The organism is Paenibacillus aquistagni, from assembly GCF_900177815.1.
Lineage (GTDB): Bacteria > Bacillota > Bacilli > Paenibacillales > Paenibacillaceae > Paenibacillus_B > Paenibacillus_B aquistagni.
Window position 1 is genome coordinate 1 of sequence record NZ_FXAZ01000008.1, and the last position, 115,343, is coordinate 115,343.

Below are 115,343 nucleotides of genomic sequence, written 5' to 3' on the forward strand. Positions count from 1 at the left end.
ATACACCCATATTTTACCATTTATTGGTCGTGTAAACGGCTTATTTGGCCTGCTCATTTCCTCTACTACGCGCGTTGACTAAGGATTTCAGACTTTCTTCCTCCTAGCTACTAATCGAGCATGGTCTGATGCATCGTATTATGAAAAGTGATGTACACAATCGTCCCTTCTCCAACCACAGACTCAATGGCCACCTCATGCTGCATCTTCTCTGCGATGGTTCGGACCAGATAAAGTCCCATGCCCGTCGACTCCTTGTATACCCTTCCGTTCTCACCTGTGAAGAAGGGTTGAAACACACGCGTGAGGTCGGTCTTCGGTATCCCTGCCCCCTGATCCCGTACTGTAAGGACGATATCGCTCCCCTTCTCATAGGCATTCACTTTAATCTGCGTTCTCGTACCTGCCGAATACTTGATGGCGTTAGACAAGATCTGCTGCAGCATAAATCTCAGCCACTTGGCATCACTTTCAACCTTATACCGCTCATCAATCTCAATAGCAGGGTACACATAGTTGCGTATAAAGGAGCGTTTATTCTCTTGGATGACCTCATGGACAAGCTTTCGAAGCTCTATTTGCTCCACATGAAAGTCCTGCGCAAAGGTCTCAAGCCTCGCCATATAGAGCACCATATCGAGCCCCTGACGCAAGCGATCTGCTTCTTCCGAGATGCTCTCATTCTCTGGGTCATCCGTATTCTGCACGATCAGTTCGATAACAGACAGCGGCGTTTTCATCTGATGCACCCAATGATTCATAAAGGTTAGATGTTCCTGCTGCTTGCGCTCCCATACCCGCAGCTTCCCTTGATAGTGCTGAAACTGCACAACAAGCAGACGCTGAAGGGCTGCTGGCACAGCCGCAATCGTCTTCGGCCTTGCTTCAGGCGGGTCAACGGAAGGATTCGACAGACTCTCATAATAGGAGCGAAGCGTAAAGTATCGGTACAGGATAAAGCATAGCAGAAGAAACGCCCCTAGGAAAAACGCATAAAAGGCCGTCCATCCGTGATCGTATCCATCAAACCAAAAAACCATCAGCACCACGAGCAGCTGGATGATATTAAAAACGATAAGCGAAAGATGATCCTTTATAAAAAGCCGCATCTCTACCCTTCTTCCCGCCACGTGATATTCAAGCGGTAGCCTACCCCGCGAACCGTCTCCACTGCATCATCAATCCCAATATCCGTCAGCTTCTTGCGGAGTCGCGTTATATTTACGCTCAGTGTATTATCATCTACATAGTGATCATCATCCCACAGCTTGCTGAGAATAGCTTCACGGCTTACAATCCGAGGACTCTTGATCAGCAGCGCTTCCATGAGGAGTGCTTCTTTGCGTGTAAGCACGATCAGCTTGTTCTTCAGCTTCAGTTCCATGCGCTCTGGATAAAGAGCCAAGCCGAACTGCTCAATCGTTCGTTCCTTCATCGCATAATCCCCGTACACTCTTCGAATCTGGCTTCTAATCTTCGCCATGACCACCTCGAAGGGGAACGGCTTCGTAATATAATCATCCGCCCCATTCTCAAGTGCCATAACCTGATCCATCTCCCCATTTCTTGCCGAAATAAATATAATGGGACAGGTCGATACCGTGCGGATCTGCCTGCACCAATAATAGCCATCATAGCTCGGCAAATTCACATCCATAAGCACAACTTGCGGCTGTATCTCCTGGAATTGATCCAGAACATGGCTAAAATCTTCTATAATAACTCCTTCGTCCCCGTATTTCTCAATATGGGATTGAAGCAGCTGTGCAATCTTGGGATCGTCTTCGACAATCATAATCGTATTCATCATCATTCCTCCTCTTACCACTATCCCCTAGCTGCAAATGCATCTATCCCTAAGTTATAGACGACCGTCCTCGTCCCTACCCCTTCCGCAAGCTTATCATCCTTTCTATATTAACAATGAAGCTTGCCCATTGAGCATACCACCTGCTACATTTAGGAAAAGTAGGACACCATCCCTATTTATTCGACAAAGGAGGAGCAAAGATGTCATGGCTTGATGCCAACTCGCCAACTGGCTTTGTTCATTATGGAGCATCCCATCTGGTTGCGCTCGCCCTTGCGGCAGTGCTCATCATCGGCTTATATCTAAGCCGCCATGCGTTCACCCATGGAAGAGCGCAATCGATTCTTCGATACAGCATCTTAAGCATCCTGGTGCTATGCGAGGCTACCCTAAATATCTGGTATGTATCAGAAGGCGTATACGACGTGAAGGACACGCTGCCGCTGGAGCTGTGTACGCTGTCGCTCTACCTAAGTGTCCTGATGCTGCTGCTTCGCAGCCATTGGCTTGCGCACCTCGTATACTTTACGGGAATCGCCGGAGCGCTGATGGCTTTATTGACCCCAGCGCTCTTCTATGACTTTCCCCACTACCGCTTCATCGAGTTCTTTGCTGCGCATATCGCCATTATCCTTGCTGCGCTGTATATGGTTTGGGTGGAAGAATATCGGCCAACATTGAAATCTATCGGCATTTCGATGTTGTATCTCAATGTCCTGCTTGTTGTCATAGGGTCAGTCAATGCCATACTGGGCAGCAATTACATGTTCATATCCGGCAAGCCCGACACGACTTCCCTGCTTGATGTATTGGGACCGTACCCTTGGTATCTGCTGTCTTTAGAAGGCATCGCGTTGATCCTGTTTCTTCTCTTGCAGCTTCCGTTTGTGCTTGCAGGCCGATCCAAAAGAAACAAGCAGACGCTTCACCTGCCACAATAGACAACCATTTAATAAGCTTCACTTCCGTGCGGCATGAGAAGAGGCATTGCTTCTACTGTACAAAATAGATCACAGCCGAGACCGTCAGCATGCTGAGCATCGTAGACACGAGCACCGTCTGGGAAGAGAATTCCTTCTCATTATCGAATTCTACCGCCAGCAGCACGCTGCTCAGCGAAGTCGGGACGGCAGAGGACACAATCAATGCTGCCGCCATCATCTTGTCCAAGCCCAGCATATAGACAACAGCAAAGGCAAGGACCGGGCCTGCTACCAAGCGAAGGACACCCGATAAGCTGACATCGAACACCTGTTGTCGATTCATCTTCCACGACATGCTGCCAAGCTGCACGCCCAGAGTGAACAGAGCCATGCCAAAGAACGCATCGGCTATATAGCCGATTGGAATCTCCAAAAACAAAGGAATTGGAATGGCAAAGCCGCGCATGATGAAGGCGAGCGGAATCACATAGATGGTAGGCATGCTCAGAATGGTCATCAGCACCTGACGGAGATTGGCCTTATGCGCATTTACACTATAAATTCCATATGTATTCGGGATTAGGGACTGCATCATCATGATCAGAACCTGAATGGAGAGAGTATAGGTGTTGCCTGCAAAGGCGAGTTGATTAATCGGGATCCCATAGTTGGCGCTGTTGTAGAACAAGACGCTATTTCGCATGGCCGCTCTCATGCCGCCTTGATAGCCTCGTAGTCGTACGACAATCTCAAGCACACCGTACTGAAGCAGCATAAAGAGAGTGAAGAACAGCAGCACCTGACCGATAACCTGAAGCGATAGATCGGTAGTATACAGCAGCTCGAACATAATGCACGGAGAAAAAAGATAGAAATTAAGCTTCGACAGCGTCCTGATGTCGAGAGCGAAAATCCGCTGCAGCACGATCCCAATCGAGATCACAATCGAAATAGGAATGACGTTGTTAAATAGAATATGAAGAAAGATAGACATGTGTTCACCTAGTCATCATTATTTTCTACTATATATATCACATTTGACAGAGTCAGGATACCGTTTCATTGACAATGAAGGACATTTCTTCCTGCCAGGCGTCCAATTATTGTTTGCTATTCTTCCGTAGCTTTTCTTACTTTTTTAAAGTAGAATAGAGAAACTGAACCATAGGAAAGACATCATTCTTAAGAACAGGTAGGTAGATTCATGCAAGCAAGATTCAACAACAATATGCCGCTATACATTTTAATGCTAAACATGTTTATTGCACTAATGGGGATCGGCATTATTATTCCAATCCTGCCCGAATATTTGAAGTACTTTGACGTTGGGGGGTCAACAGCAGGTTATCTTGTTGCCACCTTCGGCGTTGCGCAATTCCTGCTCTCTCCTATAGGCGGAAGATGGTCTGACCGCTATGGACGCAAGATCATGATCGTCGTTGGCCTTATCCTCACGGGAATGTCCCATCTCTTCTCCGCACTAACGGAGACCGTATGGCTCTTATATGTTGCTCGTCTATTCGGCGGTGTCGGAACAGGACTGATGATCCCATCCATCATGGCTTATGTCGCAGACATCACAACAGTAGAGACACGCGCCAAAGGCATGGGCTTATTAAGTGCCGCCATGAACCTTGGGATTGCGATTGGACCTGGCATTGGCGGCATGCTTGCCTCCTATGGCATCCGAGCACCGTTCTTTGTCGCATTTGGACTTGGAATGATTGGGATGCTGCTCTCCTTATTCATCCTGCCTGAGACCTTAACAGCAGAGAAGAAAGCAGAGATGGGCGCTGTGCAGGCGCCCAAGGTATCCATGCTGATGCAGCTCCGCCAATCCGTGTCAGCTCCGTACTTCGTGCTGCTGATTCTTATCTTCATCATGTCCTTCGGGCTGATGAACTACGAGACGGTATTCCCGCTGTTTGCCGCTGATCGCTACGGATTTACAGCCAAGGAAATCTCCGTACTCATTACGGCAGGCGCATTGATCGGCGTCTTCACACAAGCGTGGCTGATTGAGCGATTGGTCGGACGCTTCGGAGAACAGAAGGTCATTCGCTATACGATGATTGGCGCAGCGTTATCGATGATCATGCTGCTATTGTCCGGGCAATTCTGGTACGTCCTTGCCATGAGCATCTGCTTCTTCACCTTCGTGTCGCTGATGCGGCCAGCGATGAATACGCTCTTGTCCAAGATGGCAAGCGCGAACGAGCAAGGCTTCGTAGCTGGACTGAATAATACGTACAACAGCCTCGGCAGCATCTTTGGCCCGATCTTTGCCGGAGTGCTCTTCGATGTTCATTTGAATCTTCCATATACATTTGGCGCAGCCGTGCTCATGGTCGGTATGGTCATCTCGATTGTCTGGGCCAAGCGTCAGGCTGATGTTCAGCCAGGCACACCTATGAACTAGACGCATAGTACGCACACATAGGTGGTCATCTAGAGCGGAAGAAGCTCAGCATTCGCCCCTATCATTCGATTAAGGGCATACAGAACGGAGCACAGCATAGAAGGATCGATCAACCGCAGGCGCTAACGATCAAATAGAACAGACCAAGCAGGAGTTCATCCCGCTTGGTCTGTTGGCGTATTATTGGCGCTGATCGAACGCCTCCTGATGTATCTGCAGCAGTCGAGCAAGATTCATTCCCTCTAGCGTCTGCAAGTAGTTGTCCCAATCCGAATCCACGTCGGATTCCCCAGTCACGAAGCTAGCCGTCATTTGATCCACATAGTCATTGATCGTCTTCATGAGATCGGCAAGCTCTGATGCCTGCTCCTCCGTGAAGAACAAAGACGGCAGGAACGTAACATCCGTCGGCTTATGCGGCTCATAATTCTGCTTGGTGGCTTGATAGAGCAGCACTTCCAGATTCGGCTCGTTCTCATTCGTTACGGCTTGGCTTAGACGAAGCTCATTGGAGCGGTAGGTCGGACCTGTCTGCTCCCAGTGCACATTTTGAATTTGGCCATACTCAACCAGCTTCGCCCACTTCGCTGGCTCGCCGTTTATGCCAATCTCACCATCTGTGGCTTGACGCCATTCCTGATCTGGCCGTCCAATCGTGGTGCGCAGAGACGTCTCCTCATCATAGAAGCCATCAATCCAGCGGAATGCAAGCTCCGGATGCTTCGCGTTCTTCGTAATGACGACCTTGCCGATCGAGAAGCCGTAAGGGTCGTATGCCGCATATTGCGTGCCATCTGGCCCTTGCAGAGCGGGAACAGAGACATAATCAAGCCAGCGGCCGCTCTCTCCCCCAATCTGGGTGAATACTCCGGTATGACCGCCGACGGCTGCTCCGAGAATCGGGGTATCGGAACCTTCACCAAGCTTCAGCAATTGATCGCTGTCCTGTGTAAATATCTGCGGGTCAATCAGCCCTTCACTATACAGCTTCTGCATATATCGGAGTCCTTCTTTCCAGCCAGGCTGGTTGTAGGCAACCTCTACCTTGCCATCTCTCGTATACATATGATTGCGCGAGGTGCTGAATACAGGATTATACGTAAACGCATTCATCAGAAAGGCATCGATGGAAGACAGCCAGCCGCTGCCTTGAGGCGCGCCAGACAATGGGATTTCATCAGCCTTGCCGTTGCCATTCGGGTCCTTCTCTTTAAAGGCCTTCAGCACTTGATACAGCTCTTCTGTCGTCGTCGGCATCTTGAGACCAAGCGCATCAAGCCAATCCTGATTGATCCACAGCTTCTGCGCCATCGAGCAGTGATAGCATTCATTCACTTCTGGCAGCGCATAGATATTGCCGTCTGGTGCGCTGATGCTGGCTTTCAAATAATCGCGCTCTTCCAGCACTTTCTTAAAATTAACGCTGTACTCATCTATATAATCATTGAGCGGCAAGAACACGCCTTGCTTGCCATAGATCATCTGCTGCGCAGCCGATACGCCCATGCCCATGATGATATCAGGATAATCGCCTGAGGCGAGCATCAGGTTCAGCTTCTCCGAAGCGCTTTGCTGCGGCACGATGATCCACTCTATATGAACATTGGTTTTCTCTTCATACCACTTGGTAAATTCATTCGTCTCAAAATTCTCTACCAAAGAGTTGGACGGAATCATCACCTTCAGTGTTGCTTTTTCTGTGACTAATGGAAACGTTCCTTTCTCAGACAAGGCCAACGCATCTGAAGTGGATGAATTCCCCTTTTCCTTGCCTTCTGTGCCGCTTGAGCAAGCCGATACCACAAGCATCATTGCCAATAACAGCATAAGTACACGTGAACGAATCCCCTGACTTTTCATCCTTTCATTCCCCCTTCGTCGCTTTCACAATCCAACCCGCATATTGATGCTTAAACAACAAGCTCCTTGCACAGGTTCATCCTTTAATGGAACCGATCATGATGCCTTTCACAAAAAATTTCTGAACGAATGGATAGACCGCAAGCAGTGGTACCGAAGAAATCACAATTAACGAGTACTTCAACAGCTCCCTCAGGCCTTGCCTTGCAGCAGCTGTGCTTACATCTCCAAGCGTCTCTTGCGACACCTGATTCTGAATCAAAATATCGCGCAGCACGAGTTGAAGCGGGAAGCGCACTTCACTTTTTAGGAAAATAAGAGCATTAAAGTATTGATTCCATTGGTCAACCCCGTAGAACAAGGTCATGACTGCGATGATGGGACCTGACAACGGCAGGACAATGCGAAGCAGATACGTAAAGTCATTGCAGCCGTCTATCTGCGCCGACTCCAACAATTCCTCAGGGATGCTTGTGCGGAAGTAGGTCACCATAATCATCACATTCCACACCGACAGCGCAGATGGAATAACCATCGCCCAGAGCGTATCAAGCATGCCAAGCCCACGAACGAGAAGATACATCGGAATCAACCCGCCATTGAACATCATCGTGAATACAAATAATAAGGTAAAGCCCTTGCGCCCCTTGAAATCCTTGCGAGACAACGGATAAGCAGCCAGAACCGTAATCACGAGACTGATCACTGTACCAAGCAGCGTATACGTAATGGTGTTCATGAAGCTGGTCCAGATTAAGCGGTGGCGAAACACCGCTGCATAGCCTTCAAAGGAAATATCAACTGGCCACAGCCACACTCTCCCTCCAATCACTGCTGCAGGCGAGCTAAATGAAGCGCTTACAACATAGATTAAAGGGTATAATACGGTAATTAAAAACAAGCCCAATATCAGCAAATTGAACATATCAAATACCCGATCGCCCCTTGATGACAACTGGTCCATATTTCCCCTCCTCTCTACTTTCATGCTCTTTGTTCAGCTTGATGCTGTCGATTACCATAGGCTTTCTTGTCCGATCTTGCTTGCCGTACGGTTAACCGTCCAAAGCAGCATAAGCGAGATGATGGATTTGAACAGACCGATTGCAGTCGCATAAGAGAAGCTCATCGCTTGCGACAATAAGCCAATCTTGTATACGTACGTATCAATCACTTCAGAGGTCGATAGATTGAGTGGATTCTGCATGAGATAGATCTTCTCAAAGCCTGTGTCCAGAAGCTGGCCTGTATTCAATATGAGCAGGATTGTCGCAATAGGCAGCACGGCCGGCAGATCAATATGCCAGATACGCTTCAGCCTTCCTGCTCCGTCGATAACAGCCGCTTCATGCAAGGACGGATCGACCGTCGATAATGCGGCAATGTAAATAATGCAGGAGAAGCCGACATGCTGCCAAATGCCTGACCATACATAAATAGAGGTGAAATAGCGCTGTTCCCCCATAAAGTGGATCGGATCGATCCCGACGAGACCAAGAAACTGATTAATCATGCCTGCTCTAGGGTCCATAAACTGCAGCAGCAAGCCTACAATGACGACGGTAGATATAAAGTGCGGGGCATAGCTGACCATCTGCACGGTGTTCTTGAACCAGCGCTGACGCACCGCATTCAGGCTGAGTGCCAGCAATAGCGGGAGCGGTGTACTGACCACTAAAGAGTAGACACTGATGATCAAGGTGTTATTCATAATGGTCCAAAAATCATGAAAGTTGAAGAAGCGGATAAAATGCTTCAGCCCTACCCAGTCGCTGCCCCATATCCCTTTCACGACCGAGTAATCCTTGAAAGCAATCTGCGCACCCACCATCGGGCCATATTTGAACAGCAATATATACAATAGAGGGAGCGCAAATATCACATACAATCTCCATGATCGTCTCATATAGCTCATCCTCATCACCTCCTGTCCGCTTCGAATATGCTTCACAGCATAAAGCAGACGCTAGGCGATGAAAAGAAGCGATGCTTCAGAACTATGCACGGCTATAGAAAAGGGACTATTCCCTTTTTAAGCCGTTATTCCATTTTCGATAATCAGAAGCGCTCATCCCGTGCGCACGCTTGAATGCGCGGCTGAAGGAGTTCAAGGAATTATAGCCCACACGTTCAGCGATCATGGTCAGCGCCAAGTCCTCTGCCATCAGTCGCTTCGCTTCGGCAAAACGCATCTGCTCAATATATTCGGAAAAGTTCACACCCTGCTGTTCTTTGAAAAAAGCAGATACATACGCTTCTGAGACCTGCAGATGATCTGCTACCATCACAAGTGACAAGGATGGATTGCCGATGTGCTTGTCAATATAGCTGCGCATCTCCTGCATCAGCCCATCATTGCGGCTGCGCTTCTTCTGATGCACGCTCTCGCACAAATGGACAACCTCCTTCTCCATGCGATGGAACAAGCCTGTCAGCGACTCCGATTGCTTCATCAGCCGCTTCTGCATCCGCTGAGGTTCCTCAAGCAGGGCAAGATCCAAGGCCAAGGCTTGCTTCATTATGGTCGCATACATATCCGTCAGCAGCCAGCGCTTCATCGAGCTTGTGAGGACGGTTTCCCCCCAGTTTTCTCTCCAAATCTCTCTCATCAGGCAGCATGCCTCCTCACGATTGCCGCCGCGAATCGCATGAATGAGCTGCTGCTCCGTCGTTTCCCGGTACACATACATGCCTTGCTGCTCTAGCTCTTCATTGGTCCACCACATATACGCAGCCGGTCTTCCCTTCATCCAATTCGCTTCCGCATCGGCATTGTTTACTAAATACTGTGCTTGATGATAGGAGCTTGCTACGGCAATCGGATCAACGACAATTCCGCCTACGCCCATCGTAATAAAGAGCGGATAGGACTTGAGCCGATAATCAAGCTGATGCAGAAAATGATGGATGTCCTGTGCAAAGCTGTCCTTAGTCGCATGACGCTCCTCATCCGCATAGAAGATAACCGCCAGTTGGTCCTGCTCGGTATCCACAAGGTCAAAGGCCAGCAGCGCACTCTTCAATAGCTCATCTCTGACAACAATGCGCTTAAGCTCAAGCTCTTCTAGTATAGAGGAATTCCACTCCTCTCCATGCCAGCCAAGATGAAGGGCACCAACCGCATAGAAGCGGGCGTCTCGCTCCAACCCTACATGGCCAAGCGATGCTTGAAGCTGCTGCTCATGCATATAACCGCCCCTAAGCCATTTGCCGAACAGGGCGACGCGGGCATACTCTTGGCGCTCAATCAGCTTCTGGTTCAAGGTGGTTGCAGTATTGAGCAGATCGGTATACGCTTCTCGAAGCGTACTGAAGATGTCTCTAGCCTGAGGCTTCTTCATCTCTCCACGCAATCGTTCCGCAGGAACAACATGGTCGTATAGGCTTTGAATCGGGTGGCTGTTGCGCCGTGACAGCCAGAAAGCGAGCAGCATAATCACAACCAATAGAATGCCTGCCGTCGTAAAGGTCGTTCGCTTAATAGCCATGACACTGCTCAGCACTTCGCTCGTCGGCTGAGCAGTAATAAAGGTCCACTTCGTGTTAGGCGAGACATGCTTCGTAATCAGCACTTCCTGATCATTAACCGTCGTAAGAAGCGGCTCATTAGAAGCATCGAGAAGGATATTTCTTGGGATCTGCTCCTCGTTTCCTCCTCCGAAAAAGGCAATGGTCTTATCCTCCTGGTCAAGAATCTGCACCCAGCCATCCTTCATCACCGGCAGCAGCTTCATTACCTCCTGATAAGGAATCAAGACAACAACCACGCCCTGATAGAAGCCTGGATAGCCTAGCGAGCGCACATAAGTAATCATCTGCTCGGTACGATTCTTGTATGTGACCTCCGAGCTGGCCATATAATGCTGTGAGCGGTAACGGTCGAGCATTCTGCTTCTCCATTCCCCTAAGCTCCAGCCCTCGACCTGATACCGATCCCCATAGAATTCACTCAGCATTTGCACGCGGTGGGCCGAGATGGCAAGATCGCTGTTTTTGAACACAACAAAATAATCGAGTAGAAACTGATTGCTAAGATTGACATCCTTTAAGGCCATTTTCGTTGACATCACCTTCAGCACATTATGTCCTTCAAATGGCTGTTTAACGACTTGAAAGGCCTTGATCTTCGGATGCTCTGCTATTTGTTCTGCGATCAGCTCCACTTCGGATAAACGAACATCCAGCAATTCCTGCGCTTGATGAATCGCCTTGGCGTTGCGCTCCAGCACCACCTTCTCAAAGGCGCTGAGCGTAGCATGATAAGCGATCCAGCCCGCAATTAAGGTCAATCCAAGGAACAGCATATAAGGAAATAAAAATCGCATCCACAATCGGCGAGGATAGAATCTAGACCTTAAAAAATGAAAATAGCGATGAATGTAAGCGCTTCCAGAAATAGTCGGCTGCTTCACTATGGCTCCCCCTTTTGCATGTGCAGAATCTGTCTGTAAGACCCTCATCCACCTATTGCTCTTGCTCCTGACGTCCTAACGATCGGCTTATTGGCAGCATGGAATACTCTTTTTGTTTATCTTTTTATTTTTCGCGATGTCCTCCCGGTATCCCTTTTACATGACTAAAGTTATTCGCCTCATCCCTATCCATTTATCCATGAAGCATGCAAAAAGCCCCTCTATCCGAAGGCAAGAGCCCTTTCCTGCTTCCACAGGAAAAGCTCCCCTTGCGAATAAGAGAGGCCGTTGATTCGCTTATGCCATGTTGTAAAGATGCTATAAGAGCAATAATATAATCGAGGACAAGCATAGGCAGGTGCTGATTAGATAGAGCACCATGACAGTCTGGCGCTGCGTCAAGCCTGCACGAAGCAAGCGATAATGCGCTTGGCTTGCATCTGCAATATAGATCGGCTTATGATCCATCAGCCGTTTCACGACAACATAAATGTTATCGAAGATCGGGACACCCAAAGCCAGAATCGGGATAAACAGTGACAAAACCGTTGCTTGCTTGAAGGCGCCGTCCAAGGCAATCACCGCAAGAATAAAGCCGATGAAAGTCGCCCCCGCATCACCCATAAATACTTGAGCCGGTGCCTTGTTGTATCGCAGATAGGCAAGCGTTACCCCGACGAGCACAATGGCCAGCATCGCTGAATTGGTTTGCCCCATGGAGATCGCAACAATAAACAGCGTAATTCCCGAGATCGCGGACAATCCGCCCGCCAGCCCGTCCATGCCATCCGTAAAGTTAATGACGGTCGTCACACCAAATATCCAGCAGATGGTCAGGATGAATTGCAGCCAGACTGGCAGCATCACATACTCATGCGTAAAAGGATTCACAAAGCCTGTAAACGCAATGCCGCTAGAAAATACGATGACTGCAGCAGCAACCTGAACGATCAACTTCGGAAGTGCAGGCAGTTCCTTGCCTTTCGTCTTAAACCAATCATCCACGGTTCCAATGACCAAGAGCAAGAATCCTCCGCTTAGAATACCTATCGTCTCCATGCTGTATTCTGTCGTAAACAGCAGGTAAGAGACAAGAAAACCAATAAAGATTGCATAACTCGCTGTCAAAGGAATAGGCTGTCGATGAATCTTGCGTTCCGCATCAGGTCGCGGCTTGTCCACAAAATCAATGCGGAAAGCCATCTTCCCAAGCGGCGGAATTAACACATACACAATGACAAAAGACAAGATAAAGGCCAATGCGTAAAAAATTGGAATCACCACCATCTAATATCCAGCGTTTTTCATTATTATACATAAGTAGCGTTTCAGATGTCGAGTAAACAAATTTTAAGGATTTGCTGTCGCCTGTTGACCTTGAGCCTCATATTGGTGAAGCCATATGATAAATTCATTAGCAGGAAGAGGCTTGCTGAATAAATACCCCTGCATTAATACGCACTGCCTAGCCTGCAAATATTCCATTTGCTCCACCGTCTCCACTCCCTCAGCGATGACCTCCAGCCCTAGCTGATGAGTCATGGATATGATCATATCGATTAGCTTAATCTGATCGGACACGGTGGTCGCTTCAACAAAGGTTCGATCAATCTTAATCGTATTCAGCGGATATAGTGTAATGTACGACAGCGAAGCGTAACCAGTGCCAAAGTCATCCATGGACAACTTAAGCCCCTGCTCGTGCAGTTCATTTAAGGTATGCAAAATATGCTCTTGATCGCACATCGCAATGCTTTCTGTAATTTCGAGCTCCAGCCTTGAAGGATGAATCGAATAGCGCTCCAGCGTGGACAGTACTCGATCCTTATAGTCCATATGCTCAAGCTGCTTCAGCGATACGTTCATGCTTGCCGTGCCTACTTCAATTCCTTCTTCATCCCATCTTCTCAATTGCTGGCACACGCTCTCAAGCACCCAGTCACCGAGCGCATGAATCATGCCCGCCTCTTCCGCAATCGGAATGAACGCTGCTGGCGACACAAAGCCAAGCTGTGGATGCTTCCAGCGCAGCAGGGCTTCAACTCCATACAGCTTATGCTCTGCCACATGGACTTTCGGCTGGTAGTAGACAAACAGCTCTTGATTCTCAATGCACAGCCTAAGCCCCTGTTCAATCAACAGATCGCGCTCAAGCACCTGTCGAAGCTCGGGATTAAAGAATTTGAAGCAGGTCAAGCCTTCTTGCTTGGCAGCATACATCGCTTTGTCCGCATTGCCAATTAACTGCGCTAAAGTCCTGCCCTCCTCCGGATACATGCAAATGCCGATGCTGACGCCTGTACGTATACGAAAAGACATGTATTCCATCGGCACCTGTATGGCTTCAGCAATCTCAATCGCAACTGCCTCAGCTGCACAATGATCCATGCTTGGCAAAAAGATAATGAATTCATCGCCGCTCTGACGACAGACCATGCCATTGCCTCCGATAATATGATGCACGCGCTTCGAGAACTCACACAGCACAAAATCGCCCACCTCATGTCCGAACGTATCATTAATGCTTTTGAAGCGATTAATGTCCAAGAAGAAGACAGCAGCATATGGACACACCTCAAGCCGGCTCTCCACCTCTTGATAGAACATGACCCGGTTTGGAAGATGCGTCAGTTGATCGTAGAAGGCCAACTCATGAATACGCTCTTGATTCAGCACGTGAGACGTCTGATCGTTAATAAGCAGATAAACGCCAAGCACTTCATTGCGGAATAAGTAAGGAACAATCTTCATATGAAGATGAAGCGTCTGACCATCCTTATCCAAGGCTTCAAAATCGAACTCCTGCTTTTCCTTCTCAAGAGCTCGCAAGAAGCGCTCCACCCAAACATCATAGTCCTCGTCACGTATAAATGGAAGAGGATTCTGTTCATTCAAACGGTAGTACATCGTGAGAAACTGCGTATAAGCAGGGTTGCAAGACAAGATATGTCCATGGTTGTCCAGAATAATGAGCGGCTCATCCAGCTGTACAAAGAGAGACTGGTAGCGCTGTTCATTAATCAGCAATTCTTCTGCACGCTCTTCCAGCAATCCATCAAAATCATGATTGAGATGAAAAAACCGTACGAGATACTGATTGTCTTGAATCGAGACCAGAATCTGGCGAATGAATACCAAGAGACAGCAAAAAAACAGCGCCCAACCCGTCAAGGGGTCGAATTGCAGCTGCCACCCATAATAAATACAGGCAAACAGCCAGAATAAAGGAAAGAGCTGCTTAATAATCGTTGCCAGCATATACGGCTGCTCATGCTCCTCAGTCGATTCTATCTGAAGCCTAGGTTTTAGAATCATAAACAGCACCGCAACCAAAATAATACTCGCGGAGCGATTGTAGATATCAAATCCATATAGATAAAGCCAGGATAGATATTGAAGCGGCAGCTTAAATTGCATCACATTCAGAATCAAGCAGATGATCATGCTCGATGCTAATAAGATGTTCACGCCTTTGGACAATCGCATTCGATATCGTAATATGATCTGAAAGGACATATAGATCGCATACACATCCAAAAGGATGTAAAAGGTTGAAAACAAGGAGTAATAATGATGTTTTAAGAGCAATAACAGCGTAATCATCGAAAAAGCGAAAATAACAGCAATCTCAGAAATGAGCACCGCAATATCCATTCTATTATTGATCTCCTTGACCAAGATTAATAGAAAGATAACCTTCAACGCCTTAATCATGGAGTAGTACATATTCGGTTCTTTGATCGTTAGGCCAAATATTCCATTATGATAAACGTTAAATTCAACGAAGAGGATGATCACACTCCACAGCAGTGCCAATAGAATGACGGCTTTCGTCTGTCGATTCGTCACCAAATCCTTCTCATGTGGACGCGGATATGTAATAAATAAAATGGTTAGCAGCACAATAGACAAGATAGGGGCAAAATATAGGTTCATCCTCACGGTAAATACCGATTGTCCCAGTAGAATCCCAACAGCCTCAACGATCGAAAACAAGCTCAAATATAGATATAAGTACCATTGGTAGGATCGATTTATCATCCATTCCCCTTTCACAAAGAAATCCCCTTGTTTTCCTTGTTACGATTGCATTTGTTAGTTCAAATTTGGCTTATATGATAAATTCGCCCGCATTCGACTCTGGCACCCATATTCCTCACCTAATATTACAACTTGCGACAAGCTTTTGTTCGGTCCAATATATGGTCAAGCTGTAAGCCGCACAACTGCTTAAATTTCTGGTTAAAAATTTGCTTAAATTTCAGATTGGAAAAAGGAAATGAGGGCCTCTTGTAGAATGTTCATCCTACAGCAAAATTACCAATTAGGAGGGAATAATCATCGATACCAAAGATCTGTCTCAGCTAATAGGATTCACAATGTCAAAAGATATGCCCATATTGGATGATGAGTTAATGCCCTACCTGCAACGCATTCAAGAGGATTGCACCGGTTCATTTCCAATAGAACCCGTTCGTTGTTTTTTACAAGAGCTATCTGACAAGAAGAAGCGCAGTCTCATTCATCAGCTCAAGCTGCCGATCCGCATTTATCCGAAGAGGCCCTTTCCACAAGCTGTTCTCCATAAGCATATTCTTGCGATGTATAACCAGAAGGAGAACCGGCCTAAGCTACTAGCAGCCATTCTCTATGCTATCGCGGATATGTACGAACTTGAAGAGACGCATACACAAGCTTCACTGATCGAGCAACAGGATACATTAATTAAGCAGTATGGCGTGTGGCATTATTATTGGTCGCTTCGCCTGTTCCCTGAGCGTGACGAGACGTTGGAGACCCATATGCAGACCGTGTACCAAAAGGCGCTGTCGCTTGCTTCCGTCAACAGCGAAGAGACCGCTCAACCTGATCTTGAGCGATCCGAGGACACCGACTCAGCGCAAGCCCCTATCCAGCTTGAGAAGGTTGCAACTACGCTAAAGCGCAAGCTGGATCGCGAGATGACGCAAAGGCAGAAGCTAGAACAAGATGCCGCTCAGCTATCCAAGCAGTTAAAGCAGCAGGACAAGCTGACCGAACAGTTGAATGCCACTAAGGAAGAGATGGAAAAGAAACTGCAAGAGGCCCACCAAAGAGAGCTGAGCCTGCGTGATGAGCTTCATCAGCAGCGACTGCGGGCAGGCGAGCTTGAGAGCGAGTCTAAGCGCCTTCGCCATCAAAAGCGAGCCCTGGAAGGCGAACATAAATCACTGCAGGCTGCGATAAGCCAGCTTGAAGAGCAGCTGTCAGAGAAGAGCGGGCTCCTCGCCATGCTCGAACGGGAACAGCGCAGACAAAAGCAGCTTAGCGAGAAAGAAAAATCGAAAGAAGCAGAGCCCAAGCAGCTGACAGAGCTGCTGCTGCGCAGTTTGTATGAAGAGTCCGAGCAGTTGTGCAGCCGATTCTCTAAGGACAAGGGCGCCCCGCTGCGCCTGTCGATACGAACAAGATTTGACCTTATTGATCAGTTAGAGCGCTATCAAGAGCAGCTCCTTGAAGAAACGGAATCCGCACATCCTGAGCCGATTCAGCACACGGTAGAGTCTACCGCTTCAAACAATGACACGGTTGCCGACGAGCCGACTGAACCCGATGCAACGCAAGATGAACAGATGATGGAGCCCGCTGCTATACACACAAGCTCCGATCAGCAATCCCTGAATGGCACCTTCTACCGCAGGGATCATGGCGGATTTATTGAGCTTGAAGACGGAAAAGTATTCAATATTACCGAGTCGATGGTCTACCAGCACCAGCTGCAGCATGAAGCTGAGGTATTATGTACCCCCTATAAGAAGAATGGCGACTCTCTCTTATACGAGATCGAACTTCTGCTTCAAGGGGATGATGACCATTCCCCCATCACGCAGTTTGACGGTTATATCCAAGCAGGCGAACATCAAACATGGTATTGCGTCAGCATGAACGACTCTGATATTCGCTACCCGCTTCATTACAAGGATGTACAGATTCAGCGCCCGCAAGATGGGGATGCCTGCTTGTTCAACGTTGCCGAAGGGAAGCATATTGCCAGAATCTCCAGACTCTATCGAGAAATGCTTCCAAATCCTCTGACAAAGAATAAGCTGCCGGCGGTTAAGTCCTCAACATCCGCCCTTCCTCGTTCCAAGCCACAGAGTGATCCATTTCTCAAGGACTGCCGCATCGTAATTGTCGGTGGTCAGTCAAAATGGTTCGAGCCAGTCGTTAAAGATACAGGTGCAGAGCTCATACATGAGAATGGAGAGAATCCGGGACGTATCCTGTCCACCCTTCGCCGTTCGAATGCCCTGTTCATGCTGCTGACAGCCACTTCGCATCGTGCTACCTGGAGCTGTGTAGAGATTGCAAAGCAGCAAAATATCCCTCACTTCGTTATTCAAGGTTCAAAATCGAATTTGCGCTCGCTTCTATGGGACAATCGACATCTCATAAAAGGGGATTCAGAAGATCCTGTCCGCGCCATTGAAGCGTAAATAGAGACCGCCGATGTAAAGTGTACCCTTCAAGCGTACCCTTGCTTCTCTATTCGAGATATCCGTTAAGTGAATGTTCATGGCATGATATATGATGTGCGAGTGATCATCAGTGATCACACTTGCATATGTGACATAAATTAATAGAGTTTGACATAAGTCCTCGCATGACATGGGAACGTCCCAATACACAAGCGAAGGACCTCAGATCCACTCCAGTGGAAGCTGAGGTCCTTTTTTTGCAAAATCTGCAAGGTTATATGGAGCTCAATCATATTTAGAAACAGGATTTTCTGGAGCACTCGCATATCCGTATAATCGCTTGGATGTCCCCTCGTTCCACGAGTGAACGTAAGAGCGCCTTCACGCATTGAGCATTTATGCTTCCTCAATCAGTAGTGCATGCACAATTCCAGGTCCATGTACGCCAATCGTAAGATCATTCTCGATGTCTGCGGAGCGGCTTGGACCTGACACAAAGTGAATGCCTGCTGGCCGCTCTGCTAACGGCCATTCATCCATGGGCCTTAATACCTCGCCCAATCTCGTCTTTAGCCGCAAGACCGGAATAATCACGATAAGCATCGTGGGAAGCAAGCTAACCGTGCGACCTGATATCTCGGATGAAGGGAGGACAACCGAACCGGTGTATGATACGGCGGCATGTGCAGCCGTAATCCCGATATCCGCCTGAGCAGCCGCTGCGACAAGCCACCCCTTGGCCGCATCATCCAGCCCATGTGCATTCCATATGGTCAGGTTAATGTCCTGCTGCTCCTCCCGTTGAAGCTCTTCCTTCGTTCGAAGCAGCGCAGTCTGAATCGGCTCTAATTCAGGCTGATCCTGCATTATCAGATGCTTGGCTCCCGTATGACGCACCATATCTTGAATAAGAAGAACCGCATCCTTCATAGCAGCTAGACGATGGGCATGCCCTCCCGCGAGCTCCCAATGCTTCACAAACTGCGTGATGCGTGCTTCCAATGAAAGCTCATAGCGATCCCAATCTTCTGGGGCTCCTTTTAACGTTCGTATCGGAGCTGTCTTCTGTCTTGGCCTTTGCAGTCGGCTAGCAATATGGTCAAAAAACTCCTCCTGCTTCACGCGTGATTGGGCATCGAGCTCAGCAAGAAACGTCTTATCGTTCATCTCTTCTCTCCCCCTCTGCTGCCTTAAGACGGGAAGCCGCTTGCAAGTCACTAGACCTAGCCATATCCCCAGCATGCATATGATCTGATTGATTCCTCGCTGCTACGAGCTTCTCCATACGCGCTCTGATCTCCTCATGAACAGTCGGCCTGCCGCTTGCATGAAGCTCTTGCTCAAGCTGCTTCCATTGCTCGCGGAAGGTCTCGCTCGGGAGGCTCGGAAGATGGCGATACGCATTCCAGCCTTTTAATGGCCCTATCTGCGTCGTGATCTTGCCATCGCGAACGAACGGCTTCTGTACCCAGCGGCCAAGCTTAGCAATCATTTTGAGCCGCTTCGCATCACTCATGATAAAGCGGAAGCCCTGCATGCCCATCTTCTCTGCCTGCTCTCCTCTGCCCGCCTCCACCTTCCGATGGCGCAAGTACACAAGCATGTCATGCAGCGGGATCTTCACTGGACATGCCTCATAGCAAGCGCCGCATAGACTAGAGGCGCTAGCGATATCGTCCCATTCGGCCATATTCTTGTTCAGCGCAGGAGTCAGCACCGCGCCAATTGGCCCGCTGTACACGCCGCCATACGCATGCCCACCAATATGGCGATATACAGGGCAAGCATTCAAGCAAGCGCCGCAGCGAATGCAGTTCAGCAGCTCTTGAAAGTGAGTATCCCCAAGCTGCAAGGAGCGGCCATTGTCCAAAATGATTATATGCATCTCCTCAGGACCATCTGCGTCAGCAGCACGCCTTGGGCCGGAGAGGACGGACATATAAACCGTTAGCCGCTGCCCAGTTGCCGAGCGGGGCAGCAGCGTAGCCATGACTTCGAGATCATCCAGAGTCGGAATGATGCGTTCCATGCCCATAAACGTGATTTGCGTCTTTGGAACCGTGCTCACCATGCGCCCGTTGCCTTCATTTTCAAAAAGAACCATGGAGCCTGTCTCCGCGATCGCAAAGTTGCAGCCTGTCATACCGATGTCTGCCTCCAGGAACTTCTCACGCAGCTTCTTTCGCACAAAGCCTGCCAATACTGCCGTGTCAGGAGGCAGATCCTCCCCTGCTTCCTTTGACAATAGCTCTGCAATTTGGTGACGATTCTTATGAATGGCAGGAATGATGATATGTGATGGCGTCTCATGCGCAAGCTGAATAATATATTCACCGAGATCGGTCTCAATCGCTTCGATCCCTTCTTCCTCCAGGGCATGATTAATATGCAGTTCTTCCGAGACCATAGACTTTGACTTCACTGCGCTCTTAGCCTGCTTCTCCTTCGCGATTCGCATCGTCAGCTGAACCGCCTCTTTGGCATCGCTTGCAAAATGAACATGAACACCGTGAGCGCGGGCATTGTTCACGAACTGTTCCAGATAGTAATCGAGATGAGCTATCGTATGAAGGCGAATCTGGCGTCCGCGTTCGCGCCACTCCTCCCAATTGCCGTGCTCTTCTGCCGCAGCAAGCTTGCCGCTCTTCAAACGCTCTGTTGTGAATTTCACAGCCCGTCTTAGAAATTCATTGTTAAGCGCAAGCTCCGCTCTGCCTTTTACCGAATCCGGCGTCTTCTGAACCGTTGAGTGATCAGCCCTAATGCTCATGAGCACGTCTCACCCCTTCCTCCAAGAGCTCTGCCACATGCATGATGCGCACGGGCTCTCCGCGATATTCGAGATGCCCGCCAATGTTCATCAAGCAGCCCATATCAAGGCCAACAAGCACCTCAGCTTCCGTCACAAGCACATGGTCCGCCTTCTCTTCAACCATCGCGCCAGAGATAGCCGACATCTTCACCGCGAAGGTGCCGCCGAATCCGCAGCAATCTTCCTGATGCGGCAGTGCAATGAGCTCCAAGCCGCGCACATGCGAGAGCAGCTCACGAGGTTCCTCTTTAATGCCAAGCAGCCTCGTGCCATGGCAGGATGGATGGTAGGTCACCTTATGAGGGAATTCAGCCCCGACATCCTTAATGCCCAGCACCTGAACGAGAAACTGCGTAAATTCGTATGTTTTTTCCTTCAGACGAATCGCTTGTGCCAGCCGCACACGATCATCCTTGAACAATTCTTCATAGTAATGATGAATCATCCCTGTGCATGATCCTGACGGCGCTACGACGAAATCACTGGCTTCAAAAGCGTCCAGGATCGTACTAGCCGATGCTCGTGCCTCATCCCAATAGCCGCTATTGAAGGCCGGCTGACCGCAGCAGGTCTGAATATCCGGAACGTCAACCTCTATACCATACCTATTGAGCAGCTTCACGATCGCCGCTGCTACACGCGGATAGACCACATCGCTGATGCATGTTATGAATAAAGAGACTTTCATCTGGAGCGTCCCTCCTCTACAAATTGCCTAAAAAAAGCCATCCACAGCAAGGTTTCACATTACTGAAGATGGCATTGTCCTTTATACAGGAGCGTGCAAGGAAGTGACTTGAACGCCTTGCTCCTGAATGATGCCAAGATCGTTCGAATCCGTATATTGATCAGTAATCAAATGGTGGATGTCTGACCACGCTGCAACCTGTGTTAAGGATTGCACACCGAATTTGCTATGGTCAGCAAGCACATACGTCTCATCAGAGATGCTGATCATCTTCCGCTTAATCATAGCCTGCATCTCATTGGACTCGCTGATTCCCCGCTTCAAATGAACCCCTTTGGAAGAAAGGAATGCCTTATCAACATGGTACAGATCAAGCGAGCGTTCAGCCAACGGGCCTACATAGGACAGGGAGCGCGGAAGCAAAACCCCTCCAGTGGAGATAAGCTGCACCTTCTCCTTCTGGCTGACGGCCATCGCAACCTGTATGGAATTCGTTATGACAGTAAGCGCCATATCCGGAAGCAGCTTGGCCATATACCATGCGGTTGTGCTGGCATCAAGCAGGATACGGTCATGCTCCTTAATGCAAGCGACAGCTTCCTCCGCCATTAATCGCTTAAGATCCGCATGCTCGCTTTCTCGTATGGAAAAAGGGATCTCGGTTTGATCCTCTTTCACGCTTACTGCACCGCCATGGCTTCGGAGCAGCTTTCCCTCGCTCTCAAGCCGATCGAGGTCGCGGCGTATCGTCTCTTCCGTTACCCCGCATTCCACACTTAATTCGGACACTCTAACACTACCTCTATCATTTACGGCAGCAACAATATACTGCAGTCTTTCTGCGATCAGCATCGTTCAACCTCTCTTCACCCTTGTCTATTCCGTGCTGCCGTATTCCCGATCTTTGGCAGCAGCATCCATTATCTCTCATTGTACAATAGAAGCAAGGAGGGCACTAGCTGATCTTGACTCTCATCTATTGGAGCACACAGCTAGTGCACTGTACGGAATAGCCCGTCTGAGATGAACACTGCCTGTTCTCCCCGTTATCTCGTGAACGCCGCCGGCACTCCGCCATCAACCGTAATCATGCAGCCGGTCGTCTTCTCTGCCTTCGAGGAGGAAAAATAAGCGATCGCCTCAGCGATGTCTGCTGGGAATACGTTAACGAGCAGCGTCGTTCTCTTGCGATAATATTCTTCCAGCTGATCCGCTTCGATGCCATAGGCTGCTGCGCGCTCATTGCGCCAGCTGGAATTCCAGATGGCGGAACCCTGCAGCACGGCATCTGGCAGAACAGAGTTGACGCGAATGCCATGCTGTCCGCCTTCTGCTGCTATGCAGCGCGCTAGATGAATCTCGGCGGCCTTCGCTGTGCTGTAGGCCGCTGCATTCTTTCCAGCGTAGACCGAATTCTTCGAGCCTACAAAGACCATGCTGCCGCCAATGCCCTGTGCCTTCATCAGCTTGAACGCTTCGCGGGCGACGAGGAAATAGCCGGTTGCGAGCACATTCATATTCAAATTCCATTCCGCTAATGAAGTCTCATCGAAGGGACTTGAAGTGGCTAAGCCGGCATTGTTCACAATAATATCAACACCGCCATATTGGAGCGCACACTGATCGAATGCCGCCTGCACCTCTTCTTCTTTCGTAACATCCATCTTTACAGCGAACGCACGTCCTTCGCCATATTGCTGATTACACTCCTCCGCAAGCTTCGCTGCGCCTTCAAGATTCAAGTCGGCAAGCACGACATGCGCACCGTCCTGCAGCAGCTTGCGAGCAGCAGCGCTTCCGATTCCCCCAGCTCCGCCTGTAATAAAGGCTACCTTGCGAGAGAACTCCGCCTCTGCAGGAGCTAAGGACAGCTTATACAGCTCCAGCGGCCAGTATTCCACATTGTAGGACTCGTTCTCGCTTAAGGAGACGAACTCGCCCAAGGCCGTCGCCCCGCGCATCACGGCAATCGCCCGATGGTACAGAGCACCACTGACGTTTGCCATCGCATAGCTCTTGCCTGTGTTCACCATCCCAAGGCCTGGAATCAAAATGACGCGTGGAGCCGCTTCAAACATAACATCTCCCTCATGCTTATTCCGTTCGAAGTAAGCCTTGTATTCCTCTTTATACGCCGCAATCCCTTGCAGAAGGGCCGCCTTTAGTGCGTCCACATCTTGGCCCTCTGGGTTCCACTCGATATAGAGCGGCTTCATCTTCGTATGCACGAGATGATCCGGGCAGGCTGCGCCGACCTGTGAGAGCGTCTTCGCATCGCGACTGTTTACGAAGGCGAGCACATCTTCGGCTGCATCCACGTTTACAATCATTTTCTTGTTATCGCTAACAGCTCCGCGAACAACAGGCAGCACTTCCGCCAGAATGCGGCCGCGCTCTTCAGCAGCGATTGACTCATATTGCTTGCCGCCATACAGCTGCCCCTCATTCACCTTAGCTTCAATATAAGCTTCTGCTTCCTGAATGATCGCAATCGTCTTGTTATAGCATGCCTCAGAAGTCTCTCCCCACGTCACCAAGCCATGCTTCTCCATGAGGACAAGCTCTGCCTTCGGATTCTGGCGGACCCCTTCAGCAATCATCTTGGAGAGCGTGAATCCAGGACGAACATAAGGAACCCACACATAGCGCTCTCCGTAGATCTCGTCGGCCAGCTCGCGACCGTTATGCGCGCAGCACAAGCTGATTATGGCATCCGGATGAGTATGATCCACATGCTTGAACGGCAAGAATGCATGCAGCAGGGTCTCGATCGAAGCTCTTGGATGCTTGCTGTTGATCATGCAATGACTAAGGTAGCCAACCATCTCCTCATCCGACATCTCTTCACGTTCAAACAACGGCGTTATGTCACTTAGGCTCAAGCCAGTAAAATGCTGACTCTTCATCGTGCCAAGGTCAGAGCCGCTCCCCTTTACCCACATCACTTCGATATCTCGACCGCGGAAATCCTTCTCCACTGTCTTCATGGACGTGTTGCCGCCGCCCCAATTGCACACTGCTCGATCCGCACCAATACGATTGGAACGATACACAAGCTCCGATAAACCGCTTTCAAGATTTGCTGCTTCCGACTTCTCCCATAAGTTCGCTACCACGTCGATATCCCTCCAGGAAGTTGGTTTTATTTGGATTATTGTTGACAAAATAAGGGTAACATACTTTTGTTTATTTTTGTATATATGTTTTTTTATTTTTAAATAAAGATTTTCAAAATCAATATCAGATACAACCGTTCAAAATGATTTTTCACTTAACTGCTCCCTTTCGGAATTTCCTCAATCACTCTGACTTGAAAGAAAGCAATTCGAATGGGAAAGGAATCGCATTATGATACAATATGTATCGTAAAATTCTGACAATATTCGCGCTCCCATCAGGACTGTCGCTCATTCTCGACAGCCTTGCTTATACGCATGCATTGCGCTATAATACATCCAACTTGATATGATTCCAAACGGCCAGTGAAGAGCATCCAACTCAGAGGCGTTCTCGTCAAGGTGATGACAGGTGGCAGTATGCACGGTTATGCAAGCACCCACTCACCCTAAGTTAACCGGACCCGCCCGTTATCGCGGAACCTAAGCGGATTGAATCGGCAGCATCGGTTCAATCAACATGGGTGGCACCGCGGGCTAAGCGCTCCTCGTCCCATTGTGATGAGGGCGCTTTTTGTATTTTTTTACAAGGAGATGGTTATGATGTTGGACATTCATTGGATGCGTGAGCATCAGCAGGATGTACAGAACGCAGCGGATCAAAAGGGAATTGAGATTTCGATTCAAGAGGTGCTGAGCGCTTATGATGAACGCAAAGCACTGCGGCAGGATATGGATGAGAAGCGCGCACTGCGCAACCGGCTATCGCAGGAGATTGGACGCGCAAAAGCAGTGTCCAAGGCATTAAGCGATACGGCAGGTGCGCATATGGAGCAGGTAAGAGAGGTCAATAAAAAGCTGCAGGAGCAAGAGGATGCACTGAGGATGCTTGATGCAAAGGTTAATCAGCTGCTGCTGCTCGTTCCAAACGTCGTGTCGCCAGACTCGCCGATTGGCAAGTCGGATCAAGATAATGTGCTGCTTAAGCAGGTGGGTGCTCCGCCAACGTTTTCGTTTCAGGCGCGCGATCATGTTGAGCTGGGTGCTCTTCACGATATGATCGATATCCCAAGAGGCGTCAAGATCGCCGGCACACGCCACTATGTGCTGAAAGGAGTCGGCGTACAGCTGCATCGTGCTGTCCAGCAGCTTGCCATTGACTATCTGCAGGAACAAGGCTTTACGCTTCTTGATGTGCCCTTGATGGTGCGCGGCGAAGCCATGACTAATACAGCCTTCTTCCCTCTCGGACAGGATCAGACTTACCAGATCGGAACAGAGGACAAATGGCTCGTCGGCACCTCGGAAGTGCCGCTCGTCTCGTATTATGCCAATGAGATCGTAGATGTGAGCACGCCGATTCGCTTGGCTGCGGCTTCAAGCTGCTTCCGAAGCGAGGTGGGATCGGCTGGCCGAGATGTGTATGGCTTATATCGCGTGCATCAATTCGCCAAGGTCGAGCAGGTCGTGCTGTGCGAAGCAGACCCCGAGCTGTCGGAAGCGATGCTGCAGCAAATTACCCGCCATGCCGAGCATCTGCTGCAGCTCCTAGAGCTTCCTTATCAGCAAATGGCCGTCTGCACGGGAGACATGTCGCAGAAGACATATAAGCAGTATGATCTCGAAACCTGGATGCCAAGCCGCGCCTGCTACGGGGAGACTCATTCCTCTTCGAATCTGCATGATTTTCAAGCCAGAAGAGCGGAGATAAGGTATCGGGATCAGGCTGGCAAGCTGAAATACTGCCATACCCTTAACAACACTGCGATTGCTACACCTCGAATCCTCATTCCGCTGCTTGAGAATCATCAGCAAGAGGATGGTTCGATCCGAATTCCGTCAGCGCTGCAACGATATATGAACGGCATGAAAGAGCTGACACCTGCGAAAACAGAAGGAGAATAGGCACAATCGCGTTCACAAAAGATAATGAACGTTGCCATACAGTATAAAACCGCCTCACTGCATAAGCCGCAGCTTGCTGGAGATGTTGTCTCCTTCGGAGCTGAAGCCTATGCAGACAAGGCGGTTTTTCTTTGCTCTACAAAAGAAGTCAGGTTTCGGCATTTTATACGGTTGACTGCTTACAGAAACTAGACTAAATTTTGTATATAGATACATATTGTATCTAAGATTGCAGGAGGTGATCCAATGTCGTTATCTATCGGAAACAAATTGTCGCTGTCACTCGCTGTCATTATTTTAATGCTGCTTGTCATTTCAAGTCCTAAACCAGCGGAGGCATCAACTTGTTCGTTTTATGTCGGGTTTCAATATGATATTCCCAATCTGGAATATCCAGGAGGAAAGTTTCTAGCCAAGGAAAACATCGGAACCAAGCAGGTAACCCTGAAGGCTTACACGCCGAAGCCTAATGAATCCGGTTCTGTAACTCTTAATGTGTATAGTGACATGAACACCAACAACGCTCCCTTATACTCCTCTACGGTTACATTCACGGGTGATGCCCCAACTCAAGTTGTCCACATTCCTATTCAGGATGATACCATCTTGAATGAAGGCATCCGTGAGCAGTTTATTCAATTAAGCAATCCGTCTTCAAATGTATGCTTCTATGAAGAGGATGGCTGGCGCGAAGCCTTTTTGTATATTTTGGACAATGAGCCGCCAACTTTGAGGGTTACCCCTTCTGAAACCTCTTATGACTTAGCTGAGGGAGGAAAAAAAACATTCGAGATCAAAAGATTGGGCGATCTGACCTTGCCGGTTGCTTATCAAATCACGGATACCCCGATCACCGCGCAGAGCTCAGATTATAGCATTTCATCAAACGGAGGCTCCTTCCCAACTGAAATATACCAGGACTATGTCCGCGATTGGCTGAATTCACAGGTGCAATACGTATCGGTGACAGCATTGACGGATACTGAAACTGAAGCCACCGAAACCTTCCAAATGCACATCGCCTCGGCAAATGCACAGATTGACGGACCTTCCACTGTTGACTTCCGAATCATCGGCGTGAATACTTGTTCGTTTTATGTCGGGTTTCAGTATGATATTCCGAACATGGACTACCCAGGAGGAAAGTTTCTAGCCAAGGAAAACATCGGAACCAAGCAGGTGACCCTGCGAGCATACACGCCTCAGCCTAATGAATCCGGTTCTGTTGTCCTTAAGGTATATAGTGATATGAACATGAACAATGCTCCTTTATACTCCACTACAGTTACATTCACGGGTAATGCTCCAACTCAAGTTGTCCACATTCCTATACAGGATGATACCATCTTGAATGAAGACATCCGTGAGCTGTTTATCCAATTAAGCAATCCATCTCCAAATGTATGCTTCTATGAAGAGGATGGCTGGCGCGAAGCCTTTTTGTATATTTTGGACGACGAGCCGCCAACCTTGAAAGTTACCCCTTCTGAAGCTTCACATGATTTGGCAGAGGGAGAGAGCAAGACGTTTGAAATCCGCAGATTGGGTGATCTGACCTTGCCGGTTACTTATCAAATCACGGATACTCCGATCACCGCGCAGAGCTCAGATTATAGCATTTCGCCAACAGAGGGCTCCTTCCCGACCCAAATTGATGGAGACTATGTTCGCGATTGGCTGAATTCACAGGTGGAATATGTTACGGTATCAGCATTGGCTGATACTGCAGTTGAAAGCACCGAAACTTTTCAAATGCACATCGCCTCGCCAAATGCGCAGATTAATGGACCTTCCACCGTCGACTTCCGAATCATTGGCAATGATGGCGGCAGCAGCGCAACCATCCAATTGGAGCAATCTGCTTACGCCACTTGGGAGTACATTAATGTGCTGCCAGTTAAGCTTACGCGTACCGGCAACCTCACACAAGAGGTCTCTGTATGGGTAAGCACCGTGAATGGATCGGCGAAGCGTGACAAGGATTTCGGGTTTGAGCCAGTAAGGATAACCTTTGCTCCAGGACAGCTATCGGCCAACCTTAATCTCTATATCATTGATGACGTATTCTGGGAAGGCAATGAAACCTTCACCCTCCAGTTAAGCGATGCACAAGGCGGTGCCGTGCTAGGAACTGTACAGCAAGCAATTGTGACCATTTATGACAATGAATGGCGAACCCAATAGATCAGATGCCCGCTGACGTTTTGCCAGAGCCGTTTCTTAAAGAAGCGGCTCTTTTCTCTTGTTCGAGGAATCCATACCGATTTGATTAAAACAAAAACAAGCCAAAAAGCCTAAGTCCAAAACATGAACGGGACTTAGGCCAAGCCATGAAGCGCAGCGGCAAGACGATCGTATAGACACGCTGCACCATTAGGTTATTTAACGTATAAAGACTGCTGGGAAGATTCTCGATTATACCAATTGCCTTCAAATAAAATTCAGGCCAGCCGTATACGGCAAAGGAATCGGCAGCAGCTTGTTCAGCCATGGAGAGCTGCCAAGCTCAGGCGCGACGTCTGGATCTGGGTTAAACAGCAAGGAAGCGAACGCCGTTGTAGGAATGACATAACGGACTCCAGCCACGGTAAGCTCCACTTTGTCTTCTCCCTTGACCTCATTAACATCGATATGAGCCAACGCATCTTCATCACGAGTCTCCAAGTACGGGAGCAATTGATTCCAGAAGCGTACCGGATTCACCAGCTTGACGGTCCCTTGGTTCATACCTTTTACGAAAGGAAACGACTTCAACTGTGCAAGCAGACCCGTTTCCTGCCAAGGCACAGCTAAGCGCAGCTCGGGAAGCGATAGATCCGTGATCAGCGTTCCAAGTGCCGCTGCTACGACGTCTTCCTTTCCTCCCCAATCAATGACCATTGGAGAGGCGTCTGTGTGAAGCGGACCTCTAATGCCAAGCGTAATAAAGGCTTCCACCACACCTTCCCGCTCGACAACAAAGATCCGCTGCTCAAGCTTCGCCAAGCTGGCCTGCGCTCGCGCTTGTTCCAGGACCGCCCGTTCCAGTAACCCTCGCTCGAATCGCACCTGGCTGGAATCGGCCAGCTGCTGCCTTACAAGTCGATCACGCTCCTCCGCTTCTCTGATCGTAGCCCCAGCCTCAACTAGCGAAGGCAGCCGGTACGCCTGCTCTCTTGTCAGCTTATAGCGATAGACGGAGCCAAAGTAGACACAGCCGCGCCGTGTATATAAGCTGCGGTCGCCTGACACCAACAGCAAGGAGCCCTGCGAAGCTTCGATATGTTCAAAGACACGATCAAGGAGCAGCCCTGCATATCCCTTTCCTCGGAAGTGAATATCTGTACATACCGAGCCTAATGAAAAACATGGGATCACTGCAGCTCCAATTTTCATTTGGCTTGGGACGAGACCCATGAATGAGACGAGCTTATCATCGACATACATGCCAACAGAGCTCGCATACGCCCCGGAGAAGATAAGGGGAAATGCATCTGCCATCGGTTGATGGCCTTCCTTGCGAAAGGTCAGATCAGCAAGCTTTGCCGCCTCATCCATGCCTTGCTTCTGTACATAGCGAATCGATTCCATAGAAGTTCCTCCTTACCAGGTGCCGTCATCTAAGCAGCTTTAAGTATGATCTCCAATGCATATGAAGAAGCAAATGCGTCTATTCCTTGTCTATACCGCTCTCATGCTGTTTCGCTTCTTCAATCGGTACAAGGTTAAATTGAACTTATCACGCTTCATCCGCAATGTCTATTCAAAAAAAAAGCGACTGTCCCCTTCCGCATAAGCATGAAGGACAGCCGCTTTCGTCTATTTCTATATAAGCGATTATTTGCTCAAAATATCGGTCAATACGGGAACGACTTGAGACTTGCGGGATACAACGCCTTTTAGAACCGCTTTGTTGTCTGCAAGCTTCACATTGAATGCCTGCTCAACGGCATCGGTACGGTAACCAAGCACAATTGCGACAGAATCGTTATTCAAGATATCTGTTACAACAAAGACGAAGACATCCAGGCCCTTGTCCGCAATCACTTGATTCAATGCAGCTGTAACTTCTGCCTCACGGCTTAGCACATCCTGCACGTCAACTGCATTCACCTGTGCAATCTCAACCTTGGAGCTGCCCATCGTGAATTCCTTGGAATCAAGCGTGATCAATTCAGCTACAGACTTATCCGAGAGGTCTGCACCTGCCTTCAGCATATTCAAGCCGTACTCTGCAGCATCCACACCAGCAATACCAGCAAGCTCATGCGCTGCATCGATATCCTGCTGCGTGCAGGTTGGGGACTTGAACAGCAAAGAGTCCGAAATAATCGCGGACAGCATGAGACCCGCGATCTCAGGCTTAATCGCAACGCCGTTCTCCTTGTAGAGCTTATTCAAGATTGTCGCTGTGCAGCCTACTGGCTCTGCACGGTAGTACAATGGAGCACTTGTCTCAAAGTTCGCGATGCGGTGGTGGTCGATTACCTCCAACACTTGAACCTTTTCAATATCGCTGACACTTTGTTGACGCTCATTATGGTCAACCAAGATGACACCATTCACTTCGTTTGCTACCGTTTCAACCAAGCGTGGAACTTCTGCCTTGAACGTATCCAAAGCGTATTGCGTCTCGCCGTTCACATTTCCCAAGCGAACAGGTTCAGCATCTACGCCTAATTGGCGCTTCAATTCAGCATAAGCAATAGCGGAACAAATCGTATCTGTGTCTGGGTTTTTATGTCCGAATACAAGTACTTTTTCCATTGATATAGCTCCTTACACGTTTATTTAGGGCGATATAAGTATAACCTCGTCCCATGATCCAATCAAGATTATACCGCAGTTTAAAGATTATTCCCATCCCTTTAATGGGATATTTTTGAATTCACTTTATTTCAACAATTGATTGCGAAGCAGCGACATCTGCTGATCCCATACGAAGGAAGCCTTAGAGAGCTCAACGAGTTGTTCCTTCGCATCCTCGGGAATCTCCCCGCCTTCATATTTATAGTTGAGCTTGTGCTCAGTAGCAGCCCAGAAGTCCATCGAAGAGGTGCGGATCTGGATCTCTGCTGGCACCCATAGAATGCCCGTTGAAGTAATGACCTTCGTCTCCACAACCATATGAAGACTCTTGTAGCCGCTCGGCTTCGGATTCTCAATATAGTCCTTGATGCGGATAATTCGAATATCCTCCCGCTCCATAATATGATCTTTCATGGCATACACATCGTCAATAAATGTCGTTACGATGCGAAGACCCGCAATATCGAAGATCTCGGTCTGGATCGTATAGAAGATGTCTGGCGTCAATGCGATGTTTTTCCGCTCTAATTTCTTCAACAAAGACAGCGGATCTTTAATTCTTGCTTTGATATGCTCAATCGGCGTATAGCCAAATCGCGTCTTCCAATCGAGATCGATAATCTGGAAGTCGCTCTTCAGCTCATTGAGCGCCATCTCATACTGATTAAACAAGGTGTCCCAATACTTCTGAATCATCTCGAACAAGTCCATCCGGCTAAGGCTTCCATCCATAAAGCGGCTCTTAATCATGTTGCTGTTCATCACGTTGGCAAGCATGCGACCGCCTGGCAAATCAGACTCCACCAAGGACTCTACGTCCACAACCTCCTGAAAGCTGTTCAACTGCTGCTCTTCTTGCTCGGTAGGCAGGGATTCCTGCTGTTCGTGCTGTTGATTATTGTCCATCTGTTATTCCTCCACTTTGTCTATAGCTTGATGCGTGTATATAAGCGATAAGCATGGTATTTGAGATTTAGGAATGGCGTTAAAGGCGATGGGGCTCTCTTCTAGATTACCGCTTGTTAGAGCAACTCGCAAATACTACCCCCTCTTTACTCACCCATCCCCTCTACCTTAAAACTTTTTAAGAAATATGAAACGATTTGCACCCTTGAACGGTCAAACCACGTATAATCAATCTGTTCAAGTATTTCCCATCCGCTTCTAGATCTAATAAGGGAGGTGACACCTTGTTTCTTATTCGAAGGCTATCCATGAAGCTCTTGCGATTAAAAAATTCTATTTTGGCCGCTATTGCGCTAATGTTCATGATTCTCACCGCAAGCCTAGCGTACCTCCTTGAGCCCGACACCTTTACAACCTGGTTCAATGCCTTGTATTGGGTGCTGACGACGATGGCTACGGTCGGATATGGCGATTATTACGCTGTAACCCCATTAGGAAAGCTGCTTACGATCTTTATCTATATTTTTGGAATCGGCTTATTGAGCTTGGTTATCGGCAAGATTATCGACTCGATTGCAGATATGCACCGAAGAAGGGAGACGGGGAAATTGAAGTTTCACGGCAAGCATCATGTCATTATTATGAATTGGAGCCGCAAGGCTAAGTACGCGATCGAGGAGCTCTTGTCCTCAAGTCCAGATATCGATATTGTCATCGTTGACGATCTCGAGAAGCATCCTTATGATCATCCGAAGGTGCACTTTGTGAGCGGAGATCCGACATCTGCCGATATCCTGAATCAGGCAGGCATGCAGGAAGCACGCGCAGCGATCATCTTTGCCGACCCTAAGATTGATGATGCCTCGCTTGTAGATGGCAAATCTCTGCTCATCGCCTCAAGCATTGAGAGCCTTGCTCCACAAGTACATACAACAGTTGAAGTGATGATGGAGAAGCACACCAAGAATTTCAGGCATGTTAAAGTGAATGAATTTATTTTGTCGCATGATGCCGTATCCCGACTGGCCGTTAAGAGCGCGCTAGAAGAAGGCAATATGGATATTTTCAGTCAGCTGCTGAGCAGACAGCATGGAGCCGACATTTTCCAGGTCCCCGTCGATCCGTCTTGGAAGACCTACGAGGATGCCTTTGTGGATCTGCTGCAGCAAGGGGCAACCTTAATCTCAGATCGCAATGACATGCAAATCAACTGCAAGCTGAAAGAGAACATTCCTGCGGATGCCAAGCTGTTCGTCATCTGCCATACGAGCGTCTATGACCAAAAGCTGAGTGGAAAGTCGGTGACATCATGAATGGGAGCTGTTTCCTCTCGTATCAGGAATGGTCAGATCTTGAATTAAGGGTCACAAGAAGCCTCTTCAGCGAAGCTGTGTCCAATCAAGAATTGTTTGTCCGCAAGCTGGTCAACGCAACCGTGATCCACAACCAATGCTTCGAGCACACCTCTCATGAATCTGATCATGGAGGCAATCATGTTATTTATATGAAGCCATTTGGAGCGGATGAGCTGCCCATCTATGGCGCTCGACTGCAGGAAGCCTTGTTCGACTATTGCGATGTCTCCCCTGCCTTGTCTATGGACTGCTGCTATTGGGAGCATGATCGCTTCGTTCGGGGAACTGCGATACGAATGGAGCATGAGCCGCTCAAGATAGCTGGGTTATTGCTCGATCATTACCTCGTCCAATACGAGCAAACCTACGAGAATGTATATAGTGTATTCGATCGAGATCGAAGAAAGGTCATTTTATTCTTAAAAGGAGTGGAACTGTAAATGCAGGATCACGAGCAGCAAGCACAAGCTGCGTCATCCATAAGCCATCGCTCGGCTAAATCGCCAAGCCCCAGCATACGACGAATCTCATCTCATAAAATGGCTGCACTTGCGCTGATTCTTGCCGTGCCTGCTATGCTTGCAGGCTGCAGCAATGAAGAGGAAATCTATGATGAATATTGTTATGACATGGATAATGACGGAACCATTACGTTTGAAGAATGCCCAGAGGGCAGCTATTACGAGGACGATAGCGGCGGCTTCTATTATATATCCAGCACCGATAAACGCTATCGGGCCAAGCCAAGCTCTGCTTCAACCTTCAAATCCTCTAAGAACAGTTCTTACAAAGGATTTGGCAGCAGCGGAAGCAAGAGCATCGGGGGGTAATCAGAAATGCCCTGCACCATCCATCTAGGTTATGAGCATGATTATATCTTTCAAGGAGAGCTTGCAGCACGCATCCCTTATCACCGCATGTACGGCAAGCAATATTGTGTCCCGAGCCTTACTCTCTTTGCGAAGCAGGAAGTGCAAAGGGTTGCCGAAGCTGCGCAATGGGTCGACCGCATCTATTGGAAGGCGTTGCGATTCACCCAGCGTTACTTGCCGGATTCCTTCTTAGTCGAGCAGCTCGGCCTTCACCCGTCCATGATCGAAAGCGCGCGCCTTGAGGTGCCGTATCATGGGATATCAAGACAAGACTGGATTCTGCATGAACAGGGCTTAAAAGTCATCGAAAACAACACGGATACCCCGACAGGGGTGCCCGAGACTGCCTATTTGTCCCAGGCCATGATTGAATCCTTCAGCTCTTATCAATCCGCCTCATCTGAGATGCGCACCCACATTAAGCAGGCCTTTTCGCTATTGATTGACTATTACAGGCAGCAGGGCTTAGACGGGCATATCGCTTTTACATGCTATGACACTCATATTGAGGACTTGACCAACACGCTCTATCTCATGGAAGCCGTACAAGAGCTCGGTATAGACTGCTTCTTCGTGCCGCTTGATGCGCTTGAAATTATTCCTCAGGACAGCTTGTATTATCAGGGCAAAAGGATCTCGATCCTGTACCGGCTGTACCCGCTTGAGTACCTAGTCCACGATCGAGACGAAGCTAGCGATCGGGCCATTGGCGAGGACTTGCTTCAGCTTGTTGCGCAAGGAAAGCTTGGGCTGATTAATCCGGCTCAGAGCATTATTACTCAGAGCAAGGGCTTCATGGCACTGATCTGGTCGCTGTATGAGCATCATGAGGAAGCAAGCGCGATGTGCGGGTTCGATGTATTCGATGAGGAAGAGCTGCAGCAGCTTCCGATTTACTTTTTGCCTACCTATTATGAGCCTTCCGTGTTTCACCTTGCCAATAGCCTTTATGTACAAAAAAGCTACTGGGGGCGTGAAGGAAAGGGAACCACGCTGGTGAAGGGAGATGGCACCCTTCTGTCGAACGAACAGGAATGGGAGGACCTATCGGAGGAAGCAGCAGACATTCGAGATTATTACGAGAATCAACCGAAGATATTCCAGCAGCATCACCCGTTGACGGAGCTTGAGATTCTCACCGAAGAAGGCAGCTATGTAGGATCTTTGCTGCTTGGCGCTTATGTAATTGGCGGCCGATATGCGGGACTCTTGCCTCGAATCGGCGAGAAGATAACCGGAGATATGGCGTACTACTGTCCAGCCGCTGTGGAGATCTAACCCGAACACTGTACTTTCCAAAAAAGAGCTTATAGAAGACTGCCCAGAACTTTGATAAAAGACCTGATGAACATGCTGAATCTATCCTATTAGGGAGGAATATATGGTGAAAGATTTTGGATTCGATCTATTGAATGTGGGGATAGGCATCCTCATTCTACTCGTTATTCTAGGTATCGGCGCCTTCGTCTTTAGCAGGCTGACACGCTTTCAGGATGGCGAGGAGATCGCGAATGGCAACGAAGCCGCAGGAATGTATATGGGGAGCAAACTGCTAGGGCTTTGCATTATTGTAGCCATGGTCTCCTTCAGCTCTCACTCCTGGACTGCCATGCTGCTCTGGTCGGCTGTAGGCATTCTACTCCTATGCCTCGTCTACTTGCTATTTGATTGGGTTACACCAAAAATCAAAGTATGCGAAGAGATTAAGCGCGGCAATATGGCCGTCGCTCAGCTGCTCCGCTCGCTTATTATTGGAGTATCGGTTGTTATTGGTACTTTTCTAATGTAACCCAATTCACTGACAATAACAGGTATGTAATTATATACAATCTATCATCGTGATCGGTAAGGCCCTCTTATGCTTGTACGTCAGAGGGCCTTTTTGTGCGCGATTGCCTCCCAGTATTTCCAAGCTCTTTTATCCACCACTATACCGCTACCTTTTTCAACAAATGAAGTATTAATAAAAGGCAGCTTGATCACTGGCTGAAACATGACGATATTGATACAAGTCTGTTACTCGGTTGATACGCTTCTGCTACTATCCAACTTTAGAATAGAAATATCCCAAATGTTGATAACCAATAGTAAGCCTTGTGATCACATGACAACAGGTAACGATATAGTTGAATTCGTCCCATCTCATGATCGAAGTGGGGCTATTTGTCATGAAACTTAGAAAACTCATGCTACGCGGTAAGATCAAGTATGAAAGGATTTCTGCAGCTATGACACGACATCTTAGACACCAGCCATTAATCAAGTTCTTCTTCAAGACCTATGGGTATACATTTATATGGAAAATGATATCCCATCACCACGGCCAAAGAGGAGGCCTTTGTCATGCCTGAGCCCCATGATGCCAAACCCCGTTACATAACTGGTCTTGACGGCTTGCGAGCGATAGCCCTGCTGGCGGTTATCGCTTATCACTTAAATCTTAGCTTTGCTTCAGGCGGCTTTCTTGGGGTAGAGATCTTCTTTGTTCTCTCTGGCTACTTGGTCACCCACCTCCTGCTTATTCAGCGGGAACAACGAACGAGCATTCATCTGAAGAACTTCTGGATGAGGCGTCTAAGAAGACTGCTTCCCGCCCTCCTGCTGATGCTTATTGGAACAATCGTGTATATGACATTCACAGCAGGAGATCGGATTGCCACCTTTCGCGGTGATGTCATCTCAGCGCTCTTCTACGCCAACAACTGGTACTTGCTGTTCCATCACGTGTCGTACTTCGAGAGTTTTGCCAACCCATCGCCATTTCTGCATCTTTGGTCGCTTGCTGTAGAAGGACAATTTTATGTTCTATGGCCGCTTCTCGTCATGCTGGGGCTTCGCTTCACGCCAAAGCGCTGGCAGTTTGCCGCTTGGACATTCGGACTCGCCGTTATCTCGGCTTTGCTTATGGCGTGGCTGTACGACCCCGCTGCAGATCCAAGCCGTGTCTACTATGGCACAGATACACGCGTATTTGCACTATTGATCGGTGCCTTAATTGCCATTATTCAACCGCAGCGTACGTCATCTAGTACTCCACCGCGCTTTAAGCTCGGCATTCATCTTGTAGGAATGGTTGGACTTTTGATCCTATGCTATTTGATGGGGACAATAGATGAATACAGCGAGTTTTTGTATCGAGGAGGATTCGTGCTGCTCTCTATCGGTACTGCCATGCTTATTGTTGCAATTGTACAGCCCGGAAGCTTCTTCAACCGCATGCTGAGCTTCAAGCCGCTGCAGTGGATCGGACTTCGCTCCTATGGAATCTATCTTTGGCATTACCCGATCATTGTGCTGACAACACCGCTTGTAAACACCGATGGCTTCAGCTGGATAAGAGCACTCCTGCAAGTCGCGGCAAGCCTGCTCCTTGCCGAGCTGTCTTGGCGGTATATTGAGACTCCGATTCGAAAGGGGCAGCTTTCAGGCTTCTTCAAGCCGATAACAAAGCTCAAATGGGACGCTCGTCGTCTCACCTTGCAGCAGTGGATGAGTGTCGGCTGCACAGCGCTTGTCATCTCCATCTTCTGTTATGGCATGATTGCAAACAAGCCGCTTGCTTCAGCTCATCATACGTCTCTATTGGAAGGAACCGCAGATCCTAAGCAGTCTGCTGAATCAACGGCAGATCAAAATCTTCCTGCTTCTCGGCAGCATCCTGATCTGGATTCCAGTTCTTCTTCCAGTTCCGAACAAGGAACAAGCGAGGGGCAGGAGGGCGCATCTACGGGACAGGATTATGCTTCCCCTGTCAGCACGCTTCCTTCAGCAAAGCCACAGCCTCCGAACCCATCTGGCGGAAAGTCAGAGGCTGCTTCGCAAGCTCAAGAAGGAGGGTCCGTGAACAAGGAGGCGAATAAGGAAGGCCGTGCGCAGCCTGATAGCGCTGGCGAGGATGCCGATGAAGCAGCCACGGCTTCATCTTCCTTAAAGGGACCTTCCGGATGGAACATCACCGCAGTAGGCGACTCTGTCATGCTCGATACGAGTCCCTATCTAGAGAAGCTGCTCCCCGGCATCACCGTTGATGCTGAGATCGGCAGGCAGATGTCTTCTGCTCGCGAAGTTCTGCAAGATTATAAAGAGAGCGGCAAGCTTGGCAATGGCGTCATCATCGCACTCGGAACGAATGGCGCGTTCAATTCCAAGCAGTTTCGCGCGATGCTCGATGCGCTTGGCGAGCGCGAGATCATTCTCGTCAATACACGTGTGCCGCGCAATTGGGAGGATCGTGTAAACGATACTTTGGATGAGATCGCTGAGGAGAAGTCCAACGTAACCTTGGTGGATTGGTATGCCGCAAGCGCGAATCACGATTCCTATTTCTCGCCTGACGGGGTGCACCTTGAAGCAGAAGGTGCGAAGGCCTATGCGGAGCTTGTTGCAGGCTGCATCAAGAGTTTATCCTCCTAAATACAGCTGGGCATAGTATAATAGATCAAGAGACAGGCTTTTCGCTTAAGCCTGATTATAGATTCATTACGCGAACAAAGGGTGATCCAGCACGAATGTTTATTCTTGAGAACATGGAGACGAAGATCGAATTGTACGAAGCCTACGATCTGAAGACCTTGGAACGCAAGATCGAAGAGCAAATGGAAAACAACAAAGCGCTTCTGCTTGACGTCTACCACATTCAGCATCAGGTCACGTTCGATCCAAATCGCAACAAAATGCTCTATACCGCTGTTGTTCATTACAAAGGAAAAAGCAGCCGCTAGTCTGCAGCACATCTTATAGCCTAGCCACCTCAGCGTATCGCTATAGCATGTATAAAGGAGTCTGCACGGCCTTGTTGACAAGCCGTGCAAACTCCTTTTTTGTGCAGTATGACATCATTGCTTCGCAGGCCTAGTGCGCTTAGATCTCGCCGCGCCCAAGCATATAGGACTCCCGGTAGCTGATGTAGAAGCGCAGCTTATTGGCCAGCTTGCGCGTGATCTGGCCTTGCTCGAAGCGAGTCTGTATAGCGTCTCGTTCCGCTTGGAGTCCAAGGTGGCGCAGCTCCTTGAGCTGCTGCTCCCAATCCTCATCCAATGGACGCTCCATCCCTAATCGAGCCTGCATGGAATCCGTGACGGAGCTGTAAAGGGTGATAAGCTGATCCACCGCCTGTGCATTATCCTGCGTCCGCTCCTGCTTCAGGTGCATGATCGCTTCCTGCACGGTTGTAAGCTTCAAGCGAAGCACCTCCTGATTCGCCTCGCTCATCGCTTCAGTCATCCCTGTTCGGTTGCGCTTGACGAATCGGTTCCACACCTCTTTTTTCACGACATTCCACATATAGCTGCGGTCGCTAAGCACCGATTCACTCTGGTTTAAGATGTTGAGCAGCTGATTCGCGGTATGTTCTTCTACCGCTTCTTCAGCCAGCAGTCTCTTTACCGCTTGGCGTTCGGTCTCAAGCGCCAGCTTTCTAAGCTCAATCATCTGCTTGCGAAGCTGCTTTTTGCTTCCTAAGCGATAGGGCTCTCTAGACAGCTGCCTTATGGATTGGCGATATTCACGGATGATGACACCTACCGCAAGGGCATTGTCTGGCGTCTTCGCTTCATGAAGCGCATGTATAGCTGCGCGCATGCCTAAGATTTGCGTGACTTTCTCAAGCTTCTCCTCCTGCTGCTCCTTGCTGCTGTCAGACTTCTTCGTGATAAGCGGAAGCACGACGCTTGCCACAATAAGCGACAGCAAGATGACTCCCGCAGCTAAGAAGATGATTAGATCCCGCTCAGGAAATGCTTCGCCGTTCGCTAAGAAAAACGGAATCGAGAAGGCACCGGCCAACGTCACCGCTCCTCGGACGCCAGATACTGTCGTTATGAGCACATAGCGTGCGGAAGGCAGCTGATCTTGTTCATTTGCAGGTAGAATCCATCGTGAATACAGATAAACCCAAGCATACCGCAGCACGAAGAGCAGCAGGTAAATGACCCCGATAAGGGTAAAAACTCGCTTGTTGCTGTACAGTGGATCCGTAAAAATTGTCCCAATCGCATCCGGAAGCTGAAGCCCCAATAGGACAAAGACGAGACCGTTCAGCACAAACAGCAGGATCGACCAAGTGCTGGAGGAGACGATATGGAGCTTCACCAAGCTCTTCTCGGTTCGTTCCTCTTGAATAGCATGAACCAACCCGCCTGATACTGCTGCTAGAATGCCCGACACCCCGATATTCTCCGCAACCATATAGATCATAAACGGCGTTAGAATCTGAATAATGACATGAATAGTCACATCTTCCATGCCGAAGCGGCGCAGCATCACCTGCGTCCAGCTGATAGCCTGCGCGACAACAATCCCTGCAAGCAGACCGCCCACCGCAACCAGCACGAAGCTTACACTCGCTTGTGCAAGCGAGAATACGCCGGTAACCGCCGCCGCAATCGCAAACTTAAAGGCAACGAGACCTGAGGCGTCATTCATCAGCGATTCACCTTCTAACAGCCTCATCAAGCTTTTGGGCATTTGCACCCTCTTAGCCATTGCACTGACGGCAACCGCATCCGTCGGCGACAAGATGGCGGCCAGTCCAAAGGCGGCGGCAAGCGGAATCGTCGGAACAAGCCGATGAATGGCGTATCCCACCACGACAACAACGATAAAGACTAGGCCTACGGCAAGCAGCAGGATCGGACCCTTGAGCCGCCACAGCTCCTTGCGCGGATAATGCTTCCCATCGTTATACAGCAGGGGAGCAATGAATAATAGAAAGAACAGCTCATGATCGAGCGGCATATGTATTCCCGTCGGAATCAGCGCAACAAGTGCACCGAGCGCGATCTGGACAAGCGGGATAGGAATTGCTGGAACAAAGCGATTGATGACTTGTGAGACGCCAAGCAAGGCGATCATCAGCAGCGCGGCTTCTAATACCTCCACAGGCATCCTCCTCCTTCTGCAATAAAGTAATGATATAAATATACCCTATTTTTGAGTATTTGATCATGTGCTGGATTTTGATTAGATGCGGAATGTTGGAAGAAAAAAGACAAGAAGGCGGCTCCCTTCTTTATAAAGACAGGGAGCCGCGCCTTCTTGCCTGCATGAATCTTATTATCGCACGGATCATAATAGATAGCTCCTGAATAGCTTGCATGCCATGCAGAAGAACGTCTATCCGACAAGCCGCGTAATTTTTTTCTTTTTCCATACCAATCGATAGTAGCCGTACTGCAAGATCAGATTCACGATAAAGGCAGCGGGATACCCAATCCATACGCCTTCGATGCCAAGCGAAGTATGCTTCGAGAGATAGTAAGCTACTGGAACTTCTACGAGCCAGATGGAGAAGATGCTGAACAGCATCGGCCACAGGACTGTACCGCTCGCACGCATCACAGCTCCGACGATCTGTGCCTGACCGAAGATCAAATAGCTCCAGAGTGTAATCATAACAAGGCTGTGCGCAATGTTGATCGTGCTCTCATTCGTAAGGAACCATGAGAGGATATCTCTAGAGAATACATATACCAGCAGGATAAATATACCGCCAATAATAAGATTGAGCACAGCTCCGGCGCGAAGCACCTGCTTCAGCCGATCCATCTGATTCGCACCAATTGCTTGCGCAGCGAAGATGGAGACAGCGATACCCAAGCTTACGGCAGGCATCTGCACGTAGCTGACAACCTGATTCACCGCTCCATATGCAGCAGTCGAATCTGAGCCAAATACATTTACAAAGGAAATCACCGCAATCTCCGACAAGGAGATCAAAATCATGTTCACGCTCGCAGGTATGCCAAGTCGAAGCAAGAGCTTCAAGATCTGTCCATCCATGCGAAGATGACGCCTTACTGATGCATCAAAGCGCAGCGGATGCTTCTTCACCTTCAGGTACACCAGCATGACAACAACGGTGATGACAACAGAGACAAGACCTGCATAAGCAGCGCCATACAGCCCAAGCTTCGGCAGTCCAATCCAGCCGAAGATAAGAAACGGAAGCAGCGCAACATTGAGCACCGTGTATACAATCAAAAAGAAAAACGGCGTCTTGGAGTCCCCGATTCCCCGGATAAATGTCGTATAGACGTTAAAGATGAACATGATTGGCATGGATGAGAACAGAATGCGAGCATAATGCGCGCTCATATCCAGAACATTCTCTGGTGTTCCCATAAGACGTAAAATATCAGTGGCATAGATGACGCCAACAATCGCAAGCACGATTCCGAGAATAAAGCTGAAGGTTAAGGTTGTTCCGATAATGGCCTTCATACGCTCTTCATTGCGCGCACCAAAGGCCTGACCTATTAGAATGGAACTGCCTGACCCGACGCCGATTGAAAACGAAATAAGCAAAAAGAACAACGGGAAGAAGGCCGATATCGCTGCTAGTGCGTCTTCGCCTACCCATCTTCCTACCATAATGCTGCCGATCAGTTGACCGATGGATTGAAGGGAGTTGCTCAAAATTAAGGGGATCAGGAATATCAGCATTGCCTTCCACGTCTGGCTGTGCTGCATGCCTCCGTGCTTAGCCTTATTATGCTCTGAAATAGATGCGGCCTGATCTTCAGTCTCTTGAAGCGATTGATTCGCTTGCTCTTCAAACCCGCTCATTGCGCGGGACTTGGCTTGGGATTGTTCGGGGGGATTCACATTAACAACTCCTTATCTCTGAAAACAAACAAAATACAAAATCGTTTATTTATGTATAGATATTATATAATTAATCTAATAATTATCAATGGAAAAATTAATTCTAGCTTTGTGTTCCTCTCCTTCAAAATCATTCATCACGCATTAGCTGTGGATTACAGCGCAGATATGAATATAGGGTCATAGCCCTCATTTATCTTACCATTTCTACCCTCATATGAAAACATACATTCGCATTTAATTGTAAAAATGATGTAAATTGTTCAGTGAACTCGCAGCATTGGCTCATCATCTATCTGTACAGCAAACAAACAGCCCATACCTGTTAGATATAAGGTATGGGCTAAGCGTTGTTATTTAATTGCAAGCTTTAATCTTGGATCATCATTAATCGTTAATGATTATGTCAGCTGCATTGTCGTGATGCACGTGTTGTCATCCTTAAAGGTAGATATCTCCGACTCTGATGTTCTGCCATCATGCGTAATCTTGACCTTGAGCTGCTGATCACGCGGGAGCCAGAGATCAATGAAGCCATTCGGCTGCGACTTGATCATTTGATCCAGCACTACATTCCCATCACGGTCTTCCATGTATACCTTGAATTCCTCATTCGCTAGTTCACCTCGGCACGTTGCCAGATTGTGAATAGCGCATGGATGGGTCTCATCTACGAATGGAGCAATAGAGACGAAAAATTCGTCCTCTGGCAAGGCATACACCGTTGCTTTGGCATTCTCATGAACAACCTTCAGCTCGGTAGAATTAATAGAAGCAGATGCTGCTGTGCTCTTCCCTAAGCTGAAATCCTGCACAATCTGCTTAATGTCTGCTGATACGACTGGACTCGCTTCTTTAGTAGGCTGATTCCCAATATACCAGAACACGCCCAACGCAATAACGGCGAATCCAGCAATCCCCATCATAAGCTTCTTCATCCTAATCCCCCTTCTTACTCTTCTTTTCCATTTCCATTACTAGTCATCGCCAAGCTGTTACTCGGATAATACCATGTAGAGCGGTAGGAATGAAATTAATCATTTATCGATTATTTGAACATTTTGTGCAGCACGTTTCTGCTCTCATGGATCGCTGCGCTCCTATAAATCGAAGAATAGAAACGTTCTCATCCAATTGCACTGGAAGAGTCTCCAAGTTATCACCGGCACCTCTACTTTAAAATATTTTTGTAAATAGGGATGTTGGCGATTACTTGTAAAATCATCTATCCTCATATATTAAACTACCCTTACTATCAAAAAATGATATGGTAGTATCTCGATCATTAATGATTGGAGATTCAATAAGATACGCCCTTTGATCTTGATTAAAGATATATTCCTTTTCAGTATCATCCGCAAAGCGAACAATAAATGATGCACTATTATTCAACACAGATTCATTGGTTACATAGAAACAAAATTTACCTTTCGTATAGCATCCATATGTAATACCATATTTTGAAAGCGAGGATTTCTGATTAACGTATTGGATCTTGTCTTTTTTTTTTTCTTTCATGATATATACAGCAATAATACTATTGCCAGCATAAATGATTTCCGATTCACTCCATCCCCCCTCAGACACAATAAAAGTAGAGAGGAAACAACGAAATGATTGCTTCCTCCTCTTTACCTATTATCAATTATAATGTAATTTTTACAACTGTTGGTGTTAAAAAAGGTACAGCCTTCATCAAGAAGAGCCATACCTTTTCCATCATTCATCATTATTTATTGAGCAGTGCATCTGCTTTCTTCGCTGCTTCCGACACTGCTGCCTCTGCTGTGATCGAAGAATCAACAACGGCGCGGAGAATCTCATCCTTAATGATCTTCGCAATCTCAGGATATACCTTCTGCATTGGACGAGGGCCTGCGTACTCAAGCTGATCAACGGCAACTTTAAAGAGCGGCTTCTCTTCATACAGCTTCTTCATCTCATCGCTTTCTACCGCACTGACACGGCTAGGAAGATAGCCTGTGTAGGAGCTTGCATAAATCGTCTGCTCCTTAGACGTCATCCACTTGATAAACTTCCAGGCAGCCTCCTGCTTTTCAGGAGATAGGCCGGATGTCATGACGAGATTGGCACCGCCCGTTGGTACTCCGTAAGTGTGATTCGCAGGCATGAACGTTGTTCCAAGCTCAAAGCCCTGCTCCTCGGCAACTTTCATATTATTGGTCAGATCCGCAGTCGAAGAGAACATCATGGCAGAACGCTGATTGTGGAAATCCGTCTTCGCCTGCGCACCAGCGTCATCCGTCGTGCCGATGTTCATGATGCCTTCGTCCTTCATCTTCAGCCACAGCTTCACAGGATCAATACCGGTCGCATTGTTGAAGGCTGCGCTCTTTCCATCCTCGCTAATCATGGTGCCTCCACTCTGTCTAACAAAGCCTTCATAGTACCAGATATCGATTGGCATGGAGATGCCATAGCGTTGATCTTTGATCGTAAGCTTGCGGGCGTATTCTTCGAACTCCTGCCAATTCTTCGGTCCTGCCGGATCAAGCCCCGCTTCTTTGATCATCGTACGATTCAAGTATAGGATGGGCGTGCTGCGCAGATAAGGCAGAGCATACAGCTTGTCGTTCACGTAAGAGTTGCCCATCAGGCCCGGAATGAAATCCTTCATATCCATTTGATCCTTCTCAACAAAAGCAGTCAATTCCTGTGTCATGCCTGACTCGGCAAAGATACCCACCGAAGCAATCTCATTTTGCCAGACTTCTGGAGCATTGCCTGCAGCAAAGGCCGCCTGCGCCTTGGAATGCTGGTCCGCATAAGAGCCTTGGTACTCTGCTTTTACAATGACTTCATCCTGAGATTCGTTAAACATTTTGACCAAGTTCTCATTGTTCTCTGCAATCTTGTCGCCCCAGGAATACCAATACGTAATCTCAATTGGCTTCTTCGCCGATCCGGTAGAGCCGCTGCCTGAAGGCGTCACTTCTTGATTAGCTGATGAGTTGGAGCTGCCACAAGCAGTCAGGGTGAGTGCAAGCGTCGTCGCTAACAAAATGGATCCGATTTTTTTCACAGGTAAGCCTCCCGTTAAATAAGTGGTTTATTTTACGCCAGAGTAGACAAATGCTTTGATAATTTGACGTTGCGCGAATGAGAATACGATTAGAATCGGGATGACGAGAATCATATTGCCCGCCATCAAGATGTGCCAAGCAGCGCCTCCATCGACTTCACGCAGCTTCGAGATTCCGATCGGAAGCGTTCTTGCTGCATCAGAGGTCGTCATGACAAGCGGCCAGAAATAATCATTCCAATGCGCGATGAAGCTGAATAAGGCAAAGGTGACCAGCGTTGGCCGCGCCATCGGCACCATGATCTTCAGAATGATCTTCCACTCCGGCGCATCGTCAAGCCGCGCAGCCTCGATCAGTTCCTCCTGCACCTGCTTAAACGATTGTCTTAACATAAAGATGCCAAACGCACTGGATGAGAACGGGAGGATCAGCGCCAATAGATTATTGATCAGCCCCCATTTGCTCATGAGCAGGTATACGGGCAGGAAGATCAATTGACCGGGTATCATCAAGGTCACCATCGTAATCCCGAACAGCAGCTTATCTCCCTTGAAGGAGTAGCGGGCAAACGCATAAGCAGCCAAGGTTATCGTCGTAAACTGCAGCAGCAAAATGCTGATCGATACAACCACACTGTTCATCAGATACTTTAGAAATGGACCTGAATTCCAAGCTGCGGCAAAGTTGCTCCACATAATCTCGGACGGTATCCACTTTGGCGGGAAGATTACCGTCTCAGAATAGGATTTCAAGGAGGTTGAGATCATCCAGAGGAAAGGAATGACGAAGATCGCAACCAAGACGAGCATGGCTGTTACATTTAATACGCGGACTATCGATTTGCTTGCTGTAGTCATCTTGTCATCTCCTTTCTACTGATAGTGGACTCTGCGGCTAAGCAGCTTGAAGTATACTAACGTAAGCAGCCCGACAACCAAGAGCAATACGACACCGGCAGCCGAAGCATAGCCGATCTTGAAGTAGCGGAACCCATATTCATAAATGTAGAACACCAGCGTATTCGTTGAATTGACAGGTCCTCCATTGGTCATGATGGCAATCGTCTCGAATACCTGGAAGGAACCGATCAGATTAATAATGATGAGGAAGAACAAGGTCGGCGACAGCATCGGCAGTGTAATCTTATAGAAGGTTCGCCACCGGTTGGCTTCATCAAGCGCTGATGCCTCATACATGTCTTTAGGAATGCTTTGCAGCCCTGCGATAAAGATAAGCGCGTTATAGCCGACGCCCTTCCATACGGCAACCAGCACCAGCGATAATAGAGAGCTGTCAGGACTGCTGAGCCAATCGAGCTTCTGCATACCGAACATCTCCAAAATGGCGTTAAGCAGTCCAAACTTCGGGTCCATGAGCCACATCCAGACTAAGGACACCGAGACAAGCGAGATAATATGCGGACTGAACAAGGCTCCTTGCACGAAGCCGTACCACGCTCCCTCGCGATTCAGCCACATCGCAAGTCCCAAGGAAATGACGATGGACAATGACACCGACAGGATCGTGTAGTTCAAGGAGTTCGTCAGCACCTGCAAGAACTCGCTGTTTTGAAACATTTCAACGAAGTTGTTGAACCCTACAAACTCCTTAACAGGATTGATAAAATCCCAGTTGTAGAAGCTAAGAAAGATCATGTAGAAGATCGGATAGATAAAAAAGATGGAGAACACCGCGATTGAGGGTGCAACCATGACATACGGACGTAGCCTAGACCATACGGTCATGCGTACCCTCCCCCTAGAGCCACAAGCTCGCGTTCCTCGCTTCGTTCATATTGGCGAGCGCGCTTGCCTTCATGATCAAAATAGTACAGATCCTTCATCGGCACCGAGATCTGAACCTCGTTTGCAAACTCCAAGGGCTTGAGAAAGCTTTTGACAGCCACTAAACCGAGCTTCGCTTCCAATTGATAGATGATCTCTGCGCCAAGCGTCTCACGTGTCAGGATCCGAGCAGAAAACTGTACACAGCCGGCAATCGGCTTCTTCTCCATCGTCATCATCGCCTTCTCCGGACGAAAGCCAACCTGGTGAATATCCGAATGCAGCTGACCCTCCATATAAGGGAAGATGGCTTCACGATGAATCACGTTCATCGGCGGCGTGCCGATGAATTGCGCGGTGAACACATTGTCCGGATCATCGTATATCTTCATTGGGCTGTCTGCCTGCTGAATCTGTCCCTTGTTCATGATGACGATGCGGTCCCCCATGGACATGGCTTCGACCTGATCATGCGTCACGAAGACAAAGGTTGCCCCAAGGCGCTTATGAAGCTGAATCAGTTCCGTGCGCATCTGGTGGCGAAGCTTCGCATCAAGGTTTGACAGCGGCTCATCCATCAAGAAGACGGCAGGGTTCTTCACCATAGCCCGTGCGAGCGCGACACGCTGACGCTGTCCGCCGGATAAGGCCTGCGGCTTTTTGTTCAAATATTCGGACAAGCCAACAATCTCTGTAATTTCTTTGATCAAACGCTCCCGCTCCTGCTTAGGCACCTTGCGATTCACAAGACCGAATTCAATATTCTCCTTCACCGTCATCATGGGGTAGAGCGCATAGTTTTGGAACACCATTGCAACATTGCGCTTGCCTGGTTCAACACCATTCACGCACTTGTCCCCAATCCAGATCTCTCCGCCTGACTGCTGCTCCAGACCAGCGATCATGCGCAGTGTCGTGGATTTGCCGCAGCCAGAAGGCCCAACCAGCACCGTGAAGGAGCCATCTTCGATCGTTACATTCAGATTTTCTATGATTTTTTCTTGCTTGAAGCTTTTTTCAATCTGCTTCAACACGATTTGTGCCAAGCCGATCACCTCTTATCTTCCATTATCGTGTGACAGATGCTTGCTGAACGATCAAGGTCAGATCTCTTGCTTCCCCCAGCGCATCTTCGCTAGGTCCAAAGCCTGGCATATCCCGATTGAAGGTGCGAATATCCGTCATCAGCCCTTCCTCATAGATCCACTGATGCGTGATTCTTACCTCATCTGAATCTATCTCAATGATGCGGTACGCAGGAACATCCAGACAGGCTGCCGTCTGCACATAATGCCAATCCCCCTGCTGTACGATAGAGTTCATATGATTATGTCCGCAGAAGTAGAGTCCGCCGCCCGCCTTCTTGTTCAGCACCTGGCGCATCATGTCACGAGGACGTATATACAGCTTATCAAGCGTTGAACGAGAAGTTGTATCGAACACAGGATGATGCCCGAATAGAAGCACCTGCTTCCCACCGGCTTCTTGGAGCTGTTGGGACAGCCAAGCCTGCTGCTCCTCATCCAATTCTCCGCCCCAGTCATTGCGATTCATCTCCTGGGTCGTGTCCAAGAACAGCAATCTGGCATACGGGGTATCCAGCACTTGATAACGAGCTTGCCCTGTAATAGCTGTGATGTCTTGCTTCGGAATCGAATAGGTGTCATGATTGCCTAGCACATGAACGAAAGAGCGTCCACTCTCCCTAATGATCGAAAAAATTTCTTCAAGTTCCTCGGGCAAACCCTCATGTGTCAAATCTCCGATAGACACGTATAGATCTGCCTGCTCCTCCAAAAAAGCCTGAAGCATAATCTGATACGCCCTAGCTCTCGCTTCCTTCATCTCTTCTGTACCATGATTCATCTTGGAAAAGTGAAAATCACCAAGCAATGCTAGCCGCATTCATGCCACCCCCATATCCATGTTGAACCGCCAATTCCACAGCTACACGCATTAAAATGCTATTGTCCACCTGTTAGCTCTCTATGCTTGCCTTCTCTTGACTGCTAAACTGCAAGGATGTCCAGATATAATCGGGTATGATGTTCATTCGTGCAATATCTTCTTCAGCTGAGATCCCTGTCAGTACCAGCGCCGTCTTCATTCCATTCAACTTGCCAAACAATATGTCTGTCTCCAGCCGGTCTCCTACCATAAGACATCGCTCACGCTCTGCCTTAAGCAGTTGAAAGGCTTTCGCCGCATAGTAGCTGGACGGCTTCCCTACTACAACTTCAACCTGCTGCTCGCTTGCCGCCTCAATAGCCTTCAATAATGCTCCGGTATCTGGAATGACATCTCCTTGCACAGGACAGCATGTATCCGGATTCACCGCAAGCAGATTGGCTCCATGCCGAACGGCTCTGGCTGCTAGGTGAAGCTTGTCGTAATTGAACAGCCGATCCATGCCTACGAGCACATGTGTCGCGGCATCTGGATCATTCGTGAGCGTGAGCCCGAAGAATCGCAGCTCCTTGCGAAGCGCCTCTTCGCCAATAACCATGACCTTGGCATGAGGAGCATGCTCGGCCAGATACATCCCCGCCACATAGCCTGCAGTCAGAATTTCTTCCAATCGGCAAGGAATATCCAAGCGAAGCAGGCGCTCATGACAATCCTCTCTCGTATGGACAGAGGTATTGGTCAAAAACAATAATCGTTTGCTGCGCTCTCTCAGGCTGCCGATCAGGCTCTTTACCCCGGGCAATCTCATCTGGTCAATATAGATCGTCCCATCGAGATCAAAGCAATACGCATCATAAGCATACAAGTCTTCCATAACGTCTCTCCTGCCTGCTCACAATGAGATGGAAGGCTCCAATACATCCATGAAGCGTTCCAATTCGTCTGTGCACACCCACACGGATGGATAATCGATAAACGTCTTCATGATCGAAGCCTCGTTGATCGTCCAGGCCATCAGTTGTATGCCCTGCTGTTCGCACTGCTGAATATAATGATTTGTCACAAAGCCATAATGCATAGACAAGAATGCTGCCTTCACCTCTTGCGACCAATTAAGAATGGCCTTCGAGCAGCTGAAAGTAATGAGCCCGATGCGTACATCCTCAGACAGTCCTCTTACCTTCTCCAAGGCATCGAAGTCAAACGATGTAATCACGACCTCATCGAGCATGCCAGCGCCTGTGATAACATCAAGCACTCGCTCCTCAAGCTCGGGATAGCAGCCTCCCATCTGCTTCAGCTCAATATTCAGCTGAATCTTGCCCTGCAAAGCATGCAGCACCTCTTTAAGCGTCGGGATATGCTCATCATGCTCCATCTGAAACGAACGCAGCTCTTCCGCTGTATACTCAACCACCCGTCCCGAACCATTCGTCATCCGATCAATTGTATGGTCGTGAATGACAACCGGGATGCCGTCTTTGCTCAGATGCACATCAAGCTCCAGGTGCGTGAAGCCAAGCTCTACTGCTGCTAAAAAGGAAGACAACGTATTTTCAGGGTATTTCTTTGGATAGCCGCGATGGGCTACTGCTTGAATGGTCATGCTCCATTCCCTCCGATTATGTTTTTGGAGAACACAAAAAACCCAGTAGCAAACCACCCTCCTTTGATATCAAAGTTGTGTTGATTTACTGACCACTGGGTTTTCTCGTCGTCTCCACCCAAGGATCGATCTATACAATTAACACGGTCATTTACTGATAGCTTTACTTATAGCTTCACTGATAACCAGCAAGGCCATGTTTACTATGACCAGAACCTCGCATGGCCGATCGATACAAAATCCGCCCCGCTCTGCAATGCCTGCTCAATTTCTTGTTCGTATCGAATGAGCCCTCCTACAATCAATGGCTGCGAGATGCGTTCCTTCAGCTCTTCGATGACCCGAGGCATCAGCCCTGGCATCAGTTCGACCTCGTCAGGCTTGCAGCTTGTAATCATGCGAATCGCCGTCTCTACCGCGGCCGTATCAATGGCAAAGATACGCTGAATGCTCAATATTCCCGCCTGCTTCGCAGCTGCGACCGCGTTGCTCTTCGTCGTCACGATGCCATCGACCTTAAACACATCGGCAAGATATTGGATCGCAGAAGCATCTCGTCCAATGCCCGCGACCATCTCGGTATGGACATACACCTGCTTGCCGCTCAGATGGAGGCTCTCTATAATCGTGCGTAAATTGGTAATGTTCCCTGTCATGAGAATGACTCGCTTCACATCGCTCGCTACAGCTTGTGCTATTTGTTCGTCTATCGTGATGGAAGCGATGATCGGGTAATTCTTCATGAGCAAGCCTCGTTTCTATCAGTTGTTGTCTTAATGGTAGAACAGAATTATTAGGCCCATATCATCGCTATGTAAAGAAGCTGTTAATTTACGGGTTGTATCTTATTAAAATAGCATCCATGTTCTTGATGATGCCGCACGTGTGGAAGAAGGCGTCCAGCGCTTCTATATTTATGATCCATTCGGGAACCGTTTGGAATTTATGTCACGGAGCCATTAAACAGGCTTGTTGGAAAATAAAAAAGCTGTATGAGCGAGGAGTTCCCTCTTCATACAGCTAACTAAAACGTATCTTTAAACAGCGGTAACGCAGCCTTATTCTCTTTAGAAGGGCTTGCTATCCTTTGCCCTGTCTCCTCAATGGACCGGATGCGGCACTTGCTCCGGACGCTCAGACAGCATACCGTCTTCGATATAGACCACTCGATCAACAAGGTCCAGCATCCGCTTGTCATGCGTAACCATTACGGCGGCCTTCTGTCTTAGCTTCACCTCATCGGCAAGCATCTCGACGACATCCCGACCGCGCTCAGAATCCAAGCTCGCCGTTGGCTCATCGGCTAAGATAATCTCCGGATTGTTCATCCATGCCCTTGCAATCGCCACCCGCTGACGTTCGCCGCCAGACAAGCTCTCGGGATAATGATCCGCCCGGTGAGCAAGGCCTAATCTTAGCAGCAGCTCGTCCGCCCGCTTCTCCGCTTCCTTATTATGATTGCCAGCGAGCTCTGCAATCAATAGCAGCTGATCGCGAACCGTCAAATAAGGGATGAGGTTCGCGGATTGAAAGACAAATCCAATGCGCTGCAAGCGAATTGCATTCAGCTCTTTATCTGACAAGGTGCTGATATCCTGATTGCCAATCACGATTTTTCCACGGGTAGGAGACAGCAGCGCTCCTGCAATGGAAAGGAAAGTACTCTTTCCTGCGCCAGAAGGGCCTACTACGGCTACGAATTCTCCAGCTTTCACTTCTAAGGAGACATTTTTTAATACCTTAACAGTTGTATCGCCGTCACCATATTCCTTCGTAATATTTTCAAGCCATAATTGCGTGCTCATTATGCAGCCCTCCCAATTGCTTCTATGGCGTCGATCTTCGCTACTCGATACAGCGACAACAAGGAGCCCAGCAGGGCCACCACCAAGAACAGTGCAGAACATCCCAGCGTCAGCATCGGGCTTAGATCAAATGGCATGCTGGCTGGCAGCATATAAGCAACGCCATATGTTAACGCAATACTGATGAACAGACTAACAAGGGAGAGGATCAGCACCTGACCGATGAGATTGCGAGCAAGATAGGTAGTTTTGGCCCCTATAGCCTTCAGCACGCCAAACTGATTCATCTTCTGAATCGTAATCACATAGAAGAATACGGCGAGCACAAAGGCTGCGATTACGAATAGAAACACAATCATCATAAGAAGCGATCCCTGCTCTTCCTTATAACCAGGGATTCCCTGCATAGCGTCCGCCTTCGTGATCACTTCAACGCCTTCCAGCTCGGCGCTCACCTTCGCTGCGGTATCGTTGTCCGTATTCATCGCAATAGCCTGAACGAGCGGGCCCACATCGGCACCGCCATGCTTCGGCTGAGCCTGCTCCCATGCTTTCAGATTCATAAAGACAACAGGCGAGTGGCTAAATGATTGGCCTTCCGTAAATCCGACAATCGTATACGTAAGATCAGTCGCTTGATCATGAATCGTATCACCGAGCCTGAAGCCTTCCTCTTTCAGGGATGCATCCGCAACGACTTCTGTCTCCGTGACATCCGTAATCATGCTGCCTTCTATAATCTTAGGCGCAAGCATTCCATTCACATCAACAGCAAAGAAGGTGGCATCCGTCTTCTTGGTCTCGCCTTCCTTAGTCAAGGTGCTCATACGCACACCTAGTGCAGCCGACTCCGCTTCCCCGACCGCTTGCTGCACCTCATCCAACGCGGACAGCTCCAGTGCTGAGCGTGTCAAGCGATGGTCGGATTCCTCCTGAAGCACCAAATGAGTTGCATTCATATGCTTGATCGAAGCCGCATTGTCTGATGCAAGACCGGCGGCAAGGCCAGACACGAACAGCACCAGCCATGCAATCAGCACCATAATTAATCCTATTAAGCCATAACGAAGCTTGGCATGCTTCATCTCACGCAAGGCTAAAAACATATCATCATCTCCTTACTTTGCCCTAACCATTGTTCATAGGCCAAGTATAGGGATGCAATATGAACGGAAAATGAACAATAGATTACAAGCGAGGAAGATGAACAAAAAAGGTTGTGCCTTCGCCCTGCTTGCTGGCCACCTCAATGCGGCCGTCATGCAGCTCGACAATCTTATGAACGATGGCTAATCCTAAGCCGCTGCTGCCTCCTATCCGGCTGCGTGATTTATCTCCCTTATAGAAGCGATGGAAGATGTTCGGCAGGTCTTCTTCCGCGATGCCAATGCCCGTATCCCGCACCTCTACTTGAAGCTCTCCCTCCAGTTGGCGGATCGCCAAGCCAATGGTTCCGCCTTCTTCTGTAAACTTGATGCTGTTTGTAATCAAGTTCACCCACACCTGATGCAGCAGCTTCTTGTCTCCATATATCAAGGTCGAGGGAAGTTCCATCTCCATCACAATGTCTTTTTCCCGCCAGCTCCATTCCGTCATAAAGACCACCTGCTTGATTTGCTCCGCAAGATCAAACGTACTCTTCTCGATGACCTCTTCTTCCTTGTCAAGCGAGGCAAGCGTAAGCAGCTGCTTGCTAAGCTGCGACATGCGCCTGGATTCCTCCGCGATAATACCGAGATATTTCTCCTGCTGCTCTCTTGGAAGCTCCCCAGTCCGCAGCGTCTCAGCAAAGCCTTGAATCGAGGCTAGCGGAGATTGAATCTCGTGAGAGACGTTCGACACGAACTCCTGACGCATCGCCTCCAGCTGCTCTAAGCCTCTCGCCATCTGGGTGAAGTGGGTCGCAAGCTGCCCGATCTCATCTTTGCGCTTCACATTCAGCTGAATCCGATACTGTCCTTTTGCAATTCGCTTCGTCGCTTCCGTCAGCTTCCGAATCGGCTTCACTACATAGACAGTGCTGAGCAGCGCAAAGAGTATGCTTAGAATGAGCGTCATAACCAGAATCTTCGCAAGGAAGACTCGCAGCTCGCCGAACTGCTTTTCAATATCCGGCCGAAGAAACAGCGCATGGGGCTCTCCATCAATGACCATAGGCATGCCTATTGAATTATTCAAGGCGTTATCAAAAAAGCCCGTGATGTAAAATTGTGATTCCAGCTCCCGAATGCCATGATAGACTTCTCCGCCCAGCACCCGTTCAATCACTTCGCCAGAGAGTGTCTGATCGCGGAATGCCCCGCCGTAAGCACTCTCCTTGCCTGCTGCGTCTACCAAGTATAGCTGATAGCCGAGATCGCCTACATGGTTCAAATAATAATCAAGGCGAACCTCGGGGTTCTCTTCATAAAACGCAACAATATCCTCGGCCATATGCGTGATCTTCTGATCATTGTAAGGCTTTAAGCTGTATTGATAGTACACATTCGCCAGCAAAAATGAAGTCACGCTGCTCGCCAGCATGACCACGATAATCGTAATCGAAATGCGCAGATACAAGGTCTTCATCGATTCGCTGCCTCCAGCTTGTATCCCACTCCACGAACCGTGCGTATCGTGAAGTCGTCCGCACTATTGGCAAATCGTTCGCGAAGCCGTTTAATATGAACATCTATGGTGCGCTCGTCACCGTCAAAGTCCGCCCCCCAGATCAGCTGAATCAGCTCGTCCCGCGAGAAGATGCGATCGGGATAGCTGGCAAGCGTGAACAGCAGCTCGAATTCCTTCATCGGAAGCAGCAGCAGCTTCCCTTGGGTATGCACCTCATAGCTGCTGCGGTCAAGCGTCGTGCCGTTCAGCTTTATCTTATCCGCGCTTACCTGCTGATAGCGTCTAAGCAGCGCCTTAATGCGGAACAACAGTTCTTTTGGCTCAAAGGGCTTCGTCAGATAGTCATCCGTTCCAACGGCAAAGCCTCGTTCCTTGTCTGCTAATTGATCCTTCGCCGTCAGTAAAATGACGGGAATATCGTAGTAGCTCCGAATCTCTTCCACGAGCTGATAGCCGTCCTTGTTCGGCATCATGACATCAATGACCGCGAGATTAATGGAATGCTCCTCCAGCACCCGTGAGGCCTCCACGCCATCCGCCGCCTCATGAAGCGCGTACCCCTCCTGCTGAAGGCTGTAGCGAAGCAGTTCTCGTATATGCGCGTCATCATCTGCTATTAATAGGTGAATCATGGCCGTACTCCCTCACTTTAGTTTCTTTGCCATCTATCCTACACGAACTTGTCACGATTTGCGAATAAGAGGAACATGCGGCAGGTAATAGACTTGCAGCACAAAAAACCGCTTCGAAATCAACACAATGACCATTCATCATGTATTCGGAGCGGTTCATATTTAACGATGATGACAAAATGATAATGAAACATTCAGCATAACAGAATCAATCGACACAATGATAAAGCGCATGTAGACCTATATGTCAGATCTCAGAGGACCCGATGAAGCTGCTCGCAAGCCCGCTGCAGGCGTTCAGCCAGCTCCTCAGACAAGCTGAATCCTCCACCTTCTTGCTTCTCGACCCATAGGTCGACAGCGTATACTCCCTGCAGGATATGCGTAGCTCCGAGCGAGGACAACACCGGCTTCAGCGCATAGTCGATAGATAAGAGGTGTGCGAGGCTGCCGCCAATAAACAGTGGAAGCATCACCTTGTTCTCCAGTCCTTTTTGCGGAATGAGATCCAAAAAGGTCTTCAGCACCCCTGTATACGCTGATTTATATACAGGACTTGCGATGACGACAGCATCGGCTGCTGCCACGACCTGCAGTGCTTCCTTGATCGCTGTGCTGTTCCAATTCGCCCGAATCAAATCCTCAGCCGGCAGTTCCGCTACTTCAATCCATTCCACAGCATGGCCAAGCTCCTTCAAATGGTTCGATACAACTTCCATTAATCCATACAAGCGAGATCCTGTATTGGAGCTGCCCGATATCATAACGATGTTCGACATCGCCTCCGCCTCCTGAATCTTTAAATTTGATATACCTGCTTATGATGGTACCATAATTCAGCTGATTTGGTGTGGAAAGTTATGTGAATGCGAGGTATAGTGATGGACAGCAGTCCCTTCTTCGAAAGGGGGAAGATCGGAGGTAGAATGGCCTTGCTTGAAACGATTCGGAGCTTCATCGGAACCCATGACCAAGACTGGGAGGATGATCAGCTATGGACCCATCACGAATTGGAAATTACGATGATCTTGGAGGGCAGCGGACGGTTCCGGCTTGCGAATACGGAACAAAGCGTCGAAGCCGGTCACGTCGTGCTCATCCCCGCTAACGTTCCGCATTCCTTCCATGCGGTAACGCCGATTCGATTCGGCGTGCTGCTGATTGATAAGATGCCAGCGCATATTCAGTCGCTATTCTACAGCATGATTCAGGGCGGCGAGCCAAGAATCATCGCCTTATCCCGCATCGATCGCGATCATTATGAGCGTCTGTTCCGCGAGTGGCTTCGCATACGTTATGCAAGGCTCAAGTACCCAGAGCGCAATTATCAAGCATGGGTAGAGATTCTGCTGCTGTTTTTGCAGGAGCATTGCTATGATGATCATCAGGCCTTGTCGATGTCGACGGTCGGCGATTATATTCGCGAGCATCTTGAAGCCTGCATTCCGATCTCGGAGCTCGCGCTCATGGCCGGTCTCACGGAGGAAGGCTTTCGCAAAAAATTCACCAAAGTATATGGCATGACGCCGAAGCAGTATCAGCAAATGTGCCGATTAAGTGAAGCAAAATGGCTCCTATCCAGCTCGGATAAGGACATTCAGACGATCGCCAATCTGATCGGCTTTGAACAGCTGCATTCTTTTTCCCTATGGTTCAAAAAGCTTGAGGGGTGCCCGCCTTCCGAGTGGAGAGCAAGCCAGCGGCTATATCATCATTAGCCATTCATGCTCTTAGCGCTTCAACTATTTATGGTATCGCTTCCTATTCTTGCGGCTGTTCGCTTTTGCGTAAATCCCGTATGGTTTTGACTAACGACTTCCGCTTGCTCTTCTCTTATGCTTGGGATAAGAACATCTTATCCAATACGTATTAGGGGGAAATACGAATGACGAAGGTTATGATGGGATCACGGGAGCTGGAGCTTGACAGCCGCTACTTAACGGAGCTTAGAAGTGCTAATGATATTCTGGATGACACGCAAGCCTTGCAAGCCAGATTGCAAGAAGACGGATATTTATTCATTCGCGGCTTCCACAATCGGGATGAGGTGCTGCAAGCACGCGCACAATTTTTGCAGAAGCTGCATGCGATGGGGAGACTGGACCCTGACGCACCGATTGAGGAGGGCAAGATCGCAGCTGATAATAAAAGCGCAATGTGGGGTGGAGGCACCGAGCAGTTGATGCCTGATTTCCCTCAATTTCTTGACATTGTTAATCATCCAAGAGTGATGAGCTTCTTCGACCGCTTGCTTGGCGGCAAGGCCATGACATATGACTTCAAATGGCCTCGCGCTATTGGACATGGCGGCAACACGGGGGCTCATTACGATGTTGTGTATATGGGAAGAGGCACAAAGAAGGTATACACCATGTGGACACCCTTCGATGATGTGCCGCTAGAAAAAGGCACTCTCGCCATGCTGCTTGGCTCCCAGCATTATGACAAGATCAAAGGCACCTACGGTGAAATGGATGTGGACCGAGATCATGTCGCTACAGGCTGGTTCTCTGAGGACCCGATCGAGATCGTAGATACGTATGGCGGCCAATGGGCAACATCCGCTTTCGAGGCCGGGGATGTCATCATCTTCGGCATGTACATGATGCATGCCTCCTTGAACAATTCAACCAATCGGTATCGGATCAGCTCGGATACCAGATATCAGCTCGCCTCCGAGCCTGTGGATGAGCGCTGGGTCGGCCGCAAGCCAAAAGGACACTACGCCTGGGGATCACAGCCGATGAAGTCTGTTGCTGAAGCCCGCAAGGAATGGGGCGTGTAAGCTTACAAATATGCGTCATAAAAACAGGCCATCCACAATGAAACGAGTGGATGGCCTGCTTTTCGTGATAATCATTTTACCAGTCTACATCCCATTCTTTTTCCTGCATAATGGGATCACCCTGCTGTTCAAACCTTTTAGCAAAATATAGGATTCATATTTATTCAAGTGAAGTCAAGTCTTGTGACTAATGAGTCATTCCTTCAACCCTTAAAGCACGCTTCCTCCGTACAAGAAGCGATGCTCCCAATGCTTGCCCTTGATATTATCGATGCGAACCCCGCCGGATTCCTTCGAATAAGTGTGAAGAATTTGATTATTGCCGAGATAGATGGCGACATGAGTAATTCGCTGCTTGTCCTTGTTGACTCCAGAATAGCTCGATGCGCTTGTCCCTTTATACGACATAAAGAACATGAGATCACCGCGCTTCAAAGAGCTGATGCTCTTTTTAACGGTTGAGTTCGCTTTGATCCATTCGCCCTGCTTGCGTGAATCGGAGCCGACTATTATGCCTGTTGCTTCCTTATATGCTTGTCTTACGAAGTCAGAGCAGTCAAACGTCTTCGTGGAATTGCGATTTGATCCATACTCATATGGCGTACCCAAATACTTCATCCCTGTGCTGATCACCTTCTCAACCGATGCATTTGTAGAAGGGGTGCTTGGCTCAGAAGGATTAGTCGTACTTGTCCCGCCAAGCTTCAGATACTTGCTGCTTGAGCTCATGTAGCCAACCTGACCGTTGCCATCCCATACTTGAACCCAGTTGCTGTTAACCTTTTTCAACACGGCAACTTCCTGTCCCGCCTGAAGCTTCTTAATGATTCCATTCGAGGTGGATGGGCCAGTTCTCAAGTTAACACGAGATACAACAACTCCAGACTGCGGTGTCCCTGTAATCTCAGAATACGTGATGGAGGTGCTCATGTAGCCGATATTGCCTTTGCTGTCCTGAACATGATACCAACTAGAACTCTCTTTTCCTAGAATAATGAGCTCCTCGCCCTTTGGCAGATTGCGGATCACCTTCGTGGAAGTAGATGGGCCCACTCGAAGATTGACAGTTGATTTCGTCTTCGCAAGCTTGGCACCTGCCGCCGATTTCGTAGAAGCACTATATGTACTTATGGATTGATTTTGAACGTTTTGATCAGCCGCTGCGCCAACCGTTGCTCCGAATGTTTGGAGCATCATCGTGCTCATTAACAAACCTAGTAATACTTTTTTCATGTTGTGTCCTCCTTAGATGTCCGCTGCAACACACCTTTGCGTACGTCGGCAACGATGAAATCTTATTCATAGATTTGTAAGTAATATTCAATTTTTCAAGGTACAGGATAAAAACTAAATCAAATTCCATTTACGCTATTAACTATATCAGCTATAAAAACCGGGAACATCGGACTATGTGCTTAAAAATGACGATTTTGTAACCTTTGAGTTTAGGACGATCGTCATTTTTTCTCCTAGTATCCGTAATATATTTGTATTAACTGGGATGCAATCCATACTTATACTCACATAACTGTAAAACAGGTCATTTTCCTCCTAAATATTAGTCCATAGATTCATAGGTATATATACTCACTCATTCATAAATGCTATAGACTTGAAGATGGAATTACATCATTTCACCCCCCATCTAGCATAAGTGATATACGATTTACTTGTTTTTTATATATAAAAGGCATGCATTACAACTCCAACATTTATACAACTTTTATACATCACTCGCATATAGGAATTAAAAACAAACAGCCCCTCTTCACACGGAAGAAGGGGCCTTAATCTGCAACTATCGTTTCTTGAGGTTAGAAAGACTGGATAAACATAAGATCATTATGATTGTCTGCGATACCACGGAAGGACATGAAGCGGCGCAGCAATCTCCTTTTCCACAGGTCCTTCAATCTGATGTCCTGCTTCATCCTCCCATAATCCCTCAGGAAACACGATCTTCCTTGCTCGCTGTCCTTTCTTCAATACTGGCGCGACGAGCAGGTGATCGCCAAGCATAAATTGGTCATCAATCTCTTCCATGCGCTCATCCGGGAACACATAGGCCATATGCCGAAGAATCGGCTCTCCATCCTTCGCGGCCTGAAGGGCCAGCTCCAGAATTTCAGCGCCCATCCGTTCATGCAGCTTGGCTGCATCCAAGCAGTGCTGCAGATGCTCGCGATCAAGCACTCGCCAAGGCGCTACAGAGAACTGCATCATGGGGAACAGCGCGGAGCATTGAGCCGAGCGAACAATCAGCTCTTGGTCAATATCCGAAGCATCGCCCAAGAAGTCGGTGAAGCTGCCGCCTCCAATCATATCTGGACAGATAAAAGCGTAGCCCAAGAGTCCGCCAGCAAGGGCATCCGGTATTAATGCCGCGAGACCATTGCCTTCCCATGAATGGCCTTTGTCGCGCAGACGCTGTACAAGCGGCTTGCCAGCAAGCTTCCAGCAGGCGCGATATTCATTCAGCTCATAGGCTAGTCCTACCCTGCCCCATGCTTCGCAGTGCCCGTTTGGCTCCATTGGTATTGCCGCTTGATCATCTGCACGGTAATAAGTGAGATCCCCTGCATCAAATTTAAACCCATCGATGCCATACGCCTGCTGTAAATGCTGCAGTCTACCGTGAAGCCAGTCTACAGCCTTCTCGTTGGTGCAATCAAGGATTGCGCTAACGCCATTCCACCAGCGCCTTATTGCGGTATTCCCTGCTGCATCTTTAAGCAGGTAGCCTAACGGCTCAATCTCTCTAAAGGTCTGGCTGTCCGGGCTTACGAAAGGACATACCCACAGCATAACCTTGAAGCCAAGCTCATGCAGGCGCGCCACCATCGCCTTCGGATCAGGGAATCGGCCCGGATGGAATTCCCACGTACCGTATGGTTCATGCCAGTTGTCATCTATCATAATGACTCCAGGCGGCATGCCATGCGCAAGCACCGCTTCTGCATATTCAAGCACCTTCTCCTGCGTCGGATGGTAGATCAGCTCTATCCACAAATTGTACTGCGGCGCGGTAAACAGCAGTTCATCCGGAAGCTGTCCATCTGCTGGAAAGTAAGCGGCCGAAGCATGCCGGAACGCTCCTCTTAGATGGTCATGGCCCTCGCTAAGAATAAGCTCGCTGCTGCTTTCGACAATTAGCCTCTGCTGCTCCACTTTGAATGAAAAGGGTCCTTCTGACCATATATATCGTCCTTGACTGGAGAGAAGAAGCGGACAAGCCTGATTGTCCATAAGATTGTGGGAAAGATCTACCTGAAACCATCCATCTGCCCGATACGGCATCTGCTGACCGTCAGACACACGGCCCCCCCACCAGTACTCATGAGCAGGAATGGAAAGTTCTAATTTCTTCATAATATAATCCTCCAGCTGCAATTCTAGCTGCATATTATTTTTATCCTGCTGTGTTCACTCTTCAAAGAGGCGTCCTGCATGCATGAAGAGCTTAAGCCATCACAATATCATGCTTACTAGCAGCGTCATTTCTTGCTCTAGCTCTAGGCTCAGTCTCGCATGCAGGAACGCAGGCTCTTGGGATCTCGCTAGCTGTATTCTATCTACCTGCTGACTCGTTATCGATATTCCGGGAGCCAGCTTCCATGGGCTTCGATTAAATCGTCGCAAAGGGCTACAATGTCATCGAGCGACAGCTCTGCTGCGGTATGCGGATCAAGCATTGCCGCGTGGTAGATATGCTCCTTCTTGCGCGTCATCGCTGCTTCAATTGTGAGCAGCTGCGTATTAATGTTCGTACGGTTCAAGGCCGCACACTGCGGTGGCAGATCGCCAACATACGTGGGCGTTACACCGCTGCGATCGACGAGACATGGAACCTCAACGCAAGCCTCTCGTGGAAGATTAGAGATAAGTCCGCCTGTGTTCATCACATTGCCGCCAATCTTAAACGGGTTATTTGTCTCCATCGCCTCAAAGATGTACGAGGCATATTCATGTGAACGGGTATGCTTCAGATCCTGTTCTTGAAGGAGCTCTTCTCTCATCTTCGCCCAGCTCGCGATCTGATTCACGCAGCGTCTTGGATATTCATCTAATGGAATATTGTAGTGTTCAATGAGCTCCGGATAGGTTTTCTTAATAAAGTATGGATGATACTCTGCATTATGCTCCGATGATTCGGTAATATAATAGCCGAACTTCAGCATCATCTCGAAGCGCACCATGTCATGGTGCTTCTCCTGCTGCTTTTCTCTAGCCCGCTTCTTGATTTCGGGATACAAATCCACGCCATCCTTGGTTGCTTCAAGCAGCCATGCCATATGGTTGATGCCTGCGATCTTCGCTTGGACGCCAGATGCATCCATTCCAAGATTGTGGAACAAGTCGGGGATGCAGGCCTGCACGCTGTGGCACAACCCTACGGTTCGAATGCCACCGTACGTGTTCATCACATTCGTCAGCACAGCCATGGGATTCGTATAATTCAAGAACCAGGCATCCGGACACACCTCTCGCATATCTTCGGCAAAGTCCAGCATGACCGGAATTGTTCTGAGATTGCGGAAGATGCCGCCGATGCCAACCGTATCGGCAATGGTCTGGCGCAGCCCAACCTTTTTTGGAATCTCAAAGTCTGTAATGGTGCAGGGATCGTAGCCGCCAACCTGAATGGCATTCACGACATATTTTGCACCGCGAAGCGCTTCTTTGCGGTCTTTATAAGACTTGATCACGCAAGTGCTGCCTGAGGTTTTCTTCAAATTGGTTAGGATTCGCTCTGAATCCGCCAAGCGCTCATGGTCAATATCAAAGAGCGCGAGCTCAAAGCCCTGCAGCGCGTCCGTCAGCATGCAATCACCAAGGACATTTTTAGCAAACACGGTACTTCCTGCTCCTAGAAATGTAATCTTGCTCATGTCCATCTCTCCTATCATCATCAATGTGAGCTGATGCCTTAACTATAGACAGAGAAAGGTCATTTTAGTATGGAACGTTTCTATTGTTATATGGATTAATGTAGTTTTCTCGAACAATTATTACTCGATCGATCATAACGCTCACATTGGCCCGAGAGACTTAATAGAACGCATGATGCTCACTAGAAGCTCTCGGGCCAAGTATAATGTGCAAGAATCCGAGCATCTCGTCTTTGATAATGGCTATCGGAGTTCCTTGCGCAGACAAGCCGCTGTCAGCGACACGGGATGCATCAACAGCTCCTTGGGCGTACCCTCAAAAATAATATGACCGCCATGCTTGCCTCCTCCAGGTCCCATATCCATGATCCAATCACACTGCTTAATCACATCCAGATTATGCTCGATGACGATGAGCGTATTGCCATTATCCACGATACGGTTCAACAGCTTCATCAAAAACTCAATATCAGCCATATGCAGACCTGTCGTCGGCTCATCCATGACAAAGATGCTGCCTGTCAGATGCAGCTCTGTCGCAAGCTTCAAGCGCTGCCGTTCTCCTCCAGACATGGAACTGACCGTCTGGCCCAGACTGATATAACCTAAGCCAACGTCTATCAGGTTCTTCAGCTTCTGATGAATCTTGTCTTCATCAAAGAAAGCAGCCGCCTGTTCCGCCGTCATCGCAAGCACATCCACAATGGTCTGCCCTCGCAAACGATATTGAAGCACCTCTTCCTTATATCGCCGTCCTTCGCAATGCTCACAGATTGTGGTCACAGGGTCCATGAAGGCCATATCGGTAGTCATCACGCCTCTTCCTTCACAGACAGGACATGCTCCTTTTGCATTGAAGCTGAACAAGCTGGCAGCGACACCATTTGCTTCGGCAAAGCGTTTGCGTATCTCGTCCATCACACCAAGGTATGTGGCAGGGCAGGATCTTGAAGAGGTCCCAATTGCGCTTTGATCAATAATCAGTACTTCAGGATGCTGAGCAGCCAACACATCTCCGACCAGTGTGCTCTTTCCAGAACCAGCAACTCCCGTAACCGCAGTCAATACGCCAATGGGAATATCGACCTGAACATCGTTCAGATTGTGCTTAGATGCATGTTGAATCTCAATCCATCCTTGAGCGTCTCTTACTGCCTCCTTGATCGCAACCCGCTCACGAAGATGCCGGCCGGTAAGCGTCTGGGCTTTAACAAGGCCTTCCACTGTTCCTTCAAAGACAATCTCTCCTCCACGCTGGCCCGCCAGCGGCCCCATATCAATCACATGATCCGCGATCTCGATCACATCCCGATCGTGCTCCACCACAAGAACGGTGTTGCCTTTATCCCGCAGCTCTTGCATAAGGGCGATCAGTCGTGCGACATCATGAGGATGGAGCCCCACGCTCGGCTCGTCAAAGATGTAAGTCATGCCAGTCAGGCTGCTTGACAGGTGGCGAACCATCTTAAGCCGCTGCGCCTCGCCTCCTGAGAGGGATGAGGTTTCCCGGTGGAGTGACAGATAGCCAAGCCCCATCTTGCATATGCGCTCAAGCGGCGGCAGCAGCTTATTCACGATCGGGCCTCCAATCGGGTCGTGTACGTCCTTTAGCACCTCCACCAGATCCGCAATCTCCATCATGGAGCACTGCGCAATGTTGTATCCCTTTACGATGGATTGGAGCGCTGTCGCATTCAATCTGGCACCATGACAGACCGGACACACCTCCTCAGACACAACCTTCATGATGGCTTCCCTGTTCTTAGGTGCCAAAGAGCTGATATCACGCTTTAGATACAGCCGATTGAAGCGAAGGAGCAGGCCTTCGTATGAGACCTTGGCAACACCTCCGCTGCTCTTAATCGGCACCTTGCTGCCCTTGCCATACAGCAGCTTCTCCCACTCCTCTTCATTGTAGGCAGACAGAGGTTTCTCCACATCAAAATAGCCGGAATGCGCATAGATTTGCCACTGCCATGTTCCTTGAGCGAACATCGGAAATTGAATGGCCCCGTCCTGAAGTGATTTGCTCTTGTCCAGCAATCGGTCTAGATCAACCTGCAAAGCATGTCCTAGCCCATCGCAAGCTTTGCACATGCCTGCCGGGTCATTGAACGAGTAAGCCGTCGATGCTCCTGCGCTTGGCTCGCCAATTCGTGAGAACAACAGCCTCATAAGCGGATAAATATCCGTCATCGTACCCACGGTCGATCGTGCATTGCCGCCAACTGGCTTCTGATCAATGATGATAGCCGTTGACAGATTATCGATCGTCTCAACATTCGGCTTCTCATGCTTCGGCAGCCGATTGCGCACAAACCATGAGAATGTCTCATTCAACTGCCGCTGCGATTCAACGGCGATTGTATCAAACACCAAAGAAGACTTCCCTGATCCCGAGACCCCGGTAAACACGATCAGCTTGTTTTTTGGAATGCTAAGACTAATATTTTTCAAATTGTTCTCACTAGCACCAGTGATGTGAAGCGCATCCTTGCGGTGATTCATAGTCGAGTTCATGCATCTTGCCTCCATTTCATATGCGATTCTTCCATCGTAACGCGCATATAGGACAGAATTTGTCACCGATAAAAAAATGGATGAGAAAGCCGCACAACCAACCGCTATTGCTTCCTTTCTTCATTCAATCTTGGTGCTCTCCATGATGCTGATACATCGCTCGATAGGCTATCAGCTGCTTCTCAGCGCGCTCAAGCAGCATGTCTTGTATGTCCTGCGGCGCGACCACTCGCACATGCTCCCCCCACGTGTAAAATAGCGAGGCATAATCTGGCAGGTATTCCCTATTGATATGCATGCGCACCGTCCCTTCTCCTTTCTCGTCAACCACAAGCGCAGAAGAGAGGTTAAAATGGCCTTTGCATTGGCGCACGCCCTCACGATCTAGTTGAATGTAGAGCTCAACCCTTGCATGGTTCTTCTGCTCCTCATATTCCTGCTTGAGCCAAGCTGCCAGATTAATCCGCGGCTCATCATCACGTTCCAGTACGACTGCGGAGTGGGCACGATCCACGCGGTACAGCAAGATTTTACGCTTGTCATGATCATAAGCAGGGCAGTACCAAAAGCCATTTTGCGCATAGACGCCAATCGGAGTCACTCGCTTCTCCTTCAAGGCATCCTTCGATTCGTACTTCATTGCTACGATCGAACGATTCATGGATGCTTCAAGCAGAGGCACAAGCGAAGAGGAGCTTATCGTACGTGTCGGACTCCAAAAGGCTAGATGAAGCCGCAATTGATCCACTTTCTTCTTGGCCTCTTGGCTAAGCTGCTGGTACAGCTTCTCGCTGACGGACTTTGCCTCTGCATCAAAGGGGAGCGACTCATAACGGTGCAGCGCCTGATGCGCAAAGAAGATGGATATGGCCTCTTCTTCCGTAAACACGATAGGCGGGAGCGCCCGATTATTCAGCATCCGGTACCCTCCATATCGACCCTGCTCGGTATATAAAGGCACCCCCATGCTGCTCAACTCGTTCAAGTACCGCTGAATCGTACGAACCGAAACTCCAAATTCATCGGCCAATTCCTGTGCAGTAAAGGCTGACTTGCGATTGATATACATCCAAATATCGATCAGTCTTGTGGACTTCGACATAGGCTACCTCTTTTCTCCGATTTATCCATTCTCAGCATTATACCTCTCTATATAAAAGTGTACCCTTATATTAAGACAAATGTTGTCATATTTAAAACAAGTCAGGAATTCCCCTTGTAATCAATAAGCCTGCCTTGAAAAAGCGTTCTGCGAAGTCTTCAAGCCTTCCATTTTTCATCTTCCAACTTGTCAATCTGTTAGTTTCTTAATTCTAACCGTCTTCCTTCCTCAAACCTGAATCCTGATCCCACTCTGCAATGCACGGCTTTGAACCGTGCAAAAAAAGACTTCATTCCCCTCATATTGAAGAGGAGAATGAAGTCTACGATGGCTGAATTAATCTCGTTTGGATGAACACGATACAAATCGATTTACTAGCATTAAACGTGTTAGGGGTAACACGAATGCGAGCATCTTGCTTCATTATAACCGTGAGCCATAACCAACTATGCAGCGAGTTACACCTGTACTTTCTTGCCCTCTGGCTGATGCTCTGGCTGTTCATACACCCGGTTCCCGTCATTTTCGTGAATCCACGTATGAAAGGTTCTTTCACCTTGCTTCAACCGAATGACACGAGCCCCTGTCGGAACTAGATCGTGGCGGACGCCATCGACAAAGCTTACATATCGAGTTGACCTTCCATAGCTCAGACGTATGCCATGAAGCGTCCCTGTAAAGTCATTGCCATGATCATGGCCGACGAAGGTGCCCATCACATCGCCCATTTTCAGCATTGCGGCGAACATGCCGCTGTTCACTACAGGAGAACTGCACCATTTATCATAGCGATGCCCATAGCATACATGTCCATTCCACAGCTCATTGTACTCAGGCAGTGGAATATGGAAGAAGGCAAGCGCAGGCAGCGGCTCATCGCCATTCGCTTCAGCAAGCTGCCTCGACATATTCTGATACCACTGTATCTGGCTTGGATGAATCCAATCATATCCGCCGACCCGCTTGCCGAACTTGGAGTAGTCGCCGCTGTCTAGGAAGTACAGCGCCGCTTCATCGCGCTCTGCTTCGCCCTGTATCGTGAGCACATAATTGCCTGCTCCCGCTACTCCCTCTGGGTCTGGCTTCGCAACACAGTGCGGCTGCTGAAGCTGGAACTCGTGCATCGCCAAGCGGTTCACTTCGCCCTCTGAATCATGATTGCCGAATACCGCTGCCCAAGGAATGCCGGCTCGCTCAGCGGGCCCAATCGCACGGCCAAAAGATTCAATCGGGTCTTTGGCCCGGTTGCTAGCCACGACATCGCCGGCGTACACGATGAGATCCGGCTGTTCGGCTTCAATGATGCGCTCCATCAAGGCAATCGTCGCCTCATCATAGGCAGGCGTGTCTGGATCATAATCATGCGCATCAAGCAATTCCACATCTGAGAATTGGACGATCACAAAGGTTCCATCCTCACGAAATTTCAACGTTCTGGACAAAAACTCACCCTCTTGTTCACAAAATGTCTATCCTAACGCATGTCCTGCATATTCCACATTATGCATTTCTAGATTCGGCATTCGATTCCTTGCCTCGCGGCATGATTTTTTTAACCTTCCTCTAAAAAGAATAGACATGAACGGCACCATCGGCTGCGTAAAAACTCCTTCAATCGAGGCGTCTTGGGATATCTGGTCCTGACAATTGAAGGGCAGCAGCGCACGGATGCAAGGGCATAGCATGCATGCACAAAAAAAGAAGCAGTCTGTTGGTCAAGACTTCTTCTTTTTTCCATATATACCTAATTATAATGTCTATCTCACCGACTGCATGGAGTCAGCATCGCGAGCATATCTATGACTGCAATTGCTCTGCTATTTTTCTTCTGAGCCTGCGCGGCGTGCGATTAACAAGAATAATGCTGCACAGAATCAAGGCAAGCCCCGCAACCAATGTAAGTGTAAACGGCTCGTTCAAGAACAATGTTCCGATCAGAATCGCAATAAGCGGAATCAAGAAGGTGTATGAGGCTACCTTGCTTGCTTCGCCAGCATTAATCAGATAGTAGAACACCACCCAGCCGATTGCGATGACAAATAGCGCTATGAACAATAAAGACAGCACATAAGCAGAGGTCCACTGAATATCAGACGTATTCTCAACTGCCATGCCGATCAGCGTCATAAATAATCCGCCTTCAATCAACTGAATCGTAACAAGCCAGATCGGATCGACAATGGAGCTGACCTTCTTGACGTAGATCGTGCCTATCGCCCAGCTAAGCGCTGATGCCAAGGCAAGCACAATGCCGACACCCGATACATGTCCAGACAAGCCTCCGCTGCTGATCAGGCCAACCCCTGCAAAGCCAAGCAGTAGTCCCAGCATCTTAAGCCCATACATGGCCTCCCCAAGAAACATCCAGGACAGCACGCCTACAAGCACAGGCTGCAAGAAGACAATCGCCGAGAACAGGCCAGCCGGCATATAATGGAGCCCGATCGTTTGCAGACCGTAATACAGCACAACATTAACAAGCGCAGATATCGCATAAATCTTCCACGCTCGCTTGAATTGAAGTCGTTCACGATGACGCATGGCGACAGCAAGCAGCATGAGTCCTCCAAGCAGCGTCCGCATGCCAGAGAACAGAATTGGCGGTGTATACGCCAGCGCAATCTTGGACAGCGGCCAGTTGATGCCCCACACGGTCACAAGAAAGGCAATGAGCAGCACCGCACGTGATTTTGATAACTTTCCCACGAGTAGCAGCTCCTTACTTTCACCATTTTTCATATTATTTCAGAAATCCTATCATACACCAACATAGCTAAAAAATTAATTGTTTTTTATGTTAACTCAACTTTCGCAGCTTAATTTCATTCGCGGGCGAATATCTAAAAAATCCTTATAGCTCCGTCTCCTAGGATTGGAACTGTTTTATTAGCACCAAATGAGGAACGAGGAAAGGTATTGCACCATTTTCCGCTCCCAGCAAGTGGGTAATGCAAAAAATCGCCTCTGCCAAAAAAGTCAACCCGTAATAACTGGCCTAACCTGATAATACGAAGAGACCCCAGCAGCTGACGCAAAATTTCCTAATGCGTCAGGTGCCGGGGACTTAATCATTAACCTGATCCAACGGATGAATAACAGGTAGAACAAGCAAATTGAAAATCATTATTCCTTTCGGTACAATTAATTCCAAATATCGTATGATTCCAACCGAAGGGGTGATCGCTTGCGTAAAGATACCAAAACTATCGGCGAGGTGGCTAAGCTGCTGGGTACAACCGTTAAAACCGTCCGTTATTATGATGACATCGCTCTATTAAAACCATCATGCCACAGCGAAGGCGGACACCGCTTATATACGCCTGAAGATATTTCCCGTCTGCGGCTGATCACAACGCTGCGCTATCTGGACTTCGGCATTGACGAGATCCGCCAAGTAATGGAAGGAGAGATTCCGTTCACTACAGCACTCAACTGGCAGATTGAAGCGCTAGAGACCCAGGTCAGTACTCTGACCAATATGATTTCGATTCTGCGCCAAGCCAAAGAGCATGATTCAACAGACACTTCTCTGCATTACTTGAATGAGTTGGTCGACTCTTTGTCCATGAATGCCGATAAGCGAAACCGGTTTATATCCAGCAAAGTAGAAGAAATACAGGTACTCAGTCAATTGCCGGCCGAATGGCAGGATACCTTTTTATATTTGTTCAATAAATATATTATCAATGAAGTCAAAGTGACGGCTGGGCAATCCGTAGCTTGGAACGAACTGCAAGCGCTTATGAACGATCCGCAGTACCTAGAGGATCTTGTCCATTACGAACTGCCCTTTTTCAATATGGCCATGCACCCCCGCGTTCCCGCTGTGTCTTGGATCAGAACACTGGAGAACATTCGGTTCCGTGTGGAAGCGGCCCTGCAACAAAGATTATCAGCAGACAGCGCTGTTGTACAGACCATTGTTGAAGATTTTGTGATGATGTATGCGAGTCCGGAGCAATTCCGAGATAAAGCCGCCTTTTTCCGCGAATATGATCAATTTATGCTTCATGCTCCTACCGAACGGTTGGAACGCTTCAATAAACTGTGCTTGCTCCTCAATCCCAAATGGGACGTCATTGTTAGAGGCAACGCCTTGCTGATGCAAGGATTGCAATGGAAACTCAGGCAGGAGGGCTCTCACTCCGCTCCTTGTTGAAGGGTATACTCCGGATGGTCTCCAAGGCTGCGGTTCAAATATTGCAAGGGCTGTCCTTTCAGGTAATGGTCAAAAAAATCAAGCGTATACTCATTAATCAGCTCATGCGTTCTGCGCACGTCCCCTCCTTCCATCCATTTAAACAAGGGGGTGAGCAGATACAGGTCCGAGAAACTCATATGTTTGCTGTTCTTAAATGTCATCCAATAATTTCCTCCGGCGGTTACCGGCTCATACCGGGCAAACAGCTCATCATAGTAGGCTGCAATCTCTTCCCTGTTCGTCCCGAGCGCGGCAATCTCTGCATCGCCAGTGTGGTCCACCCCCTTTAATGTGTCATCAGCACTCATGAGCAGAAAAGGCTTCTTCAAGCCGTCCGCAGGAATTCGCTTTTCGCCGTAAAGCACACCATCCATATTAATACCCGCTTGTATTCTGGAATCGTCCAGCAGCATTTGCACCGTCGTGGCTCCCCCAAAAGAATGGCCGAACATGCCCACATGTTCAAGATCGAGCCGACCGGTAAACAAACCACCAGGATCATTCGCAGACAAGGCCTCAATTTGGTCAAGCACAAACTTCGCATCTTCCACCCAGACTCGATTGCGCTCGTCCATAAAAGAATACTTCATTTGTTCATAACCCGTCTTACCTTCCGAATCAAACTTCACCACATGCTGGTCCGGAAATACGGAAGCCACGCTGCTATAGGCATGTTCAATCCCTACGACAATGTAGCCGTGGCTTGCCAATTGCTCGATTTGAAACATGTTCTGATTTTTATAGCCCATAAATCCATGCGAGAACAAAAGCACAGGATATTTAGATTCCGTATCCGCTAGCTCGGCATTCGTAATAGCATGGGTGTTGACCAGTTTCAACCCTGAGAATAAAAACTCCGGTAGCTGCAATAATTCATGCAGTCCTTCTACATACGGAACAGGATCAGATAAATATGGCTCCGGTTTCCCTGTAGCTTCCGAACTTGCCGGATACCAGATTTGAACCATTAATTCGCGGGAATCACCGGACACTTCAGTAAACTTTTCTTCTCGTGCAGAATCGATCCAATGGTAGGTCACTGTCCCTATTGCGTGGGGACCTGTGGGTTCCGCAAAAGAAAATACAGGGAACAAGAGCGGCAGAGCAATGGCCACGGCTGCATAAACTGCCGCAACTCCCCCAAGTAGTACTATATTCCATCGCCTCAGCCGCTTGTTTGATGGCCTTTCTGCAGAGTGGAAGAAAAGTCTTGCTCCTCCCGCAATCGCCCATAGTGTGATCAGATACACCGGAATCATCGGCCAACGCATTCCTTCTACGAATGCATGAACGACCAGCAATACAGCACCAATGCCACCGCCTATTAGCCACCCTCGCTGTGATTTGGGACGCCCCAGGGTTAACCACCCCATCAGCCATACATGAAATAAGACAAGTCCGAATTCAATCCATCTCATAATCAATCCTCCTTGGTTTTCTCTTCCGATTGCCACCTGATTTCAAGTATAAAACCTCCTTTTAGAGGAGAATCAACACCTGTTTATTCAGCAAATGCTGGACATGTACGCTGATTCAATGAATAAGAAGCAGGCGGGTTACCTGCTCGAATCATCGTGGAAGAAAAAACATACCGATTGGGGAATATGCAAAATTCAGTCCTATTAAAACGTACATAAAAGAACCATTTCATTATCCAATAATCCCTGCTGCTTGAGTAAGTTGTTCAGCTTAACGAGACGAGATAGCCTTGCGCATGCTTGTGGGAGAATCGTATGAGGAAATATTCGAAGCAATAACCGTATTGGGGTAAAAAAGAAGCTCTAGAGCATGAATTCCTTCATTCTCTAGAGCTGTCTTTTTCTTATAAGATATAACGATATGCATAAATCTTCAGCTGATAATACTTTTGAAAATCGTCCTTAGTCCTTAGTTCTTCTCCACAGCGTGGCCGCCGAATTCATTGCGAAGCGCAGCAACAACCTTGCCTGTGAACGTATCCGCTTCTAATGAGCGATAGCGCATCATAAGCGACAGCGCCATAATCGGCGTGGCTGCTTGAAGATCAAGTGCTGTCTCCACTGTCCATTTCCCTTCACCGGAGGAATGCATCACGCCTTTGATCTCATCGAGCCTCGCATCCTTCGAAAAGGCATTCTCCGTCAGCTCCATCAGCCATGAGCGAATGACAGAACCATTATTCCATACTCTTGCCACCTGCTCATAGTCGAAGTCAAAGTCGCTCTTGTCGAGCACTTCGAATCCTTCTCCAATTGCAGCCATCATGCCGTATTCAATCCCATTGTGAACCATCTTGAGAAAATGGCCGCTGCCTGCACGCCCTGCGTACAAATAGCCATTCTCGACGGAAGTGTCGCGGAATAAAGGCTCCACATGCTCCCATGCCTCTGGGTCCCCGCCGATCATATAGCATGCTCCATGACGAGCTCCTGCCATCCCTCCAGAGGTTCCCACATCCATAAAGTGAATGCCATGCTCCTTCAGTCGGTTGTAACGTGCAATCGATTCCTTATAATGAGAATTGCCTGCTTCTATGACAATATCGCCAGATGACAGCAGCGGAATAAGTTCCTCCATGACGTTGTCGACGACCATATGGGGAATCATCAGCCACACGAGCTTCGGCGAAGGAAGCTGTGCGACCAGCTCTTGCAGACTGCTTGCCGCAGCTGCGCCGCAGCCTTTCATCTCCTCTACTGCCTCGGCATTCAGATCAAAGGCGATCACCTCGTGCTGATGCTCAAGTAGATTCTGACCCAGATTCAATCCCATTTTGCCTAATCCAATAAGTCCGACCTTCATGTTGTGTATTCCCTCCGCTAGCTTCTCTAAGTTGTAAGTGATGGATGTTCTATATCTCAATATCGATATCGGCCCGATGCCTGCATTCATCCGAATCTTGCGCGTAGGCACAAGGGATAGAAGAGACACCGAGCCGTTATGTGATTTAGTGATGTAATGATGTATTTAATTAAAAGTATACCCCGTAAAACATGATTAAATTTGAACCAGCTTCTCCTGCAGCTTCTCACCCGCAGCTTCAACTTCCGGTTCCTTGTCAAGCCACCATTTATCGCTGCCCAAGAGCTCATGTGCGGCTTCAGGACCATTGGAACCTGACTTGTAGGTGTAGAGCGGAAGCGCATTGGCCTCAAACGCCTCAAGGATTGGCTGCACCCATGCCCAAGACAGCTCTACCTCATCCCAATGGGCAAAGAACGTCGCATCGCCGCGCAGCGCATCGAAGATCAGATTCTCATAGGCTTCTGGCATGTCTGCTGCATGCGTCATGGAATTCGCACGCACAGGCACGAATTGCCCTGGATGATCCGCATCCTTCGTATTAAGCTGCAAGGAGATGCCTTCATTCGGATTGATCTCGATGACCAGCAGATTCGGCTCTGCTGTTGTATGTCGTGGATCATTATAGGACTCCATCGGATCCTTGAACTGCACGACGATGCGCGTGGATTTCTCTTGCATGCGCTTGCCGGTGCGAATATAGATCGGAATACCTTTCCAGAAATGATTATCTATCCACAGCTTCGCTGCGATAAAGGTATCATTTTGAGAGTACGGCTCGATGCCCGGCTCATCCAGATAACCTTGTACGGCTTGTCCTGCAATAACACCCTCTTGATATTGGCCGCGGATTACGTGTGCGGCAATATCTTCTGGTTGAAGCGGACGCAGCGACTCCAGCACGCTCTTCTTCTTGCGGCGCACTTCTTCTGGCGTGCTAGGATTAGGCAGATGCATAGTCGTCATCATCAACAGCTGCAGCATATGATTCTGGAACATATCTCGGATGGCGCCTGTCTTGTCGTAGTAGCCAGCACGCTCTTCTACGCCAACCGTCTCCGCAGCCGTGATCTGTACATTCGCAATATAGCGATTGGACCACAAGGCATGAATGACAGGGTTCGAATATTCCAGCACCTCAAGGTTCTGAACCATCGGCTTGCCAAGATAGTGATCAATACGGTATACTTCTTCCTCGCTGAAGAAGTGGCTCAGCTTCTCATTCAACTCGCGGGCAGAGGCCAGATCTCGCCCAAATGGCTTCTCGATCACAAGACGCTTCCATCCCGCTGTCTCTCCCAGACCGCTCTGAATCAACTGCTCTGCAATGGTTGCAAAGAACTCCGGTCCAACGGACAAATAGAACAAGCGATTGCCTGCAAGGCCCAGTTGCTGTTCACGCTGAACGACAAGCTCCTTCAGTCGCGTGTAATCCTCGCTGTTATTCACATCGAGCGCACAGTAGCGGAAGGCTTGTACGAACTCGCGTACCAGCGTCTCATCAGGCTTGCGTCTAGAAAAGGCATTAAGTGCTTTCGCGATATGACTTTGGAAGTATTCATCTGTCCATTCTCTTCTTCCTAGTCCAATAACGGAGAAGGTAGACGGGATCTTCCCGTCCATATATAAGTTAAATAACGCAGGATACAGCTTTCTCATCGCTAAGTCTCCTGTCGCTCCAAACAATACAATGCTTGCTGCTTCCATCTCTCTCTTCCTCCTATCCGTTATCTCGATGAGTATCTCATCCTGCCGTATGGTTTCATCGATGAGCGACCTCGGTTTTTATATCGCCAATAAGAATGCTATCATCCTTTCCACACGCGAGAAGCAATGAATGATTCTTAGTCGGTAAACAAAAAGCCATCCCGATCACTCGGAATAGCCCCCATGCATGTAAACATAACCCCCTGTATGCCCAGCATGCTGGATATTCAAGGATTCAGGCATATTTGTCTCTTATGTCTGTGCCCCGGAATTGCATATGATGCAAATACAGTGGGAGGGCTAAAACGATATTTTAAGATTATTACAAAAAGTTAGTAAAGTAAATGTTCATTTTGAAATCTCTATGAGCTTTTTCATAGTGTAGCTGAAAATCGTCATTTTTTGGATTTAAAAAAGAAAATTTTTCATGACATTTCAAAAAGTGCTTTAGCACCATGTTCCAAAATAAAGAACTGGATCCGGCATAACAAGTCCCTTTTCTCTTGTCAGCGATGCATGGCATATACGCAGTACAAGCCGCCCTAAGCATCAGGCGGCTTGTCTTCTATGTTAATGCTGGTCTTCTTGCAGTATGAATTGAGCAATATTCTTCGAATGATCCCCTACCCGCTCTAGGTTGCTCAAAATGTCAAGATAGATTGCCCCCGACGTGCCTGAGCATTGACCTTGATTCAAGCGTGCGATATGACTTTTGCGGAAGCTCTCCTCCATGCGGTCAAGCTCCGATTCGCATACGAGCACATCTGCGGCTGCTTCCTTATCGGAATGCTCTAACGCATAGATTGCTCTCTCAACCGTATGATCAGCAAGCTTCAGCATCTCGCGCAGCTCATTCTCGGCTTCTGCTGAGAACTCTACCTTATTTGAGATCCGAAGCTCGGAAAGCTCGACGATATTCTCCGCATGATCGCCAATCCGCTCAATATCATTGATTGTATGCATGAGCGTGGAAGCCTTTGTAGACTCTCCCTCTGGCAGTCCGCTTTGCGAGATCTTCACCATATATTCCGTAATTTTGCGTTCCAGCTCATTCACAAGCTGCTCCTTCTGAAGCGCAAGGTTCGCGACCTTGTCATCCTTATTGAAGAAGTAATCGGATGCATCATTTAGAATTTCGCGGGCATACGTCCCCATGCGAATGATCTCATTCTGAGCTTGTCCAAGCGCAACAGCTGGTGTCGCAAGAAGACGCGCATCCAGAAACTTCGGCTTGAATTCAATCTCCGTCATCTTGCCCCGGATCACCTTGCTCGCGATCCAAGCCAAAACAGGAATCAACGGAATAAAGATCAATGTGTTCGTGACATTGAACATTCCGTGCGCATAGGCAATCTGCATTCGGATGTTCACATCTTCACCGATCCACAGCACAGCACGATGCACAATTGGCAGTGCGAGTGTGAACAATATTGTACCTGCCACGTTGAAGATAACATGAACGAGCGCCGCACGCTTTGCTGCTACGGATGCACCGATTGCAGCTAGCACAGCCGTAATCGTAGTCCCGATGTTGTCGCCGAACAGGACCGGCAGCGCACCTTGAAGCGTAATCATGCCCTCATCTGCAATCGTCTGCAATATTCCAATCGTTGCACTAGAGCTCTGTACGATCATCGTGAACACTGTTCCCACGAGCACGCCAAGCACAGGCACTTCAGAGACTTGTATGATAAAGTCTGTGAAGACCGGCAGCCCCTGAAGCGGCTTCAAGCCGCCGCCCATCGTGGACAGTCCGAGGAACAGCATACCAAAGCCAAAAATAATCTGACCGATATACTGCACTTTTTTCTTGCTAATGAAAAACAAACAAATTGCACCTACTGCGATAATCGGCAAGGAATACTTCTCAATCTTGATTCCGACAATAAATGCGGTCATCGTCGTTCCAATATTGGCCCCGAGTATAACACCGATAACCTGTCTTAGGGTCATTAAGCCTGCATTAACCAAGCCTATGGCCATGACCGTTGTTCCTGTTGAGGTCTGAATCAAAATGGTAACGACAATACCTACGATGATTCCTTTGATCGGGTTGGAGGTGTACGTTGCTAACAAGTTCCGCATCTTGTCGCCGGCCGTCTTCTGAAGACCATCTGACATATACTTGATGCCAAATAAGAAAATACCAAGTCCTCCAACAAATTTAAACAAAATATCCTGCCAATCCAAGCCGTAATTCCTCCCCTTAAGCTTTCACTTGTTATAGCATGAAAATGTCCAGCTTCTAATATAAACGACCGAATCGCATCCGTCCATTTACATTGATCACATCAATTTTACAATTTCGAAACATTTTTCTTTCGTTATGTAACTACTGATATAAAGCCGCTAAGGTCATATGTAAGATGTTATAGACAAACTCCTTGGACTCCTCCTCAATTATCCCTTCTCAAGAAATTTATGGACTTCGTAACGTTCAGTATTCCCTATATTACCAATCCCATGCCAAGCCTCTGCCTCTTAGATCTCTGTCCATCCTCTTTATAGGCGAGAAAAATAAGCATACAAAAAAGCAGCCATCAAGCTGCTCCACTTCTTTCACTTACAAGAAGCGGCCCGCATGACAGCTGCAGTATGATTTCAATAAATTTACATTATTGTCCATTAAAAAGTTCTAGATATGGCAAAACCGCGACTTCCTCGCCCGTTACGTCTACCGGCTGTCCTTTCTTGCGGACAAGCGTATAGTATTCCTCCGATCCAATAGAGGAATCATCCCCCTGCATAACGCCAGGATATCCGCGATCTACCGAATACACCTGTGTGCGATGCTGGCGCAGCGCCTCTGCCTTCAGATGGCGGTACTCCGTCATGTCGATTCGTCCCGTAGGCGCTAGTCCCTCGGCAAGTCCCATTGCCTGTCTCACGGCCTTAGGAATGGCCGCATAGTAATACGTGGGCTCTTCTCCCGCCGAATACTCCTGCTCCGCCCTTAGGACAGCTTTGTCGGTTGCCAGTGAGATTGCAATATGGTCAGGATGAGCCGTAATGCCGTCAGGCGGGAACGTAACAATGACGTCAGGCTTGATGTCCACGATGCTCTGATACACACGTTCGGACAGCTCATTGGGGTCCACATCCTTAAGCCCACCGTCAAGATAACGATATAAGATAAGATTGCTGACTCCTAATATATCGCAAGCTTTGCGCAGCTCCCCTTCGCGATGAGCTGCTAATTGTTCTTTGGATTGGAACGTATATTCTCCGGACTTGCCCTTGCATCCCGAAGTTGCACTAATGAGGGAAACCTCCACACCAAGCTTGTGGTACTTGGCAATCGTCCCTCCATTGCCGAATGTCTCATCATCAGGATGGGCGTAAACAAACAACAGCTTCTTCATAAACATGCGGCTCCTCTCTACGGGGTTCATCTCACGAATTGCAAGATCCCTTACAAGTAACTATACCATAGACATATTTACCCAATCACCTAGTTATCACACCAACTTTTAGGTCTTTAACAAAAAATTGAATGTTCAATGAGCAGTTGAGCAAGTTTGCACACAAAATAGGCAGGATTCAACTAACGCTTGATCGTTATCGATCCTCCCCTATGCTATGCTTTTTTCCATCGGGCCCGTTCAATAATCGCGGAACATTCCAAATACTCTGCCTTTAGGGCTTGCACTATTCCGAACCCTAATCTGTCATGGAAACACAAGAAATGTCAAGAGACAGCTCGATTAATCTCTTATCATTGGATCTAGGAGTGAGGGACATGAATGAACATATCCAACAGATGATTGATTGGATTGAACGCCATTTAAAGCATGATTTTTCATTAGACGCATTATCGAATTACATGGGGTATTCCCCTTATTACTGCTCTTTCAAATTTCACCAAGCAGCTGGCATAAGCATCAGGCGCTACGTTCTTCTTAGAAGGCTTTATTTATCTACTGAACATTTAGCCAATGGTCAAAAGATCTTGGACATTGCCTTGGAGTTCCGTTATTCCTCTCAAGAAGCCTACAGCAGAGCTTTCAAGCTGATTTTCGGCATCAGTCCGAGTGAATTTCAACGCAAACCCATGCCTGTTCAATCCTTTATTAAACTCACGGTCAATAAAGACAAAGGGTGGTGCGAAATGAATATTGCTAAAAAAATTGAAGTTGAGCAGCTGCAGCTTAAGAACAGCGAATGCTTTGATCAAGACGTGCTTCATCTATTAAACGGTCAGGTTATGTATGAGGAGTTTAAAGACAACAAACTCATGGGGAATGCCGACTACGCTCCCTTTAACGAAGCGATGTGTGTGCACGCAACGACGAAGCAAGTGTTTTCCCAAGCATTTATTGCAGCACGAGCCTCCGGGCATCATGACTCGGTTGAAAATTACATCTCAAAAGTGATTGATCCGCTGCATCCCCTTTTTCACAAACCATACAAATGCATTGTGCTGTGGTTTGGAGAAGATATGTTTTGTCAGATGAATCTGCTCACGATGCTCGCCTATCTAGAGCAGTCCGGCTATGCTGGCAGGGTATTTATGTTCAGCTTCAGAGAAGATGAATTTAAGGTGAGCGAAACGGAGCTCACACTAGGCCGCTATGCTGCTGTATACGAAGAGGTATTGATTCGCCATCAAAAGCCTTCTAGTGATCTGCTTCCCATCATGTATCAAGCGGCAAACCTCTATTTAGACATGCTGCATGAACGTCATGCCGTCGTAAAGTATATTTCGAGCCATAAAGATTTGCCAACCTCAGAACTATTAATCAAGTTGTTTGAGCGGTTCCCTTCCATTGGATATGGAGATACGCAGTATTTAGAGCTGATTCATAAAGCAAGAGCCGAGCATTCCTAATGGCTGCAGCACCGCACCATGTGATGTTCGGGCATACTTGCTCTCTTTAACACATGCTCGTATGTAAAGCCACATATATAGGAGGAAATTGAGATGGGTTTTGGGAAGATTGCTGTAATGATATGGGGACTGCTAAAGGAAGAACAGCCAGCGGCAAGGCAGCTCATGTACAGCTCCAGCTCAGCACAGGATACTCCTTCTCGGAATAAGGAAGAGTACCGCTACCAGCAATGCTTTTATCCATATCAATAAGCACGCGAAGGCGACAACTGACGCTTGACGCTGACTGGCAGACATAAAGCCATTCCAGCAAATAGCCGTTAGCCATCGTTTAGCAGCTTGTTCAACAAACGGTTGAATGCCCATACGTGTAAGGCGGCAGCCATTCAACCAACGCTTGATCGTCATCCCCCGGGTCCTGTGCTATGCTTCTGATATCGGGCCCGCAACCTTACTTATATAGGAGGAACACCTCATGGACATTCAAAAGATTGGAGCATACATTTCGAAGCTGCGCAAAGCGCAGGATATGACGCAGCTAGAACTTGCAGAGCATTGCAATGTCAGCCATCAAGCGGTATCCAAATGGGAGCGTGGAGAATCTTTGCCAGATATCGGCACATTCCCGAAGCTTGCTGAACGCTTCGAGGTTACAATCGACAATCTGCTTCACGCAGGACAAGAGCAGCAGACTGCCAAGCCTAGGCAAGCAGGCACCATTGTCAAGGAGCTCGCGAATAATAAGCCTGAGCAGATTTCACAAATGATGAATGCGGGCGAAGTGGAACCTGAGGACCTGCTTGAAGTCGCTCCGATGCTCAAGAGCAGTTCCCTTCATCAGGTTGTGAAAGGCTTAGATGCCTCTCGCTTCAGCTTCGAGCAAATCATCGGACTCGCTCCCTTTCTAAGGGAACAAGATCTTGATCAGCTTGTATCCTTCATGCTTAACGAAGGGCAAGAACAGGTGCCATGGAACAACATTGCCGCCTTGGCGCCATTTCTCAGCAGCGACGCTCTTCAGCAGCTGGTCGATCATCACATCCAAGATGAGCTGCAGGCGAAGCACCTTATCGCTCTCGCTCCTTTTTTGGAGGATGAGCAGATCGATGAAATGATCCGCCATGTCGTTAGCCAAGACCTGAACTGGAACTTAGTTGTTTCGCTTGCTCCGTTTGCAGAGGAAGAAACCTTTGATTGGCTCATAGAGCAATGCAAGTCTAATCAATTGCGCGCCAACCAGCTTACAAGTCTTGCTCCATTTCTAGAAGAAAGACAGCTTGATCAGTTGGTGCGTCAGGTTGTGCTTGATGATACGATGAATTGGAATGTGGTTGTTTCGCTAGCCCCTCACCTTGAGGAGGCAACATTAGGCTGGCTGGTGCAGCAGGTCATAGATGGCAAGGTGGAAGGGCACCACATCGTAAGCCTAGCTCCATTTCTAGAGGAAGAGCACATTGGGCTCCTGCTGGCACACGCGCAGCAAGGCACGATCAGCCCCGATCTCATCATGAAGCTAGCTCCATTTGCGGGTGAACAATTATTAAGCAAGGTCATTGTGAATTTCGTTAACAAATCATAGCATTACCATTCGGCTCCTGCTGCAGCACGGACGGAGAAGCCGCGTTTCTTCCATTGCCTTTGAGCAAAGTGGACGGACGCCCTGGCTCCCAATGGCTTTAAGCAGGGCCGAATATTCTTCATGGCCAAAAGTTACCCTTCTGAATCAGGCGACCAAATCATCGTATATTCCATATGCCCGGAATCCTCATTGGGCTGCTTGCTCTTAATAGCGAAGCCGCATCTGGCGTAGAAGCTTACCGCTCGTTCATTTTCCGCATACACCCCTAGCTCTAGACAGGAATACCGCTCCTTCGCAGCTTGTATAAGCGACGCTCCGAGTCCCTTTCCCTGCTCCTTAGGATCAATAAATAACGCTCCGATAAAGCTATTCTCAATGATACTGATAAAGCCCGCAATCCTGCCTTCTATCTCCGCTACCAAGGTATCTGCAATCGGCAAATAATGCTGTTCGACGATGCTTTGATTATCCTGCCAATACGATTCTGTTAAAAACGGATGCGCTTGAATATTCGCTCGAAGCCATATATCCATAATGATGGGTGTATCCCTTGCCTCTTTCTCTCTAATCATGAGTTGAACCTCCTCTATGAACCTAATCCGCGATTAGCATCTTATCTAGCAAACGTTAATCTTACCCATCTATCCAGTGTACGTTACAGCTTCAATGATATGATATTATGAACATATTCATTGTCTGTTCGATCCTTTTCATGTTAAGCAAGCCATTTCTAATTTATTTCTATTTCTAATAAAAGGAGTTGGGAGTATGACAAAGCTTGTGAAAATTAGAGCCAGCGTATTCATTGGACATGTGCTCTGGCTGGACCCTGTCATAGATCCAAAGCAGCAGCTGAAGATTTCATTTCAAGGCGATGGCAGGGGCTTTGAGCCTCATGCTGCGCGTACAGGCCGCTCCCGCGTTGAGCAGGAGGTCACTGTGGACTTTGAGAAGCAGCGCATGGTTACCTATGCGGATACAGGCGTAACCGTGATGAAAACACTAGCTTTGGATGGGAGCATCCAGTATGAACAAGGAAAAGCCGGCTCCCATCAGGTGCAAGTAGTGAATGAACAGTGGCTGGAGGATGAGGTATGCTTTCGCATGCAGGCAAGCGCAAGCAACCCCCTGCGTAAAGAAGCGCCAGCCGTAGACTATGCGGTCGACGTGAAGGTGCACCGCAGCGGATTGGTTACCTTGGAAGGAAGGCATGACGGCTTTCCCTGCTTTGAATTCTATAAGCAGCTGGACTATGGCCCTTATGAGGTGCTGTATCAGCACGATTATGTCGCTGCAGGCAGTACGCCAGCATCTATGGCTGGCGATATGGAATATTCCATTACAGTTGCGAAGTAAGGACGAAGCAGCGATGTATCGCACAGCACCTCTTATCCCTTACAGCCGCTTCCTATTGCAGGAAAGCCTCTCCTGTACAGCTAACGCGGCCATACGGCTGTACATCGTCAGCTTGTCAGCATTATGGCTATCCAACGATCACATCAAGAGGATTCGCAGAGGGCGAAGAGGTGCTGTTGCAAGCTATCGGCTTAGCACGGCACCCGCTTTTTTATCAATCGACTGAGTCATGGATGGTTCGCCTTGTTCGCTCCACAGCGTATATTGTATCGCCTCGACCAGTGCACGCGCCTTAAGCTCAATCTCCTGATATTCAAGCTCAGGCTCCGAGTCCATGACAATCGCTCCGCCTACACCGATAGACAATCGCTTTCCCTGACGAACAATCGTGCGAATAACGATATTCAGATCCGCCGTCCCATTTACTCCTAAAAACCCAATCGCTCCAGCATAAGCCCCCCGAGGACGCTTCTCCAGCTTCTCAATGATTTCCATGCTGCGTTTTTTAGGGGCACCTGTCATGGAGCCGCCCGGAAAGACGGCCTGAATGCAGGCATTGAGCGGGACATCGCTGCGCAGCTGCCCCGTAATCGTAGAAACGAGCTGATGCACTGTTTCGAAGGATTCAATATCCATCAGCTTTGGAACCTTCACCGTCCCAATCTCGCATACCTTGCCCAAATCGTTGCGCAGCAAATCGACGATCATCAGATTCTCGGAAAAGTCCTTCTGGCTGGCTGCGAGCTGCTGCTTCAGCTGTTCATCCTCGCTGACATCCTTCCCTCTTCGAATCGTCCCTTTGATCGGCTTGGCATCGATCTGCCGCTCTCGTCCCACTCGAATGAAGCGCTCTGGTGAGGAGCAGATCAGCTGCAGCTCCTCATTGAATGTAAGATAGGCAGCATACGGTGCTGGATTCATTCTTCTGACATTGCGATATAGCGCCAGCGGGGCAAGCTCTGCCTCAACTCTCAGCTCATTCGTCAGATTAATCTCGTAGCTGTCACCAGCGGCCAGATACTTCTTGACTTGCGCAATGCTGTCCAAATACGAATTATGAGGCACATGATAATGGAAAGATGCGCCTATCTCCCCCTGCTCAGGGAGAGAATCTCGTATTGCAGCCGACTTGAATGATGTCTTTAAGGACGAAAGCTGTTCAAGCTGCATGCACACAGCATCCATCCATGTATCAGCTGCTTCTGCATCCTCCGTCAGACAGACGAGATAAACTTCCTTTAACAGCTGATCAAACGCTATGAAGCGATCTGAGAACATAAACATGGCATCCGGGTATTCTCTTGGTGTAGAGTCGCCTATATCCCCTTTGGCTTCATAGCCATAGAAGCCTACAAAGCCGCTGTTGAAGTCGAAGGGAAGCGCTGGCGACTTCATCTTAAATCGAGCCAGTTCTTGATCCAAATAGCTAAAAATGTCTTGATCAAGCACCTGTGTGCCCTCACGATCAATCACTGTAACCTTCTGGGTGCTGGCATCATACGCTACCCGCTTGCTTAACGGACCCCGGGTATCCCCCATAAACGAAAATCGCGACATGTTTCCATCATCACGACTGCTATCGAGCCAATAAGCCGTTGTCTGATCCCCATACAATTCTACAAACACCTGCTCTGAATCATACCATTGCGATAGCTTGCGGTATCGGACATGCCCCTTATGCTGGACGCTGATGGATGCTGCATCCAACGTTCCTTCTGTGCCGCTCCATGCCGATTCGAAGCCTTGCTTAGTCTCTTCAGCGCTCGGATACCGATGCTGCTGAGTCAACTGCCCCTTCACGAGGATCGCCTCTTCTCCGTTTGCCTCTTCATAGAAGGAGCGCGTGATGTTCATGAAATTACGCAGCAGCGCTTCCCCATGCTCACTTGCTATTGACTCCGGATGAAACTGCACACCCCAGTGAGGCTTGTCCACAGCACGAATCGCCATCAGCAGGCCGTCTTCGGTCCAGGCCAGCGGCATAAGGGAAGCTGGCAGCGAGTTATCAAGCAGCAAGGAATGATAGCGCACGACTTGAAATGAAGACGGGATTCCTTCAAATAAGCGATCTCCGTCATGCTTCACACGGCTAATCTTGCCATGGGCAATCTCAGGGGAAGGTATAATGCCTGCCCCATGGATATGACCAAGACCTTGGTGTCCCAAGCATACGCCTAGAATCGGCAGCTTCTCCTCCTTCAAGGCATTCTTGCATATCCCGAAGTCTGCTGCTTGATCTGCACTTCCTGGTCCAGGCGACAGCACGACATTATCGAATTCGTATGCCGCCTTCGCCGCTTCCCATGAGCACTCGTCATTCCTTATCACTATAGGAGAAGTACCATTGATCTCGGCGATTATCTGGTACAAATTATAGGTGTAAGAATCATAGTTATCGATGATTAAAGTCTTCATGTGCGCCCCCAAACAAGATGGTTCTGAATCGTATTCTACCAAATCTGCGGTCAACAAGCATGCTTTCAGCAGACAAATGATTCAAGGGGGTTATTTTTCCAAATCCATTGCCGAATGGGAATCAAGCACGCTCATCGTATTGTTCAAGACGCTGCAGGACGTCATCACGTATAGGTGACTCACACAGCTTCAGTGCCAACAAGGCAGCTCCCGCTGCTGGAAGAAGGCGCGGCTGCACCACCGTGTACTGCTTATGGCCAAGCCCCTGCTGCAGACCGTTCGTTAATCGTTCCGTCATGAAACGATCCTGAATGACACTCCCCATAAAGGCTACGGGCACCTGCTCTGCTCGGAAGCCTGCTCCAATCAATCGAATGCCTACTTCAAGAGCATGTACAAGCCCATTGCACACGTCAATGGCAACTGGGCTGCCTTCGGCTGCTGCACGGGTGACAATAGGTCCCATCTGCCCAAACCCGCGCATTTGCTCATGGACGCCCTCCACAAAGCCCTTGCTGCCTCGTTCATAAAGCTCTTCTAACGTGTTAACCTTCCAATAGGCAAAAACCTCCCTCAAGAGGCCCTGATCCTCCTCTGCGTCATAGCCTGCCAAGAGGCGATGGACACATTCATAGGCCAAGTGGCGTGCCGCTCCCGCATAATGTTGATAATCCTGATTGCGCAGCATGCGCCCTTGTTCATTTATCCCGAACACAACGGAACCAGTGCCTGAGATGGCCATAATTCCGGGCTCGCCGCAAAAAGCGCCAGCATGTGCAACATAGGCATCATTCACAAGCTGCTTCAAGCAGCTTATGCCTGCAAGCGACGTGAACTGCTCAGCCCAGCGCAGATCCTCCTCCGCTTCCAAGCCGGCTAAGCCCGCGCATATCGCCGCTACGTCCTCTGGAGCAGCTTGTGCCGCATGCAGCGCCTCGCGAATCGCTTGCTGCACATGCTCGCTTGCGTGCTGGTCTTTATTCGGATTGCAGCATCCGCTCTCAGCAGTTCCTGCGATCGACCCGTCCAGCTTTACAGCAAGCGCTCTTGTCTTGGTTCCGCCACCTTCGATGCCAATAACGATTGCTTTTTCATGATTCAGAACAATCACTGCCCCATTCCCCCTCACTCTTTCGCCCTTGGGAGCGCGGCGAATCTTCCTAAAGTTTACATAAACAAAAGAAAGAAGGCTATGATTTGTTTTTCATTTGGAATCACGAATGATTGGATGTAATCATTTAACTCAACCCGTTCATGCTGGTTCATCTTCGTTTACAAAAACCGCCATGCATCAGGCCATCGTTTGACCATTATCAACAGTAATAATCTGGCCTGTAAGCGACCGCTGTACAAGCATCGCACAGATGCTCTCAGCAATATCCTCAGGGGTGGAAATACGCTTCAGCAGCATGTCGCCGCTTAAGCGGCGCATCTTCTCCTCATGCCCTGCCCACCATCGCGTATCGACCGCACCCGGTGCAATGGCATTGACTCGGACATGCGGTGCTAATGCAAAGGCCAACGACTTGGTCAAGCCGTGCACTGCTGCCTTGGACACAGCGTAGGGAAGCGAGGAGCCAATTCCTGTTGTACCCGCTACACTGCCGACATTGACAATCGCGCTGTCCGCCTGCTGAATCAAGTAGGCGCGAGCAGCCTTTGCAACATAAAACATCCCTTTTACATTGACCGCGAACAATCGGTCCCACACCTCATCTGGAATGCCGTCCAAATCCTCAAGCGGCCACTGTTCCGTTGCGCCAGCATTGTTCACCACACAGTGAAGCTCTCCATAACGCTGCATGGCCAGTGCGACCATATGCTTTACTTCCTCCTCAGAGCTCACATCCGCTTGCACGATATAACCCTCTCCGCCTTGCTCGCGAATGCAATTCAAAGTATATTCAGCCCCTGCTTTGGAGTTGGAATAATGAACGATTACCTTGGCCCCATAAGCTGCAAGACGGATGCATACCGCTTGGCCGATTCCAGAAGAACCACCTGTAACCAGCACGACTTTTTGTTCAAACATATCTCATCACCTCTGTCCCTAGCATAGGAGATGTCATAGCTGTTGTATAATAATTAGAAATCATACAGATATCATTTTCAGTAATACCAAAAAGGACGTGTGCTGATGGACAGTCGGGATCTAAAAATATTCTATACCGTTGCCAAGCTTCAATCCTTCTCTAGGGCTGCAGCGGAGATGGATTATGTGCAATCCAACATTACCTTGCGAATTCAAAAGCTTGAAGAGGAGCTGCAAACCAAGCTGTTTGAGCGCACGAATCGAGGAGTCCGACTCCTTCCGGCAGGCGAATTGCTGCTTAGCTATGCAGACAACATTCTTGCGCTTATGGACGAAGCCGTGGAAGCGATCCGCCCTTCAGCCGAAGTAACGATTGGCGCTCCCCAGTCGCTAACGGCTGCCCTTCTTCCTAAATATCTGCTTACCATGAAACAGCAGCACCCTGCTATTAGCGTGCGGATTAAGACACTGCCGGCAGCAGAGCTATTGACACAGCTTAAGCAGCACCGCATTGATCTAGCCATCACGAATCGGCCTTATCAAGATCCAACGCTTAAGACCGTCCACCAAAACAAGGAATCACTCTATCTCGTCAGTGGAGAAACAGCCTGCATCAAGCAAGCCTTGAACCTGCCCGCTGTAGTCAGCAGTGATCCAGAATGTCCTTTCCGACAGGCCTTGTTGTTATTTATAGCTTCCCAGCAAGCTGAGCCTGCCGATCTGATTGAATACGATATGCTGGAGCCCATACTGTATTGTGTAGAGCAAAATAGTGGGATCACCGTCCTGCCTGAGCATCTAGTCCGCCACCCAATGCAGAAACATCTCCTTCCGAAAGACATCGGAGAGATCAAGATTCAATTCGTAGTCAACGTCAAGGGGGCTAGGAAGAAGAGCGTACACAGCCTTCTAGCTTGTATCAAATCAACCTCCAACGAGCGTACCGATTCCTCTGTCCTCTCGCAGACAACATAAAAATAGAGGAGAGCGTCCATGACATCCGTCATGCATCGCTCCCCTCACTGGACACTTCCTATTCATTTAAATAAGTATTCACTTTGTTCTGTATCAGCTTGCTTACATCTTCTGCTGATTTTTGACCACTCATAAAAGCATTGAATTCCGTCATCGCGGTCATGATTATCTTCATATCACTATCCACCTTAGTACCTGCTTGTTCAAGCATCTGCTTCACCTGCTTCATGCCTTCCTCCAAGCGCTTGGTTTCTGCCTCGCTGAATCCCTGTCCCTCTTCCATGGACTTGCGTGTATTCTCCAACTTGGCTTCGGCCTGTGCTTGTAGAATTGGATATCCTGCCAGCTCCGAAGAAGACTGCATCTCATCAGACAGCAAGAACTTAAGAAATTCCCACGATTCCTGCTGCACCTTGGACTTGCTGTTAATGGCCAAAGTCATTCCCGATCGGTAAGAGACCCCATTCGATTGACCATCATAGGTTGGTTTCTTGTAGAAGACGGTATCCTCGCGCAGCAGATCATTAACAGCCGTCCCCGGCTCCGTAAATCCTCCTTGAGAGAAGAGCGCCGTATCCTGATCATAGGTGAATTCCTCTGTTAGAATTCCTTCATCAAACATCGATTTCACTTGTTCCATCATCCCGCGGAACATATCTGAGTCAAAATTTGGCTGTCCATTGTTGATCAACTTAACATAATTTGCTTCAATGAAGTCAACGAGCAGGGTACCTGGAAAAGCATTGTTTAAAACCTTCACATCTTCACCTGCTGACTCTTTCAGCTGCTTCGCGATATCCTTAAATTGATTCCACGTCCAATGCTCATCATCAATCGTAATGTTCGCTTCCTTCAGCAGCTTTGCATTTCCAGACAGCATCCCCTCAAGATAGAAGTTCAGCGGCAAACCATACAGCCCATCTTCATTTTGAGCAGCCGTCATAATATTGTCGTAGTAATCTGACTTCTTGAAGCTCTCGTCCTTATCCATCCAATCGTATAGATTCACAAGGGCATTCTTCTGCACAAGCTTATCCTGTGGCAGACTGTCCATGAGAATAATATCCGAGGCCTTGCCAGCCAGAATTTCTGTCGTCACGGTTTGAATATATTTCTCTACATCAAGCGCAGACACCGCTGCAGTCATTCCACCACTGCCATTCACTTCTGTGACGGCAATATTTTCTTTGATATGAATCTTAATATTCGGATGCTGTTCCTCAAATTTGCGGGCAGCGGACTCTAAAAATGGATTTTTTCGCGATACCGAGATGTTAATATCCACTTGCCCCTTAGCATTCGAAGCGCTTTCCTTTTGTTCTGATGGTGTTGCATTTCCACCGCAAGCGCTAAGCAATAATAGGATCGTGACCATTAAAAATAATGCCTTTTTTTTCATCTTTGCATCTCCCTTATCTGATTTGTTCGAACTCTTCCATGATGCATGCTGAGCCTAGTCCAGACGAACCCGATTGCCGTCCTGCAGCGGATCACTTGATTCAACGATGATCTTATCGTTTGGATACAATCCATCCAGGATGATGATTTCCTCTTCACTCTCATCTCCCGTTTTCACTGCACGCTTTTCAGCCAGATAGGTATTCCCGAGTGGACTGCGCTTCTCTCCAACCACATAAACATAACTGCCGTTTCCGTCCTTTTTGAGCAGCTCCTTGCGGATAACTATCCCCTGCTGCTCTGCTTGCTTCTCTATGTGCACAAGCGCCTCCTCTCCTCCTTTAAGCTTGGCGTCACGAAGCGTAATGACGATTTTCTTCTCAGAAGATGCGCTCGTATCAGCCTCTCCCCCCGGCATTATGCCCCCATTACCGCTTTTCTGAGACGACTGTGTAATCTCATCCACTGTTCCTTCCAGCTGCTCCTTGCTTGTAGCGAGCTCTACTTTTACTTTCTCATGCAGCTGCAAGAAGGAGGCTGCATGATCAGCAGCAGTAAAGGAGAATTGAAAGCCCTCCGAGGGATTAACAAGTGTAAGGATTGGCTGCCCCATAGCGATTGAGGCCCCGTCCTCTGCAAGAACCTCTGTCACTCTGCCGTCATAAGGTGCCGTAAGCACCCCTTTCTTTTTGATATCCTCCTTCTGCTGCCCTATCTTGCGCTCGATGCCCATACGATCCAAATCATCGCTTTCGAGCGCGCGCTTCGCTTTCCTAACCGCTTCCACATCTCCAGAACGCTGTGCCTCCACATACTGCTCCTTAATCGCAATGCGATTCAAATCCTGCTTCTTCAATAGCAGCTCAAGCTCCTCAATCTGCTGTGCTTGCGCCGTGCTGTCAAAGGTAACGAGCGTTTGCCCTTTCTTGACCACCTCGTCCTTTTTCACATGGACCTTCTGAATCGGCCAGCCGCTCTCGTTCATAAGCTCCCTTTTCTTCTTAGGCTCAATCATCCCCCTCCCTTCGATGGCATGTACAAGCGGCTTGCTGACAGGTGCTTCTGTCACTACCTTTGGAAGCAGTGCGGTCTGTATGGTATTGCTAAGAAGCGTTAAGACGAGCATCATTATGAGGAAGATTGCTGCAATGATGGTAATCGCCTTTTGTTGTGCTTTTTTCATCTGGATATCTCCTTCTTCTCATCACTTGCCATGGATTTCACTCATCGCTCAAGCCTATCCCTTCACTCCGGATAGCTGAATGCCCTCAATAAGATAGTGCTCCGCACTTAGGAATAGAAGCACGATCGGAATCATGTACACAACCGAAGCTGCAAACGAGATTCCAAGCATGTCCTGCTGTATGACAGATAAAAAAACAGACAGCGGCTGAAGCACTGCATCCTGTAGGAAGATGAGCGGCTGCTCTACCATATTCCAGTAGTCAACGAATAATAAAATGACTAGAGCGGCAATACCTGGCTTCACCATGGGAAGCACGATAGAAGCGAAAATCCGGCCATAGCCCGCTCCGTCGATCTTGGCCGCTTCCATATAAGCCGAGTGAATATGGAGCATGAATTGACGCAGCAAGAACACACCAAAGGCACTAAATATGCCGGGCAGTATAATGGCCTCCCTGGTATTCATGAGCCCCAGCCGATCCACCATCATATAATTCGGCACCAATGTCACCTGAAAGGGCATCATCATCGTAATGAGATACACAAAGAACAGCGCATCTCTTCCGGGAAAGCGAAGCCTTGCAAAGGCAAAAGAAGCAAGCGTAGCAGCAATGACCTGTCCTACAATAATTGGCACAACCAAGCCAACGGAGTTCCAAAACATTTGCAGAAAGGCAGGTGTCGCAATCAGTACTCGGTAATACTGTTCGAAGGATACCTTGTCTGGAATCAGCTTGAGATTGACAAACATGCTCGTATTCGTCTTGCCAAGCGTGCCGTAATTCGCAAGAATTTCACGCTCCGTCATAAGAGAGTGAACAATGGCAAGCAAGACTGGAGACAGTACAGCAGCAGCGATAAAGCCTAGCAATACCGTACGTATCAATGCGAATATAAAAGATTGTGTGTGCTTCATCTTGTTCCTCCTTGTGCTCCAGCTCCTACTCCATAAAGGATCGAAATGCGCGTTCCACACGGAACAGCACAAATACAAGTATGAGTACAGCTGCCGCCATTAGCGTCGCCGCCGCGGACAGCTTCTCGATATCAAGGGATAGGAACATATTATTCATATAGTGCTGAAGCATATAAATGCGATCATGGGGGTACGCGCCTGCAACAAGATAAGTCTCCCGGAACACCTTAAAGGAGTTTACGACAGACATGAGCAGCACGAGGAAGGTCGTCGGCGTTAAATAAACGAATGTAATGCCAAATAGCTTGCGAAGCGGGCTCGCCCCTTCCAAATTCGCAATCTCATAGTATTGCTCCGGGATATTTTGAAGACCTGCCAAAAATAAGATGACATTATACCCAAGGTTCTTCCACACGTACATCAAAATGACAACCCACATCGCGGCATCAGACTGCATCCAGTCCACTCGTTCGAGCCCGAAATGCGAGCAGACAGCATTAATCGTACCGTTCCAATCGAACAGTATCTGCCAAAGCAGCACTAAGGACGCAACAGGCACAACAAGCGGAAGCACATAAGCTGTGCGCATCGCTCGACGTCCAAACACTCGTTTGTTGAGCATCAGCGCGATAGCCAAGGACAGTATAACGATGATCGGAACACTGATCCCTGTGAATAGCAGCGAATTAGCCGCCGCTTTGCGAAAGGAACTGCTTTGCAGCAGCTCTGCATAGTTCATGAGTGTGGGATGCTGGTCGAATCGGTCCTGAAAAGATAGGAGCACACTTTGGCCAAATGGAAGAACATAAAATAATAAAAATCCAATCAGGCTCGGCGCTAAAAAGCCAAGCGCAACAAGCCACTCTTTATGTACAATACGAATTCGGTGCATCTTGCCTATCCTCCATTTGTCAGACAGCACATCGTGCGAACTGGCTTTATTGAGCTACAGATAGATTAGATGTTAGCGCAGTCAAATGAAGTGCAAAAGTGTGGAAAAAGTATGGCAGGCGCGATAGAAGCTCTTCTACTGGTCCTCATCTCCTAGCGTCAAGTGGAGGCTATAGAAGAAGAAAAGCCAAATACACATTCGGTGTATTTGGCTCCTTTTCATATGGCAAACTTGTCTATGATCCTCAATCAGTGCCATCCCCCTTACAGAGTCGGCTCCCTTAATTCGCAGCTTGCTCCTTCTGATTTTGATCCTGATACAGCTTCAACAGCTGAGCCAAACTTGCTTTGATTGCATTTTTATCTTCAGAAGCCACCGCTTCATGCAGTTCTTTATGAGCACCCATTAAAGCAGAAGTTTGTGGATCCATAGCAGCCTCAGAATCTATGATTTTCTCCATCTCGACATACTCAGATTTGTCGTTGGCTTCGGTTACCTTCTTCATCACGAAGATTCCATCTACTTTACCTTCTCCTTGATGTGCTTCCTTCAGCTTATCCATGTCGATGTCTCCATCTTCAATGGCCTTGGTCTCTAGCTGTTGGTATTCTCCCGCTTCCACAGGACTTGCCGACTGTACATGGACAGTCATCGATACATTCATATTCTTAAGTACTTCTTCCCAGTCCTTAACCATCTCTGGTGCATATTTCTTCGCAATCTCTAATGGGAAGAACGACGCCGCCGCTGCTTCAGTCTTGCTGATCTTCACATGAAGTGCTGCCTTCGAATCAGAAGTTGCTTCTTCCTTCGGGCTCGCATATGCCGGAGCCGCAACGGCTGTCAGCAGCAAAGCGGATAATACTGCACCTTGAATCATACGTTTTTTCATGTCTTATACACTCCTTGTTTGGTGGTTTGTTGTTTACAAGACCCATTATGAGCAGGAAGTGTGGCATGGCATGTCCGCAATTATGTAAAAAGAATGGCAACTCAGCTTTCCTTAAGCTCTCTTTGCTATAATGTCTTCAGAATTGAGGAGGCGAAATAATATGCACACGTACCGAATTGCTGTCGTCGACGACGATCAACATATAAGACAGTTAGTCGAAACCTATTTGCAAAAAGAAAACATGGCGACAATTGGCCTCGGATCAGCAGAAGAAGCGTGGGAGCTGTGGCGAACTCATCCCCCAGATATGTGGGTGCTCGATGTCATGCTGCCGGGAATGGATGGATTTGAATTCTGCAAGAAGATTCGCAGTGATGCAGAAGTGCCTATTATTATGATCTCAGCGCGTGATGATGAGGTGGACAAGATTCTCGGCATCGAGCTTGGCAGCGATGATTACTTGGTCAAGCCATTCAGTCCAAGAGAACTTGTTGCACGAGTCAAGCGGCAGCTGCAGCGCATGAAGAAGCTCCAATCGAAAGACGAGCCTCTTCCCATTGATGCTGCTGATGACTATATCGATCTTGGCGAGCTTCGCCTCCTTCTCCATGAGCGGCGCGCCATTTGGCGCAAAAATGAAGTTGATCTAACAAGCAAGGAGTTTGATCTGTTAAAGCTCTTTGTCGAGCGTCCGAACCGCGCCTTTGCGCGAGATGAGATTCTCCAACTGGTCTGGGGAGAGGATTATTTCGGCAGTGACCGAGCGGTTGATCATCTTGTTAAGCGGCTGCGCAAAAAGATGGGTGACCTGCCTGTAGAGGCTGTATGGGGCCATGGATACCGCTTGAATGGAGGAGAGTGCTAATATGAGACTCATTCATCAGATTAACCTGGCGTTTGGCATTCTGCTGGCCCTTGTATTTTCCGTTATTGCGATTATCATTCATAATGTGCTGCTAGACCACTTTATGGGCACTCAACAACAAGAGCTGCATAATTTGAGCGCCTCGATCTCACAATCGATGAGCACACCGCCCGACAACTCTAATATGGTGAATCTGGCAACAGCTATCAAGATATCTGCTATACCAGCGGACAGCAATATTCAAGCGATTGTTACAGATAAGCAATTTCAGCCTATTCCGTCAGATCGCATCCCCATGACACAGATAAATATAATGCCTATTTCGGAGATCCTGACCATTGAACCTACCTTTATCTCAATGCCTGTGTCACAATCCATGCAAAAAATCGTTGACGGCAGCGATGATCGGTTTATTACAAGCACAACCGCTATGGAAGATGGCTACTTGACGCTGCTCTCGCCTGTGAACAAGATAAAGGAGATTGAGCAAAAACTGTTCTCGCAGCTGCTAATTGTGCTTTGCGTCGGCTTTACGCTCGTATTCCTGCTCAGCCTGTTCATTACCAAGCGGCTTATTCATCCTCTGATGGAATTGAGAGAGGAACTGAAAAAGGTGAAGAACCGGCAATTCGCGGAAGTGCAGTTGGTGAAGGCAGAAGGCGAGATTGGCGCTGTTGCCGAGACCGTGTATGAGCTCGCGGGGGAGTTGGATCGATACAATCGCGTACAGAAGCAATTTTTCCAGAATGCCTCGCATGAACTGAAGTCACCGCTTATGTCCATATCCGGCTATGCAGAAGGCATTCGTGACGGGGTATTTGAAGGGGACAGCATGAGAAAAGGGCTTGAGATTATTATGAGCGAAAGCCATCGCGTGAAGAAGCTGGTTACCGAAATGACCCTGCTCGCCAAGCTCGACAGCGAGGAGGACATCTTCCACTTTGACAAGGTCCGCGTTCAGGAGATCTTGCTCGAGACACAAGAACGTGTGAATCCGATTCTTGTGAAGAAGAACCTAAAGCTCCACGTACATGATCATACACAAGGCTCGGACTCGCTATTCATTCGCGCAGATCGGGACAAGCTGCTGCAAGCTCTGCTAAATGTAGTAACGAATGCATCACGTTATGCTACAGCCCATATTCATGTTCATATCCGAAAGGAACGAGAGCGTATTCTCATCACCGTGCAAGATGACGGATCCGGAATTCCTGAGCAGCTGCTCCCTACGCTATTCCATCGCTTTGTTAAGGGCAAGGGAGGCGAATCCGGCCTTGGTCTTGCGATCTCAAGAGCTATCGTTGAACGCTGCGGCGGCAGCATCTCCGCCAGCAATCATAAGAATGGCGGGGCGGAGCTCGACTTTAACTTCCCGCTAATCCGAGCTTAGTCGAACAAAAAAGGGCTGGTTAGATTCATTTTTGATATGCTCCCCATACGGTAGACAGGTGAAATAATAAAACCTGTTTTCCGTGAGGGGGAGCATTTTTCATGTCTAAAGTAGAGCATACGGCGTCGGAGAAGTTGGCCATTATTCAGCAGATTGAAAGTGGTCATATTGGTGTGAAGTCTGCAGTTGAAACTTTTGGGATATCCAAAACAACATTGGCTAAATGGAGACGGCGTTATCGGGTTTACGGTTATGAAGGATTAGAGATTCGCACCAACAATCGAAGTTATTCTGCGGAACTTAAGCTTCAAGCGGTCAAAGATTATCTTTCTGGGGGTTTATCACAATACGAGGTTATAGATAAATACAAAATCGCCAGTAGAAATCAACTATCTCGTTGGGTGGACAAGTATAATGGTCATAGCAGCTTAAGAACCTATACAGGGGGAACAACGGTTATGACCAAAGGTCGCACTACAACACTACAGGAACGGATAGATATCGTCCTTTATTGCCTCGCACACGCAAAAGACTACAGGAAGGCAGCAGAACAGTTCAAGGTCTCCTACCAGCAAGTGTACGGTTGGGTCAAGAAATACGAAGGAGGTGGCCAGGAAGCTTTACAAGACGGTCGAGGAAGATCGAAAGCTCCTGAAGAGTTAACCGACGCAGATCGGCACAAACTCGCCATGAAGAAGTTGGAGTACGAAAATGAGCGACTGCGCGCGGAGAATGCTTTTTTAAAAAAGTTGCAAGAGTTAGAAAGGAGGCGTCTTTAAGCCAACATCGGCAGGAGAACGTCTACTTGGCCATACAAGCGGTCGGACAGGCGGAGGCACTGTCCATCCAGCTTCTGTGCGAAGTTGCGGGCGTGCCTAGGTCAAGCTATTACAAATGGCTTAATCATAAGCCGAGCCTGCGACAATTGGAGAACCAAGAGCTGACAGCGGTCATGATGACATTGTATGAGAAGGTTGAAGGCACCTTCGGCTACCGACAGCTAACGCTACATATGCGTCGTCAAACTCAGAAGCGCATTAACCACAAACGCGTACTGCGCTTAATGAAGTGTAAAGGCATTCAGTCGGTCATCCGGAGGAAGAAAAAGCGATATGAGCGCTCTACGCCGCAGCAAGTAGCGGAGAACGTTTTAAACCGCAAATTCCAAGCGGAAGCACCGAACGAGAAGTGGCTAACAGATGTTACGGAGATGAAATATGGTAACAGCCAGAAGGCGTATTTAAGCGCGATTCTCGATCTCCATGATAAATCGATTGTTTCTTATGTACTCGGGCGTTCCAATAATAACCCCCTTGTATTTAAGACGCTGGAGATAGCGTTGGCATCAGTGTCTGAAAGGAAACCGTTGCTCCATAGCGACCGTGGTAACCAGTATACGTCTTTGCGTTTCAAGGAGATGCTAGACGAGGCTCAACTCAAGCAGAGTATGTCGCGAGTTGGTCGTTGTATCGATAACGGGCCTATGGAATCCTTCTGGGGGACATTGAAATGTGAGAAGTATTATTTGCATACTTACGACACCTTTGAGCAGTTGGAGCGAGACATTGAGGACTACATTCACTTTTACAATTACGAGCGTTTACAGTCCAAATTAAACGGCCTCAGTCCCATGGAATTCAGGACTAAGGCCGCATAACGACTTTTTATTTTTTATACTGTCTACTTGACGGGGAGCACTTCATTTTCAGATGATTTAACCAGCCCTTATTACTATTTTGGCGAGGTCAGTGTATATCGATTCGTTTCCCCGGCCTGTATTCTATTAAAGAAGACACGATTTGTCCCATCACGTGGGCAGTGGTCAGCGTGAGCTTATTATATTTATACTCCCTTGCTATAATATGATCAGAACAACAAGAAACATTGTACCATTCTAACCATTATTATGATCCAACTTTAGAGGAAATCTTCTGGCAGCAGTGTCGTCAATTCCTTAATCCCAGCTTCCATATTGCCACTTAGACGCAATGCATGCTTACGTATGGCTCTCTCGCACATATTTCGGACCAGCCGTCCATTCCCTGCAGCCTGATCATTTGAAGCCTGCATGAGTACCTTTTTTAGTGATAAAGAAGCGTTTGGATGCAGGTGATATCCTTGCTTCTTCAACATAGAATGTGCTATATCCAGCAATTCCTCAATAGAATAATCTTCAAATTGTATAATGTTCGGGAATCTTGATCGCAAACCAGCATTTTGATTCAAAAAACGCTCCATATCCTGATCATAGCCAGCAATAATGACAATCAGTCTATCACGATAATCATCCATGGCCTTCACCAAGGTATCGATTGCTTCCTTACCAAAGGCATCACCTTCAGCTAAGGCGTAGGCTTCATCAATAAAAAGCACACCACCAAGTGCTTGCTCGATCACCCCCCTTGTCTTCAAAGCCGTTTGCCCTACATATCCCGCAACCAAACCCGAACGATCCGTCTCGATCAGGGAGTCTGTAGGCATTACGCCAAGTTCTTTGAATCGTTTTGCCAATACTCTCGCAATCGTAGTCTTCCCCGTGCCCGGGTTTCCTTTGAACACCATATGCAAAGTCTGAGCACTAGCAGAAGGAAGACCTAACTGTTCTCTTCGCTTTGCCATTTCAATCTGGGCCGATAATGCGTGGACGAATTCTTTTACGCTGCGAAGCCCTATCATTTGCTCCAACTCACCCAGCGCATTCTGCTGATCAAGTTCATTCTCTTGCTTCATCGCTATTGGAAAATCCATCTGCCGCAAAATAGTAAGCTCTTCTACTGCTGCATTTGGCTCATCCGAAAGCCGCACTCCCTGAGCTCGAATCGCTTGCTCCAGCAAATTACGCACGAGCCGAGCATTTCCCCCATCACGTTTGCCAGAAACCTGCACTTGCTTAAAATACTGATGCAGCTTAGCTTTCATTCCGGCTTCCAATTGAAAGCCTCTAGAACTGGACATCACCTCGGTAATCTGTTGAAGTTCAGCAGCCGTGTAATCAGGAAACTCGATCTGAAGAGGGAATCTAGACGCCATTCCCGGATTGACAGCAATAAATTGTTCCATATCTTTGGTGTAACCTGCCAATATAACTACAATATTTTCTTTATACAGTTCTATCAGCCTGACAAGAGTATCAATCGCTTCCTTCCCAAATCCCCCATTTGAGCTGCCTGTGTCATTTAAGGCGTATGCTTCGTCTATGAACAGCACGCCGCCAAGCGCCTCTTCCACCACTCTTTTGGTCTTTTCTGCAGTCTGACCCACATATTCAGCGACAAGATCCGAGCGGTCCACCTCGATCAGATGCCCCTTTTTAAGTACTCCAAGACTTTTGAGCATTTTAGCTGTAATACGAGCCATCGTCGTTTTCCCAGTACCTGGATTGCCAAGGAAAATCATATTCAGTGTTTGATTGGTATTTACCACAATACCAGCTTCTTTGCGCCGACGATCGACCTCCAATTGTTTTTCCAATGATCTTAAGAAGCTCTTGACTTTATCGAGCCCAACCACGGAAGCAAGCTCTGCCTCCATATTGAAAACTTCTCGTTCTCCAATCCCGAAGTCAGCACTCGTCAGCAGTTGCAGTTCTTCACTTTGAATATCCGCGTGGATTGAGCCGAGTCTACTTGATTGCTTACGTACCGCCATTTCGAATATATTGCGAACAAGTCGACCATTCCCGCTATCATTGCGGCCTGGTATCTGCTTTCTATTAAATAGATCCAACAAGCCTTCATGTGTATTCGGAGACAGGCAGAACCCCGTTTTTCCTGCCATTCCCTCCAAAATAATAAGCATCTCATCCGGTGAATAATCAGGAAACTCTATATGATATGGAAACCTTGACCTTAACCCAGGATTGGTCCTCAAAAAATCTTCCATTTCACTGGTATAACCAGCGAGGACGATAACAAGATCTTCTCGATAATCCTCCATGGCTTTAACAAGCGTATCAATGGCTTCTACCCCGAATGGGTCCTTCTCATTTCTTGCTAAAGTATAGGCTTCATCTATGAATAGCACGCCACCAAGTGCTTCCTTAACTTTCGCCATCGTCTTCGGCGCAGTCTGACCTACATATTTGCCAACTAGATCTTGCCTGGACACTTCAATTAACTGACCTTGTGAGAGAAAGCCTAGTGCCTTTAACAATCGAGCCATCAAGCGAGCTACTGTCGTCTTCCCTGTGCCAGGGTTACCTGCAAACACCATATGCAGAGTCATATTCACAATTCCCGTGCCCTGCTCTTTTCTCTGTTTGTTCAGTTTGACAGTTTGAACTAATTCAGAGATCGTTTCTTTTACAACCACTAAGCCTGTTAACTGATAAAGCTCTTCTACTATATGCTCCACAGATTCATTAGTCATTAGACTCCCTCCTTCAAGAGGGAATTGTTCGCTTCCTGCACGAACCATGAGCTTATCATTCACGAAACTAATTCTAACTTGATCCCCTTGGTAGATTCGCTCCCTTGCCCTAAGGTCGATAAGAACAGAAGTGAAGCTTTGCTCACACCACTCCTCCAGCGCTTCTCCGTATTGATTGCTCTGTATAGCTGCCTCTGCAACGTGCACATGTACTTCTGGATCAATCGTGATCTTAATGCCCGCATCTTTTTCGATTACTTGCTTCGTCTCTGATAACCGACCTTCCACTACGGAGACCATCTTATCAAGGGTGAGGTGTTCCGTGATAACCGAAGCCTTGATTCCTTTTAGAATCGGATCAGGAATTTGTGAGGCGACACCTGAAGGAACACGCTCTCCCGATCGTGCTGGAGCTTCATGATCGCTATAGAACAGGAGATAATGGTCCGATGCAGATATGGTAACACCATGTTTGGTTCTAAATGAACCTGTTTGAACCAAATCTCCTAGGAGTCCTGCAATTTCTGGATCAGCCTCTGCCATTCCCGTAAATAAAATCGTACTTCTGCCATCTCCAATGGCGGCGGTCATATCCAAAATAAAGGTTGCCGCTATATCCTCTGCTGTATAACGGCTCAAGTCAACTTCAGTATAGTTGGGTGTCACCGCGAGATGATAGATATACATCAGTTTGCTGAGATTTTTAACTGCTGTTTTCTTGCCGGTACCAGCCGGCCCTGTCAACAAAATGACATTTCGCACATCGTTTTTCTTATTTAGATGTCCTTTTTTATACTCCATCACAAGGTTATAGCAGAAGTCAGCTTGACCAACCACATAACGGTTAAGATGCCTGTTGATCTCTTCAAATATATCATCGGTGGTTTGAAAAGCTCCGCCAGGCTTATGCTGTTTCTTGCGAACAGTACTCGACGATTCGGCACCTTTCACAGCTTGGGAAGCATGCATCTGCTTACTGGCTGAGGTACTATATTTGTCTTGCAGATTCCCATTATTTCTTGAACCCCCACCAATAGACTGAGAGTCAGAAGTCGCTGATGCCGCCTTTTTACTGGAGGATCCAACATAAGTTTTCGTTGTTTGACGAGAGCCAGCTTCACTATTAGCTGTCATTTCATCCTTATAAGCGTTTGAATGGGTGTACGGCTCCTTTGTCTGAGATATATGATGCGAAGCAGCCTTATCCTGTTCATACTCCCCCTTTTTCTTAGCTGTGAACAAATCATATAATTGGATCTCAGGAAGTATAAATCGCAATCCTTTTCTTAGAGCAGTTTTCAACTTCGACAACGCTGGCTCACCTTCTTCTCTATCTAGTTTTACGTTCCCCATAAACAAAATGCAGAGTTGCTTATACTAGCTAGATTGTATACTATATCTATTAATCTAACAGTAAATTTCAGGTAATCCCTGCGATGATTTCTACTACTCTTCTTCTTCAAACAATTCACACAGTACCATATCGCGATTTTATAGAAAGCGTCTTGTCAGCACGTAATGCAGCGTATCCTCATAGCGAATCTCATGGATAGGAGAAGCATCAAAATTCAAGAATTGCGCACCCGGAAAGAGTGTGTTGCAATAATAAACTGCGCTTCATGCTCAAGTTCCTTGATCACTCGCATAAGCGAAAGCTGTCTAGCAGGCGAAAGAGCAGCCTTCGATTGGAAGACTGCTCTTTATTACGTGTATGCAGAAAGCATGTTTCACACTCGCTTAGCCAATGACAAACCCAACACTCATGTCCCTTGTCATCATGATAGATATTCATGATCTTCGCTGCGCACGCCCAATATCCGCTATGGCATAAAGCCATTCTGGCTTATTCCGATCTTATCCTCTGCAAAAGCCGTTCTCATCCGTTCATACACGACCTGATAAGCAGCTGGATGATACCAATCCAACAGCCCGAGCTCCTCATACTTCGCGCGGAGTCCCATCCGAGACGTCCGCTTGCCGCCGCTGCCGTCTCCCATATAGTAATCGTCGATGCATATGCGATCTACAACCCGAGCTAGCAGCTCAGGAAACTGTTCTGAGCTTGGAAGAACAGGTGCTATCGTCGCTTGCGTGCTTATACCAGCCTCCCTTAGCTTAGAGAGAGCGCGAATCCGCCCGCCAATTGGCGGCGCATCCGGGGTAAACTGCTTTCTAATCTCTTCGCGATCCGTTTCGACCGTCATGCTGACGCGAACTCTCTCCTTTAACTGCAAGAGCAAATCAATATCCCGCGTGACGAGCGGACTTCTGGTCTGCACAAGGACAAAGTCCGGCGGATGATTCACCATTGCCTCCAACAGGGTCCTAGTCACTTTCTCCTTATATTCCGCAGGCTGATAAGGGTCTGTGCTGGAGGACATGAAGATCGTAACCGGCTCTTTGCTCTTTGCCTTTCGAAGCTCTTTTTCAAAGATCGCTGACGCTCCTTGCTTCACATCAACCCAAGAACCCCATTCCTGCTTGCGAAAGAGCTGGATCGGCATCTGCCTGACGTAACAGAAGGAACAGCCGAAGCTGCATCCTCCATAAGGATTCAAGGAATGCGTGTAGCCAGTTAGGAACCCCGTTCCTTTGTTCAGTAGACTCTTAGGTTCTTTATAGAACAATTCATGCTTCAATGCACTTCTTATCCTTTCATATACTTTGTTGTTTCCCTTTGTATCAGTTATACGCAAGAGCAGGACCTCTTGTTGTCCACGCACAGGTCAGCCGCTGCTTAACCTCTGTATAGCTCTATTATCGCCCTTCCCCTGCCTTCGTTCCATATGCGGCAATTGAATAGATTCCCGCTGTGCCTGAGGTGACATGAAGGATGGTGATCCGTACATAGCGTATTGCCCCTGCCAAGAAGGTATCCGGCCTTACATCCTGGCCCGTACCTGCTCTTTGAAGCATTTCCATCCACTCGCTTCCATCATTCGACACGTCCACTCGATACACATACTGAACATGGTCGCTCTCCCAATCCACCTTACAGCCCGTAAGATCATAGTGATCCTCCAAATCTATCGTTATCCACTGCGGCATGGACATTTCAGAAGGCTTCCACTTCGAGTTGAGCTTCCCATCTGTAGCCGAGGAAGCAGGAGCATTTTTTTGCTGTGAGCTGGCTGTTACCGGCTTGCAATATGCAAGATTGAAGTCCTTCCGGTTGACAGACACATAGCGTTGAACTCGATCCGCTTGATATACAGGCTTCACAGCTGGCGGCTGCTGAACTGGACCCCTTACATGCTTCTTTGAATCCGCAATTGAGGTTAGTCTTACAGAAGCCGATGCTAACCCTTCAGCAGAAGCTGTGACGATAATGTCCCCTGCCTCGGTGGTAGATTGAATCAATACGCCTATTGCCCCTGCTTCGGCAGCTATCGGATTCGCCCCTACCCTTAGGTCCTGATCTCCCACGATACGGCCGGCCCCTTTCACTTGAAACGCAATTGCACGTTCATCCTTCGTTGCCAGCATGCCATTCTGATCCAAGACATAAGCATGGATCATCACAAGATCCGCGCCATCTGCCACGAGATGGAGCCCGCAGTAGTCAGCTACAAGGCTCAATTGAGTCGCCTCTTCCGCAGTACGGATCGTATGAGTGGCGACTGCCCTGCCTCCGATCGAGCCTTCTGCTCGAAGCTCTCCCGGAATATACTTAACCCCACGGAAGATAAAAGGCGGATGAGGAACGTGGGCATAAGCTGTATCCGGCTTATTTGTACCCAGCAGTTCCCCATTCAAATATAAGGATACACTGTCGCAATTGCTAAATACGACAATCTGTTCTACTCTGCAATCGTTCCACTCGCTGGCAATAAATAAAACGGGCTCATTGTTAATACCAGATATGAACGTATTCGGATCCCGCTGGCTGCTGTACATATAATAGGCATACTTAGGAATTCGATAAACATCGAACACACCTGTAGCCGCCATATTGTCGATGTATCCCCGGTTGTGGTCGATCCCCGTCCATAACGCAAAGCCAGACAATCTGCTGCTGCCATAGTATTGGTCAATATAAGATAAGCGCTCTAGCGCAGATCGAAGCATCGCTCTTTCACCACCATGATAGAAGCTGTTATTGCCGCGGCTGCAGCGATTTTGCGTTTTTTGAGGACCATATTGCTCTCGATAGTTATCCCCATATTCCCGAATGAATAGAGGCTTATTCTCTTGAATCACAGTGTCCACATGACCATATGCGATATCGTAATATTGAGCGCCTTGGCTGTGAGAATCACAGGCCGCATAGCATGAATCGCCAGGATATTCTTCATGAGTGATGAGATAGGTATTCTTCGCATATTCCTCGTTATAGTATGTCTCATTCAATATAGGCTCCCAGAAAATCACGCATGGATGGTTGCGATCTCTTCGAATCATCTCGCGAACATTCTGATAAGATCTGTCTTTGAACGTCTGATTGTCTCTAAACCACTGCCAGCCTGGTATCGGTACCACGCACATTAATCCAAGCTCATCACAGGCATTCATAAAAGCGTTGGACTGTGGGTAATGTCCTGTGCGAATAAAGTTGAAGCCCGCTTCCTTCAGCTTAATCGCGTCTCTTCGATGCATCGTATCCGGCAGCGCTTCGCCCACGTACACATATTCTTGATGTCGGTTCGCTCCATTAAGGACAAGGTGCTCTCCATTAATCGCAAAGCCTTCAGCGGTAAACGAAATAGCACGTATCCCTATCTTGATTTGAACTCGATCAAGCCGCCTTCCTTCTCCCCATACCTCGCACAGAAGCGTATACAAATAAGGATGATCGGGGTGCCACAGCTTGGGCTCTTGTACATCAAGCGCTTGAAGATAAACTGAAGCTGCACAGCCGGCTATAAACTGCGCATCGCTCCAAGAAGCGGCAATCTCCAATCCTGCATGATCGATTAGAATAGCTTTTAGCGAGACCTCTTTAGGATGATCATAATCATTTTGAACATGAGTCTGAATATGGATGCAGGCATGTTCTTTGGTTACTTCAGGATACGTTACAAATAGACCGCCTCCTGCAACCTGATCAGCATGAACAGCATCTGTAATATAGAGCCGCTCCATCTGATGGAGCCACACATTACGGTACAGACCTCCAAAATAGCAAAAATCCAGCTCTGACTGAGGCTTGCCAGGTGGAATGTCGATAGCATCGGAATTGTCGAGTCGAACCGCCATAACATTATCCTCATCCGCAACCACAACATCCGTTATATCTATCGAAAAAGGCAGGTATCCACCATAATGCGATACCATATGCACCCCGTTCACCCATACTTCTGCCGTGTGCTTCGCACCTTCAAATTCAATAAAGAGCTTGTTTCCAATTGATTCTGGTTCGATATTAAAATGGCGGCGGTACCAGGCCACACCTTGATAATTGACGCCCCCGCTGCACATTGCCGACTCCACGCGAACCGTATGAGGCAAATGGACAACCTCCCAAGCGCTGTCCTCGAATTGCGGCTGGTCTGCCCCCTCCATATCCCCTCTAAAAAATCGCCACTCGGCATTCATGCTCCAATCGATCCGTCCTTGCTTGCCCATTCCTTCCTGCATGTGCTCCCCTCCCGCTTGAACTCTTCTGCTTTAGTTGATTTGATTATCCATATCCAGTTCCAATCAACAGCCAACTACAGTATATAGGGGACGAACCGCGCAAGAACATCCAAGAATGCACGCCTTTTATATAATAATCTGAATGTCCATTGTGAAATTAATATTGCTATAACATCGTCTTGCTCCTATGTTATATATGAGAAAACGAAATTAGGGGGAGCTCATATGAGAGAACACTTCAGAACGCATATTATCGTTACAGAAGAGGATCGCAAGCTTCCTCTTTATATCGAAAGCGTCGGATATTTGACTCATCAGTCCGCGATACATAGAAACAGCGGCTATCCAGAATATCACTGGCTGCAAACTGTGGAAGGCTGCGGACGATTCGAATATGCAGGCCGTTCTGTTGAGCTTATGCCCTCCCAAGGCATTCTGCTCCCTCCCTATTCACCGCATGACTATCAACCGATAACCCCAAGATGGTCCACCATTTTTGTCACCTTTGGCGGTTCACTCGCGAAGCATATTTTGAATGCCTTAGAGCTCTATCATCCAAGCCTCTATCGGATTGAGCAGCCTGCTGCCCTGCTGTCTTCACTTGACCATATGATCGCCACAGCGAAGAACGTAACCAACTATTCGGGCGCTGACCGCTCACCTGATCTTTATCAGTTTTTAATATTATTAAAAAAGCATGGGGCCGCCGCTTCCAGCGTATCAGCAATCGTCAATCTGCACCGTATTACAGCGCTATTGGCATGGCTTGATCAGCATTACAGCGATCCCTCCTTATCCCTTGCAGATATGTCATCAAGGCTTCATCTCACTCCTCAAAGGCTAACAACCTTGTTTCGCAACGCGGTTGGAAGCAGCCCTTACGCCTATCTCATACAGATCCGCATGCAGAAGGCTAAAGATCTCCTCACGCTGCAGCTTGAGATGACGAACAAAGAAATCGCTGCGGCAGTAGGATTCAAGGATCAAAGCCATTTCATCGCAACCTTTCATAAGCAGACTGGAATGACGCCCAATCAATTTCGAAAATTGTATGAGTCATGATCATGATTTCATCGTAATGTTGTTCAGGTAAAGCGTGTTGAAATCACAAAGAAAAAGCGTGCCGAATACGAGCAGCTTCCTGCTCCGTCATTCACACGCTTTCTATGAAGCAGCAATCATAAAGACTGCTGCTCCAGGTCATATTCAAATTGCAGCAAAGAGCTTCGATGAATGATTTCAAGCTCATCTATTCGCCCTTGCCCCCGCTTGCTCTTTCAATAGAGCTGCCGCTTCACTTACAGGTGCAGCCTGCGTTATCGCAGATACAACAGCAACACCGTCTGCTCCCGCTTCAATAACGGGACCGGCATTGTACGGAGTAATCCCGCCTATGCCTACAAGCGGAATCGTGATGCCTTGCATCCTCAGCTTGCGAATAAGCTCTAGCCCTTGGACAGGACGGGCATCAAGCTTCGTGCTCGTCGGATAGATCGGACCAAGCCCAAGATAATCCGCTCCATCTTGTATAGCTCGTTCGACTTCCTCAACGGTGTGCGCAGATACACCTAAGATAAGATGTCCTATTCTCTTCCGCACATCTGCAGCAAGCTCATCCTCCTGCCCGACATGAACGCCATCCGCTTCAAGCAAGAGAGCAAGCTCTACATCATCATTGACAATAAAAGGAATGCCATGCGACCGGCAGATGGCTCTAAGCGCTTTGCCAAGCGCTAGCCTGTCAGCTCCCTGGCAGGCGCCTTCGCCTTTCTCTCGATATTGGAACATCGTGATGCCGCCTCGAATGGCTTCCTCCAGCACATAAACGGGATCTGCGGCGCAGTTCGCACTCCCCATAACGAGGTAAGCCTGCAGCTGTCGTCGCAAATCTTCTTGAGCAATGCGTGTCATACTGTCCGAACCCCTCCTTGCTCCTGATGCCTTAGCCTGCGCTGATAGGCCCAATGGTTTGTCGGGCCATGTCCGTGCCCAATCTCCAGCTGCTCTTCGATAGCAGCCTGGATATACTGCTTCGCTGTCTGCACCGCCTCCAGCAAGCGGCTGCCCTTAGCCAGCTCAGCCGCAATCGCAGAAGAATACGTGCATCCCGTGCCATGCGTGTTCTTCGTCTTGATGCGCGTGCCAATAAAGGTATCGAAGCTTATGCCATCATATAAGAGGTCTACAGCCTCCACAGGGTCAGCTTCGTGGCCCCCTTTGATGATGACCGCTTTAGCGCCATACGCCGCTAATTTGCGCGCTGCTTCTTGTTTATCCTCGAAGGACCGAATCGTAAGTCCCGTCAACACTTCTGCTTCGAGAATGTTCGGGGTAATAACGGCGGCTAGCGGAAGCAGCTCCGTGAGCAGCGCCTGCACCGCCTCCTGCTGCAATAGCGAGGCTCCTCCTTTTGCAATCATCACCGGGTCAATGACCACGTTTGGCCATCGATAATACCGAATCTGAGCAGCCACCGCTTCAATGATCTCTGCATTGAACAGCATTCCTGTCTTGACCGCATCAGTTCCTATATCTTCGCCAATTGATCGGAGCTGCTCCGCCACTGCCTCTGTCGACATTGGATACACCGCTTGCACACCGAGCGTATTCTGTGCGGTTATGGCCGTGAGAGCCGACATTCCAAATACACCAAGCTCCTGAAAAGTCTTCAGGTCAGCTTGTATGCCTGCTCCTCCTCCGCTGTCCGATCCAGCGATTGTTAAAGCTTTATATACTCGATTCGTCGTCATCGTAAAGCTCACTTCCTTGAAGATAAATAGCGATGCTAATCGATCAGGCCCATGCTTTGTCGAAACCCTGCCGTGTGCCAAAACTTGAAATTACCTTTTGCAAGTATGTGGCAATGTTCTAAGAGAGCTGCTTCACACGCCCTTGATTCTCAACATCCCTTGCCGTAATCTGATACAGCTGATTCAGCAGCTCGATCTGAAATGCGCCTGGGCCATGCGATGCCGCGATTCGGGCCGCCTTCTCTGCTGCGACGCCATACGTGCATACAGCCGCAGCACTCGCCTTGACAGGCTCGCTCCCTACAGCTGCAAAGGCCCCAACAATCGACGAAAGCAGGCAGCCTGCGCCCGTGACACGCGTCAGCATCTCATGACCATTTTGAACCACATATGTCGATGTTCCATCACTAATAATGTCTTCCTTGCCTGTAGCCACAACGGTCGCTCCCCATGCTGTAGCCGCTTGAGTTGCAAGTGCAGCAGAATCCCCTGTTACCGTTCCCGCATCTACACCCTTGATTTCCCACGTCTCGCCCATGACATTTGCGATCTCGGCGGGGTTGCCTCTTACAATGGAAATATCTAGTTCCTTAAGCAGCATTTGGGCCGTTTCCGTACGATAAGCTGTCGCCCCTGCTCCAACAGGATCAAGAATGATCGGAACGCCATGTTCATTGGCAGCCCGACCTGCAATCAGCATGGAACGCACTTCGGCATCAGTCAGTGTGCCAATATTGAGCACTAACGCGCCTGCCATTTTCGCCATATCATAAACCTCTTCTGGAGCATATGCCATCACGGGAGACACACCTAGCGCCAGCAATCCATTCGCCGTAAAGTTTGTAACCACGACATTTGTAATATTGTGCACCAAGGGCTTCATTTCTCTTACTTGCTCCAAGCATTGTCCAATCATTGTGTAATTCATAGTCAGCCTCCTAATAAGGGTTTATGATACTAAAAAAGCCAAATCCTTCATTGGATCTGGCTTATATCACCGCTGTACACTCCGAAGAATGCGCTCCTACTTTCCTACGCTGGTATTAGCCAGATCAGGTCCAAAGGGTCAAGCGGCTTTCTGCCTCTCTCTCAGCCCAAGCATGGGCCCCCCTAGTAGATCAACATCTATTTATATTCTATTCGTATTTGATTTCATACTACCTGCATGATGCTGCTTTGTAAAGAAATACTCCACTTCATCGTTGCTCAATAGCCTGACAGATGAGTACATCATTCAATACTTCCTTTATCCGAGACTATGATCAATTGGTTCATCTTATATCGATACATATAAGAAGGATGCCCTGAAAGCATACAGACGCTCAAAGGCCACTATGCATGATTATATTTATTCAAAGAAGCTGCTCCTCGCCGCTAACCTCTATTCTGCCTTCAAAATGCTGCCTGCCGAGAAGGCTCCTCTTCCCCATAGCTTTAACTCCAAGGGAAACTTGCTAGGACTTTTGCGTAAACGAGCTTAATTTTTCCTACATTTTACATCACCTTGTTATTTAACAACCTAATCATTAATCTCATTTATTAATTAATCTTATAGATATCCAATGCCTGATAAATCATCTCCATGTCCAATCATCATCTTGACCTCCTTAGGGTTTGCTAACGATTATTGAAGCTGCAGCGATCTCTCTATAAGGGTGATATGGGAACTTCCATCTCTTCTAAGTACACGATTGCATGAAGACATTTCTAGACAATACTTTTGCTATATCAGCTTTTTCCTTCCTTACCCTACGTTCTGTGTCGAATATCGTCTAACGATATCACTCCGTTGCAAAGCCCGACTCACAACTGCTTTTTCAAGTGGACGATACAAGTGCTTTCAAAAAAGAGGGATATGAACATGGCAAGATCCACAGCGCAATATATAAGGTTAATTTATATATCATACACCTGCATCATCTGTAAACCTGATCATACTCGACCATCTCGCAGGATATGGAAGGAAAAGGTTGGACCCTGCCAGTGACCTCCCCTGCTCCAAAAATATCCATAAATATGCGGAATAATCCCAGTATACTGGAAATGACCTCCTATCCAATTGATGGTAGCCTATTAGGTGTAGCAAACAAAAGAAAGGTTGTGGGAATGAGTGAGACGAAGTTGGGTGATCCTTCTGCTGCTGCCAATTCTTATCTTGAGTGCATGCACGCAGCAAAGCTCTAGCGGAAACAGCAGCAATGCAGGAGATAATTCTAATGTGGAGCAAAGTCGAGAAGAAGACACGCTGGCAAAGCTGAAAGCTCAAGGCTATGTCACCGTAGGCTTTGCGAATGAGAACCCCTACGCGTACAAAACAGCAGACGGTGAACTTACTGGTGAAGCCGTCGAGATTGCAAGAGTCATTCTTAAGCGGCTTGGAATCAACGAGTTAAGAGGAGAGCTAACTGAATTCTCATCTTTGATTGCTGGTCTTCAGGCGAAGCGCTTTGATCTAATTACAGCTGGCATGTTTATTCGTGAAGACCGCTGCGAAGCCGTCCTCTTCGCTAATCCGGAGTACAGCATTGGAGAAGGCATTGCCGTCAAGAAGGGCAATCCGCTAAAGCTGAACAGCTATGCTTCGATAGCTGACAATAAGGATGCGAAGATCGCTGTCATGGCTGGTGCGGTAGAGATCGAATATTTAAAAGCATCTGGCGTTACGGATAAACAAATGGTCATCGTGCCGGATCAGGATGCAGCAATCAGCGCATTGCAATCCGACCGAGCCGATGCCATTACGATGACAGGCCCGTCGCTTCAATCGCGACTAGCTGCTGCTGGTGATGATTCCCTTGAGCGTGTGATGGACTTTGAGCAGCCGATCGTGGATGGAAAGAGTGTTCGCGGCTATGGAGCAACCGCCTTCCGTATGGAAGATACCTCGCTTCGCGATGCTTTTAACGAAGAGCTGGAGAAGATGAAAGAATCTGGCGAGCTGCTTGAGATTCTACAGCAATTCGGCTTTACGGAGCAGGAGCTTCCAGGAGATATCACGACAGCCGAACTTTGCGGAAGCTAACATGAGTGTGCCTTGGCTGGATTGGCTGCCGCTCTTAGGGGAAGGAACACTCATCACGATCAAGATCGCGCTGCTGTCCATTGCAGTAGCCCTGTGCTTGTCAGCCCTTGCTGGCTTAGGAAGCACATCACCTATCATCATCATACGAATCGCAAGTCGAACCTACATCGAGCTGTTCCGCGCTTGCTCGCTGCTTGTTCTCTTGTTCTGGGTATATTTTGCCCTCCCCTTTGTCGGTGTGGAGCTGTCTAAGCTGTGGGCAGGGGTACTCGCGATTGGACTGAATATCGGCGCCTATGGCGCAGAGATTGTTCGAAGTGCTATCTTCGCTGTTCCGAAGGGACAGTATGAAGCATCCTTGGCACTCAATCTAACGCCGACAGAGAGAACGTGGAAGATCATCATTCCTCAGGCGGTCGCCCGAATGATTCCTCCCATGAGCAATCTGTTGATTGAACTGTTGAAATCAACCTCGCTCGTGTACTTCATTACGCTGTCAGACCTCACCTATGAGGCGATGATTATCCGCAATAATTACTACAGCTACACACCTTATATTTTTGCCTTGCTGCTTGGGATTTATTTTGTGTTATCCTCCTCAATCTCAATTACGATGCGAATCTTAGAGCGCAAGTTTACGGCATGGAGGTGATCACACAATGTGGAATTGGAGTTACGCAGCTGAGATTCTGCCTACACTGCTGAATGCGCTGCTCGTTACGATTGGAGCTACGCTAGCCGGCTTTGTATTGGCTTCCATTCTAGGCATTCTCATTGCGCTTGGCAGACGTTCAAGGTTTGCAGTTCTTCGGCTCGGTCTGCAGGGGATCGTCAACTTTATTCGAAGTACGCCCTTGCTTGTACAGCTGTTCTTTTTATATTACAGCCTGCCGATGATTCTGCCGATATCGCTATCCGCCTTTACCACAGGTGTAATCGGTCTAGGACTTCATTACGCCACGTATTTGTCAGAGGTATACCGCTCAGGCATTGATGCTGTTCCTAAAGGACAGTGGGAAGCAGCAACAGCACTCGATTTATCCCCTGTTCGCACATGGTTTAGCATCATTCTGCCGCAGGCAGTGCCGCCGATTATTCCGATCATGGGCAATTACCTCATTGTCATTTTAAAAGAAACACCGACCTTGTCCGCCATTACGTTGGTCGAACTGCTGCTGACCGCAAAAAATACAGCTTCTGTATCGTATCGCGTATTCGAGCCTTACACCATTACGGGAATCCTATTCCTGGTCATCAGCCTACTCCTGTCCTTTGGCATGGCAAGGCTTGAGAAACGGCTTAACCGACGTCATACCGCCTAAAGGAGGGATTCGCCAATGAGTGAACCAACAGCAGAAACAAAGTCGGTCATGACGCTCCCAAGAGAAGAAGTGGTTTCACCGCTTACCGGGGAGCCAATCGTACAATATCAGGGTGTTACCAAGACCTTTGGTGATCTTGAAGTCATTAAAGGCATTGATTTAGCTCTATATCCAGGAGAAAAAATGGCCCTCATCGGCCCGAGCGGCTCCGGAAAGACAACGTTGGGGCGTATGCTCATGACCTTAGAAGAGCCTACGACCGGAACCATTCTTATTGATGGTGAGCCGCTGTGGCAGATGAAGACCTCTTCTGGCAAGCTCGTTCGGGCAAATGAGAAGCATCTTCGAAGGATGCGCCAGAAGATTGGCATGGTATTTCAGCATTTCAATTTGTTTCCTCATCTTAGCGTGCTCCGCAATGTCACCTTGGCTCCGATGTCAGTGCTGGGGCTGTCCAAGGAGGAAGCCTATCAGCGTGCTGTCGAGATGCTCACAAAGGTAGGACTTCAAGATAAGCTTGGTGAGTATCCTTCACGCTTGTCAGGCGGGCAGAAGCAGCGCGTGGCTATCGCAAGAGCACTCGTCATGCAGCCAAAAGTCATGGTCTTCGACGAGGTTACTTCAGCGCTCGACCCCGAGCTTGTTGGAGAAGTGCTTGAGGTGATCAAGGAAATCGCCATCGACAGCGATATGGCGATGATGCTGATTACCCATGAGATGGACTTCGCAAGGGATATAGCGGATCGCGTTATTTTCGGTGCAGAGGGCCGCATCGTGGAGCAGGGCTCGCCAGAAGCGATTTTTGAACAACCAGAAAGTGAAAGGCTCCAGTCATTTCTCAAGCGATTTCGCTAGCTGCATTGGGGGGGCACAAGGGTTGAGTCCGCTGGCTATGCCCTTGAAAGGAGAAATCATGAATTCATGTACTCGTAAATTAACAATACGCAAACCTACAGCTCAGGATGGAGCTGCGGTATGGAAGCTCGTCAAGCATTCAGGATCACTTGATCTGAATTCACCTTATGCCTATCTCATGACATGTGAAATGTTTGCAGGCACAAGCGCTGTAGCCTGTGTGGAAGATACACTGGTAGGCTTTGTAACTGGCTATAGAAAGCCAATGCAATTGGACACTTTATTTATTTGGCAAATTGGCATTGATCCCGTATACCGTGGTCAAGGAATTGGCAAGCAGCTCTTAAAGAGCGTGCTTCAGCGGGAGGAGAATGCTGATGCGAGTTATGTGGAAGCGACAATTGGACCAGATAATACCGCTTCC

General features: G+C 48.3%; 89 protein-coding genes, 2 pseudogenes and 1 riboswitch (1 of these 92 running past the window's edge). Of the genes and pseudogenes, 30 read left to right on the forward strand and 61 right to left on the reverse strand.

Going from position 1 to position 115,343, the window contains the following annotated elements; genetic code table 11:
* Positions 1-110 precede the first annotated feature (110 nt).
* Together B9Y93_RS21235 and B9Y93_RS21240 are read right to left on the reverse strand one after the other, a co-directional pair.
* The gene (locus B9Y93_RS21235) at positions 111-1,109 is read right to left on the reverse strand and encodes a sensor histidine kinase (protein ID WP_085498035.1); all 999 of its coding nucleotides are present in this window, start codon (positions 1,107-1,109) and stop codon (positions 111-113) included.
* A gap of 2 nt (positions 1,110-1,111) precedes the next feature.
* Entirely contained in the window at positions 1,112-1,807 is a 696-nt protein-coding gene (locus B9Y93_RS21240) for a response regulator transcription factor (protein ID WP_085498037.1), read from the reverse strand.
* 203 nt (positions 1,808-2,010) lie between these two features.
* Here B9Y93_RS21240 and B9Y93_RS21245 point away from each other — a divergent pair, with 203 nt between their 5' ends.
* Positions 2,011-2,751: a YwaF family protein gene (locus B9Y93_RS21245; protein ID WP_085498039.1), complete on the forward strand. Its 741-nt coding sequence runs from the start codon at positions 2,011-2,013 to the stop codon at positions 2,749-2,751.
* A 52-nt stretch (positions 2,752-2,803) separates the two neighbouring features.
* On the opposite strand, the gene B9Y93_RS21250 is transcribed toward B9Y93_RS21245, so the two are convergent.
* Positions 2,804-3,727: an AEC family transporter gene (locus B9Y93_RS21250; protein WP_085498041.1), complete on the reverse strand. Its 924-nt coding sequence runs from the start codon at positions 3,725-3,727 to the stop codon at positions 2,804-2,806.
* Between the two features lie 210 nt (positions 3,728-3,937).
* Here B9Y93_RS21250 and B9Y93_RS21255 point away from each other — a divergent pair, with 210 nt between their 5' ends.
* Positions 3,938-5,152, forward strand: coding sequence for an MFS transporter (locus B9Y93_RS21255; RefSeq protein WP_085498043.1), 1,215 nt, complete (start codon positions 3,938-3,940; stop codon positions 5,150-5,152).
* A 180-nt stretch (positions 5,153-5,332) separates the two neighbouring features.
* Here the strand turns inward: B9Y93_RS21255 and B9Y93_RS21260 are convergent, their stop codons facing one another.
* The 6 genes from B9Y93_RS21260 to B9Y93_RS21285 form a co-directional block, all read right to left on the reverse strand.
* Positions 5,333-7,012 carry an ABC transporter substrate-binding protein gene (locus B9Y93_RS21260; protein WP_085498045.1) on the reverse strand — a complete coding sequence of 560 codons (1,680 nt, stop codon included), beginning with the start codon at positions 7,010-7,012 and terminating at the stop codon, positions 5,333-5,335.
* A 76-nt stretch (positions 7,013-7,088) separates the two neighbouring features.
* Positions 7,089-7,976, reverse strand: coding sequence for a carbohydrate ABC transporter permease (locus B9Y93_RS21265; protein WP_085498047.1), 888 nt, complete (start codon positions 7,974-7,976; stop codon positions 7,089-7,091).
* Positions 7,977-8,027: 51 nt separating this feature from the next.
* A complete protein-coding gene (locus tag B9Y93_RS21270) occupies positions 8,028-8,927 on the reverse strand; it encodes an ABC transporter permease (protein WP_240968228.1) in 900 nt (299 codons plus the stop codon).
* Between the two features lie 106 nt (positions 8,928-9,033).
* The gene (locus B9Y93_RS21275) at positions 9,034-11,424 is read right to left on the reverse strand and encodes a helix-turn-helix domain-containing protein (protein ID WP_176228999.1); all 2,391 of its coding nucleotides are present in this window, start codon (positions 11,422-11,424) and stop codon (positions 9,034-9,036) included.
* A 318-nt stretch (positions 11,425-11,742) separates the two neighbouring features.
* Positions 11,743-12,711, reverse strand: coding sequence for an MraY family glycosyltransferase (locus tag B9Y93_RS21280; RefSeq protein ID WP_085498052.1), 969 nt, complete (start codon positions 12,709-12,711; stop codon positions 11,743-11,745).
* Between the two features lie 63 nt (positions 12,712-12,774).
* Positions 12,775-15,465 carry a putative bifunctional diguanylate cyclase/phosphodiesterase gene (locus tag B9Y93_RS21285; RefSeq protein ID WP_176229000.1) on the reverse strand — a complete coding sequence of 897 codons (2,691 nt, stop codon included), beginning with the start codon at positions 15,463-15,465 and terminating at the stop codon, positions 12,775-12,777.
* Between the two features lie 374 nt (positions 15,466-15,839).
* On the opposite strand from B9Y93_RS21285, the gene B9Y93_RS21290 reads away from it, so the two are divergent.
* Positions 15,840-17,900 (forward strand): DUF2325 domain-containing protein, encoded by a 2,061-nt coding sequence (locus B9Y93_RS21290; RefSeq protein ID WP_085498056.1) that lies wholly within the window; start codon positions 15,840-15,842, stop codon positions 17,898-17,900.
* 378 nt (positions 17,901-18,278) lie between these two features.
* On the opposite strand, the gene B9Y93_RS21300 is transcribed toward B9Y93_RS21290, so the two are convergent.
* The 5 genes from B9Y93_RS21300 to B9Y93_RS21320 form a co-directional block, all read right to left on the reverse strand.
* A complete protein-coding gene (locus tag B9Y93_RS21300; protein ID WP_085498060.1) occupies positions 18,279-19,049 on the reverse strand; it encodes a LutC/YkgG family protein in 771 nt (256 codons plus the stop codon).
* Positions 19,039-20,652 carry a LutB/LldF family L-lactate oxidation iron-sulfur protein gene (locus B9Y93_RS21305; RefSeq protein WP_085498062.1) on the reverse strand — a complete coding sequence of 538 codons (1,614 nt, stop codon included), beginning with the start codon at positions 20,650-20,652 and terminating at the stop codon, positions 19,039-19,041. The genes B9Y93_RS21300 and B9Y93_RS21305 overlap by 11 nt, the downstream gene beginning before the upstream one ends.
* The gene (locus tag B9Y93_RS21310; RefSeq protein ID WP_085498064.1) at positions 20,642-21,382 is read right to left on the reverse strand and encodes a (Fe-S)-binding protein; all 741 of its coding nucleotides are present in this window, start codon (positions 21,380-21,382) and stop codon (positions 20,642-20,644) included. Before B9Y93_RS21310 ends, B9Y93_RS21305 begins: the two co-directional genes overlap by 11 nt.
* 81 nt (positions 21,383-21,463) lie before the next feature.
* On the reverse strand, positions 21,464-22,234 hold the full coding sequence (locus B9Y93_RS21315) for a DeoR/GlpR family DNA-binding transcription regulator (RefSeq protein WP_085498066.1): 771 nt from the start codon (positions 22,232-22,234) through the stop codon (positions 21,464-21,466).
* A gap of 194 nt (positions 22,235-22,428) precedes the next feature.
* Positions 22,429-24,498 carry a bifunctional aldolase/short-chain dehydrogenase gene (locus B9Y93_RS21320; RefSeq protein ID WP_085498068.1) on the reverse strand — a complete coding sequence of 690 codons (2,070 nt, stop codon included), beginning with the start codon at positions 24,496-24,498 and terminating at the stop codon, positions 22,429-22,431.
* Between the two features lie 603 nt (positions 24,499-25,101).
* On the opposite strand from B9Y93_RS21320, the gene serS reads away from it, so the two are divergent.
* Positions 25,102-26,403, forward strand: a complete 1,302-nt coding sequence (gene serS, locus B9Y93_RS21325; RefSeq protein ID WP_085498071.1) for a serine--tRNA ligase — start codon at positions 25,102-25,104, stop codon at positions 26,401-26,403.
* Between the two features lie 246 nt (positions 26,404-26,649).
* Entirely contained in the window at positions 26,650-28,587 is a 1,938-nt protein-coding gene (locus B9Y93_RS21330) for a Calx-beta domain-containing protein (RefSeq protein ID WP_085498074.1), read from the forward strand.
* Positions 28,588-28,833: 246 nt separating this feature from the next.
* Here B9Y93_RS21330 and B9Y93_RS21335 read toward each other — a convergent pair whose 3' ends face one another.
* The 3 genes from B9Y93_RS21335 to B9Y93_RS21345 all read right to left on the reverse strand — a co-directional run bounded on the left by B9Y93_RS21335 (position 28,834) and on the right by B9Y93_RS21345 (position 32,097).
* Complete coding sequence (locus B9Y93_RS21335) at positions 28,834-29,973, reverse strand: GNAT family N-acetyltransferase (RefSeq protein WP_085498076.1); 1,140 nt, start codon at positions 29,971-29,973, stop codon at positions 28,834-28,836.
* Between the two features lie 246 nt (positions 29,974-30,219).
* A complete protein-coding gene (locus B9Y93_RS21340) occupies positions 30,220-31,149 on the reverse strand; it encodes a manganese-dependent inorganic pyrophosphatase (RefSeq protein ID WP_085498078.1) in 930 nt (309 codons plus the stop codon).
* A gap of 126 nt (positions 31,150-31,275) precedes the next feature.
* On the reverse strand, positions 31,276-32,097 hold the full coding sequence (locus B9Y93_RS21345) for a GTP pyrophosphokinase (protein ID WP_240968229.1): 822 nt from the start codon (positions 32,095-32,097) through the stop codon (positions 31,276-31,278).
* A gap of 284 nt (positions 32,098-32,381) precedes the next feature.
* Here B9Y93_RS21345 and B9Y93_RS21350 point away from each other — a divergent pair, with 284 nt between their 5' ends.
* The 7 genes from B9Y93_RS21350 (at position 32,382) to B9Y93_RS21380 (ending at position 39,045) form a co-directional block, all read left to right on the forward strand.
* Entirely contained in the window at positions 32,382-33,410 is a 1,029-nt protein-coding gene (locus B9Y93_RS21350) for a potassium channel family protein (RefSeq protein ID WP_085498080.1), read from the forward strand.
* Positions 33,407-33,892, forward strand: coding sequence for a hypothetical protein (locus B9Y93_RS21355; protein WP_085498082.1), 486 nt, complete (start codon positions 33,407-33,409; stop codon positions 33,890-33,892). The genes B9Y93_RS21350 and B9Y93_RS21355 overlap by 4 nt, the downstream gene beginning before the upstream one ends.
* Complete coding sequence (locus tag B9Y93_RS21360) at positions 33,893-34,282, forward strand: hypothetical protein (RefSeq protein WP_244903528.1); 390 nt, start codon at positions 33,893-33,895, stop codon at positions 34,280-34,282.
* A gap of 6 nt (positions 34,283-34,288) precedes the next feature.
* Positions 34,289-35,602, forward strand: coding sequence for a glutathionylspermidine synthase family protein (locus B9Y93_RS21365; RefSeq protein WP_085498084.1), 1,314 nt, complete (start codon positions 34,289-34,291; stop codon positions 35,600-35,602).
* 103 nt (positions 35,603-35,705) lie between these two features.
* Positions 35,706-36,113, forward strand: coding sequence for a DUF350 domain-containing protein (locus tag B9Y93_RS21370; RefSeq protein WP_085498086.1), 408 nt, complete (start codon positions 35,706-35,708; stop codon positions 36,111-36,113).
* 554 nt (positions 36,114-36,667) lie between these two features.
* Positions 36,668-38,737, forward strand: a complete 2,070-nt coding sequence (locus B9Y93_RS21375; RefSeq protein ID WP_085498088.1) for an acyltransferase family protein — start codon at positions 36,668-36,670, stop codon at positions 38,735-38,737.
* Between the two features lie 95 nt (positions 38,738-38,832).
* Entirely contained in the window at positions 38,833-39,045 is a 213-nt protein-coding gene (locus B9Y93_RS21380) for a DUF2536 family protein (RefSeq protein WP_085498090.1), read from the forward strand.
* Between the two features lie 139 nt (positions 39,046-39,184).
* Here B9Y93_RS21380 and B9Y93_RS21385 read toward each other — a convergent pair whose 3' ends face one another.
* The 16 genes from B9Y93_RS21385 to ssuE all read right to left on the reverse strand — a co-directional run bounded on the left by B9Y93_RS21385 (position 39,185) and on the right by ssuE (position 57,096).
* Complete coding sequence (locus B9Y93_RS21385) at positions 39,185-41,203, reverse strand: Na+/H+ antiporter (protein ID WP_085498092.1); 2,019 nt, start codon at positions 41,201-41,203, stop codon at positions 39,185-39,187.
* Between the two features lie 234 nt (positions 41,204-41,437).
* Positions 41,438-42,793 carry an MATE family efflux transporter gene (locus tag B9Y93_RS21390; protein ID WP_088549358.1) on the reverse strand — a complete coding sequence of 452 codons (1,356 nt, stop codon included), beginning with the start codon at positions 42,791-42,793 and terminating at the stop codon, positions 41,438-41,440.
* 536 nt (positions 42,794-43,329) lie between these two features.
* Complete coding sequence (locus tag B9Y93_RS21395; protein ID WP_085498093.1) at positions 43,330-43,866, reverse strand: CueP family metal-binding protein; 537 nt, start codon at positions 43,864-43,866, stop codon at positions 43,330-43,332.
* Positions 43,867-44,657: 791 nt separating this feature from the next.
* Entirely contained in the window at positions 44,658-45,971 is a 1,314-nt protein-coding gene (locus B9Y93_RS21405) for an ABC transporter substrate-binding protein (protein WP_085498098.1), read from the reverse strand.
* A gap of 27 nt (positions 45,972-45,998) precedes the next feature.
* Positions 45,999-46,829: a carbohydrate ABC transporter permease gene (locus B9Y93_RS21410; protein WP_085498101.1), complete on the reverse strand. Its 831-nt coding sequence runs from the start codon at positions 46,827-46,829 to the stop codon at positions 45,999-46,001.
* A gap of 15 nt (positions 46,830-46,844) precedes the next feature.
* Positions 46,845-47,717 (reverse strand): carbohydrate ABC transporter permease, encoded by an 873-nt coding sequence (locus B9Y93_RS21415; RefSeq protein WP_085498104.1) that lies wholly within the window; start codon positions 47,715-47,717, stop codon positions 46,845-46,847.
* On the reverse strand, positions 47,714-48,802 hold the full coding sequence (locus B9Y93_RS21420; RefSeq protein ID WP_085498106.1) for an ABC transporter ATP-binding protein: 1,089 nt from the start codon (positions 48,800-48,802) through the stop codon (positions 47,714-47,716). The genes B9Y93_RS21415 and B9Y93_RS21420 overlap by 4 nt, the downstream gene beginning before the upstream one ends.
* Positions 48,803-48,824: 22 nt before the next feature.
* Positions 48,825-49,661, reverse strand: a complete 837-nt coding sequence (locus tag B9Y93_RS21425; protein ID WP_085498108.1) for a metallophosphoesterase family protein — start codon at positions 49,659-49,661, stop codon at positions 48,825-48,827.
* Positions 49,662-49,734: 73 nt separating this feature from the next.
* Entirely contained in the window at positions 49,735-50,538 is an 804-nt protein-coding gene (locus tag B9Y93_RS21430) for an HAD-IIA family hydrolase (protein ID WP_085498110.1), read from the reverse strand.
* An 18-nt stretch (positions 50,539-50,556) separates the two neighbouring features.
* Positions 50,557-51,270, reverse strand: coding sequence for a glycerophosphodiester phosphodiesterase (locus tag B9Y93_RS21435; protein WP_085498113.1), 714 nt, complete (start codon positions 51,268-51,270; stop codon positions 50,557-50,559).
* A 203-nt stretch (positions 51,271-51,473) separates the two neighbouring features.
* The gene (locus tag B9Y93_RS21440) at positions 51,474-52,013 is read right to left on the reverse strand and encodes a glycerol-3-phosphate responsive antiterminator (RefSeq protein ID WP_085498114.1); all 540 of its coding nucleotides are present in this window, start codon (positions 52,011-52,013) and stop codon (positions 51,474-51,476) included.
* 357 nt (positions 52,014-52,370) lie between these two features.
* Positions 52,371-53,075 carry an ABC transporter ATP-binding protein gene (locus tag B9Y93_RS21445; protein ID WP_085498116.1) on the reverse strand — a complete coding sequence of 235 codons (705 nt, stop codon included), beginning with the start codon at positions 53,073-53,075 and terminating at the stop codon, positions 52,371-52,373.
* Positions 53,075-54,181, reverse strand: a complete 1,107-nt coding sequence (locus tag B9Y93_RS21450; RefSeq protein WP_085498118.1) for an ABC transporter permease — start codon at positions 54,179-54,181, stop codon at positions 53,075-53,077. Before B9Y93_RS21450 ends, B9Y93_RS21445 begins: the two co-directional genes overlap by 1 nt.
* 82 nt (positions 54,182-54,263) lie before the next feature.
* Positions 54,264-55,643 (reverse strand): sensor histidine kinase, encoded by a 1,380-nt coding sequence (locus B9Y93_RS21455; protein ID WP_085498121.1) that lies wholly within the window; start codon positions 55,641-55,643, stop codon positions 54,264-54,266.
* Complete coding sequence (locus B9Y93_RS21460; RefSeq protein WP_085498122.1) at positions 55,640-56,317, reverse strand: response regulator transcription factor; 678 nt, start codon at positions 56,315-56,317, stop codon at positions 55,640-55,642. Before B9Y93_RS21460 ends, B9Y93_RS21455 begins: the two co-directional genes overlap by 4 nt.
* A gap of 254 nt (positions 56,318-56,571) precedes the next feature.
* Positions 56,572-57,096, reverse strand: a complete 525-nt coding sequence (gene ssuE / locus B9Y93_RS21465; protein ID WP_085498124.1) for an NADPH-dependent FMN reductase — start codon at positions 57,094-57,096, stop codon at positions 56,572-56,574.
* A 147-nt stretch (positions 57,097-57,243) separates the two neighbouring features.
* Between ssuE and B9Y93_RS21470 the strand changes: the two genes are divergently transcribed.
* Together B9Y93_RS21470 and B9Y93_RS21475 are read left to right on the forward strand one after the other, a co-directional pair.
* The gene (locus B9Y93_RS21470) at positions 57,244-58,035 is read left to right on the forward strand and encodes a helix-turn-helix domain-containing protein (RefSeq protein ID WP_085498126.1); all 792 of its coding nucleotides are present in this window, start codon (positions 57,244-57,246) and stop codon (positions 58,033-58,035) included.
* 167 nt (positions 58,036-58,202) lie between these two features.
* The gene (locus B9Y93_RS21475) at positions 58,203-59,102 is read left to right on the forward strand and encodes a phytanoyl-CoA dioxygenase family protein (protein WP_085498128.1); all 900 of its coding nucleotides are present in this window, start codon (positions 58,203-58,205) and stop codon (positions 59,100-59,102) included.
* A gap of 210 nt (positions 59,103-59,312) precedes the next feature.
* On the opposite strand, the gene B9Y93_RS21480 is transcribed toward B9Y93_RS21475, so the two are convergent.
* The 7 genes from B9Y93_RS21480 to B9Y93_RS21510 form a co-directional block, all read right to left on the reverse strand.
* Positions 59,313-60,335 carry a C40 family peptidase gene (locus tag B9Y93_RS21480; RefSeq protein WP_085498130.1) on the reverse strand — a complete coding sequence of 341 codons (1,023 nt, stop codon included), beginning with the start codon at positions 60,333-60,335 and terminating at the stop codon, positions 59,313-59,315.
* Positions 60,336-60,944: 609 nt separating this feature from the next.
* On the reverse strand, positions 60,945-62,471 hold the full coding sequence (locus tag B9Y93_RS21485; RefSeq protein ID WP_085498356.1) for a glycoside hydrolase family 31 protein: 1,527 nt from the start codon (positions 62,469-62,471) through the stop codon (positions 60,945-60,947).
* A gap of 218 nt (positions 62,472-62,689) precedes the next feature.
* Positions 62,690-63,991, reverse strand: a complete 1,302-nt coding sequence (gene melA, locus B9Y93_RS21490; RefSeq protein ID WP_085498132.1) for an alpha-glucosidase/alpha-galactosidase — start codon at positions 63,989-63,991, stop codon at positions 62,690-62,692.
* 243 nt (positions 63,992-64,234) lie between these two features.
* Positions 64,235-66,511, reverse strand: a complete 2,277-nt coding sequence (locus tag B9Y93_RS21495; RefSeq protein WP_244903529.1) for an ATP-binding cassette domain-containing protein — start codon at positions 66,509-66,511, stop codon at positions 64,235-64,237.
* Between the two features lie 124 nt (positions 66,512-66,635).
* Positions 66,636-67,613, reverse strand: a complete 978-nt coding sequence (locus tag B9Y93_RS21500; protein ID WP_085498134.1) for a helix-turn-helix transcriptional regulator — start codon at positions 67,611-67,613, stop codon at positions 66,636-66,638.
* 458 nt (positions 67,614-68,071) lie between these two features.
* Entirely contained in the window at positions 68,072-69,055 is a 984-nt protein-coding gene (locus B9Y93_RS21505) for a metallophosphoesterase family protein (RefSeq protein WP_085498136.1), read from the reverse strand.
* A gap of 355 nt (positions 69,056-69,410) precedes the next feature.
* The gene (locus B9Y93_RS21510; protein ID WP_085498138.1) at positions 69,411-70,319 is read right to left on the reverse strand and encodes a DMT family transporter; all 909 of its coding nucleotides are present in this window, start codon (positions 70,317-70,319) and stop codon (positions 69,411-69,413) included.
* Positions 70,320-70,797: 478 nt separating this feature from the next.
* On the opposite strand from B9Y93_RS21510, the gene B9Y93_RS21515 reads away from it, so the two are divergent.
* Positions 70,798-71,772: a MerR family transcriptional regulator gene (locus B9Y93_RS21515; RefSeq protein ID WP_244903530.1), complete on the forward strand. Its 975-nt coding sequence runs from the start codon at positions 70,798-70,800 to the stop codon at positions 71,770-71,772.
* Here B9Y93_RS21515 and B9Y93_RS21520 read toward each other — a convergent pair.
* The 5 genes from B9Y93_RS21520 to B9Y93_RS21545 all read right to left on the reverse strand — a co-directional run bounded on the left by B9Y93_RS21520 (position 71,754) and on the right by B9Y93_RS21545 (position 79,664).
* The gene (locus B9Y93_RS21520) at positions 71,754-73,232 is read right to left on the reverse strand and encodes an alpha/beta hydrolase family protein (RefSeq protein WP_085498141.1); all 1,479 of its coding nucleotides are present in this window, start codon (positions 73,230-73,232) and stop codon (positions 71,754-71,756) included. The two genes, B9Y93_RS21515 and B9Y93_RS21520, sit on opposite strands and share 19 nt — an antisense overlap.
* 469 nt (positions 73,233-73,701) lie before the next feature.
* A complete protein-coding gene (gene gnd / locus B9Y93_RS21530; RefSeq protein ID WP_085498143.1) occupies positions 73,702-74,595 on the reverse strand; it encodes a phosphogluconate dehydrogenase (NAD(+)-dependent, decarboxylating) in 894 nt (297 codons plus the stop codon).
* A 195-nt stretch (positions 74,596-74,790) separates the two neighbouring features.
* Complete coding sequence (gene zwf / locus B9Y93_RS21535; RefSeq protein ID WP_085498145.1) at positions 74,791-76,302, reverse strand: glucose-6-phosphate dehydrogenase; 1,512 nt, start codon at positions 76,300-76,302, stop codon at positions 74,791-74,793.
* A gap of 570 nt (positions 76,303-76,872) precedes the next feature.
* Positions 76,873-78,492, reverse strand: a complete 1,620-nt coding sequence (locus B9Y93_RS21540) for a Na/Pi cotransporter family protein (RefSeq protein ID WP_085498147.1) — start codon at positions 78,490-78,492, stop codon at positions 76,873-76,875.
* Positions 78,493-78,917: 425 nt separating this feature from the next.
* A complete protein-coding gene (locus tag B9Y93_RS21545) occupies positions 78,918-79,664 on the reverse strand; it encodes a PIG-L deacetylase family protein (protein ID WP_085498149.1) in 747 nt (248 codons plus the stop codon).
* Between the two features lie 377 nt (positions 79,665-80,041).
* Between B9Y93_RS21545 and B9Y93_RS21550 the strand changes: the two genes are divergently transcribed.
* From B9Y93_RS21550 to B9Y93_RS21555, 3 genes are all read left to right on the forward strand, one after another.
* Entirely contained in the window at positions 80,042-81,130 is a 1,089-nt protein-coding gene (locus tag B9Y93_RS21550; protein WP_085498150.1) for a helix-turn-helix domain-containing protein, read from the forward strand.
* Positions 81,131-81,223: 93 nt separating this feature from the next.
* Entirely contained in the window at positions 81,224-81,382 is a 159-nt protein-coding gene (locus B9Y93_RS24710) for a hypothetical protein (protein WP_176229001.1), read from the forward strand.
* A 223-nt stretch (positions 81,383-81,605) separates the two neighbouring features.
* Positions 81,606-82,709: a helix-turn-helix domain-containing protein gene (locus B9Y93_RS21555; RefSeq protein ID WP_085498152.1), complete on the forward strand. Its 1,104-nt coding sequence runs from the start codon at positions 81,606-81,608 to the stop codon at positions 82,707-82,709.
* Between the two features lie 131 nt (positions 82,710-82,840).
* Here the strand turns inward: B9Y93_RS21555 and B9Y93_RS21560 are convergent, their stop codons facing one another.
* Positions 82,841-83,281, reverse strand: a complete 441-nt coding sequence (locus B9Y93_RS21560; protein WP_085498154.1) for an N-acetyltransferase — start codon at positions 83,279-83,281, stop codon at positions 82,841-82,843.
* A gap of 196 nt (positions 83,282-83,477) precedes the next feature.
* Here B9Y93_RS21560 and B9Y93_RS21565 point away from each other — a divergent pair, with 196 nt between their 5' ends.
* On the forward strand, positions 83,478-84,065 hold the full coding sequence (locus tag B9Y93_RS21565; RefSeq protein ID WP_085498156.1) for a DUF3238 domain-containing protein: 588 nt from the start codon (positions 83,478-83,480) through the stop codon (positions 84,063-84,065).
* 183 nt (positions 84,066-84,248) lie between these two features.
* Here B9Y93_RS21565 and pabB read toward each other — a convergent pair whose 3' ends face one another.
* The 3 genes from pabB to B9Y93_RS21580 all read right to left on the reverse strand — a co-directional run bounded on the left by pabB (position 84,249) and on the right by B9Y93_RS21580 (position 88,512).
* Entirely contained in the window at positions 84,249-86,480 is a 2,232-nt protein-coding gene (gene pabB / locus B9Y93_RS21570; RefSeq protein ID WP_085498158.1) for an aminodeoxychorismate synthase component I, read from the reverse strand.
* A 121-nt stretch (positions 86,481-86,601) separates the two neighbouring features.
* A complete protein-coding gene (locus B9Y93_RS21575) occupies positions 86,602-87,591 on the reverse strand; it encodes a BadF/BadG/BcrA/BcrD ATPase family protein (protein ID WP_244903531.1) in 990 nt (329 codons plus the stop codon).
* A 180-nt stretch (positions 87,592-87,771) separates the two neighbouring features.
* Positions 87,772-88,512: an SDR family NAD(P)-dependent oxidoreductase gene (locus B9Y93_RS21580; protein ID WP_085498163.1), complete on the reverse strand. Its 741-nt coding sequence runs from the start codon at positions 88,510-88,512 to the stop codon at positions 87,772-87,774.
* Between the two features lie 105 nt (positions 88,513-88,617).
* Here B9Y93_RS21580 and B9Y93_RS21585 point away from each other — a divergent pair, with 105 nt between their 5' ends.
* The gene (locus B9Y93_RS21585; protein WP_085498165.1) at positions 88,618-89,487 is read left to right on the forward strand and encodes a LysR family transcriptional regulator; all 870 of its coding nucleotides are present in this window, start codon (positions 88,618-88,620) and stop codon (positions 89,485-89,487) included.
* A gap of 58 nt (positions 89,488-89,545) precedes the next feature.
* Here B9Y93_RS21585 and B9Y93_RS21590 read toward each other — a convergent pair whose 3' ends face one another.
* From B9Y93_RS21590 to B9Y93_RS21610, 5 genes are all read right to left on the reverse strand, one after another.
* On the reverse strand, positions 89,546-90,886 hold the full coding sequence (locus tag B9Y93_RS21590; RefSeq protein WP_085498168.1) for an ABC transporter substrate-binding protein: 1,341 nt from the start codon (positions 90,884-90,886) through the stop codon (positions 89,546-89,548).
* A 54-nt stretch (positions 90,887-90,940) separates the two neighbouring features.
* Positions 90,941-92,068, reverse strand: a complete 1,128-nt coding sequence (locus tag B9Y93_RS21595; RefSeq protein WP_085498170.1) for an efflux RND transporter periplasmic adaptor subunit — start codon at positions 92,066-92,068, stop codon at positions 90,941-90,943.
* 54 nt (positions 92,069-92,122) lie between these two features.
* Positions 92,123-92,986, reverse strand: a complete 864-nt coding sequence (locus B9Y93_RS21600) for a carbohydrate ABC transporter permease (RefSeq protein WP_085498172.1) — start codon at positions 92,984-92,986, stop codon at positions 92,123-92,125.
* A 25-nt stretch (positions 92,987-93,011) separates the two neighbouring features.
* Positions 93,012-93,878, reverse strand: a complete 867-nt coding sequence (locus tag B9Y93_RS21605; RefSeq protein WP_085498174.1) for a carbohydrate ABC transporter permease — start codon at positions 93,876-93,878, stop codon at positions 93,012-93,014.
* Positions 93,879-94,158: 280 nt separating this feature from the next.
* Positions 94,159-94,770, reverse strand: coding sequence for a hypothetical protein (locus B9Y93_RS21610; RefSeq protein ID WP_085498177.1), 612 nt, complete (start codon positions 94,768-94,770; stop codon positions 94,159-94,161).
* Positions 94,771-94,930: 160 nt separating this feature from the next.
* Here B9Y93_RS21610 and B9Y93_RS21615 point away from each other — a divergent pair, with 160 nt between their 5' ends.
* The 4 genes and pseudogenes from B9Y93_RS21615 to B9Y93_RS21630 all read left to right on the forward strand — a co-directional run.
* A complete protein-coding gene (locus B9Y93_RS21615) occupies positions 94,931-95,635 on the forward strand; it encodes a response regulator transcription factor (RefSeq protein WP_085498179.1) in 705 nt (234 codons plus the stop codon).
* Between the two features lies 1 nt (position 95,636).
* On the forward strand, positions 95,637-97,025 hold the full coding sequence (locus B9Y93_RS21620) for a sensor histidine kinase (RefSeq protein WP_085498182.1): 1,389 nt from the start codon (positions 95,637-95,639) through the stop codon (positions 97,023-97,025).
* Between the two features lie 101 nt (positions 97,026-97,126).
* Entirely contained in the window at positions 97,127-97,804 is a 678-nt protein-coding gene (locus B9Y93_RS21625) for a helix-turn-helix domain-containing protein (protein WP_085498183.1), read from the forward strand.
* 23 nt (positions 97,805-97,827) lie between these two features.
* Positions 97,828-98,682 (forward strand): annotated as a pseudogene (locus B9Y93_RS21630) (IS3 family transposase); the annotation flags it as partial.
* Positions 98,683-98,942: 260 nt separating this feature from the next.
* Here the strand turns inward: B9Y93_RS21630 and B9Y93_RS21635 are convergent.
* From B9Y93_RS21635 to B9Y93_RS21645, 4 genes and pseudogenes are all read right to left on the reverse strand, one after another.
* The gene (locus B9Y93_RS21635) at positions 98,943-102,704 is read right to left on the reverse strand and encodes an AAA family ATPase (protein WP_244903532.1); all 3,762 of its coding nucleotides are present in this window, start codon (positions 102,702-102,704) and stop codon (positions 98,943-98,945) included.
* A 180-nt stretch (positions 102,705-102,884) separates the two neighbouring features.
* A pseudogene (locus tag B9Y93_RS24985) lies at positions 102,885-103,081 on the reverse strand (AAA family ATPase); the annotation flags it as partial.
* A gap of 132 nt (positions 103,082-103,213) precedes the next feature.
* Entirely contained in the window at positions 103,214-104,032 is an 819-nt protein-coding gene (locus tag B9Y93_RS21640) for an SPL family radical SAM protein (RefSeq protein WP_085498362.1), read from the reverse strand.
* 118 nt (positions 104,033-104,150) lie between these two features.
* Entirely contained in the window at positions 104,151-106,970 is a 2,820-nt protein-coding gene (locus B9Y93_RS21645; RefSeq protein ID WP_085498187.1) for a glycoside hydrolase family 2 TIM barrel-domain containing protein, read from the reverse strand.
* Positions 106,971-107,195: 225 nt separating this feature from the next.
* Here B9Y93_RS21645 and B9Y93_RS21650 point away from each other — a divergent pair, with 225 nt between their 5' ends.
* Positions 107,196-108,032 (forward strand): helix-turn-helix domain-containing protein, encoded by an 837-nt coding sequence (locus B9Y93_RS21650; RefSeq protein WP_085498189.1) that lies wholly within the window; start codon positions 107,196-107,198, stop codon positions 108,030-108,032.
* A gap of 183 nt (positions 108,033-108,215) precedes the next feature.
* Here the strand turns inward: B9Y93_RS21650 and thiE are convergent, their stop codons facing one another.
* From thiE to thiM, 3 genes are all read right to left on the reverse strand, one after another.
* The gene (gene thiE, locus B9Y93_RS21655) at positions 108,216-108,881 is read right to left on the reverse strand and encodes a thiamine phosphate synthase (RefSeq protein ID WP_085498192.1); all 666 of its coding nucleotides are present in this window, start codon (positions 108,879-108,881) and stop codon (positions 108,216-108,218) included.
* A complete protein-coding gene (gene thiD / locus B9Y93_RS21660) occupies positions 108,878-109,720 on the reverse strand; it encodes a bifunctional hydroxymethylpyrimidine kinase/phosphomethylpyrimidine kinase (RefSeq protein WP_085498194.1) in 843 nt (280 codons plus the stop codon). Before thiD ends, thiE begins: the two co-directional genes overlap by 4 nt.
* Positions 109,721-109,838: 118 nt before the next feature.
* A complete protein-coding gene (thiM, locus tag B9Y93_RS21665; RefSeq protein ID WP_085498197.1) occupies positions 109,839-110,648 on the reverse strand; it encodes a hydroxyethylthiazole kinase in 810 nt (269 codons plus the stop codon).
* Between the two features lie 84 nt (positions 110,649-110,732).
* Positions 110,733-110,842: riboswitch (TPP riboswitch) on the reverse strand.
* 988 nt (positions 110,843-111,830) lie between these two features.
* Between thiM and ehuB the strand changes: the two genes are divergently transcribed.
* The 5 genes in view from ehuB to ectA are tightly spaced (at most 58 nt apart) and all read left to right on the forward strand, a layout consistent with a single transcriptional unit that may run on beyond the window.
* The gene (gene ehuB / locus B9Y93_RS21670; RefSeq protein WP_085498198.1) at positions 111,831-112,742 is read left to right on the forward strand and encodes an ectoine/hydroxyectoine ABC transporter substrate-binding protein EhuB; all 912 of its coding nucleotides are present in this window, start codon (positions 111,831-111,833) and stop codon (positions 112,740-112,742) included.
* A gap of 1 nt (position 112,743) precedes the next feature.
* The gene (ehuC, locus tag B9Y93_RS21675) at positions 112,744-113,394 is read left to right on the forward strand and encodes an ectoine/hydroxyectoine ABC transporter permease subunit EhuC (protein ID WP_085498200.1); all 651 of its coding nucleotides are present in this window, start codon (positions 112,744-112,746) and stop codon (positions 113,392-113,394) included.
* Between the two features lie 7 nt (positions 113,395-113,401).
* Positions 113,402-114,064, forward strand: coding sequence for an ectoine/hydroxyectoine ABC transporter permease subunit EhuD (ehuD, locus tag B9Y93_RS21680; protein ID WP_085498202.1), 663 nt, complete (start codon positions 113,402-113,404; stop codon positions 114,062-114,064).
* Between the two features lie 48 nt (positions 114,065-114,112).
* The gene (gene ehuA / locus B9Y93_RS21685; RefSeq protein WP_280522910.1) at positions 114,113-114,919 is read left to right on the forward strand and encodes an ectoine/hydroxyectoine ABC transporter ATP-binding protein EhuA; all 807 of its coding nucleotides are present in this window, start codon (positions 114,113-114,115) and stop codon (positions 114,917-114,919) included.
* Positions 114,920-114,977: 58 nt separating this feature from the next.
* On the forward strand, positions 114,978-115,343 hold the 5' portion of the coding sequence (gene ectA / locus B9Y93_RS21690) for a diaminobutyrate acetyltransferase (RefSeq protein WP_085498364.1). 138 nt of this gene lie beyond the right edge of the window; the window shows 366 of its 504 coding nt (coding positions 1-366); its start codon is at positions 114,978-114,980; its stop codon lies off the right edge, out of view.

Bases quoted from the DNA above. Each gene is read 5' to 3' on its own strand.
- B9Y93_RS21235 (WP_085498035.1), bottom strand. From the start codon at position 1,109: ATGCGGCTTTTTATAAAGGATCATCTTTCGCTTATCGTTTTTAATATC.
- B9Y93_RS21240 (WP_085498037.1), bottom strand. From the start codon at position 1,807: ATGAATACGATTATGATTGTCGAAGACGATCCCAAGATTGCACAGCTG.
- B9Y93_RS21245 (WP_085498039.1), top strand. From the start codon at position 2,011: ATGTCATGGCTTGATGCCAACTCGCCAACTGGCTTTGTTCATTATGGA.
- B9Y93_RS21250 (WP_085498041.1), bottom strand. From the start codon at position 3,727: ATGTCTATCTTTCTTCATATTCTATTTAACAACGTCATTCCTATTTCG.
- B9Y93_RS21255 (WP_085498043.1), top strand. From the start codon at position 3,938: ATGCAAGCAAGATTCAACAACAATATGCCGCTATACATTTTAATGCTA.
- B9Y93_RS21260 (WP_085498045.1), bottom strand. From the start codon at position 7,012: ATGAAAAGTCAGGGGATTCGTTCACGTGTACTTATGCTGTTATTGGCA.
- B9Y93_RS21265 (WP_085498047.1), bottom strand. From the start codon at position 7,976: ATGGACCAGTTGTCATCAAGGGGCGATCGGGTATTTGATATGTTCAAT.
- B9Y93_RS21270 (WP_240968228.1), bottom strand. From the start codon at position 8,927: ATGAGCTATATGAGACGATCATGGAGATTGTATGTGATATTTGCGCTC.
- B9Y93_RS21280 (WP_085498052.1), bottom strand. From the start codon at position 12,711: ATGGTGGTGATTCCAATTTTTTACGCATTGGCCTTTATCTTGTCTTTT.
- B9Y93_RS21285 (WP_176229000.1), bottom strand. From the start codon at position 15,465: ATGATAAATCGATCCTACCAATGGTACTTATATCTATATTTGAGCTTG.
- B9Y93_RS21290 (WP_085498056.1), top strand. From the start codon at position 15,840: ATGCCCTACCTGCAACGCATTCAAGAGGATTGCACCGGTTCATTTCCA.
- B9Y93_RS21300 (WP_085498060.1), bottom strand. From the start codon at position 19,049: ATGAACGATAAGACGTTTCTTGCTGAGCTCGATGCCCAATCACGCGTG.
- B9Y93_RS21305 (WP_085498062.1), bottom strand. From the start codon at position 20,652: ATGAGCATTAGGGCTGATCACTCAACGGTTCAGAAGACGCCGGATTCG.
- B9Y93_RS21310 (WP_085498064.1), bottom strand. From the start codon at position 21,382: ATGAAAGTCTCTTTATTCATAACATGCATCAGCGATGTGGTCTATCCG.
- B9Y93_RS21315 (WP_085498066.1), bottom strand. From the start codon at position 22,234: ATGCTGATCGCAGAAAGACTGCAGTATATTGTTGCTGCCGTAAATGAT.
- serS (WP_085498071.1), top strand. From the start codon at position 25,102: ATGTTGGACATTCATTGGATGCGTGAGCATCAGCAGGATGTACAGAAC.
- B9Y93_RS21330 (WP_085498074.1), top strand. From the start codon at position 26,650: ATGTCGTTATCTATCGGAAACAAATTGTCGCTGTCACTCGCTGTCATT.
- B9Y93_RS21335 (WP_085498076.1), bottom strand. From the start codon at position 29,973: ATGGAATCGATTCGCTATGTACAGAAGCAAGGCATGGATGAGGCGGCA.
- B9Y93_RS21340 (WP_085498078.1), bottom strand. From the start codon at position 31,149: ATGGAAAAAGTACTTGTATTCGGACATAAAAACCCAGACACAGATACG.
- B9Y93_RS21345 (WP_240968229.1), bottom strand. From the start codon at position 32,097: ATGGACAATAATCAACAGCACGAACAGCAGGAATCCCTGCCTACCGAG.
- B9Y93_RS21355 (WP_085498082.1), top strand. From the start codon at position 33,407: ATGAATGGGAGCTGTTTCCTCTCGTATCAGGAATGGTCAGATCTTGAA.
- B9Y93_RS21360 (WP_244903528.1), top strand. From the start codon at position 33,893: ATGCAGGATCACGAGCAGCAAGCACAAGCTGCGTCATCCATAAGCCAT.
- B9Y93_RS21365 (WP_085498084.1), top strand. From the start codon at position 34,289: ATGCCCTGCACCATCCATCTAGGTTATGAGCATGATTATATCTTTCAA.
- B9Y93_RS21370 (WP_085498086.1), top strand. From the start codon at position 35,706: ATGGTGAAAGATTTTGGATTCGATCTATTGAATGTGGGGATAGGCATC.
- B9Y93_RS21375 (WP_085498088.1), top strand. From the start codon at position 36,668: ATGCCTGAGCCCCATGATGCCAAACCCCGTTACATAACTGGTCTTGAC.
- B9Y93_RS21380 (WP_085498090.1), top strand. From the start codon at position 38,833: ATGTTTATTCTTGAGAACATGGAGACGAAGATCGAATTGTACGAAGCC.
- B9Y93_RS21390 (WP_088549358.1), bottom strand. From the start codon at position 42,793: ATGCAGCACAGCCAGACGTGGAAGGCAATGCTGATATTCCTGATCCCC.
- B9Y93_RS21395 (WP_085498093.1), bottom strand. From the start codon at position 43,866: ATGAAGAAGCTTATGATGGGGATTGCTGGATTCGCCGTTATTGCGTTG.
- B9Y93_RS21410 (WP_085498101.1), bottom strand. From the start codon at position 46,829: ATGACTACAGCAAGCAAATCGATAGTCCGCGTATTAAATGTAACAGCC.
- B9Y93_RS21415 (WP_085498104.1), bottom strand. From the start codon at position 47,717: ATGACCGTATGGTCTAGGCTACGTCCGTATGTCATGGTTGCACCCTCA.
- B9Y93_RS21425 (WP_085498108.1), bottom strand. From the start codon at position 49,661: ATGCGGCTAGCATTGCTTGGTGATTTTCACTTTTCCAAGATGAATCAT.
- B9Y93_RS21430 (WP_085498110.1), bottom strand. From the start codon at position 50,538: ATGGAAGACTTGTATGCTTATGATGCGTATTGCTTTGATCTCGATGGG.
- B9Y93_RS21435 (WP_085498113.1), bottom strand. From the start codon at position 51,270: ATGACCATTCAAGCAGTAGCCCATCGCGGCTATCCAAAGAAATACCCT.
- B9Y93_RS21440 (WP_085498114.1), bottom strand. From the start codon at position 52,013: ATGAAGAATTACCCGATCATCGCTTCCATCACGATAGACGAACAAATA.
- B9Y93_RS21445 (WP_085498116.1), bottom strand. From the start codon at position 53,075: ATGAGCACGCAATTATGGCTTGAAAATATTACGAAGGAATATGGTGAC.
- B9Y93_RS21450 (WP_085498118.1), bottom strand. From the start codon at position 54,181: ATGTTTTTAGCCTTGCGTGAGATGAAGCATGCCAAGCTTCGTTATGGC.
- B9Y93_RS21455 (WP_085498121.1), bottom strand. From the start codon at position 55,643: ATGAAGACCTTGTATCTGCGCATTTCGATTACGATTATCGTGGTCATG.
- B9Y93_RS21460 (WP_085498122.1), bottom strand. From the start codon at position 56,317: ATGATTCACCTATTAATAGCAGATGATGACGCGCATATACGAGAACTG.
- ssuE (WP_085498124.1), bottom strand. From the start codon at position 57,096: ATGTCGAACATCGTTATGATATCGGGCAGCTCCAATACAGGATCTCGC.
- B9Y93_RS21470 (WP_085498126.1), top strand. From the start codon at position 57,244: ATGGCCTTGCTTGAAACGATTCGGAGCTTCATCGGAACCCATGACCAA.
- B9Y93_RS21475 (WP_085498128.1), top strand. From the start codon at position 58,203: ATGACGAAGGTTATGATGGGATCACGGGAGCTGGAGCTTGACAGCCGC.
- B9Y93_RS21480 (WP_085498130.1), bottom strand. From the start codon at position 60,335: ATGAAAAAAGTATTACTAGGTTTGTTAATGAGCACGATGATGCTCCAA.
- B9Y93_RS21485 (WP_085498356.1), bottom strand. From the start codon at position 62,471: ATGAAGAAATTAGAACTTTCCATTCCTGCTCATGAGTACTGGTGGGGG.
- melA (WP_085498132.1), bottom strand. From the start codon at position 63,991: ATGAGCAAGATTACATTTCTAGGAGCAGGAAGTACCGTGTTTGCTAAA.
- B9Y93_RS21495 (WP_244903529.1), bottom strand. From the start codon at position 66,511: ATGAACTCGACTATGAATCACCGCAAGGATGCGCTTCACATCACTGGT.
- B9Y93_RS21500 (WP_085498134.1), bottom strand. From the start codon at position 67,613: ATGTCGAAGTCCACAAGACTGATCGATATTTGGATGTATATCAATCGC.
- B9Y93_RS21520 (WP_085498141.1), bottom strand. From the start codon at position 73,232: ATGAGATGGATTGAATTCGGACTTGTCTTATTTCATGTATGGCTGATG.
- gnd (WP_085498143.1), bottom strand. From the start codon at position 74,595: ATGAAGGTCGGACTTATTGGATTAGGCAAAATGGGATTGAATCTGGGT.
- zwf (WP_085498145.1), bottom strand. From the start codon at position 76,302: ATGGAAGCAGCAAGCATTGTATTGTTTGGAGCGACAGGAGACTTAGCG.
- B9Y93_RS21545 (WP_085498149.1), bottom strand. From the start codon at position 79,664: ATGAAGAAGCTGTTGTTTGTTTACGCCCATCCTGATGATGAGACATTC.
- B9Y93_RS21550 (WP_085498150.1), top strand. From the start codon at position 80,042: ATGAATGAACATATCCAACAGATGATTGATTGGATTGAACGCCATTTA.
- B9Y93_RS24710 (WP_176229001.1), top strand. From the start codon at position 81,224: ATGGGTTTTGGGAAGATTGCTGTAATGATATGGGGACTGCTAAAGGAA.
- B9Y93_RS21555 (WP_085498152.1), top strand. From the start codon at position 81,606: ATGGACATTCAAAAGATTGGAGCATACATTTCGAAGCTGCGCAAAGCG.
- B9Y93_RS21560 (WP_085498154.1), bottom strand. From the start codon at position 83,281: ATGATTAGAGAGAAAGAGGCAAGGGATACACCCATCATTATGGATATA.
- B9Y93_RS21565 (WP_085498156.1), top strand. From the start codon at position 83,478: ATGACAAAGCTTGTGAAAATTAGAGCCAGCGTATTCATTGGACATGTG.
- pabB (WP_085498158.1), bottom strand. From the start codon at position 86,480: ATGAAGACTTTAATCATCGATAACTATGATTCTTACACCTATAATTTG.
- B9Y93_RS21580 (WP_085498163.1), bottom strand. From the start codon at position 88,512: ATGTTTGAACAAAAAGTCGTGCTGGTTACAGGTGGTTCTTCTGGAATC.
- B9Y93_RS21585 (WP_085498165.1), top strand. From the start codon at position 88,618: ATGGACAGTCGGGATCTAAAAATATTCTATACCGTTGCCAAGCTTCAA.
- B9Y93_RS21590 (WP_085498168.1), bottom strand. From the start codon at position 90,886: ATGAAAAAAAAGGCATTATTTTTAATGGTCACGATCCTATTATTGCTT.
- B9Y93_RS21595 (WP_085498170.1), bottom strand. From the start codon at position 92,068: ATGAAAAAAGCACAACAAAAGGCGATTACCATCATTGCAGCAATCTTC.
- B9Y93_RS21600 (WP_085498172.1), bottom strand. From the start codon at position 92,986: ATGAAGCACACACAATCTTTTATATTCGCATTGATACGTACGGTATTG.
- B9Y93_RS21605 (WP_085498174.1), bottom strand. From the start codon at position 93,878: ATGCACCGAATTCGTATTGTACATAAAGAGTGGCTTGTTGCGCTTGGC.
- B9Y93_RS21610 (WP_085498177.1), bottom strand. From the start codon at position 94,770: ATGAAAAAACGTATGATTCAAGGTGCAGTATTATCCGCTTTGCTGCTG.
- B9Y93_RS21615 (WP_085498179.1), top strand. From the start codon at position 94,931: ATGCACACGTACCGAATTGCTGTCGTCGACGACGATCAACATATAAGA.
- B9Y93_RS21620 (WP_085498182.1), top strand. From the start codon at position 95,637: ATGAGACTCATTCATCAGATTAACCTGGCGTTTGGCATTCTGCTGGCC.
- B9Y93_RS21625 (WP_085498183.1), top strand. From the start codon at position 97,127: ATGTCTAAAGTAGAGCATACGGCGTCGGAGAAGTTGGCCATTATTCAG.
- B9Y93_RS21645 (WP_085498187.1), bottom strand. From the start codon at position 106,970: ATGCAGGAAGGAATGGGCAAGCAAGGACGGATCGATTGGAGCATGAAT.
- B9Y93_RS21650 (WP_085498189.1), top strand. From the start codon at position 107,196: ATGAGAGAACACTTCAGAACGCATATTATCGTTACAGAAGAGGATCGC.
- thiE (WP_085498192.1), bottom strand. From the start codon at position 108,881: ATGACACGCATTGCTCAAGAAGATTTGCGACGACAGCTGCAGGCTTAC.
- thiD (WP_085498194.1), bottom strand. From the start codon at position 109,720: ATGACGACGAATCGAGTATATAAAGCTTTAACAATCGCTGGATCGGAC.
- thiM (WP_085498197.1), bottom strand. From the start codon at position 110,648: ATGAATTACACAATGATTGGACAATGCTTGGAGCAAGTAAGAGAAATG.
- ehuC (WP_085498200.1), top strand. From the start codon at position 112,744: ATGAGTGTGCCTTGGCTGGATTGGCTGCCGCTCTTAGGGGAAGGAACA.
- ehuD (WP_085498202.1), top strand. From the start codon at position 113,402: ATGTGGAATTGGAGTTACGCAGCTGAGATTCTGCCTACACTGCTGAAT.
- ehuA (WP_280522910.1), top strand. From the start codon at position 114,113: ATGACGCTCCCAAGAGAAGAAGTGGTTTCACCGCTTACCGGGGAGCCA.